The 114,490-nt window shown below is 67.9% G+C and carries 96 protein-coding genes, 1 tRNA gene, 2 pseudogenes and 3 riboswitches (1 of these 102 running past the window's edge); of the genes and pseudogenes, 64 read left to right on the top strand and 35 right to left on the bottom strand.

Going from position 1 to position 114,490, the window contains the following annotated elements; translation table 11 throughout:
* The 4 genes from atpG to BFF94_RS21895 all read left to right on the top strand — a co-directional run.
* On the top strand, nt 1-698 hold the 3' portion of the coding sequence (atpG, locus tag BFF94_RS21910; RefSeq protein WP_128846517.1) for a F0F1 ATP synthase subunit gamma. The gene continues 178 nt to the left of window position 1, outside the view; only the last 698 of its 876 coding nucleotides appear in the window; its start codon lies beyond the left edge, outside the window; the stop codon is at nt 696-698.
* A 66-nt stretch (nt 699-764) separates the two neighbouring features.
* Entirely contained in the window at nt 765-2,159 is a 1,395-nt protein-coding gene (atpD, locus tag BFF94_RS21905; RefSeq protein WP_128846514.1) for a F0F1 ATP synthase subunit beta, read from the top strand.
* A 149-nt stretch (nt 2,160-2,308) separates the two neighbouring features.
* The gene (locus BFF94_RS21900) at nt 2,309-2,734 is read left to right on the top strand and encodes a F0F1 ATP synthase subunit epsilon (protein ID WP_128846511.1); all 426 of its coding nucleotides are present in this window, start codon (nt 2,309-2,311) and stop codon (nt 2,732-2,734) included.
* A gap of 241 nt (nt 2,735-2,975) precedes the next feature.
* The gene (locus BFF94_RS21895; protein WP_128846508.1) at nt 2,976-4,703 is read left to right on the top strand and encodes an AMP-binding protein; all 1,728 of its coding nucleotides are present in this window, start codon (nt 2,976-2,978) and stop codon (nt 4,701-4,703) included.
* Nucleotides 4,704-5,418: 715 nt separating this feature from the next.
* Here BFF94_RS21895 and BFF94_RS21890 read toward each other — a convergent pair.
* Entirely contained in the window at nt 5,419-6,219 is an 801-nt protein-coding gene (locus BFF94_RS21890) for a transporter substrate-binding domain-containing protein (RefSeq protein WP_219139830.1), read from the bottom strand.
* 149 nt (nt 6,220-6,368) lie between these two features.
* Here BFF94_RS21890 and hemE point away from each other — a divergent pair, with 149 nt between their 5' ends.
* The 4 genes from hemE (at nt 6,369) to BFF94_RS21870 (ending at nt 15,698) form a co-directional block, all read left to right on the top strand.
* Nucleotides 6,369-7,463 (top strand): uroporphyrinogen decarboxylase, encoded by a 1,095-nt coding sequence (gene hemE, locus BFF94_RS21885; RefSeq protein ID WP_281426181.1) that lies wholly within the window; start codon nt 6,369-6,371, stop codon nt 7,461-7,463.
* Between the two features lie 451 nt (nt 7,464-7,914).
* Nucleotides 7,915-10,176 (top strand): primosomal protein N', encoded by a 2,262-nt coding sequence (locus BFF94_RS21880; RefSeq protein ID WP_219139829.1) that lies wholly within the window; start codon nt 7,915-7,917, stop codon nt 10,174-10,176.
* Between the two features lie 365 nt (nt 10,177-10,541).
* Nucleotides 10,542-14,474 (top strand): trifunctional transcriptional regulator/proline dehydrogenase/L-glutamate gamma-semialdehyde dehydrogenase, encoded by a 3,933-nt coding sequence (gene putA, locus BFF94_RS21875; protein ID WP_219139828.1) that lies wholly within the window; start codon nt 10,542-10,544, stop codon nt 14,472-14,474.
* A gap of 84 nt (nt 14,475-14,558) precedes the next feature.
* Nucleotides 14,559-15,698, top strand: a complete 1,140-nt coding sequence (locus tag BFF94_RS21870; RefSeq protein WP_128847900.1) for a branched-chain amino acid ABC transporter substrate-binding protein — start codon at nt 14,559-14,561, stop codon at nt 15,696-15,698.
* A 118-nt stretch (nt 15,699-15,816) separates the two neighbouring features.
* On the opposite strand, the gene BFF94_RS21865 is transcribed toward BFF94_RS21870, so the two are convergent.
* Both BFF94_RS21865 and BFF94_RS21860 read right to left on the bottom strand, forming a co-directional pair.
* Nucleotides 15,817-17,325, bottom strand: coding sequence for a class I adenylate-forming enzyme family protein (locus BFF94_RS21865; protein ID WP_219139827.1), 1,509 nt, complete (start codon nt 17,323-17,325; stop codon nt 15,817-15,819).
* Between the two features lie 33 nt (nt 17,326-17,358).
* Complete coding sequence (locus BFF94_RS21860; RefSeq protein WP_219139826.1) at nt 17,359-19,011, bottom strand: acyl-CoA dehydrogenase family protein; 1,653 nt, start codon at nt 19,009-19,011, stop codon at nt 17,359-17,361.
* 120 nt (nt 19,012-19,131) lie between these two features.
* Here BFF94_RS21860 and BFF94_RS21855 point away from each other — a divergent pair, with 120 nt between their 5' ends.
* The 4 genes from BFF94_RS21855 to BFF94_RS21840 all read left to right on the top strand — a co-directional run bounded on the left by BFF94_RS21855 (nt 19,132) and on the right by BFF94_RS21840 (nt 23,455).
* Complete coding sequence (locus BFF94_RS21855; RefSeq protein ID WP_219139825.1) at nt 19,132-19,800, top strand: TetR/AcrR family transcriptional regulator; 669 nt, start codon at nt 19,132-19,134, stop codon at nt 19,798-19,800.
* Between the two features lie 210 nt (nt 19,801-20,010).
* Nucleotides 20,011-21,165, top strand: coding sequence for a pyridoxal phosphate-dependent aminotransferase (locus BFF94_RS21850; RefSeq protein ID WP_128844795.1), 1,155 nt, complete (start codon nt 20,011-20,013; stop codon nt 21,163-21,165).
* A 57-nt stretch (nt 21,166-21,222) separates the two neighbouring features.
* Nucleotides 21,223-22,011 carry an ABC transporter substrate-binding protein gene (locus BFF94_RS21845; protein ID WP_128844792.1) on the top strand — a complete coding sequence of 263 codons (789 nt, stop codon included), beginning with the start codon at nt 21,223-21,225 and terminating at the stop codon, nt 22,009-22,011.
* Nucleotides 22,012-22,024: 13 nt separating this feature from the next.
* Nucleotides 22,025-23,455 carry an FAD-binding oxidoreductase gene (locus tag BFF94_RS21840; RefSeq protein ID WP_219139824.1) on the top strand — a complete coding sequence of 477 codons (1,431 nt, stop codon included), beginning with the start codon at nt 22,025-22,027 and terminating at the stop codon, nt 23,453-23,455.
* 66 nt (nt 23,456-23,521) lie between these two features.
* Here the strand turns inward: BFF94_RS21840 and BFF94_RS21835 are convergent, their stop codons facing one another.
* The gene (locus tag BFF94_RS21835; protein ID WP_128844789.1) at nt 23,522-24,094 is read right to left on the bottom strand and encodes a PadR family transcriptional regulator; all 573 of its coding nucleotides are present in this window, start codon (nt 24,092-24,094) and stop codon (nt 23,522-23,524) included.
* A 68-nt stretch (nt 24,095-24,162) separates the two neighbouring features.
* Nucleotides 24,163-24,594: a Cd(II)/Pb(II)-responsive transcriptional regulator gene (gene cadR, locus BFF94_RS21830; protein WP_128844787.1), complete on the bottom strand. Its 432-nt coding sequence runs from the start codon at nt 24,592-24,594 to the stop codon at nt 24,163-24,165.
* 81 nt (nt 24,595-24,675) lie between these two features.
* On the opposite strand from cadR, the gene BFF94_RS21825 reads away from it, so the two are divergent.
* Both BFF94_RS21825 and BFF94_RS21820 read left to right on the top strand, forming a co-directional pair.
* Nucleotides 24,676-27,321 carry a heavy metal translocating P-type ATPase gene (locus BFF94_RS21825; RefSeq protein ID WP_219139823.1) on the top strand — a complete coding sequence of 882 codons (2,646 nt, stop codon included), beginning with the start codon at nt 24,676-24,678 and terminating at the stop codon, nt 27,319-27,321.
* Between the two features lie 10 nt (nt 27,322-27,331).
* Nucleotides 27,332-27,712, top strand: coding sequence for a zinc ribbon domain-containing protein (locus BFF94_RS21820; protein ID WP_219139822.1), 381 nt, complete (start codon nt 27,332-27,334; stop codon nt 27,710-27,712).
* A gap of 119 nt (nt 27,713-27,831) precedes the next feature.
* Here BFF94_RS21820 and BFF94_RS37980 read toward each other — a convergent pair.
* Nucleotides 27,832-28,641 (bottom strand): annotated as a pseudogene (locus BFF94_RS37980) (AraC family transcriptional regulator).
* A 325-nt stretch (nt 28,642-28,966) separates the two neighbouring features.
* On the opposite strand from BFF94_RS37980, the gene BFF94_RS21810 reads away from it, so the two are divergent.
* From BFF94_RS21810 to eutC, 4 genes are all read left to right on the top strand, one after another.
* Nucleotides 28,967-30,430 (top strand): mechanosensitive ion channel, encoded by a 1,464-nt coding sequence (locus BFF94_RS21810; protein ID WP_128843824.1) that lies wholly within the window; start codon nt 28,967-28,969, stop codon nt 30,428-30,430.
* A 186-nt stretch (nt 30,431-30,616) separates the two neighbouring features.
* Entirely contained in the window at nt 30,617-32,029 is a 1,413-nt protein-coding gene (eat, locus tag BFF94_RS21805) for an ethanolamine permease (protein WP_128843823.1), read from the top strand.
* A gap of 111 nt (nt 32,030-32,140) precedes the next feature.
* Nucleotides 32,141-33,538: an ethanolamine ammonia-lyase subunit EutB gene (locus tag BFF94_RS21800; RefSeq protein WP_128843822.1), complete on the top strand. Its 1,398-nt coding sequence runs from the start codon at nt 32,141-32,143 to the stop codon at nt 33,536-33,538.
* A complete protein-coding gene (gene eutC / locus BFF94_RS21795; RefSeq protein WP_128843821.1) occupies nt 33,535-34,329 on the top strand; it encodes an ethanolamine ammonia-lyase subunit EutC in 795 nt (264 codons plus the stop codon). Before BFF94_RS21800 ends, eutC begins: the two co-directional genes overlap by 4 nt.
* 90 nt (nt 34,330-34,419) lie before the next feature.
* Here eutC and BFF94_RS21790 read toward each other — a convergent pair whose 3' ends face one another.
* Nucleotides 34,420-35,304: a LysR family transcriptional regulator gene (locus BFF94_RS21790; RefSeq protein ID WP_128849521.1), complete on the bottom strand. Its 885-nt coding sequence runs from the start codon at nt 35,302-35,304 to the stop codon at nt 34,420-34,422.
* A 155-nt stretch (nt 35,305-35,459) separates the two neighbouring features.
* Between BFF94_RS21790 and BFF94_RS21785 the strand changes: the two genes are divergently transcribed.
* Nucleotides 35,460-37,073, top strand: coding sequence for an MFS transporter (locus BFF94_RS21785; protein WP_219139821.1), 1,614 nt, complete (start codon nt 35,460-35,462; stop codon nt 37,071-37,073).
* Nucleotides 37,074-37,172: 99 nt separating this feature from the next.
* On the opposite strand, the gene BFF94_RS21780 is transcribed toward BFF94_RS21785, so the two are convergent.
* The gene (locus tag BFF94_RS21780; protein WP_128847442.1) at nt 37,173-37,601 is read right to left on the bottom strand and encodes a pyridoxamine 5'-phosphate oxidase family protein; all 429 of its coding nucleotides are present in this window, start codon (nt 37,599-37,601) and stop codon (nt 37,173-37,175) included.
* 330 nt (nt 37,602-37,931) lie between these two features.
* Between BFF94_RS21780 and exaC the strand changes: the two genes are divergently transcribed.
* The 3 genes from exaC (at nt 37,932) to BFF94_RS21765 (ending at nt 41,504) form a co-directional block, all read left to right on the top strand.
* Nucleotides 37,932-39,458, top strand: coding sequence for an acetaldehyde dehydrogenase ExaC (exaC, locus tag BFF94_RS21775; RefSeq protein ID WP_128847444.1), 1,527 nt, complete (start codon nt 37,932-37,934; stop codon nt 39,456-39,458).
* 269 nt (nt 39,459-39,727) lie between these two features.
* Entirely contained in the window at nt 39,728-40,270 is a 543-nt protein-coding gene (locus BFF94_RS21770) for a hypothetical protein (protein WP_128847447.1), read from the top strand.
* 199 nt (nt 40,271-40,469) lie between these two features.
* Nucleotides 40,470-41,504, top strand: coding sequence for a helix-turn-helix domain-containing protein (locus tag BFF94_RS21765; RefSeq protein ID WP_219139820.1), 1,035 nt, complete (start codon nt 40,470-40,472; stop codon nt 41,502-41,504).
* A 48-nt stretch (nt 41,505-41,552) separates the two neighbouring features.
* On the opposite strand, the gene BFF94_RS21760 is transcribed toward BFF94_RS21765, so the two are convergent.
* The gene (locus BFF94_RS21760; protein ID WP_219139819.1) at nt 41,553-42,650 is read right to left on the bottom strand and encodes a glycosyltransferase family protein; all 1,098 of its coding nucleotides are present in this window, start codon (nt 42,648-42,650) and stop codon (nt 41,553-41,555) included.
* The gene (locus BFF94_RS21755; RefSeq protein WP_219139818.1) at nt 42,647-44,350 is read right to left on the bottom strand and encodes a thiamine pyrophosphate-binding protein; all 1,704 of its coding nucleotides are present in this window, start codon (nt 44,348-44,350) and stop codon (nt 42,647-42,649) included. The genes BFF94_RS21760 and BFF94_RS21755 overlap by 4 nt, the downstream gene beginning before the upstream one ends.
* 306 nt (nt 44,351-44,656) lie before the next feature.
* Here BFF94_RS21755 and BFF94_RS21750 point away from each other — a divergent pair, with 306 nt between their 5' ends.
* The 4 genes from BFF94_RS21750 (at nt 44,657) to BFF94_RS21735 (ending at nt 46,221) form a co-directional block, all read left to right on the top strand.
* Nucleotides 44,657-45,118 carry a ParC-related protein gene (locus BFF94_RS21750; RefSeq protein ID WP_128844483.1) on the top strand — a complete coding sequence of 154 codons (462 nt, stop codon included), beginning with the start codon at nt 44,657-44,659 and terminating at the stop codon, nt 45,116-45,118.
* Nucleotides 45,115-45,399, top strand: coding sequence for a type II toxin-antitoxin system RelE/ParE family toxin (locus BFF94_RS21745; protein WP_128844472.1), 285 nt, complete (start codon nt 45,115-45,117; stop codon nt 45,397-45,399). Before BFF94_RS21750 ends, BFF94_RS21745 begins: the two co-directional genes overlap by 4 nt.
* Before the next feature lie 184 nt (nt 45,400-45,583).
* Nucleotides 45,584-45,820 (top strand): type II toxin-antitoxin system VapB family antitoxin, encoded by a 237-nt coding sequence (gene vapB / locus BFF94_RS21740; RefSeq protein WP_128844475.1) that lies wholly within the window; start codon nt 45,584-45,586, stop codon nt 45,818-45,820.
* On the top strand, nt 45,820-46,221 hold the full coding sequence (locus tag BFF94_RS21735; protein ID WP_128844478.1) for a type II toxin-antitoxin system VapC family toxin: 402 nt from the start codon (nt 45,820-45,822) through the stop codon (nt 46,219-46,221). Before vapB ends, BFF94_RS21735 begins: the two co-directional genes overlap by 1 nt.
* A gap of 67 nt (nt 46,222-46,288) precedes the next feature.
* Here BFF94_RS21735 and BFF94_RS21730 read toward each other — a convergent pair whose 3' ends face one another.
* The 8 genes from BFF94_RS21730 to BFF94_RS21695 form a co-directional block, all read right to left on the bottom strand.
* Nucleotides 46,289-47,677: an L-serine ammonia-lyase gene (locus BFF94_RS21730; RefSeq protein WP_128844480.1), complete on the bottom strand. Its 1,389-nt coding sequence runs from the start codon at nt 47,675-47,677 to the stop codon at nt 46,289-46,291.
* Between the two features lie 30 nt (nt 47,678-47,707).
* Nucleotides 47,708-48,850: an alginate lyase family protein gene (locus BFF94_RS21725; protein WP_219139817.1), complete on the bottom strand. Its 1,143-nt coding sequence runs from the start codon at nt 48,848-48,850 to the stop codon at nt 47,708-47,710.
* A 151-nt stretch (nt 48,851-49,001) separates the two neighbouring features.
* Complete coding sequence (gene gcvP, locus BFF94_RS21720) at nt 49,002-51,929, bottom strand: aminomethyl-transferring glycine dehydrogenase (RefSeq protein ID WP_219139816.1); 2,928 nt, start codon at nt 51,927-51,929, stop codon at nt 49,002-49,004.
* Nucleotides 51,930-51,994: 65 nt separating this feature from the next.
* Entirely contained in the window at nt 51,995-52,375 is a 381-nt protein-coding gene (gene gcvH, locus BFF94_RS21715) for a glycine cleavage system protein GcvH (RefSeq protein WP_128846278.1), read from the bottom strand.
* Between the two features lie 115 nt (nt 52,376-52,490).
* Nucleotides 52,491-53,609, bottom strand: coding sequence for a glycine cleavage system aminomethyltransferase GcvT (gene gcvT / locus BFF94_RS21710; protein WP_128846275.1), 1,119 nt, complete (start codon nt 53,607-53,609; stop codon nt 52,491-52,493).
* An 88-nt stretch (nt 53,610-53,697) separates the two neighbouring features.
* A riboswitch (glycine riboswitch) is annotated at nt 53,698-53,834 on the bottom strand.
* A 34-nt stretch (nt 53,835-53,868) separates the two neighbouring features.
* Nucleotides 53,869-53,971, bottom strand: a riboswitch (glycine riboswitch).
* A 113-nt stretch (nt 53,972-54,084) separates the two neighbouring features.
* A complete protein-coding gene (locus BFF94_RS21705) occupies nt 54,085-54,447 on the bottom strand; it encodes a hypothetical protein (protein WP_128846272.1) in 363 nt (120 codons plus the stop codon).
* A 157-nt stretch (nt 54,448-54,604) separates the two neighbouring features.
* The gene (locus BFF94_RS21700; protein WP_128846270.1) at nt 54,605-55,657 is read right to left on the bottom strand and encodes an oxidoreductase; all 1,053 of its coding nucleotides are present in this window, start codon (nt 55,655-55,657) and stop codon (nt 54,605-54,607) included.
* A gap of 233 nt (nt 55,658-55,890) precedes the next feature.
* A complete protein-coding gene (locus tag BFF94_RS21695; protein ID WP_219139815.1) occupies nt 55,891-56,598 on the bottom strand; it encodes an SGNH/GDSL hydrolase family protein in 708 nt (235 codons plus the stop codon).
* A 277-nt stretch (nt 56,599-56,875) separates the two neighbouring features.
* Between BFF94_RS21695 and BFF94_RS21690 the strand changes: the two genes are divergently transcribed.
* The gene (locus BFF94_RS21690; protein ID WP_128848410.1) at nt 56,876-58,963 is read left to right on the top strand and encodes a UvrD-helicase domain-containing protein; all 2,088 of its coding nucleotides are present in this window, start codon (nt 56,876-56,878) and stop codon (nt 58,961-58,963) included.
* Between the two features lie 107 nt (nt 58,964-59,070).
* Here BFF94_RS21690 and BFF94_RS21685 read toward each other — a convergent pair whose 3' ends face one another.
* Entirely contained in the window at nt 59,071-59,967 is an 897-nt protein-coding gene (locus BFF94_RS21685) for a c-type cytochrome (RefSeq protein ID WP_219139814.1), read from the bottom strand.
* A gap of 252 nt (nt 59,968-60,219) precedes the next feature.
* On the opposite strand from BFF94_RS21685, the gene BFF94_RS21680 reads away from it, so the two are divergent.
* Together BFF94_RS21680 and BFF94_RS21675 are read left to right on the top strand one after the other, a co-directional pair.
* A tRNA-Arg gene (locus BFF94_RS21680) sits at nt 60,220-60,295 on the top strand.
* A gap of 245 nt (nt 60,296-60,540) precedes the next feature.
* Complete coding sequence (locus BFF94_RS21675; RefSeq protein WP_128850576.1) at nt 60,541-60,870, top strand: helix-turn-helix domain-containing protein; 330 nt, start codon at nt 60,541-60,543, stop codon at nt 60,868-60,870.
* A 92-nt stretch (nt 60,871-60,962) separates the two neighbouring features.
* Here BFF94_RS21675 and BFF94_RS21670 read toward each other — a convergent pair whose 3' ends face one another.
* The gene (locus tag BFF94_RS21670; protein ID WP_128850574.1) at nt 60,963-61,247 is read right to left on the bottom strand and encodes a helix-turn-helix domain-containing protein; all 285 of its coding nucleotides are present in this window, start codon (nt 61,245-61,247) and stop codon (nt 60,963-60,965) included.
* Nucleotides 61,240-61,554, bottom strand: coding sequence for a transcriptional regulator (locus tag BFF94_RS21665; protein WP_128850571.1), 315 nt, complete (start codon nt 61,552-61,554; stop codon nt 61,240-61,242). Before BFF94_RS21665 ends, BFF94_RS21670 begins: the two co-directional genes overlap by 8 nt.
* A 432-nt stretch (nt 61,555-61,986) precedes the next feature.
* Here BFF94_RS21665 and BFF94_RS21660 point away from each other — a divergent pair, with 432 nt between their 5' ends.
* The 3 genes from BFF94_RS21660 to BFF94_RS21650 all read left to right on the top strand — a co-directional run bounded on the left by BFF94_RS21660 (nt 61,987) and on the right by BFF94_RS21650 (nt 66,541).
* Complete coding sequence (locus BFF94_RS21660) at nt 61,987-63,546, top strand: TIGR04222 domain-containing membrane protein (protein ID WP_128850568.1); 1,560 nt, start codon at nt 61,987-61,989, stop codon at nt 63,544-63,546.
* 198 nt (nt 63,547-63,744) lie between these two features.
* Nucleotides 63,745-65,661, top strand: a complete 1,917-nt coding sequence (locus BFF94_RS21655) for a tetratricopeptide repeat-containing glycosyltransferase family protein (protein WP_219139813.1) — start codon at nt 63,745-63,747, stop codon at nt 65,659-65,661.
* Nucleotides 65,662-65,845: 184 nt separating this feature from the next.
* Nucleotides 65,846-66,541, top strand: coding sequence for a WbqC family protein (locus tag BFF94_RS21650; RefSeq protein ID WP_128850566.1), 696 nt, complete (start codon nt 65,846-65,848; stop codon nt 66,539-66,541).
* Nucleotides 66,542-66,598: 57 nt separating this feature from the next.
* Here BFF94_RS21650 and BFF94_RS21645 read toward each other — a convergent pair whose 3' ends face one another.
* The 7 genes from BFF94_RS21645 to BFF94_RS21615 all read right to left on the bottom strand — a co-directional run bounded on the left by BFF94_RS21645 (nt 66,599) and on the right by BFF94_RS21615 (nt 74,857).
* Complete coding sequence (locus BFF94_RS21645; protein WP_246637384.1) at nt 66,599-67,450, bottom strand: class I SAM-dependent methyltransferase; 852 nt, start codon at nt 67,448-67,450, stop codon at nt 66,599-66,601.
* 40 nt (nt 67,451-67,490) lie between these two features.
* A complete protein-coding gene (locus BFF94_RS21640) occupies nt 67,491-67,955 on the bottom strand; it encodes a GNAT family N-acetyltransferase (protein ID WP_246637383.1) in 465 nt (154 codons plus the stop codon).
* A complete protein-coding gene (locus BFF94_RS21635) occupies nt 67,952-69,100 on the bottom strand; it encodes a DegT/DnrJ/EryC1/StrS family aminotransferase (protein WP_128850563.1) in 1,149 nt (382 codons plus the stop codon). The genes BFF94_RS21640 and BFF94_RS21635 overlap by 4 nt, the downstream gene beginning before the upstream one ends.
* A 42-nt stretch (nt 69,101-69,142) precedes the next feature.
* Nucleotides 69,143-71,479 carry an O-linked N-acetylglucosamine transferase family protein gene (locus BFF94_RS21630; RefSeq protein WP_128850579.1) on the bottom strand — a complete coding sequence of 779 codons (2,337 nt, stop codon included), beginning with the start codon at nt 71,477-71,479 and terminating at the stop codon, nt 69,143-69,145.
* Nucleotides 71,480-71,736: 257 nt separating this feature from the next.
* Nucleotides 71,737-72,036 (bottom strand): flagellar protein FliT, encoded by a 300-nt coding sequence (locus tag BFF94_RS21625; RefSeq protein WP_128850561.1) that lies wholly within the window; start codon nt 72,034-72,036, stop codon nt 71,737-71,739.
* Nucleotides 72,037-72,061: 25 nt separating this feature from the next.
* On the bottom strand, nt 72,062-73,570 hold the full coding sequence (gene fliD, locus BFF94_RS21620) for a flagellar filament capping protein FliD (RefSeq protein ID WP_128850559.1): 1,509 nt from the start codon (nt 73,568-73,570) through the stop codon (nt 72,062-72,064).
* Nucleotides 73,571-73,702: 132 nt separating this feature from the next.
* Nucleotides 73,703-74,857, bottom strand: a complete 1,155-nt coding sequence (locus BFF94_RS21615) for a flagellin (protein WP_128850557.1) — start codon at nt 74,855-74,857, stop codon at nt 73,703-73,705.
* A gap of 518 nt (nt 74,858-75,375) precedes the next feature.
* Between BFF94_RS21615 and rpsU the strand changes: the two genes are divergently transcribed.
* Nucleotides 75,376-75,588 carry a 30S ribosomal protein S21 gene (gene rpsU, locus BFF94_RS21610; RefSeq protein WP_006401410.1) on the top strand — a complete coding sequence of 71 codons (213 nt, stop codon included), beginning with the start codon at nt 75,376-75,378 and terminating at the stop codon, nt 75,586-75,588.
* Between the two features lie 93 nt (nt 75,589-75,681).
* A pseudogene (locus tag BFF94_RS37975) lies at nt 75,682-75,819 on the top strand (PepSY domain-containing protein); the annotation flags it as partial.
* Nucleotides 75,820-75,906: 87 nt separating this feature from the next.
* Here BFF94_RS37975 and BFF94_RS21605 read toward each other — a convergent pair.
* A complete protein-coding gene (locus tag BFF94_RS21605; protein ID WP_128850554.1) occupies nt 75,907-76,509 on the bottom strand; it encodes a DNA-3-methyladenine glycosylase I in 603 nt (200 codons plus the stop codon).
* A gap of 142 nt (nt 76,510-76,651) precedes the next feature.
* Here BFF94_RS21605 and BFF94_RS21600 point away from each other — a divergent pair, with 142 nt between their 5' ends.
* Nucleotides 76,652-77,533 carry a glucosamine kinase nucleotide-binding domain-containing protein gene (locus BFF94_RS21600; protein WP_219139812.1) on the top strand — a complete coding sequence of 294 codons (882 nt, stop codon included), beginning with the start codon at nt 76,652-76,654 and terminating at the stop codon, nt 77,531-77,533.
* A 137-nt stretch (nt 77,534-77,670) separates the two neighbouring features.
* Nucleotides 77,671-78,495, top strand: a complete 825-nt coding sequence (locus BFF94_RS21595) for a Cof-type HAD-IIB family hydrolase (protein ID WP_128850552.1) — start codon at nt 77,671-77,673, stop codon at nt 78,493-78,495.
* A gap of 158 nt (nt 78,496-78,653) precedes the next feature.
* On the opposite strand, the gene aqpZ is transcribed toward BFF94_RS21595, so the two are convergent.
* A complete protein-coding gene (gene aqpZ / locus BFF94_RS21590; protein ID WP_128850549.1) occupies nt 78,654-79,394 on the bottom strand; it encodes an aquaporin Z in 741 nt (246 codons plus the stop codon).
* A 300-nt stretch (nt 79,395-79,694) separates the two neighbouring features.
* On the opposite strand from aqpZ, the gene BFF94_RS21585 reads away from it, so the two are divergent.
* On the top strand, nt 79,695-79,991 hold the full coding sequence (locus BFF94_RS21585) for an H-NS histone family protein (RefSeq protein ID WP_128850547.1): 297 nt from the start codon (nt 79,695-79,697) through the stop codon (nt 79,989-79,991).
* A gap of 103 nt (nt 79,992-80,094) precedes the next feature.
* Here BFF94_RS21585 and BFF94_RS21580 read toward each other — a convergent pair whose 3' ends face one another.
* Nucleotides 80,095-81,159 (bottom strand): glycosyltransferase family 4 protein, encoded by a 1,065-nt coding sequence (locus tag BFF94_RS21580; RefSeq protein ID WP_128850545.1) that lies wholly within the window; start codon nt 81,157-81,159, stop codon nt 80,095-80,097.
* A 667-nt stretch (nt 81,160-81,826) separates the two neighbouring features.
* Here BFF94_RS21580 and flhD point away from each other — a divergent pair.
* From flhD to BFF94_RS21500, 16 genes are all read left to right on the top strand, one after another.
* Complete coding sequence (gene flhD, locus BFF94_RS21575; RefSeq protein WP_281426172.1) at nt 81,827-82,147, top strand: flagellar transcriptional regulator FlhD; 321 nt, start codon at nt 81,827-81,829, stop codon at nt 82,145-82,147.
* A gap of 92 nt (nt 82,148-82,239) precedes the next feature.
* Nucleotides 82,240-82,794 (top strand): flagellar transcriptional regulator FlhC, encoded by a 555-nt coding sequence (gene flhC / locus BFF94_RS21570; protein ID WP_011350591.1) that lies wholly within the window; start codon nt 82,240-82,242, stop codon nt 82,792-82,794.
* A gap of 180 nt (nt 82,795-82,974) precedes the next feature.
* Nucleotides 82,975-83,835: a flagellar motor stator protein MotA gene (gene motA, locus BFF94_RS21565; protein ID WP_128848324.1), complete on the top strand. Its 861-nt coding sequence runs from the start codon at nt 82,975-82,977 to the stop codon at nt 83,833-83,835.
* Between the two features lie 13 nt (nt 83,836-83,848).
* The gene (gene motB, locus BFF94_RS21560) at nt 83,849-84,868 is read left to right on the top strand and encodes a flagellar motor protein MotB (RefSeq protein WP_219139811.1); all 1,020 of its coding nucleotides are present in this window, start codon (nt 83,849-83,851) and stop codon (nt 84,866-84,868) included.
* A 24-nt stretch (nt 84,869-84,892) separates the two neighbouring features.
* Nucleotides 84,893-85,270 carry a response regulator gene (locus BFF94_RS21555; protein ID WP_128848326.1) on the top strand — a complete coding sequence of 126 codons (378 nt, stop codon included), beginning with the start codon at nt 84,893-84,895 and terminating at the stop codon, nt 85,268-85,270.
* Between the two features lie 33 nt (nt 85,271-85,303).
* Nucleotides 85,304-87,556 (top strand): chemotaxis protein CheA, encoded by a 2,253-nt coding sequence (cheA, locus tag BFF94_RS21550; protein ID WP_219139810.1) that lies wholly within the window; start codon nt 85,304-85,306, stop codon nt 87,554-87,556.
* A gap of 48 nt (nt 87,557-87,604) precedes the next feature.
* A complete protein-coding gene (cheW, locus tag BFF94_RS21545; protein ID WP_128847990.1) occupies nt 87,605-88,120 on the top strand; it encodes a chemotaxis protein CheW in 516 nt (171 codons plus the stop codon).
* A 37-nt stretch (nt 88,121-88,157) separates the two neighbouring features.
* A complete protein-coding gene (locus BFF94_RS21540; protein ID WP_219139809.1) occupies nt 88,158-90,119 on the top strand; it encodes a methyl-accepting chemotaxis protein in 1,962 nt (653 codons plus the stop codon).
* 3 nt (nt 90,120-90,122) lie between these two features.
* Nucleotides 90,123-91,115, top strand: a complete 993-nt coding sequence (locus BFF94_RS21535; protein WP_219139808.1) for a CheR family methyltransferase — start codon at nt 90,123-90,125, stop codon at nt 91,113-91,115.
* Entirely contained in the window at nt 91,112-91,885 is a 774-nt protein-coding gene (gene cheD / locus BFF94_RS21530; RefSeq protein WP_219139807.1) for a chemoreceptor glutamine deamidase CheD, read from the top strand. Before BFF94_RS21535 ends, cheD begins: the two co-directional genes overlap by 4 nt.
* Nucleotides 91,882-92,973 carry a protein-glutamate methylesterase/protein-glutamine glutaminase gene (locus BFF94_RS21525; protein WP_219139806.1) on the top strand — a complete coding sequence of 364 codons (1,092 nt, stop codon included), beginning with the start codon at nt 91,882-91,884 and terminating at the stop codon, nt 92,971-92,973. Before cheD ends, BFF94_RS21525 begins: the two co-directional genes overlap by 4 nt.
* 67 nt (nt 92,974-93,040) lie before the next feature.
* A complete protein-coding gene (cheY, locus tag BFF94_RS21520; protein ID WP_128843665.1) occupies nt 93,041-93,436 on the top strand; it encodes a chemotaxis response regulator CheY in 396 nt (131 codons plus the stop codon).
* A gap of 1 nt (nt 93,437) precedes the next feature.
* Entirely contained in the window at nt 93,438-94,169 is a 732-nt protein-coding gene (gene cheZ, locus BFF94_RS21515) for a protein phosphatase CheZ (protein WP_128843666.1), read from the top strand.
* A gap of 248 nt (nt 94,170-94,417) precedes the next feature.
* Nucleotides 94,418-94,921 (top strand): DUF2844 domain-containing protein, encoded by a 504-nt coding sequence (locus BFF94_RS21510; RefSeq protein ID WP_219139805.1) that lies wholly within the window; start codon nt 94,418-94,420, stop codon nt 94,919-94,921.
* A gap of 16 nt (nt 94,922-94,937) precedes the next feature.
* Nucleotides 94,938-96,170 carry a DUF3443 family protein gene (locus BFF94_RS21505; protein ID WP_219139804.1) on the top strand — a complete coding sequence of 411 codons (1,233 nt, stop codon included), beginning with the start codon at nt 94,938-94,940 and terminating at the stop codon, nt 96,168-96,170.
* A 174-nt stretch (nt 96,171-96,344) separates the two neighbouring features.
* Nucleotides 96,345-96,842, top strand: a complete 498-nt coding sequence (locus BFF94_RS21500; RefSeq protein WP_128843668.1) for a VOC family protein — start codon at nt 96,345-96,347, stop codon at nt 96,840-96,842.
* Here BFF94_RS21500 and BFF94_RS21495 read toward each other — a convergent pair.
* On the bottom strand, nt 96,839-97,246 hold the full coding sequence (locus BFF94_RS21495) for a hypothetical protein (protein WP_219139803.1): 408 nt from the start codon (nt 97,244-97,246) through the stop codon (nt 96,839-96,841). The two genes, BFF94_RS21500 and BFF94_RS21495, sit on opposite strands and share 4 nt — an antisense overlap.
* Nucleotides 97,247-97,625: 379 nt before the next feature.
* On the opposite strand from BFF94_RS21495, the gene BFF94_RS21490 reads away from it, so the two are divergent.
* The 9 genes from BFF94_RS21490 to metF all read left to right on the top strand — a co-directional run bounded on the left by BFF94_RS21490 (nt 97,626) and on the right by metF (nt 107,977).
* The gene (locus tag BFF94_RS21490; protein WP_128843670.1) at nt 97,626-98,006 is read left to right on the top strand and encodes a DUF805 domain-containing protein; all 381 of its coding nucleotides are present in this window, start codon (nt 97,626-97,628) and stop codon (nt 98,004-98,006) included.
* A 349-nt stretch (nt 98,007-98,355) separates the two neighbouring features.
* Nucleotides 98,356-99,552 carry a flagellar biosynthesis protein FlhB gene (flhB, locus tag BFF94_RS21485; protein ID WP_128843671.1) on the top strand — a complete coding sequence of 399 codons (1,197 nt, stop codon included), beginning with the start codon at nt 98,356-98,358 and terminating at the stop codon, nt 99,550-99,552.
* A complete protein-coding gene (flhA, locus tag BFF94_RS21480) occupies nt 99,549-101,648 on the top strand; it encodes a flagellar biosynthesis protein FlhA (RefSeq protein ID WP_128843672.1) in 2,100 nt (699 codons plus the stop codon). Before flhB ends, flhA begins: the two co-directional genes overlap by 4 nt.
* Complete coding sequence (flhF, locus tag BFF94_RS21475) at nt 101,645-103,399, top strand: flagellar biosynthesis GTPase FlhF (RefSeq protein ID WP_219139802.1); 1,755 nt, start codon at nt 101,645-101,647, stop codon at nt 103,397-103,399. The genes flhA and flhF overlap by 4 nt, the downstream gene beginning before the upstream one ends.
* Nucleotides 103,392-104,210, top strand: coding sequence for a MinD/ParA family ATP-binding protein (locus tag BFF94_RS21470; protein ID WP_219139801.1), 819 nt, complete (start codon nt 103,392-103,394; stop codon nt 104,208-104,210). Before flhF ends, BFF94_RS21470 begins: the two co-directional genes overlap by 8 nt.
* Nucleotides 104,211-104,232: 22 nt before the next feature.
* Complete coding sequence (locus BFF94_RS21465) at nt 104,233-104,967, top strand: RNA polymerase sigma factor FliA (RefSeq protein ID WP_006484033.1); 735 nt, start codon at nt 104,233-104,235, stop codon at nt 104,965-104,967.
* Nucleotides 104,968-105,052: 85 nt separating this feature from the next.
* A riboswitch (S-adenosyl-L-homocysteine riboswitch) is annotated at nt 105,053-105,168 on the top strand.
* A gap of 32 nt (nt 105,169-105,200) precedes the next feature.
* Complete coding sequence (gene ahcY / locus BFF94_RS21460; RefSeq protein ID WP_128848247.1) at nt 105,201-106,619, top strand: adenosylhomocysteinase; 1,419 nt, start codon at nt 105,201-105,203, stop codon at nt 106,617-106,619.
* A gap of 139 nt (nt 106,620-106,758) precedes the next feature.
* On the top strand, nt 106,759-107,112 hold the full coding sequence (locus BFF94_RS21455) for a phage holin family protein (RefSeq protein WP_006477367.1): 354 nt from the start codon (nt 106,759-106,761) through the stop codon (nt 107,110-107,112).
* 34 nt (nt 107,113-107,146) lie between these two features.
* Nucleotides 107,147-107,977, top strand: coding sequence for a methylenetetrahydrofolate reductase [NAD(P)H] (gene metF, locus BFF94_RS21450; RefSeq protein WP_128847487.1), 831 nt, complete (start codon nt 107,147-107,149; stop codon nt 107,975-107,977).
* A gap of 83 nt (nt 107,978-108,060) precedes the next feature.
* Here metF and BFF94_RS21445 read toward each other — a convergent pair whose 3' ends face one another.
* On the bottom strand, nt 108,061-109,539 hold the full coding sequence (locus tag BFF94_RS21445; RefSeq protein ID WP_219139800.1) for an amidase: 1,479 nt from the start codon (nt 109,537-109,539) through the stop codon (nt 108,061-108,063).
* A gap of 80 nt (nt 109,540-109,619) precedes the next feature.
* Nucleotides 109,620-110,312, bottom strand: a complete 693-nt coding sequence (locus BFF94_RS21440; protein ID WP_128847483.1) for a dienelactone hydrolase family protein — start codon at nt 110,310-110,312, stop codon at nt 109,620-109,622.
* 223 nt (nt 110,313-110,535) lie between these two features.
* On the opposite strand from BFF94_RS21440, the gene BFF94_RS21435 reads away from it, so the two are divergent.
* Both BFF94_RS21435 and BFF94_RS21430 read left to right on the top strand, forming a co-directional pair.
* Nucleotides 110,536-111,612, top strand: a complete 1,077-nt coding sequence (locus BFF94_RS21435; RefSeq protein ID WP_219139799.1) for an NAD(P)H-dependent flavin oxidoreductase — start codon at nt 110,536-110,538, stop codon at nt 111,610-111,612.
* Nucleotides 111,613-112,030: 418 nt separating this feature from the next.
* A complete protein-coding gene (locus tag BFF94_RS21430) occupies nt 112,031-113,173 on the top strand; it encodes a branched-chain amino acid ABC transporter substrate-binding protein (protein WP_128844840.1) in 1,143 nt (380 codons plus the stop codon).
* A 76-nt stretch (nt 113,174-113,249) separates the two neighbouring features.
* On the opposite strand, the gene BFF94_RS21425 is transcribed toward BFF94_RS21430, so the two are convergent.
* Nucleotides 113,250-114,467 carry an MFS transporter gene (locus BFF94_RS21425; protein WP_219139798.1) on the bottom strand — a complete coding sequence of 406 codons (1,218 nt, stop codon included), beginning with the start codon at nt 114,465-114,467 and terminating at the stop codon, nt 113,250-113,252.
* Nucleotides 114,468-114,490: the final 23 nt, after the last annotated feature.

The following is a 114,490-nucleotide window of genomic DNA, read 5'->3' as shown; positions in this document are numbered from 1 at the left end:
ACCCGGAGTACCGCCACCCGTTCATGGTGGCGAACGAAGGCGTGAACACGGCCGGCATCATCCTCGTCACGACGGACAAGGGTCTGTGCGGCGGTCTGAACACCAACGTGCTGCGTGCGACGGTGCAGAAGTTCAAGGAGCTGGAAGGGCAGGGCCAGAAGGTCGAAGCTACCGCGATCGGTAGCAAGGGCCTCGGGTTTCTGAACCGCTTCGGCGCGAAGGTGATGTCGCAGGTCGTGCACCTCGGCGATACCCCGCACCTGGACAAGCTGATCGGCGCCGTGAAGACGCAGCTCGATCTGTACTCGGAAGGCAAGCTGGCGGCGGTTTATATCGCTTACACGCGCTTCGTCAACACGATGAAGCAGGAAGCCGTGATCGAGCAGCTGCTGCCGCTGTCGTCGGAACACTTCGAAGCGGGTGACGGCACGCCGTCGACGTCGTGGGACTACATCTACGAGCCGGACGCGCAGGCAGTCGTCGACGAACTGCTCGTGCGTTACGTCGAGGCGCTGGTGTACCAGGCCGTCGCGGAGAACATGGCGTCCGAGCAATCGGCGCGAATGGTCGCGATGAAGGCCGCGTCCGATAACGCGAAGACGGTGATCAGCGAACTGCAGCTCGTGTACAACAAGAGCCGTCAGGCCGCGATTACGAAAGAACTGTCGGAGATCGTCGGCGGCGCAGCCGCTGTTTAAGCGCGCGCCCGGGACGACAACTGCGCCTTTGCGCGAGTAAAGAATCAGGTATTTAAAGGAAAAGCGATGAGTACTGCTGCTTTGGTAGAAGGCAAGATCGTACAGTGCATCGGCGCCGTTATCGACGTGGAATTCCCGCGCGACAGCATGCCGAAGATCTACGACGCGCTTATTCTCGATGGCTCGGAACTGACGCTCGAAGTCCAGCAGCAGCTGGGCGACGGCGTGGTCCGGACCATCTGTCTGGGTGCATCCGACGGCCTGCGCCGCGGCCTGACCGTGAAGAACACGCGCAAGCCGATTTCGGTGCCGGTCGGCAAGCCGACCCTCGGCCGGATCATGGACGTGCTCGGCCGTCCGATCGACGAGGCTGGCCCGATCGAGAGCGAACATACGCGCTCGATCCACCAGAAGGCGCCGGCGTTCGACGAACTGTCGCCGTCGACCGAACTGCTCGAAACGGGCATCAAGGTCATCGACCTGATCTGCCCGTTCGCAAAGGGCGGCAAGGTTGGCCTGTTCGGTGGTGCAGGCGTGGGCAAGACCGTCAACATGATGGAGCTCATCAACAACATCGCGAAGGAGCACGGCGGTTACTCCGTGTTCGCGGGCGTGGGCGAGCGTACCCGTGAAGGGAACGACTTCTACCACGAAATGAAGGACTCGAACGTTCTCGACAAGGTCGCGCTGGTGTACGGCCAGATGAACGAGCCGCCGGGCAACCGTCTGCGCGTCGCGCTGACCGGCCTGACGATGGCCGAGCACTTCCGTGACGAAGGCCTCGACGTGCTGTTCTTCGTCGACAACATCTACCGTTTCACGCTGGCCGGTACCGAAGTGTCGGCACTGCTCGGCCGTATGCCGTCGGCAGTGGGCTATCAGCCGACGCTGGCTGAAGAAATGGGCAAGCTGCAAGAGCGCATCACGTCGACCAAGAAGGGCTCGATCACGTCGGTTCAGGCCGTGTACGTCCCTGCGGATGACTTGACCGACCCGTCGCCGGCTACGACCTTCGGCCACCTTGACGCAACCGTCGTTCTGTCGCGTGACATCGCTTCGCTGGGTATCTACCCGGCGGTCGACCCGCTCGACTCGACGTCGCGCCAGATCGACCCGAACGTGATCGGTGAAGAGCACTACTCGATCACGCGCGGCGTTCAGCAGACGCTGCAGCGCTACAAGGAACTGCGCGACATCATCGCGATTCTGGGCATGGACGAACTGTCGCCGGAAGACAAGCTGTCGGTCGCGCGCGCACGTAAGATCCAGCGTTTCCTGTCGCAGCCGTTCCACGTTGCTGAAGTGTTCACGGGCTCGCCGGGCAAGTACGTGCCGCTGAAGGAAACGATCCGCGGCTTCAAGATGATCGTCGACGGCGAGTGCGACCACCTGCCGGAACAGGCGTTCTACATGGTCGGCACGATCGACGAAGCCTTCGAAAAGGCCAAGAAGATCCAGTAAGGGTCATGTGGGACGGGAGTGAGCGCTGAGCGCTCACTCCGGTCGACCGCCGTGGGGCCGGAGTAAGCGCTGAAGCGCTCACTCTTGCCAACCGCGGCATGGGATGGGAGTAAGCGCTAAAGCGCTAACTCCCGTCGACAGGAGTCGATATGGCAACCATCAAAGTAGACGTCGTCAGCGCGGAAGAGCAGATCTTCTCGGGCCAGGCGAAATTCGTCGCGCTGCCGGGCGAGTCGGGTGAGCTGGGTATCCTCCCGGGTCACACGCCGCTGATCACGCGGATTCGTCCGGGTGCGGTGCGCATCGAAGTCGAGGGCGGCAACGACGAATTCGTGTTCGTCGCGGGCGGCATTCTCGAAGTGCAGCCGGGCGCCGTGACGGTGCTCGCCGATACCGCGATCCGCGGCAAGGACCTCGACGGGGCGAAAGCCGAGGAAGCGCGCAAGCGCGCCGAGGAAACGCTGCAGAACGCGAAGTCGGACCTCGACCTCGCGAAGGCGCAATCCGAGCTCGCGACCGCGATGGCGCAGCTCGAGGCGATCCAGCGTCTGGCGAAGATTCGCAGCCGGCACTGAGCCGAGCCGCGTATCCCGCGAAAGAAAGCAGCCTTCGGGCTGCTTTTTTTCGTCTGTCGTTTGCGTGCCGGATCGTTCCGGCCGGTCGTGCTATTTCATCCGGCCGCCGTGATTTGATGTCAGAGTGTCGTCAGCGGAGCGCGTCATCATCCGCGGTGAGGCTGTCCGTCGCGATTGCGGCGGCGGAGGCGGGCACGGCAGGCGCGCGCGGGCCGATCAGACAAAAAGGACGGAGACATTCATGGCAGCAGACCTTGGCGTGGGCGCGCTGATCGCGCCCGAAAACGGCTTGTCGTACGTGCGCGGCGCGACCGACGTGCCGCTATCCGAAGCGACGATCGGCCGGTTCCTGCTCGACACGGCCGGCCGCTTTCCCGACCGTCCGGCCGTCGTGTTCCGCGAGCAGCAGGTGCGCTGGACCTGGCGCGAGTTCGCGAACGAGGTCGACGTGCTGGCGGCCGGCCTCGCCGCGCTCGGCATCGTGAAGGGCGATCGCGTCGGCATCTGGTCGCCGAACCGCAGCGAATGGCTGCTCACGCAGTTCGCGACCGCGCGGATCGGCGCGGTGCTGGTCAACATCAATCCGGCCTACCGGCTGTCGGAGCTCGAATACGCGCTGAACAAGGTCGGCTGCAAGGCCGTGATCGCAGCCGAGCGCTTCAAGACGTCCGCCTACGTCGAGATGCTGCAGACCATCGCGCCGGAGCTTGCGAGCGCGACACCCGGCGACCTGCATGCGGCACGCGTGCCGAGCCTGCGCACGGTCGTGTCGATGGGCGACGTCGCGCCGGCCGGCATGTTCCGCTTCGCGGACGTGATGGCGCGCGGCCGCCGGGCCGTCGATTCCGCGCTGCTCGATGCGATCGGCGCGACGCTCGCGGCCACCGACGCGATCAACATCCAGTTCACGAGCGGCACGACGGGCAGCCCGAAGGGCGCGACGCTCACGCATCGCAACGTCGTCAACAATGGGCGCTCGATCGCGACGGCGATGCGTTTCACCGAGCAGGACACGCTGTGCATCCCGGTGCCGCTGTATCACTGCTTCGGGATGGTGCTGGCCGTGCTCGCGTGCGTGTCGAAGGGCGCGGCGATGGTGTTTCCCGGCGAAGCGTTCGATCCGGTCGCAACGCTCGCGGCCGTGGCCGACGAGCGTTGCACCGCGCTGCACGGCGTGCCGACGATGTTCATCGCGGAGCTCGATCATCCCGAGTTCCGGACATTCGACCTGTCGACGCTGCGCACCGGGATCATGGCCGGCTCGCCGTGCCCGATCGAGACGATGAAGCGCGTCGTGTCGCAGATGCACCTGTCGGAGATCACGATCGCGTACGGGATGACGGAAACGAGCCCCGTGTCGTTCCAGAGCTCGACCGACGATCCGCTCGAGAAGCGCACGACGACGGTCGGGCGCATCCAGCCGCATCTGGAAGTGAAGGTCGTCGATCCGAACGGCGACATCGTGCCGCTCGGCGTGACGGGCGAGCTGTGCACGAAGGGCTATTCGGTGATGCTCGGCTACTGGGGCGACGACGCGAAGACGCGCGAGGTGCTGGCCGACGGCTGGATGCATACGGGCGACCTCGCGACGCTCGACGCGGACGGCTACTGCAACATCGTCGGCCGGCTGAAGGACATGGTGATTCGCGGCGGCGAGAACGTCTATCCGCGCGAGATCGAGGAATTCCTGTTTCGGCATCCGAAGATCCAGAGCGCGCAGGTATTCGGCGTGCCCGATGCGAAATACGGTGAAGAGCTGTGCGCGTGGATCGTGCTGCGCGCGGACGAGCAGATGACCGAGGATGACGTGCGTGCGTTCTGCAACGGGCAGATCGCGCACTACAAGATTCCGCGCTATATCCGCTTCGTCGACGAGTTGCCGATGACGGTGACGGGCAAGGTGCAGAAGTTCGTGATGCGCGACCGGATGATCGAGGAGCTGAAGCTCGACGTGCAGAAGACCGCATGAAGCGAAGCGGCCCGGCGACGGGAAAAACGCGGCGGCCTGCGGGCCGTTGCGTTTTCGATGGACGAAAAAAAGCGGGCTTATTAGCCCGCTAAAAACCACACGCTACGGGGTTAGCGCGAGGAGACCAAAGATGAAACCGTGTCCGGCGGGGAGCCGGAAACGACTCCAACAGGGATGCCCCTTGGAAGGGCTTCGGTACGTGACCGACTGGCTCGCAGCGCTTCGCGTCCGCTCACACTTGGCACACGAGACCGCATCCGTGTTGAAACCGTTGAGGCCATTGTGGGCGAATTAATGACCCCTCGCGGTAACAAAGTGTTTCAGGTTGTAACGCCCGCCAGATAAGGCTTTCCGGGATTTTTTGCTGTTTTCGGGATCCTGAGGAAGGTCATTTTTACCCATATTTTCCGCAGCGTTTTCATCGTATGCGTACGATGCGTTTTTCATGCGCATCAGGCACGACGAACTGCCGATTTGCACGCGAGAAAGTGCGCCGCGCGGCAGTTGCCGCGTATGACGATTCATTCGTCAGAAAGATTTTGAAACGTGATCGGAATGCGCGGAAGTCGGCCGTTCGGCCAATTCGAAGGTTTCGGGCCGCCGGCGTGCGGCGTCGATGTGTAACGGCGGCCTGCCTGCCGCCGCCGCGAAGCCGCTTGCGCGCGCGGCAGCCACGGGGTCGGTGCCCGTTATCGGCCGCCGCGTGCGGGCCCGCTTACTTCAGCCACTGGTCCGAAATCGCCTGGTATTCGCCGGTCGACAGCGCGAGATGCAGCCACTGGTCGACGTACTGCTGGAACGCGGCGTCGCCGCGCGGCACCATGTACGCCTTTTCGCCGAACTGGAACGGCTTGTCCGGATGCACCGAGCACAGGCCCGGATTCAGCTTTTGCTGCAGCAGCGTCTCGGACGCATCGGTCACCATCACGTCTGCCTTGCCCGCCAGGATCTGCTTGAAGATCGTCACGTTGTCCGGATAGACGGTCAGGTTTGAGTGTGTGAAGAACTGCTTCGCGAAACGCTCGTTGGTGCCGCCTGGGTTCACGATCACGCGCGTTTCGGGCCGGTCGATCTGCGCGACGGTCTGGTACTTGTCGGCGTCCGCGCAGCGCGCGATCGGCGTCTTGCCGTCGACGACGTACGGCTGCGTGAAGAACACGCGCTTCTGGCGCTCGAGCGTCGTCGAGATGCCGCCCACCGCGATGTCGCATTTCGCGACGAAATCGGTGGTCAAGGTCGGCCAGCTCGTCTTCACGTAGTCGGTCTTCACGCCGAGCGATTTCGCGAGCGATTCGGCCATGTCGATGTCGATGCCCTCGAAGCGGCCGTCCGCGCGGTAGTACGAATACGGTTTGTAGTCGCCCGTCGTGCACACGCGCAGCGAGCCGCGCGCGAGCACGTCGTCGAGTCGCGAACCGGCGCCCGGTGCGGCTGCGGCCGTGCCCGCGCCGGTTTGCGCGTGCGCGGCGGCGCAGCAGAGCAGCGCGGCCGCGGCGAGCGTGGCGAATGTCTTCATCGGTCTCCTCCTTCGTTTTGTTCGATATGAGCGTCCGATCATAACGGAGCCATCGCGCGCGTCATATGGCCGCCATCGCATCGGCATGTGCGGCCCGGCGGCGGCTGTCCGGTAAAATGCCGCTTTGCCTTCGCATCGTCGCTCCTACCGTGGCCCATACCCTGCTCAACGACACCTTCCTGCGCGCGCTTCTGCGCGAGCCGACCGACTACACGCCGATCTGGCTGATGCGCCAGGCCGGCCGCTACCTGCCCGAATACAACGCGACGCGCGCGCGCGCCGGCAGCTTCCTCGGTCTCGCGAAGAATCCCGACTACGCGACCGAAGTGACGCTGCAGCCGCTCGAGCGCTTTCCGCTCGACGCCGCGATCCTGTTCTCGGACATCCTGACGATTCCGGACGCGATGGGGCTCGGCCTCGACTTCCAGGTCGGCGAAGGGCCGAAGTTCGCGCATCCGGTGCGCACCGAGGCCGACGTCGCGAAGCTCGCGGTGCCGGACATCGAAGCGACGCTCGGCTACGTGACGGGCGCCGTGCGCGAGATCCGCCGCGCGCTCACCGACGGCCAGGGCCGCCAGAGCGTGCCGCTGATCGGCTTCTCGGGCAGCCCGTGGACGCTCGCGTGCTATATGGTCGAAGGCGGCGGGTCGGACGATTTCCGCACGGTGAAGTCGATGGCGTATTCGCGCCCCGACCTGATGCACCGGATCCTCGACGTGAACGCGCAAGCGGTGGCCGCGTACCTGAACGCGCAGATCGAAGCGGGCGCGCAGGCCGTGATGATCTTCGATACGTGGGGCGGCGCGCTGGCGGACGGCGCGTACCAGCGCTTCTCGCTCGACTACATCCGCCGCGTGGTCGCGCAGCTCAAGCGCGAGCACGACGGCGAGCGCGTGCCGGTGATCACGTTCACGAAGGGCGGCGGGCTGTGGCTCGAGGAGATCGCGGCGACCGGCGTCGACGCGGTCGGGCTCGACTGGACGGTCAACCTCGGCGCCGCGCGCGAGCGCGTCGCGGGGCGTGTCGCGCTGCAGGGCAACCTCGACCCGACGATCCTGTTTGCGCCGCCGGCCGCGGTGCGCGAACAGGCGCGTGCGGTGCTCGACAGCTACGGCAACCACCCGGGCCATGTGTTCAACCTCGGGCACGGCATCTCGCAATTCACGTCGCCCGATCACGTCGCCGAGCTGGTCGACGAGGTGCATAACCACAGCCGCGCGATCCGTAGCGGAGCCGCCGGCTGAACGCAAGCGCTGTCATGCTGCACTGCGGGATGACAGCGTTTCGCTGTCGATACTAAACAGGACGCAACCCCGCACCGGTTGCCGATTCAGTGCTTGTCAAGACTTGACTTATGCACATTTTCCACGTTGCAGCGCGGTAGAGCCCCGTATCGGTCAAATTATCTCGCTATGGTTCGGTGATTTGAATAGCAGCCTTATGGAATAAGGCTCCGCGGGGCACCGTCGCAAGCGGCGAAAAATAGCCGAAAGCACGGCCCCGCGCGCGTTGCGGCCATTGCACGACGAGTTCTCAACAAAGTTATCCACAGGCTGGGCAGGGTATACGGCGATTCCTAATGCGAATCCAAAACTTAGCGCCGAATCTGAAGTTTTACTTTAAGTGCGTTGCCGCGATGCGGGCGCGGATGCCGGCCGTCCATGCGGCGCGTGCCGCCGCCGTCGGAGCGCCGTGATGGACGGCACTTACCTGCGCGTCGCGCTCGACCATCCGCTCGCGACCCTGTTCGACTACCGCTGCGACGCGCAGCCGGCGCCCGTGCCCGGCACGCTCGTGCAGGTGCCGTTCGGCAAGCGGCAGGCCGTCGGGCTCGTCTGCGAAGTGACGACTCACACCGATGTGCCGCCGTCCCGGCTGCGCGCGATCGACGCGATCTGCGCCGACCTGCCGCCGCTGTCGGCGGACTGGCTTGCGCTCGTGTCGTTCGCCGCCGACTACTATCAGCGCGGGCGTGGCGAGGTCGCGTTGCCGGCACTGCCGCAGGCGCTGCGCGACGCCGGGCGCTGGGGGCGGCTGCTCGCGCCCGAGGTGCGCTACCAACCGACGGAAGCCGGCCGCGCGGCGCTGCCCGATGCGTTGCCCGCGCGCGGCGCGGCGCTGCGGCGGCTCGCGCAGGCGCTCGTCGATACCGGCTCGCTGACGCTGCCCGATGCGCGCGCGCTGCATCCGAAGGCGGCCGCGACGCTCGACGACTGGGCGGCACGTGGCTGGGTCGATGTCGAGGAGATCGGCTGGGCCGATGCACCTGTGCCCAAAGCTGTGGATAACCTGTCGACAACCGGTGGACGAACTGTGCCGCCGGCGCTCACCGACCAGCAGGCCGAGGCGCTCGACGCGATCCGCGCCGCGCAGGGCTTCGCGCCGTTCCTGCTGCACGGCGTGACGGGCAGCGGCAAGACCGAGGTCTACCTGCATGCGCTCGCGTCGCTGCTCGACGCGCGGCCGGACGCGCAGGCGCTCGTCCTCGTCCCCGAAATCAACCTGACGCCGCAGTTCGAGGCCGCGTTTCGCGCGCGCTTCGCGGGCGCGCTCGCCGACGACGCGATCGTCACGCTGCACAGCGGGCTCGCCGAGGGCGAGCGGGCGCGCAACTGGCTGGCCGCGCACACGGGCCGCGCGCGGATCGTGCTCGGCACGCGCCTCGCGGTGCTCGCGTCGATGCCGACGCTCGCGCTGATCGTCGTCGACGAGGAGCACGAGCCCGCGTACAAGCAGCAGGAAGGGCTGCGCTATTCGGCGCGCGATCTCGCCGTGTGGCGCGCGAAGCAACTCGGCGTCACGGTCGTGCTCGGCTCGGCGACGCCGTCGCTCGAAAGCTGGTGGCAGGCAGAGCAGGGGCGCTACACGCGGCTCACGCTGTCGCGCCGCGCGGTGGCCGACGCGACGCTGCCGACCGTGCGGCTGATCGATCTCGAAGAGGAGCGGCGGCGCGGGCGCGCGTCGATGGGCGGGCTGTCGGGGCCGCTCGTCGCGGGGCTGAGGGCGCGCCTCGAACGCGGCGAGCAGAGCCTCGTGTTCCTGAACCGGCGCGGCTACGCACCGCAGCTCGCGTGTGACGCATGCGGCTGGGTCGCGGGCTGCCCGCGCTGCAGCGCGTATGTCGTGCTGCACAAGCCCGAGCACGCGCTGCGCTGCCATCACTGCGGCTGGGAAGCGCGCATTCCGCGCTCGTGCCCCGAGTGCGGGAACGTCGACATCGCGCCGCTCGGGCGCGGCACGCAGCGCATCGAGGAGGCGCTCGCCGAGGCCGTGCCGGGCGCGCGCGTGCTGCGGATCGACGCGGACAGCACGCGCCGCAAGGGCAGCGCGCAGGCGCTTTTCTCCGACGTGCATGCGGGCGAGGTCGACATCCTCGTCGGCACGCAGATGATCGCGAAGGGGCACGACTTCCAGCGCGTGTCGCTCGTCGGCGTGCTCAATGCCGATACCGCGCTGTTCTCGCACGACTTCCGGGCGAGCGAGCGGCTGTTCGCGCAACTGATGCAGGTGAGCGGCCGCGCGGGGCGCGCCGGGCTGCCGGGCGAGGTGCTCGTGCAGACGCGTTACCCGCGCCACGCGCTGTACCACGCGCTCGGGCGGCAGGATTACATCGGCTTCGCGAATTCGACGCTCGGCGAGCGCCGCGACGCGCACTTGCCACCGTTCGTCTACCAGGCGCTGCTGCGCGCCGAAGGACGCACGCTCGACGCGGCGCTCGCGTTCCTGCTGCAGGCCGCGGCCGCGCTGCCGGGGCTGCCGGGCGCCGATCGCGTGACCGTGTACGACGCGGTGCCGATGACGATCGTCAAGGTCGCGAACGTCCACCGCGCGCAGCTGCTGCTCGAAAGCGCATCGCGGGCGGCGCTGCAGCATACGCTGCGTGCATGGCAGCCCGAGCTGCGCGCGCTGAAGGGCGTACTGCGGTGGAGCGTCGAGGTCGATCCGCTGGATATCTGAACGGCGCCCGCGCGAGCGTCGCGCGGCGTGCCGCGGTATAGAAGCCCGGGCCGCCGGGCGCCCCCGAACTGTTTCTCGTCGCACGCCCGCACCCGGGCGCCGCACCCAGTGCAACCCGTTTTCGCCCGCTTCGGCGCGCGCCGAAGGTTGCGCACGCACGTCAAACCGGCCCGCTCAGGGAAAACACCGATCCTCCGACCACGGGCAACCCCTAGGTTGCAACCGTGTAAGTGGCTGATTATATTGGCTAACTTGAGGGTGCAACCTACCTCTCAATTTGGTTGCACCTTTTTATTGCGTGCCGTAGGATTTCGCGCATCCTCTTACACCACATTGCCGGGCTCGCTCCGGCGCACGAACCCACCATGGCAAGCACGACTCTCGGCGTCAAGGTCGACGACCTACTTCGCTCGCGCCTCAAGGACGCTGCCGCGCGTCTCGAGCGCACTCCCCACTGGCTGATCAAGCAGGCGATCTTCGCGTATCTCGAGCGGATCGAGCACGGCCAGCTGCCGCCCGAACTGTCGGGCCACAGCGGCGTCACGGAGCTCGCGGACGGCCAGGCCGCGGACCAGGACGACGACAACTCGCCGCATCCGTTCCTCGAGTTCGCGCAGAACGTGCAGCCGCAATCGGTGCTGCGCGCGGCGATCACGGCCGCGTACCGCCGCCCCGAGCCGGAATGCGTGCCGTTCCTGCTCGGCCAGGCGCGCCTGCCCGCGAACCTGCAGGCGGACGCGCAGGCGCTCGCGACGAAGCTCGTCGAGGCGCTGCGCGAGAAGAGCTCGGGCGGCGGCGTCGAGGGGCTGATCCACGAATTCTCGCTGTCGAGCCAGGAAGGCGTCGCGCTGATGTGCCTCGCCGAAGCGCTGCTGCGCATTCCCGACCGCGCGACGCGCGATGCGCTGATTCGCGACAAGATCAGCAAGGGCGACTGGCGCTCGCACGTCGGCCACGCACCGTCGCTGTTCGTGAACGCGGCGACCTGGGGGCTGATGATCACGGGCAAGCTCGTGACGACCAACAGCGAAGCGGGGCTGTCGTCGGCGCTGACGCGCCTGATCGGCCGCGGCGGCGAGCCGCTGATCCGCAAGGGCGTCGACATGGCGATGCGCCTGATGGGCGAGCAGTTCGTCACCGGCGAGACGATCTCCGAAGCGCTCGCGAACAGCCGCAAGTACGAAGCGCGCGGCTTCCGCTACTCGTACGACATGCTCGGCGAAGCGGCGACGACCGAAGAGGATGCGCAGCGCTACTACGCATCGTACGAGCAGGCGATCCACGCGATCGGCAAGGCGGCCGGCGGCCGCGGCATCTACGAAGGCCCCGGCATCTCGATCAAGCTGTCGGCGCTGCACGCGCGCTACTCACGCTCGCAGCAGGACCGCGCGATGAGCGAACTGCTGCCGCGCGTGCGCTCGCTCGCGCTGCTTGCGCGCCGCTACGACATCGGCCTGAACATCGACGCGGAGGAAGCCGACCGCCTCGAGGTGTCGCTCGACCTGCTCGAGGCGCTGTGCTTCGATCCGGATCTCGCGGGCTGGAACGGCATCGGCTTCGTGGTGCAGGGTTACCAGAAGCGCTGCCCGTTCGTGATCGACTACCTGATCGACCTCGCGCGCCGCAGCCGTCACCGCCTGATGATCCGCCTCGTGAAGGGCGCGTACTGGGATTCCGAGATCAAGCGGGCGCAGGTCGACGGCCTCGAAGGCTATCCGGTCTATACGCGCAAGATCTACACGGACGTGTCGTACCTCGCGTGCGCGAAGAAGCTGCTCGCGGCGCCCGATGCCGTCTACCCGCAGTTCGCGACGCACAACGCGTACACGCTGGCCGCGATCTACCAGCTCGCGGGCCAGAACTACTACCCGGGCCAGTACGAATTCCAGTGCCTGCACGGGATGGGCGAGCCGCTGTACGAGGAAGTCACGGGCCGCGACAAGCTGAACCGCCCGTGCCGCGTGTACGCGCCGGTCGGCACGCACGAGACGCTGCTCGCGTACCTGGTGCGCCGCCTGCTGGAGAACGGCGCGAACACGTCGTTCGTGAACCGCATCGCGGATAAAACCGTGTCGGTGAAGGAACTGGTCGCCGACCCGGTCGACGAAGCGATGAAGGTCACGCCGCTCGGCGCGCCGCACGCGAAGATCCCGCTGCCGCGCAACCTGTACGGCGACGAGCGTCCCAACTCGATGGGCCTCGACCTGTCGAACGAACACCGTCTCGCGTCGCTGTCGTCCGCGCTGCTCGCGAGCGCGCATTTCCCGTGGCGCGCGGCGCCGCTGCTCGCCGACGACGCGCTCGCCGACGCGCCGGCCCGCGACGTGCGCAACCCGGCCGACCAGCGCGACGTGGTCGGCACGGTCAGCGAAGCGACGGCCGAACACGTGAGCGCGGCGCTTGCACACGCGGTGGCCGCCGCGCCGATCTGGCAGGCGACGCCGGTCGATGCGCGCGCCGATTGCCTGGTGCGCGCGGCGGACCTGCTCGAAGCACAGATGCATACGCTGATGGGCCTGATCGTGCGCGAAGCCGGCAAGTCGCTGCCGAACGCGATCGCCGAGATCCGCGAAGCGGTCGACTTCCTGCGCTACTACGCCGCGCAGATCCGCGACGAATTCTCGAACGACACGCACCGCCCGCTCGGCCCCGTGGTCTGCATCAGCCCGTGGAACTTCCCGCTCGCGATCTTCATGGGCCAGGTCGCCGCGGCGCTGGCAGCCGGCAATACGGTGCTCGCGAAGCCGGCCGAACAGACGCCGCTGATCGCCGCCCAGGCCGTGCGCCTGCTGCGCGAGGCCGGCGTGCCGGCCGGCGCGGTGCAGCTGCTACCGGGCGACGGCGAGACCGTCGGCGCGGCGCTGGTCGCCGATCCGCGCACGCGCGCGGTGATGTTCACGGGTTCGACCGAAGTCGCGCGCCTGATCAACAAGACGCTGTCCGCGCGCCTCGACCCGGACGGCAAGCCGATCCCGCTGATCGCCGAAACGGGCGGGCAGAACGCGATGATCGTCGACTCGTCGGCGCTCGCGGAGCAGGTCGTCGCGGACGTCATGCAGTCGTCGTTCGACTCGGCCGGTCAACGGTGTTCGGCGCTGCGCGTTCTGTGTCTGCAGGACGATGTCGCGGAACGCACGCTGACGATGCTCAAGGGCGCGATGCACGAGCTGGCGCTCGGCAACCCCGACCGGCTGTCGACGGACGTCGGCCCGGTGATCGACGGCGACGCGAAGCAGACGATCGACACGCACGTTGCTGCGATGCAGGACAAGGGCCACGCGGTCACGCAGTTGCCGGCGCCCGATGCATGCGCGCACGGCACGTTCGTGCCGCCGACGCTGATCGAGATCGGCAGCATCGACGAGCTGAAGCGTGAAGTGTTCGGCCCCGTGCTGCACGTGGTGCGCTACCGCCGCAGCCAGCTCGACAAGCTGCTCGAGCAGATCCGCGCGACCGGTTACGGGCTGACGCTCGGCATCCACACGCGGATCGACGAGACGATCGCGCACGTGATCTCGAACGCGCACGTCGGCAACATCTACGTGAACCGCAACGTGATCGGCGCGGTGGTCGGCGTGCAGCCGTTCGGCGGCGAAGGGCTGTCGGGCACGGGCCCGAAGGCCGGCGGCGCGCTGTACCTGCAGCGCCTGCTCGCGACGCGCCCGTCGGGCCTGCCGCGCTCGCTCGCGCAGACGCTGGTGGCGGACGGCGCGGTCGAAGGCGACGCGCGCGGCAACCCGGCGGCGGCGCTGACCACGCTGCGCGACTGGCTGATCGAGCAGCGCGAGCCGGCGCTGGCCGCGCGTTGCGACGGTTATCTCGCCCAGGTGCCGGCGGGCGCGACCGCCGTGCTGACCGGTCCGACGGGCGAGCGAAACACGTATACACTCGGCCCGCGCGGCACGGTGCTGTGTGTCGCGGCGACGCCGGGCGGCGCGCGCGCGCAGTTCGCGGCGGTGCTGGCGACCGGTAACCGCGCATTGTTCGCCGGCGCGGCCGGCGAGGCGCTCGTCGCCGCGCTGCCGGCGTCGCTGAAGGCGCACGCGGCCGTGCGCAAGCAGGCCGACGCGGCATTCGACGCGGTGCTGTTCGAAGGCGATAGCGACGAACTGCAGACGCTCGTGAAGGACGTCGCGCAGCGGCCGGGCCCGATCGTGTCGGTGCAGGGCGTATCGGTGGGCGCGTTCGAGAACGGCGACGCGGAGGATTACGCGCTGGAACGGCTGCTGACGGAGCGCTCGGTGAGCGTGAACACGGCCGCGGCGGGCGGCAATGCGAATTTGATGACGATCGGCTGACCATCCTTGCCGTTCGGATCAAACAAAGGAAGCGGCAAGGCGATCCCGAAGCCGCTCCATTTACCCTGGTACCAAGGAGATGCTATGCAACACACGATGAAAAAGGTGGCAGGCGCGACGTTCGTCGCGGTCATGTCGCTGGCGGGGACGGCCCATGCGGATGACGTGAAGGTTGGTTACGCAGGGCCGATGACGGGCGCGCAGGCGCATTACGGCAAGGATATGCAGAACGGGATCGTGCTCGCGATCGAGGATTTCAACGCGACGAACCCGAAGATCGGCGGCAAGGCCGTGAAGTTCGTGCTCGACACGCAGGACGACCAGGCTGACCCGCGCACCGGCACGACGGTGGCGCAGAAGCTCGTCGACGACGGCATCAAGGGCATGCTCGGCCACTTCAACTCGGGCACGACGATTCCGGCCTCGCGCATCTATGCGAACGCGGGCATTCCGCAGATCGCGATGGCGACGGCGCCGGAATACACGCAGCAGGGCTACAAGACGACCTTCCGCATGATGACGTCCGACACGCAGCAGGGCTCGGTGGCCGGCACGTTCGCGTCGAAGGATCTCGGCATGAAGAAGATCGCGATCGTCGACGACCGCACGGCGTACGGCCAGGGTCTCGCCGACCAGTTCGAGAAGGCCGCGAAGGCCGGCGGCGCGACGATCGTCGACCGCGAGTTCACGAACGACAAGGCCGTGGACTTCAAGGCGATCCTGACGAAGCTGAAGGCCGCGAAGCCGGACCTCGTCTACTACGGCGGCGCGGATTCGCAGGCAGCGCCGATGGTCAAGCAGATGAAGACGCTCGGCATCGCCGCACCGCTGATGAGCGGCGAAATGGTGAAGACGCCGACGTTCCTGAAGATCGCGGGCAACGCGTCCGAAGGCACGATCGCATCGCTGGCCGGTCTCCCGCTCGAAGAGATGCCGGGCGGCAAGACGTACGCGGACAAGTACAAGAAGCGCTTCGGCGAAGAAGTGCAGACGTACTCGCCGTATTCGTACGACGGCGCGATGGCGATGTTCAACGCGATGAAGAAGGCCGATTCGACCGATCCGGCGAAGTACCTGCCGGTGCTCGCGAAGAGCGACATGGCGGGCGTCACGTCGACGCACGTCGCGTATGACGCGAAGGGCGACCTGAAGAACGGCGGCATCACGATGTACAAGGTCGAGAAGGGCGAGTGGAAGCCGCTGAAGAGCATCGGCGGCAAGTAAGCCGGCATTGATGTGACGCGCGGGCGGCGGCGAGCGTCGCCGCCCGGCCGATCATGCGAAAAAGCCACCGGGCCGTCGGGCCGGGTGGCTTTTTCTTTTTCCTTGGGCGGACGCGCGGCTATTCGCGACGCACGCGCAGCAGGAATTTCTGCAGCTTGCCGGTCGGCGTGCGCGGCAGCGCCTGCGCGAACGTGAACTCGCGCGGGACCTTGTACGCGGCGAGCTGCTCGCCGCAGAACGCGCGCAGCGCATCCGCGTCGGGCACCGTGCCCGCGCGCATCACGACGTGCGCGACGACCGTTTCGCCCCAGTCGGGATGCGGAACGCCGACGACGGCCGCCTCGGCGATGTCCGGGTGCGCGCCGAGCACGTCCTCCACTTCCTTCGAATAGACGTTCTCGCCGCCCGTGACGATCAGGTCCTTCAGCCGGTCGACGATGAACAGGTAGCCATCCTCATCGATCCGCGCGATGTCGCCGGTGCGGTACCAGCCATCCGGCGCGAACGCGGCGCGCGTCGCGGCCGCGTCGTCGAGATAGCCGAGCATCATGCTGTCGGCCTTCAGCCAGATCTCGCCGGCCTCACCCGGCTGCGCATCGATGCCGTCCATCCGCACGACGCGCAGGTCGACGCCCGGGCCGCCGTGGCGGCCGATCGAACCGGCCTTCGCGATCTGCTCGTCCGGATACAGCGTCGTGCCGGCCGGCCCCGTTTCGGTCATTCCGTACACCTGGAAGAACGCGTCGCTGCGATACGCGTGCGCGAGCCGCTCGGCCTGCGCGGCGCCGATCGGGCCGCCGCCGTACAGCCACGCGCGCACGCTCGACAGGTCGAACGCCGCGAAGCCGTCGATCGTGTCGAGCGGCAGCGTGTACGACACCGGCGCACCGAAATACAGCGTCACGCGCTCGCGCTCGATGGCCTGCAGGAAGCGCAGCGGATGGTATTCGCGCAGCAGCACGACGGTGCCGCCCGCGTACAGCGTGCCGCCGAACCAGTTGTTCAGCGGCGACGAATGCCAGATCGGCATCGCCATCAGCGTGCGTTCGTTGCGGCCGATGCCGGTCGCGAGCGCCGCCTGCATCGCCGCGAGCGTCACGGTGCGGTGGCTGTGCACGCAGCCTTTCGGGCGGCCGGTCGTGCCGGACGTGTAGAGGATCTGCGCGATGTCGCCGTCGGCCGGCTCGATGCCCGCGAGGCCGTCCATCGTTGCGCACATCGTGTCGAAGCACGGCACGCCGTCGAGCTCGCCTTCGGTCACGAGCTGCCGCGCGGGATGCACGATGCGTTCGACCACCGGCGCGAGCGCCACGTCGAACAGGAGCGCCTTGCTGCGGCTGTGTTCGAGCACATAGTCGACTTCCGGCGCCTGCAGCTTGTGGTTGACCGGCACGAACGTTGCGCCGAGCCGCCACGCGCCGAACATCAGGTCGACGAAGGCCGGCGTGTTGAAGCACATCGCGGCGACGCGGTCGCCGGCCGCGATGCCGAGCGCGCTCAGCACGGCCGCTGCGCGGTGCGAGCGCTCGCGCGCGGCGGCATAGGTGATCGTCGCGGATTCGCTGACAAGGAACGGCTTGTCGGGCGTCGTGCGGGCGGCGCGGTCAAGGGCGGCGACGAGGTTCATCGGGGCTCCGGGCGGGGCGAGGGGCGGCGCAAATCAGGCCGGGTATGCGCGTTGCAGCAGCGCGGCGACGTCGATCGCGTGCGGGTCGAAGCCGCCCGCGATGCGGCCCCAGTCGGGCGCGGCGAGCCGCGTTGCGACGAACGCGTCGGCGACGGCCGCCGGCGCATCGCGGCGCAGCAGGCACGCCTGCGCGACGAGCGCGAGCCGCTGCGCGAACACGCGGCCCGACGCCTCGAGCGTGTCGGCCGGCGCCGCGAGCATCGCGCGCAGCGCGTCGAGCGCCGCGCGGATGCGCGGTTCGCCCGCACCGAGGTCGGCGAGTTCGGCGAACAGCGCGGCAGCCGCATCGGGCTCGCGCGACACCGCGCGCAGCACGTCGATGCACATCACGTTGCCCGAGCCTTCCCAGATCGAGTTGACGGGCGCCTCGCGGAACAGCCGCGCGATCGGGCCGTCGTCGACATAGCCGTTGCCGCCGAACACTTCCATCACCTCGCCGGTCAGCTCGACCGCACGCTTGCAGACCCAGAATTTCGCGGCGGGCGTGACGATCCGCTTCCACGCGCGTTCGCGCGGCGAGTCGTCGCGCTCGAACGCGTCGGCGAGGCGCATCGCGAGCGCGAGTGCCGCTTCGCTTTCGAGCGCGAGATCGGCCAGCACGGTGCGCATCAGCGGCTGCTCGGCGAGCGCACGGCCGAACGCGTGGCGCTGGCGCGTGTACGCGATCGCCTGCACGACGCCCTGGCGCAGCATCGCCGCGCTGCCGAGCACGCAGTTCAGCCGCGTGTAGGTGGCCATCTCGATGATGGTCGGAATGCCGCGGCCTTCGTCGCCGAGCATGATCCCCCACGCGTCGTTCAGCTCGATCTCGCTGCTCGAGTTGCTGCGATTGCCGACCTTGTCCTTCAGCCGCTGGATCTCGACCGCGTTCTTCGTGCCGTCCGGCCGCCAGCGCGGCACGTAGAAGCACGACGGGCTGCCGGCTTCGGTGCGCGCGACGACGAGGTGCGCGTCGCACATCGGCGCGGAGAAGAACCACTTGTGGCCGCGCAGCCGGTATTCGCCGCCGCGTCCGCCCGCGCCGACCGGGGTGGCCAGCGTCGTGTTCGCGCGCACGTCGGAGCCGCCCTGTTTCTCGGTCATCCCCATGCCGAACCAGATCGAGCGCTTGTCGGCGACGGGCACGTCGCGCGGATCGTAGTCGTCGCTGTAGAGCTTGTCGCGCAGCAGGCCCCACAGCGCGGGCTCCTTCTGCAGCACGGGGATCGCGGCCTGCGTCATCGTCGCCGGGCACAGCGTGCCGGCCTCGATCTGGCCATGCAGGTAGAAGCCGGCGGCGGTCGCGGCCCAGCGGCCGCGGCGCGTATCGCGGAACGCGAGCGACACGAAGCCTGCGTGGCGGTACCGGCCGAGCAGTTCGTGCCACGCCGGGTGGAAGTCGACGCGGTCGATGCGCCGGCCGCGCCGGTCGAACGTGTTCAGTTCAGGCGGGTAGCGGTTTGCTGCGTCGGCGAGCCGCGCGGTGTCGGCGCTGCCGAGCCGCGCGCCGTACGCGTCGAACTGCGGCACGGCCCAGTCGGCGCCCGCGCGGGCGAGCGCGTCGCGCAGCGCGAGGTCCGTCGCGAAGAGGTTATAGTCGACCAGTTCGTCGAACTGGTTCGTGACGGCGTGAGTCGCTTCGGTCATCGGGGCTGTCTCCGGTCTCATGCTTCGCGGGCGGCCGGCGTCGTGCCGCACGGATGGCGCTTCGCGCCGCTTCCGGCTCCCGGTAAAACGCGTTCCCTGCTCAATTCCAGAGTAGCAAATATGCCGCCGCGACATGTTCAGGTTCCGGCGCCGCCCGGCCAGCCGGCGGTGCAACCCGCGCCCGCATTGCGCCGCCGGCCGCGCCAGTCGCGCGCGCAGGCGAGCTCCGACGCGCTGCAGCAGGCGTTCGTTCAGCTTTGGCTCGAACGCGGCTACGCGAAGGCGACGATCCGCGAGATCGCGGCCGTCGCGGGCGTCAGCATCGGCACCTTCTACGAGTATTTCGGCGACAAGCAGAGCCTCGCGGCGCTCTGCATCCACCGCCGCGTGCTGGCGCTGGCCGACCGGCTGCGCGATGCGGCGCAGCAGCTGCGCGGCGTGCCGCGGGCCGAACTCGCCGCGGCGCTGGTGGACCTGCAGGTCGACGCGATCGCCGCCGACGCGGCGCTGTGGGGCGCGCTCTTCGCGCTGGAGCGGCAGGTGTCGCCGCTCGCCGCCTACCGCCGGCATTACGACGCCTATGTCGCGCTGTGGCGCGACGCGCTCGCGCACGCGGCCGATCCGCCGCCGGTCGCGCGGCTCGACGGGCTCGCGCGGATGGCACACACGATCTGCTATGGCGGCCTGTCGCAGGCATTGCTGACGCTCGGGCCCGCGCTCGACCTCGCCGCGTTGCGCGGCGAACTGCGGGCGGTGCTGCTCGCGTATCTGGCGGCGGCGGGTCGGTAGCCTTCCCTAGGGGAAATGCCTGATTCGCATGCCGGGCGGCAGGCCGGCGTTGCCGCTGCATGCTTCTCTCCATGAGCCATGAGAAAAACGCATGGTCGCCATGACGAACTTTCGATTGTCCGCCGATATTGGCTGGGGCTAAATCATGCGGCAGATGCAGGGCCGCGCGTGCCGCGCGGGCCCGCCCGAAGGACATCAGAAGGAGGAGTCATGCGAAGCGCCACCGCGCCCCGTTCGAAACTGCCCGACGTCGGGACGACGATCTTCACGGTGATCGGCCAACTGGCTGCGCGACACGATGCGTTGAACCTGTCGCAGGGCGCGCCGAATTTCGCGCCCGATCCGGCGCTCGTCGAAGGCGTCGCGCGCGCGATGCGCGACGGGCACAACCAGTACGCGCCGATGGCCGGCGTCATGGCGCTGCGCGAGCGGCTCGCCGAGAAGACCGAGACGCTGTACGGCGCGCGCTACGATCCGGCGACCGAGATCACGGTGATCGCGAGCGCGAGCGAAGGGCTCTACGCGGCGATCAGCGCGCTCGTGCATCCGGGCGACGAGGTGATCTATTTCGAGCCGGCGTTCGACAGCTATGCGCCGATCGTGCGGCTGCAGGGCGCGACGCCGGTCGCGATCAAGCTGTCGCCCGAGCATTTCCGCGTGAACTGGGACGAGGTGGCCGCGGCGATCACGCCGCGCACGCGGATGATCATCGTCAACACGCCGCACAACCCGACCGCGACCGTGTTTTCCGCCGACGATCTCGAGCGGCTCGCGCAGCTCACGCGCGACACCGGCATCGTGATCCTGTCCGACGAGGTCTACGAGCACGTCGTGTTCGACGGCGCACCGCACCAGAGCGTGGCGCGCCATCGTGAGCTGGCCGAGCGCAGCGTGATCGTGTCGTCGTTCGGCAAGTCGTTCCACGTGACCGGCTGGCGGGTCGGTCATTGCCTGGCGCCGGCCGAGCTGATGGACGAGATCCGCAAGGTGCACCAGTTCATGGTGTTCGCGGCCGACACGCCGATGCAGGTCGCGTTCGCGGAGATCCTCGCGCGGCCGGACAGCTATCTCGGCCTGTCGGCGTTCTACCAGGCCAAGCGCGACCTGCTCGCGCGCGAGCTGGCCGGTTCGCGTTTCGAGCTGCTGCCGAGTGAAGGCTCGTTCTTCATGCTCGCGCGCTTCCGGCACTTCTCGGATGAAAGCGACAGCGATTTCGTGCTGCGCCTGATCCGCGACGCGCGCGTCGCGACGATTCCGCTGTCGGCGTTCTATACCGACGGCACCGACGCCGGCGTGATCCGGCTCAGTTTTTCGAAGGACGACGCGACGCTGGTCGAAGGCGCGCGGCGGCTGCGTTCGCTGTAAGGCCCGTACGGAAACCGGCGGCGGCGACGTCGCACCGACCAGACACTGGAGATCACGATGAAGCACACGGCAACCCTGAAACTCGCGTTCGCACTGGCGTGCGCAATCGGCTCCGGCGCGGCGCTCGCCGATGCGCAGACGCTGCGCTTCGGCCTCGAGGCGCAATACCCGCCGTTCGAATCGAAAGCGCCGAACGGCGACCTGCAGGGCTTCGACATCGACGTCGGCAATGCCGTCTGCCAGACGGCGAAGCTGTCGTGCAAATGGGTCGAGACGTCGTTCGACGGGCTGATTCCCGCGCTGAAGGGCCGCAAGTTCGATGCGATCAACTCGGCGATGAACGCGACCGAGCAGCGGCGCCAGGCGATCGACTTCACGACGATCATCTATCGCGTGCCGACCCAGCTGATCGCGCGCACCGGCAGCGGCCTGCTGCCGACGCCCGAATCGCTGAAGGGCAAGCGCGTCGGCGTGCTGCAGGCGTCGATCCAGGAGACCTTCGCGAAGGCGCACTGGGAACCGGCCGGCGTCGCGATCGTCGCGTACCAGGACCAGAACCAGGCGTATGCGGACCTCGTGGCGGGCCGCGTCGATGCGACGCTCGTGCTCGCACCGTCCGGCCAGCGCGGCTTCCTGTCGCGCCCGGACGGCAAGGGTTTCTCGTTCGTCGGCCAGCCCGTGCGCGACGACCGGATCCTCGGCAACGGCATCGCCTTCGGCCTGCGCAAGGGCGACGACGCGCTGAAGGCGAAGCTCGACGCGGCGATCGACAAATTGAAGGCGGACGGCACGGTGAAGTCGCTCGGCCTGAAGTATTTCGGCGATATCGACATCTCGACGAAGTAAGCGGAGCCGCGCGATGCAGAACATGGATACGGTCGCCGCGGGCGGCGAACCGCGCGGCGTGCCGCTGTCGGGCGATGCGCTCGAAGCGGTACTCGTCGCCGAACTGGGCGACGCGCTCGTCACGCGTTCGGCCGACATCGATCCGCGTTACTTCACCGCGTACAACGAGCCGGCCGGCGTGCGGCCGCGCGCGCTGGTGCGCCCGCGCAGCGTCGACGACGTGTCGCGCACGCTCGCGCTGTGCGCGCAGCTCGGCCAGCCGGTCGTGCCGCAGGGCGGCCTGACGGGGCTCGCGCGCGGCGCGGTCGCGCTCGGCGGCGAGGTCGTGCTGTCGATGGAGCGCTTCGCGGGTATCGAAGCGCTCGACGCGGCGGCCGGCACGCTGACCGTGCGCGCCGGGACGCCGCTGCAGACGGTGCAGGAAGCCGCGGAAGCGGCGGGCTTCACGTTCGGCGTCGATCTCGGCGCGCGCGGCTCGTGCCAGATCGGCGGGATGCTCGCGACCAATGCGGGCGGCACGCGCGCGATCCGTTACGGGATGATGCGCGAGCAGGTGCTCGGGCTCGAGGCCGTGCTCGCGGACGGCACGGTCGTGTCGTCGATGAACCGGATGCTGAAGAACAACGCGGGCTACGACCTGAAGCAGCTGTTCATCGGCAGCGAGGGGACGCTCGGCGTCGTCACGCGTGCGGTGCTGCGGCTGCATCCGTTGCTCGCCGCGCCGGCCACCGCGCTCTGCCGCGTGCGCGACTACGACGCGGTGGTCGGGCTTTGGAACCGCATGCGCATGCTGCCGGAGGTCGTCAGCTTCGAGGCGATGTGGCCGGCGTTCTACGACTACGTCGCGCACCATACGCCGGGCGTCGCCGCGCCGTTCGCCGGCGACGGCGGCTTCGCGGTGCTGATCGAGTGTGCGACGAGCGCGCCGGGCGGCGATGCGCGCCACGCGCTGGAAACCGGCCTCGCGGCGGGGATCGACGCGGGGCTCGTGGACGACGCGGTGCTCGCGACGTCGGATCGGCAGGCGCGCGACCTGTGGACGCTGCGCGAAGGCCTCGCGATCGATGCGCTGCCGCATCTCGTCAACTTCGACGTGAGCCTGCCGACGGGCGAGCTCGGCGCGTTCGCCGAGCGCTGCGACGCTGCGCTGCGGGCGCGCTGGCCGGCGCTTACGTGCCTGTTCTTCGGCCATGTCGGCGACGGCAACGTCCATATCGGCGTGTCGCTCGAGGGGATGACCGACGCGGACGCCGACGCGCTCGATCACTGCGTGTACGCGGTGGTGCGGGACATGGGTGGCTCGGTATCGGCCGAGCACGGGATCGGCGCGCTGAAGCGCCCCTATCTCGCGCATACGCGCAGCGACGCGGAAATCGCGCTGATGCGACGCCTGAAGGCGGCGCTGGACCCGCACGGCATCCTGAATCCCGGCAAGGTGCTTTGACAGGGGGTGATTCCCGCTGCTGGCGGGAATCCGCCTGCGTGGGCCTGCGCGGGCCTGCGTGATGCGTCAGCCGTCCACCCAGCGCAGCGCGCCGATCTTCAGGTGTTCGACGACGCTGCGCGCCCAGTCGAGCTCCGCATTGAGCAGCACGAGCGCGTGTTCGTTCTGCAGCAGGAACAGGCGCGGCACCTGGTCGGCCTGCGCGGCGTTGCGCAGCGTTTCCAGGCGCGCGCGCTCGGCGTCGAGCCGGGCAATCCGAAGCTCGAGCTGGTGCCGAGCATCGTCGGCGTCGAGCAGCGGCAGGAACGCGAGGCCGGCGCCGAACACCGGGAATTCACGCACGGGCTCCGCGAGCAGCGCATGCAGCCACGCCTGGCCCGCCGTGTGCCCGGCCTCGGTCAGCGCGTACAGCGTGCGCTCGGGAAACGCGCCGTCGCGCTCGGTATCGTGCACGGCGATCAGCCCGTCGCGCAGCAGCCGGTCGATCGTCTGGTAGAGGCTCGTGCGCTGCCGCACGTTGACGACTTCGTCGTACCCGCGGGCCTTCAATTGCTGCAGCATCCCGTACGGATGCATCGGCGTTTCGGTGAGCGTCGCGAGGACGGCCAGCGCAAGCGGGGACGGGCGGCTCGTTGGCATGAATAGTTATGATATATCTAGTAAGAATATAACTATTCTCTATCAGACTATCTTATTTCACAAGGGTTTCAGCCGAGGTGCGAGCGCTTCGCGGCCGGCGCGACGGTTTCCATCGTCGCGAGACCATGCACGATGCCGCAATCCTCGACCGAATGTTCGCCGACGCACTGGCGGCGCAATTCGCTGAGCTGGTCGCGCAAATGGGTGAGTTCCGCGAGGCGCGCGTCGACGTGTCCGATGTGGTCGTCGAGCAGCGAATTGATCGAATCGCAGCGGTCGGCCGGCGTGTCGGTGAGCTGCAGCAGCGCGCGGATCTCGTCGTGCGCCATGTCGAGCGCGCGGCAGTTGCGGATGAAGCGCAGCCGTTCGACATGCACGTCGGTGTAGTTGCGATAGTTCGAATCGGTGCGCTCCGCATCCGGCATCAGACCCTCTTTCTCGTAGAAACGGATCGTCTCGGGGGTGCAGCGGGCCGCTTTGGCCAGTTCGCCAATCTTCATGCCTTTCTCCCGTGTAAGGGTTGACCTTGTAGTGGCTTCAGGGTGTTAACTCTACACCGTCAAGCCATAAAGGAGGTTGTCATGACCGACGCCCAGCGTCCCCACGACCCACGACACCGCCATGCAGGCGGCGCCGACCCGCGCGTCACGCAGACGGCGACCGTTGCCGACGCGGCGCCGGCGGCCGGCGAGCGCGCGAACGGCGAGGCCGCATCGCGCGGTCACGGCCATGATCACGGCCACGGCCACGGCGGCGGTGAGGGGCGCGATCACGGCCATGCACCCGGCGACGCGCATCAGCACGACGCCGCGCGCTCGCCCGATCATGCCGCGCATGACGATGCGGGTCACGACCACGACCACGGTCATGCGCACGGCGACGCGCATGTGCACGGTGCCACGTGCTCGCACGACCACGCGGCGCATGACCATGCCGGTCACGACCACGACCACGACCACGACCACGACCACGACCACGACCACGACCACGACCACGACCACGACCACGTCCACGCGGCCGGCGACTGCTGCGCGCCTGCCGCGCTGACGCTCGCGCCGCTGCCGGTCGCGCAGGCGACCGCGTCGGGCCACGTGCGCTCAGCGTTCCGGATCATGCAGATGGACTGCCCGACCGAGGAAACGCTGATCCGCAAGAAGCTCGGCGGGATGGGCGAAGTGTCGGCGCTCGAATTCAACCTGATGCAGCGGATGCTGACCGTCGAGCACGTGGCGGGCGCCCAGCCGGCGATCGAAAGCGCGATCCGCACGCTCGGGATGACGCCCGAGGCCGCGACGGCCGGTGCACCGGCGTCGCGCGTCGCCGACGCGCCCGCGAAGCCGTGGTGGCCGCTGGCGCTGGCCGGCGTCGCCGCGATCGCGTCCGAGGGCGCGACCTGGGCCGGCCTGCCCGTATGGCTGTCGGCGGCGCTCGCGCTCGTCGCGGTGCTCGCGTGCGGGCTCACCACGTACAAGAAAGGCTGGATCGCGATCCGCAACGGCAACCTGAACATCAACGCGCTGATGAGCATCGCGGTGACGGGCGCGATGGCGATCGGCCAGTGGCCCGAAGCCGCGATGGTGATGGTGCTGTTCACGATCGCCGAACTGATCGAGGCGAAGTCGCTCGACCGCGCGCGCAATGCGATCCAGGGCCTGATGCAGCTCGCGCCGGACACCGCGACCGTGCAGGGCGCCGACGGGTCGTGGCGCACGATCGAGGCCGCGCAGGTCGCGCTCGGCGCGGTCGTGCGCGTGAAGCCGGGCGAGCGGATCGGGCTGGACGGCGAAGTCGTCACGGGCCGCTCGACGGTCAACCAGGCGCCGATCACCGGCGAGAGCCTGCCCGTCGAGAAGACGGCCGGCGACGCCGTGTACGCGGGCACGATCAACGAATCGGGTTCGTTCGAATACCGCGTGACGGCCGTCGCGGCCAATTCGACGCTCGCGCGGATCATCCACGCGGTCGAGGAGGCACAGGGCGCGAAGGCGCCGACGCAGCGCTTCGTCGACCAGTTCGCGCGCGTCTACACGCCGATCGTGTTCGCGGTCGCGCTGCTGGTCGCGGTGGTGCCGCCGATCGTCATGGGCGGCGCGTGGCACGACTGGATCTACCGCGCGCTGGTGCTGCTCGTAATCGCATGCCCGTGCGCGCTGGTGATCTCGACGCCGGTGACGATCGTGTCGGGGCTCGCGGCCGCGGCGCGGCGCGGGATTCTCGTGAAGGGCGGCGTCTACCTGGAAGAAGGGCGCAAGCTCGCGTGGCTCGCGCTCGACAAGACCGGCACGATCACGCACGGCAAGCCGGTGCAGACCGACTTCGACGTGCATGCGGCCGACGCCGATGCAGCGCGCGTGCGGCACCTCGGCGCGAGCCTTGCGGCGCGCTCCGATCACCCGGTGTCGCAGGCGATTGCTGCCGCGGCCCGCGACGCCGGCACGACGGCATTCGCCGATGTGCAGGACTTCGAAGCGATCGTCGGGCGCGGCGTGCGCGGCACGATCGACGGCGCACGCTACTGGCTCGGCAACCACCGGCTCGTCGAGGAGCTCGCGCGCTGCTCGACGGCGCTCGAGGCGAAGCTCGATGTGCTGGAGCGGCAGGGCAAGAGCGTCGTGGTGCTGGTCGACGAGGCGCGCGTGCTCGGCATCTTCGCGGTGGCCGACACGATCAAGGACACGAGCCGCGCGGCGATCGCCGATCTGCACGCGCTGGGCATCCGCACCGCGATGCTGACGGGCGACAACCCGCATACCGCGCAGGCGATCGCCCGGCAGGCCGGCATCGACGACGCGCGCGGCAACCAGTTGCCGGAAGACAAGCTCGCGGCGGTCGACGAACTGTCGGCCGGCGGCGTGGGTGCGGTCGGGATGGTCGGCGACGGGATCAACGATGCACCGGCGCTCGCGCGCGCCGACATCGGCTTCGCGATGGGCGCGATGGGTACCGACACGGCGATCGAGACGGCCGACGTCGCGCTGATGGACGACGACCTGCGCAAGATTCCCGCGTTCGTGCGGCTGTCGCGCGCGACGCACCGCGTGCTGGTGCAGAACATCGGCTTCGCGCTCGGCGTGAAGATCGTGTTCCTCGGCCTCACGGTCGCGGGGCTCGGCACGATGTGGATGGCTGTCTTCGCCGACGCGGGCGCAAGCCTGATCGTCGTGGCCAACGGCTTGCGGCTGCTGTCGTCCTCCGGCGCGTTCGGCGGCGCGCAGGCCACGCGTTGAGGAGCGGGCGATGAGCTTTTTGAAGCGAATCCTGGGCGGCCATGGCGGCGGGCACGGCAGCGGGCACGGCAACAGCGGCCACGGTGGCGGGCATCACGGCGGGCAGGGCCGGGAAGAGCATGGCGGCCACGATGCGCGCGGCCGCGATCGCCACGGCTGGGGCTGGCAGGCGCCGGCCGACGGTAATGACGGCAAGGGCGGCCTCGGCGGCAACGTACCGCTGAGCCAGCTCGCCTGCGCGGGCTGCGGCGCGCTCAACGCGGCGGATGCGCGCTTCTGCGCGCAGTGCGGCGCGGCACAGCGCGGCAGGGCCTGCAGCCGCTGCCACGCGGCGCTGGCGGCCGACGCACGCTTCTGTCCGGGGTGCGGGACGCAGGCCGGCCAGGCATGATCGCCGGCCCGTTGCCGGCGTGAAACAGGCCGGAGACGTGATGGCGGCCGCCAACGGGCGCCGGCCCGGCCGGAGCCGATTCGCCCCGGCCCTGCGACGCCGGCGCCCCGGCCCTTCGATCAGCGCAGCGGCAGGTGGATCTCGGTGCGCAAGTCGGCCGGCGCCGCGTCCATCGGCGTATTGAGGTACAGCTCGAACGGCGGCGCGTTGGCGGCTTCGCGGCCCGAGTGGCGCAGCCAGTCGCCGTAGAGCCACTGGTAGACCATCTTCAGGTCCGCATACGGCCCCGTATGCAGCAGCACCGCGTATTCGCCGCCCGCCACCGTCGCGCGTTCCACCGGCGGCACGGGCTCGACGTCCGGCGCACCGTCGGCCGGCATGAAGCAGGCCTTCGCGCGCAACTGCGCTTCGGGTGTCGTGTCCGGATCGTCGTAGAAAATGCCGATCATCTTCGCGCCCGGGCCGATCAGCCCGTGTTGCCCGACCCACGCGCCGATCCGCATGAACGCTTCGCTGACCTTCATGTACGACCCGGTGTGGGCAACCGCATAGCCGTGCAACGCCGGCAACCGCCGGATCTCGACTTCGTGCTTGAACATGTCTTCGTCTCCTCTCTGTAGTGGATAAGCCGGCCGATGGGTGCCGGTGCTGCGCGGGCGGCACGCCATAGGCGTCGTGAAACGCCCGCGCGAACGCATGCGTCGAACCGTAGCCCGCGCGATCTCGTCGATCGGTCGCACCGTGCACGCGAGATCCTCGGACGCACGAACGGTCCGCATCCGCCGCACCGTCAGCACGATCGATTCGCCGTACGGCGCGCGATACACGCGCCGCCAGTGATACGGCGGCAGGCACGCGATTTCGGCGAGCCGGTTCAGGTCGAGCGGGCCGTCGAGATGCGCGCGGATGTACTCGTGGACGCGCGCCATGCTTGCCGCATATCGGACCCACGCAGGCTGGCCGGTTTTCGTTTCGGCTGTCGCCGGCGTGTCCGGGCAGGAACCGACGTCACGGTAGCACGGCGCGAATCGATCAATCTTGCGGAAAAGCGTAGGAGGCCTGTGAATCAGGCCCTTTTTATTTTGCCGAAATGGGGTCTCGCCCCTTGCGATCTATGACTAAAGTTAAAGACGGTGAAATCGGGTGATCGCGTCATTTTTCTCAGGTAAGTTGCTCGGGCAGCACGTTTTTCGAAGTACGCAGGTAGTTCGTCGATGTTCAATCGCAACGCCACGTTTTTCGGGAGAAGAAGAAATGGATGCTTCCAGCTTCATCACGTCGCTGCAGACCACGCTAGGCGGATATCTGCCCAAGATCGCCGGCGCGATCGGCATCCTGGTGATCGGCTGGCTGATCGCCGTGGTGGTGCGGGCCGGTGCGCTGCGCCTGCTCAAGGCGCTGAAGGTCGATCAGCGGATCAGCGAGAGCACCGGCCAGGGCGCGTGCGTCGAGCCCATCGTCGCCGGCGGCCTGTTCTGGCTCGTGCTGCTCGTCACCGCGGTGGGCATCTTCAACGTGCTCAACCTGTATGCGGTCTCCAATCCGTTCTCGCTGCTCGTCACGCACATCGTCAACTACCTGCCGAACCTGATCGGCGGCGCGGCGCTGACGCTGATCGCGTGGCTCATCGCATCGCTGCTGCGCAGCCTAGCGAACCGCGCGCTGAAGGCCAGCAAGATCGACGACAAGCTGTCCGACGGCGCGGGCATACAGCCGATGAGCGGCTATCTCGGCGACGTGCTGTTCTGGCTCGTGATCCTGATGTTCCTGCCGGCGATCCTCGGATCGTTCGCGCTGTCGGGCCTGCTGTCGCCCGTGCAGGGGATGGTCGACAAGCTGCTCGCGATCGTGCCGAACCTGTTCGCGGCCGCGGTGATCGGCTTCGTCGGCTGGATCGTCGCGCGCGTGCTGCGCGGCCTCGTGACGAACCTGCTCGTCGCCGCCGGCGCCGACCGCCTCACGCAGCGTCTCGACAGCCCGACGCCCGTGCGCGTGTCGAGCCTGATCGGCACGATCGTCTACGTGTTCGTGTTCGTGCCGACGCTGATCTCCGCGCTCGACGCGCTGAAGATCGACGCGATCTCGGGCCCCGCGACCAACATGCTGAACCAGTTCCTCGGCGCGGTGCCGGACATCGTCGCGGCGATCGTGATCGTGCTCGTCACGTTCTACTTCGCGCGCTTCGTCGCGTCGCTCGCGCAGAAGCTGCTGGAAGCCGCCGGCGCCGACGGGCTGCCGGCCGTGCTCGGCGTCGAGCGCGTGTTTTCGGGGATCCTGCAGCCGTCGGTGCTGGTCGCGCGGCTGATCGTGTTCTTCGCGATGCTGTTCGCGGCGGTCGAAGCCGCGAACCGGCTCGGCTTCTCGCAAGTGCGCGACGTCGTTACGCTGTTCATCGAATTCGGCGGCCACGTGCTGATGGGCGGCGTGATCCTCGTGATCGGCGTGTGGCTCGCGGGCCTCGCGCGCCGCGTGATCGAGCAGGCCGACCGCGAGCACAGCGTGCTGTTCGCGCGCATCGCGCAATTCGCGATCCTCGGCCTCGTGTTCGCGATGGGGCTGCGCGCGATGGGCATCGCGAACGAGATTGTCCAGCTCGCGTTCGGTCTCGTGCTCGGCGCGATCGCGGTGGCCGTCGCGCTGTCGTTCGGCCTCGGCGGCCGCGAGGCGGCCGGCAAGCTGCTCGACCGCTGGTTCAACCAGCGCGGCGGCGGTCAGTAAGCGCCGGTGTTCCGGCCGCCTCGTGCGGCCGGAACGCGCGCCTGATGATCGCGGCCGGCGTTTCCGCAAGCGAAATGTCAGCCGCGATCTTTGCCGAATTTCGATAACACGTCGTTTTATGACTCTCTAGCATCGATTCTCAGTCGCGCAGGCCGGCAGGCCCGGCGCATTTGAGGAGAGAGTCCGATGAAAGCAGAGTCGAATGGCCGGCCCGCCGCCGGCACCAAGTCGTCCGGCCAGCCCGCGCTGCAGCAGACGCTCGGGACCTGGCAACTGTGGGGCATTGCGGTCGGCCTCGTGATTTCCGGCGAATACTTCGGCTGGAGCTACGGCTGGGCGAGCGCCGGCACACTGGGCTTCGTCGTCACCGCACTGTTCGTCGCGGCGATGTACACGACCTTCATCTTCAGCTTCACCGAGCTGACGACGTCGATCCCGCATGCGGGCGGCCCGTTCGCGTATGCGCGCCGCGCATTCGGCCCGACCGGCGGCTATCTCGCCGGCGCCGCGACGCTCGTCGAGTTCGTGTTCGCGCCGCCCGCGATCGCGCTGGCGATCGGCGCGTACCTGCACGTGCAGTTCCCGGGCCTCGAGCCCAAGCATGCGGCGATGGGCGCGTATCTGGTATTCATGGCGCTGAACATCGTCGGCGTGCAGATCGCCGCGACCTTCGAGCTGATCGTCACGCTGTTCGCGATCTTCGAGCTGCTGGTGTTCATGGGCGTCGTGTCGCCGGGCTTCGCGTGGAGCAATTTCATGAAGGGCGGCTGGTCGGGCGCCGATCATTTCAGCGTCGGCGCATTCCACGGGATGTTCGCGGCGATCCCGTTCGCGATCTGGTTCTTCCTCGCGATCGAAGGCGTCGCGATGGCCGCCGAGGAAGCGAAGAACCCGAAGCGCTCGATTCCGATCGCGTACGTGGCCGGGATCCTGACCCTCGTCGCGCTTGCGATCGGCGTGATGGTGTTCGCCGGCGGCGCGGGCGACTGGACCAAGCTCGCGAACATCAACGACCCGTTGCCGCAGGCGATGAAGTACATCGTCGGCGCGAACAGCGGCTGGATGCACATGCTCGTGTGGCTCGGGCTGTTCGGGCTCGTCGCGTCGTTCCACGGGATCATCCTCGGCTATTCGCGCCAGATCTTCGCGCTGGCCCGCGAAGGCTACCTGCCCGAATGGCTCGCGAAGGTGCATCCGCGCTTCAAGACGCCTTACCGCGCGATCCTCGCGGGCGGCGTGGTCGGCATCGCGGCGATCTACAGCGACGAGCTGATCCAGTTCGGCGGGCAGACGCTGACCGCGAATATCGTGACGATGTCGGTATTCGGTGCGATCGTGATGTATATCGTCAGCATGGCCTCGCTGTTCAAGCTGCGCCGCTCGCAGCCGAACATGGCGCGGCCGTTCCGCGCGCCGCTGTACCCGATCTTCCCGGCCTTCGCGATCCTGGCGGCGCTCGTCTGTCTCGTGACGATGGTGATTTTCAACGGGCTGGTCGCGCTGGTGTTCGTCGGTTTCCTCGCGTTCGGCTACGCGTACTTCCTCGCGACCCGTTCGCAGCGCGCGAGCGCGCCCGGCGACGCGCTGCTGGAGGAGTGAGCAGGATGAAGGTGAAGGGCCGTTCCTGACGGCATCCGGCGCGCCCCGTCGAACGGGCGTGCCGTCGGCATTTGGCAAGGATGGGCAAGGACTGGCAAGGAGATTCGCACGATGTCCTACACGGAGACGATCGGTCCGCGCACGTACCGCTTCGCGGACCTGAAGACGCTGCTTGCGAAGGCGAGCCCGCTGCGTTCCGGCGACCAGCTCGCCGGCGTCGCGGCGGCGAGCGAGGAGGAGCGCGTCGCCGCCAAGATCGCGCTCGCGGGCGTGCCGCTGAAGGCGTTCCTGAACGAAGCGCTGATCCCATACGAAGACGACGAGGTCACGCGCCTGATCGTCGACGATCACGACGCGCAGGCATTCGCGGAAATCTCGCACCTGACGGTCGGCGATTTCCGCAACTGGCTGCTGTCGCCCGCGGCCGACGGCGCGGCGCTCGAACGGATCGCGCCGGGCCTCACGCCCGAGATGGTCGCGGCCGTGTCGAAGCTGATGCGCAACCAGGATCTGATCGCGGCCGCCAGGAAGCGCCGCGTCGTCACGCGGTTTCGCAACACGGTCGGGCTGGCCGGCCGGATGTCGGTGCGGCTGCAGCCGAACCACCCGACCGACGACGTGAAGGGGATCGCCGCATCGATGCTCGACGGGCTGATGTACGGCTGCGGCGACGCGATGATCGGCATCAACCCGGCGACCGACAGCCTCGCGGCGATCGTGAAGCTGCTCGCGATGATCGACGCTTTCCGAGAACGCTACGGCGTGCCGACGCAGTCGTGCGTGCTCACCCACGTGACCAACACGATCGCCGCGATCGAAAAGGGCGCGCCGGTCGACCTCGTGTTCCAGTCGATCGCGGGCACCGAGAAGGCGAACGCGAGCTTCGGGATCTCGCTCGCGCTGCTCGGCGAGGCGCGCGAAGCCGCGTTGTCGCTGAAGCGCGGCACCGTCGGCAACAACCTCATGTACTTCGAGACGGGCCAGGGCAGCGCATTGTCGGCGAACGCGCATTTCGGCGTCGACCAGCAGACCTGCGAAGTGCGCGCGTATGCGGTTGCGCGCAAGTTCGAGCCGTTCCTCGTGAACACGGTGGTCGGCTTCATCGGGCCCGAATACCTGTACGACGGCAAGCAGATCATCCGCGCGGGGCTCGAGGATCACTTCTGCGGGAAGCTGCTCGGCGTGCCGATGGGTTGCGACATCTGCTACACGAACCACGCGGAAGCCGACCAGGACGACATGGACACGCTGCTGACGCTGCTGGGCGCGGCCGGCATCAACTTCATCATGGGGATTCCGGGCGCGGACGACGTGATGCTGAACTACCAGAGCACGTCGTTCCACGACCAGCTCTACGTGCGCGAGGTGCTCGGCCTGCGCCGCGCGCCGGAATTCGAGGAATGGCTGGAGACGATGGAGATCGCCGACGCGCACGGCGCGCTGCGTGCCGCGACGTCGCGCGTGCCGCTGCTCGCGGGCGCGAACGACTGGATGGGGATTTCCGCATGAGCGACGCCGTCGAAAAGAACCCGTGGGCGCAGCTGAAGTCGTTCACGAATGCGCGGATCGCGCTCGGCCGCGCGGGCAACAGCTTGCCGACCGCGCCGCTGCTGGCCTTCAACCTGTCGCATGCGCAGGCGCGCGATGCGGTGCACCAGCCGCTCGACGCGGGGGCGCTGCGGCGCGAGATCGAGGCGGCCGGCTTGCTGCCGACGCTCGGCGTGCAGAGCGCCGCGCCGGACCGCGACCACTATCTGCGCCGGCCCGATCTCGGCCGCAAGCTGTCGGACGACAGCCGCGGGCTGCTGGCCGGCTACGGCGCGGCGCTCGACGATGCGCCCGATGTCGTGTTCGTGGTCGGCGACGGGCTGTCGGCGTTCGCGGCCGCGAAGCAGGCGTTGCCGCTGCTGCAGGCCGTGCGGCCGCGGCTCGACGCGGACGGTTGGCGGATCGGCCCGGTGGTGGTCGCGACGCAGGCGCGCGTCGCGCTCGGCGACGAGATCGGCGAGCTGCTGCGCGCGAAGGTCGTCGCGATGCTGATCGGCGAACGGCCGGGGCTCAGCTCGCCGGACAGCCTCGGCGTGTACCTGACGTGGGCGCCGAAGGTCGGCTGCCACGACGCATTGCGTAATTGCATCTCGAACGTGCGGCCCGAAGGGCTGCCGCACGCGGCGGCCGCGCACAAGCTGCATTACCTGATGACGCACGCGCGCCGGCTCGGGCTGACGGGCGTCGGGCTGAAGGACGACAGCGACGCGCTGTTGCCGCCGGCGGAAGCGGAGCGGATCGGGGCGGACTGAAAAGGGGCCGCGCGCGGGCCGCCGCCGCGTGGCGGCATCCGCGCCGTTCGAGCGGCCCGCGGGACGGCCGTCGAGGCCTTCGCCATCCGGCTAGCGGAACAGCCGCTCGCACAGGAAATCGACGAACACGCGCAGCTTCGGCGACAGCTGCCGGCTCGATGGCCACACGATCGAGAACTGCCCCGGCGCGATCCGGTAGTCGTCGAGCACGGTGACGAGCGTGCCGTGTTCGAGCGCGTCGCGCGCGAGGAAGTCGGGCATGTAGCCGATGCCGAGCCCCGCGAGCACGGTGCCGCGCAGCGCTTCCATGTTGTTGCAGGTCATCGCGGTGCGCAGCTTCAGCGGCGTGCCGTCGTCGGCCGAGAGCGCCCAGTCCTGCAGCTTGCCGGTGGTCGGGAAACAGTAGCGCACGCAGTCGTGCGCTTCGAGATCCCGGGGTGTGCGCGGCGTGCCGGCCTGCGCGAGATACGCGGGCGTCGCGCACAGCACGAACGCGAACGGGCCGAGCCGCCGCGACATCAGGCTCGAATCGGACAGCGGGCCGCTGCGGATCACCGCGTCGAAACCGCCTTCGACGACGTCGACCATCCGGTCGTTGAAATCCAGATCGAGCTCGACGTCCGGATAGCGCTGCCGGAATTCGGGCAGCACGGGCAGCAGGAAGCGGTAGCCGATCACCGGCAGGCTCACGCGCAGCTTGCCGCGCGGGCGCTGCGCCGAGGCCGTCACGGTCGCTTCCGCATCGCGGAAATCCTCGAGGATCCGCTGGCAGCGCTCGTAGAAATGCCGCCCCTCTTCGGTGAGCGTGACGCGCCGCGTCGTGCGGTTGAACAGGCGCACGCCGAGCGACTGCTCGAGTTTCGCGATCGTCTTGCCGACCGCCGACGCCGAGATGCCGAGTGCGCGGCCGGCCGCGACGAAGCTCAGCGCTTCGGCGGTGCGGACGAAGGCGACGATGCCGGTCAGGTTTTCCATCGAATCGAAGGGCGTGCGCCGATGCACGCGGCCGGGTGAATTGCGGAATTTTAGTCCGTTATATATGGAACTTCGCGTGGTTTTTCGCAGATTGAATCGGATTTATCTTCTGTCGCTCTGACGGCGCATCCGCGCCGGCTTTTCGAGGAGCGATGATGGACCACCCTTTTTCGGCCGCTTCAGCCCTGTCGGCGCGCCGGCGCGCGTGGGTGCTGGCCGCCGTCTGCATGGCCGCCGTCGCGCTGCCGCTGTCGTTTTCGGGCGGCGCGGTCGCGACGCCGGCGATCGGCCGCGACCTGCATGGCGGCCCGGTCGCGATGAACTGGATCACCAACGCGTTCATGCTCGCGTTCGGCAGCTTCCTGATGGCGGCGGGTGCGCTGGCCGACCAGTTCGGTCGCAAGCGCCTGTTTGCGATCGGGGTCGGCGGCTTCACGCTGATGTCGGTTGCGCTCGCGTTCGCGCCGTCGATGCTCGCGGTCGACCTGCTGCGCGCCGCGCAAGGGCTCGCGGCGGCCGCGGCGCTCGCGGGCGGCACGGCGGCGCTCGCACAGGAGTTCGACGGCGCGGCGCGCACGCGCGCATTCAGCCTGCTCGGCACGACCTTCGGCATCGGGCTCGCGTTCGGGCCCGTGCTTGCCGGCGGCCTGATCGGGCATTACGGCTGGCGCGCGATCTTCGTGACGAGCGCGGTGGCCGGCGTGCTGTCGCTGGTGTTCGGGCTGCCGCGCATGCACGAGTCGCGCGACCCGCACGCGACGGGGCTCGACTGGCCCGGCACGGCCGCGTTTACCTCCGCGCTGACGCTGTTCACGTTCGGCGTGATCGAGGCGCCCGTGCGCGGCTGGTCGAGCGCGCTCGTGATCGCGCTGCTGGCCGGCGCGGCGCTCGGCGCCTGCGCGTTCGTGACGATCGAGACGCGCGTCGCGCGGCCGATGCTCGACCTGTCGCTGTTCCGTATCGCGCGCTTCGTCGGCGTGCAGGTGCTGCCGGTGTCGACCTGCTGCTGCTACATCGTGCTGCTCGTCGTGCTGCCGCTGCGCTTCATCGGCATCGACGGCTTCAGCGAGATCGACGCCGGCTGGCTGATGCTCGCGATTTCCGCGCCGATGCTGGTCGTGCCGCTCGTCGCGGCGACGCTCGCGCGCCGGCTGTCGGCCGGCGTGATCTCGGGGCTCGGGCTCCTCGTCGCGGCGGCCGGCCTCGTGTGGCTCGGCATCGCGCTGCGCGGCGGCGCGGGGCCCGCGGCAATCGCGCCGATGCTCGCGATCGGCGTCGGCGCCGGGATGCCGTGGGGGTTGATGGACGGGCTGTCGGTGAGCGTCGTGCCGAAGGAGCGCGCCGGGATGGCGACGGGGATCTTCAGCACGACGCGCGTGGCCGGCGAGGGGATCGCGCTCGCGATCGTCGGCGCGGTGCTGGCCGCGCTCGCGCGGACGGGGCTATCGCGGGCGGCAGGCGCTGCCGGCACGCCCGACGCGGCGCTGCGTGCGGCCGCGCGGCTCGCGACCGGCGATCTCGCGGGCGCGGCCGCCGCGTTGCCGGGCGTCGGCCATGCGGCGCTGCTCGCGAGCTACACGCACGCGTTCGACCGGCTGCTGACCGGGCTGGCCGTCGTCACGGTGCTGTGCGCGGTGGTGGTGTTCGTGTTTCTCGGCGGGCGGCCGGCGGCCGCTGAAACGGGCGACGACGCGGACGGGCAGGCGCAGCCCGACGCGCCGGCGCGCAGCCGGGTCGAGCCGGCTTGTGCGGAGACGCACGGGCGTTGAGCGTCGCATCGTCGGGCGCGGACGCTCCGTTAACGGCAGCCGGCGCGCCGTTGTATTTCGTCATTGCCGCATGCGCACGCTGACCATCCGCCACGCGCATCACGCCAGCACGAGCGGCGGCAGTGCCGCATCGATCCGCGCCTGGGCCCGCTCCACTTCAATCACCACAAAGCGCCGCGCATTGGGCCACAGGTGCGCGCGGCTTTCCGCCGCCTCGTCGATCGTCGCGCGGCCCTGCACGAGCCAGGTCGTCCCGCGCACGAAATCGACGAACAGCAGCGCGATGGCCGGATTCACGAGCAGGTTGCCGATCGTGTTGAACAGGTTGTTGCCCGCGAAGTCGGGCAGCACGAGCGTGCGGCGGTCAGGCATGTCGACGAGCGGCTCGAACGAGCCGTCGGCACGCGGCTGACGGCCGCGGTACGAGCAGTCGCTGTCGCCGGCCGCGTCGGCGGTCGCGACGATCAGGAACGCCTGCTCGCGGATGAACGCGATCGCATCGTCGGTCAGCGGGCCGGGGTCGCTCATGGTGTCGGTCGGCGCGAACGCCGTGGCGTGTGGATGCGCGAGGCGCACGCAAGCGACATGCCACGCGTCGCGGCCCGCCTGCGCATGCGAGCGCGCCGGCGCACTGTGGAAATTTCGAACACCGGCCCGGCTGCTGCGCAATCGCGGTGTTCAGAATCGGCGCACCCGTCGTGCCGCATACGTGAACACGGCATGGCGCGCACGCGGCCGGCCGCGCTCGTAGGGCTTCCGTCCTCTCCCGTCCTGTTTGGCACGCATGTTGCGTAAACGGGTACCAGCGCGGTCCAACCGGCGCTGTACTCACACAAGCACGATGAACAGGAGACATGTATGAACCCGTTTGACCTGAAGCAACTGGGCCTCGACGTCGAATACCCGTACCGTCAGCAGTACGACAACTACATCGGCGGCAAGTGGGTGGCGCCGGTGAAGGGCGAGTATTTCGAGAACGTGTCGCCGATCAACGGCCAGCCGTTCTGCCGCGTGCCGCGCTCGGGCGCCGACGATATCGAGCTGGCGCTCGACGCCGCGCATGCCGCACGCCGCAAGTGGGGCAAGACGTCCGTGGCCGAGCGCGGGAACCTGCTGCTCGCCGCCGCCGAGCGGATGGAAAAGAACCTGAAGCTGCTGGCCGTGGCCGAGACGATCGACAACGGCAAGCCGCTGCGCGAGACGATGGCGGCCGACCTGCCGCTCGCGATCGACCACTTCCGCTACTTCGCGGGCTGCATCCGCGCGCAGGAAGGCGGCATCTCCGAAATCGACGACAACACCGTCGCGTACCACTTCCACGAGCCGCTCGGCGTCGTCGGCCAGATCATCCCGTGGAATTTCCCGCTGCTGATGGCCGCGTGGAAGCTCGCGCCGGCGCTCGCGGCCGGCTGCTGCGTCGTGATGAAGCCGGCCGAGCAGACGCCCGCGTCGGTGCTGGTGCTGATGGAGCTGATCGGCGACCTGTTCCCGGCCGGCACGATCAACATCGTCAACGGCTTCGGCAAGGAAGCGGGCGAAGCGCTCGCGACCAGCAAGCGGATCGCGAAGATCGCGTTCACGGGCTCGACGCCGGTCGGCAAGCACGTCCTGCGCGCGGCGGCCGACAACCTGATTCCGTCGACGGTCGAACTGGGCGGCAAGAGCCCGAACATCTTCTTCGCCGACGTGCTCGACGAGGACGACGCGTTCCTCGACAAGGCGCTCGAAGGGCTCGCGATGTTCGCGCTGAACCAGGGCGAGGTGTGCACGTGCCCGTCGCGGATCCTGATCCAGGAATCGATCTACGAGAAGTTCATCGAGAAGGCCGTCGCGCGCGTCGAGCGCATCAAGGCCGGCCACCCGCTCGACCTGCAGACGATGATCGGCGCGCAGGCGTCGCAGCAGCAGCTCGACAAGATCCTGTCGTACATCGACATCGGCCGCGGCGAAGGCGCGCAATGCCTGACGGGCGGCGAGCGCACGGCGCCGGCCGCCGACCTCGGCACGGGCTACTACGTGAAGCCGACGATGCTGCTCGGCAACAACAAGATGCGCGTGTTCCAGGAAGAGATCTTCGGGCCGGTTGCGTCGGTGATGACGTTCAAGGACGAGCAGGACGCGATCGAACTCGCGAACGACACGTTCTACGGGCTCGGCGCGGGCGTGTGGACGCGCAACGGCACGCGTGCGTACCGGATGGGCCGCGAGGTCGAGGCCGGCCGCGTGTGGACCAACTGCTACCACCTGTACCCCGCGCACGCGGCGTTCGGCGGCTACAAGCAGTCGGGGATCGGCCGCGAGACGCACAAGATGGCGCTGTCGAACTATCAGCAGACGAAGTGCCTGCTGGTCAGCTACCAGGCCGAGGCGCTCGGGTTCTTCTGAGCGCCGCAGCGGTGGCAGTCGCGAAGCGCCGGGGCCGGCCGGTCGGCGGAGCAGTGCCGGCCGGTACGGTCGCCGGTTTTCGGCGGTGACGGGAGCGGCGCACGCGCGGTTGCGGTGCGCCGACGCCGGTCATCCGGCACTTCGCCATTGTCGATCTCGACGTTTCACCCGGCGCGGGCCGTGCATCGTCGCGGCCCGCGCCGGAAACGATACCGGCAGCCGCGGGTTCGCGGCGGCACGGTGCGCCGATGCGTGGCACAACAACCGTCATGGCTGAATTGCCCCGATCCTTTCCGCGCCACCCCGTATTCCATGGGGGCGAACTCGACGCGCAGCACCGCTTCGGCGTCGCCGACGAAGCCGAGCGGATGAGCGACGTGGTGACGACGCGCGTGAGCATCGGCGTGCGGCAGTTCATCGAGTCGCAGCCGTTCATGTTCGTCGGCACCGCATGCGGCTCGCGCACATCCGTGACCTGCGACATCGTGCAGAGCCAGCGCGACGCGAACGGCGATCTGCTGCCGGTCGTCCGCGTGATCGACACGAAGACGCTGCGGTTCGCGTGGCCCGCCCATGACGACGGCAACCGGATCGACGCGGCAGCGTGCGACGGCAGCGGTGTCGGGCTGCTGTTCGTCGATTTCGTGCGCGGCATCCGCTACCGGATCAACGGTCGCGCAACGTTGCGGGTCGATCTGCCGGAAGCGGACGCGGCGCCCTGGTCGGCCGGCGGCACGATCGTCGAGCTGGCGGTCGCTCAGGCGTACGGCAACTGCGGTACGCGGGTCGTGCGGTTGAAGCCGGCCGGGTAGCCGTTGGCCGCGGGGCGGCGAGCATGCGCGGTGGCCGAGCGGATCGCACCGGCGGCGTGCGCGGCACGCCGCGTTCGGGTGCGCCCGCATGGCGCATGCCGGCCGGGTAGCGTGGAATGACGGGCTGGTCGCCGGGCCGTGCGGTTCGGCACGGGACTTGCGTGACCGGCGCGGTTCCGGGCAGGAGAGGGAGGACACGATGGATCGACACGTGACGTGTAGCGAAGAAGCGACGGCCGAAGACACGCGGCGCAACGCGCAGGGCGACGACGCGCTGGCCGGGCAGGCCGTCGTCAGCGTCGCGCACGATGCGGACGAGCAGGCGCGCAACCTGATCGGCTGGCGGCAGACCTACGACCAGCTCGCGGCCGGCCGCTTCGTCGGCACGCTGACCGAGCTGCCGCTCGACACGATGAAGCTGTTTCGCGAATCGACGAGCCACCTGCTGCGCCAGGCGTGCGAGGTGCGCGGCGATGCGTACTGGTTCGGCATCCCGCTCGTGTGCGACGGCACGGCGCGCGTCGATGCGTGCCGCATCGGGCCCGGCGCGCTCGCGTTCCGGCCCGGCAACGTCGAATTCGAACTGGTGACGCCCGCGCAGTTTTCGATCTACGGCGTGGTCGTGCGCGGTGACGTGCTGCGCCGCTATGCGGAGGAGGTCGAACGCCGCGCGCTCGACGAGCGGCTGTTCACGCAGCGCGTGATGCAGGTCGGCGATGCGCGGCTCGCGCGCCTGTGCGCGCTGCTCGGCCGCCGGCTCGACGGCGCGGTGGTCATGGCCGGCCCGCTGCCCGATGCGCAGCGCGACGACCTGCAGGCCGAGGTGCTGGCCGCGCTGTTCGACGCGTGCGCGCAACCGGCCGACGACGGCAGCGGCGGCGCGCCGTCGACGCGCCGCTGGATCGTCGGACAGGCGCGCGACTACGTGCTCGCGCACCGCACGCGCCCGGTCGGCGTGCCCGAGCTGTGCGAGCAGTTGCATGTGAGCCGGCGCACGCTGCAGTACTGCTTCCAGGATGTGCTCGGGATGGCGCCGGCGACCTATCTGCGCACGCTGCGGCTGAACGGCGCGCGGCGCGACCTGTGCGGCCGCGCGGCCGGCTCGGTGCAGGATGTCGCGGAGGCGTGGGGCTTCTGGCATCTGAGCCAGTTCGCGACCGATTACCGGCGGCTGTTCGGCAAGCGGCCGTCGGAGACGCTGCGCGAACGCGCGGTGATGATCACGGCGGGGTGACGGCGGCGGCGCTTTCGGCTTCCCGGCTGGCGGGCGTGTCCGGTATTCCTATTCGGCTGTCGCTGCCGCTTCGCGCGGCGCCGGCCACGCGAGCGCGTCCCAGTCGATCTTCCTGTAAGCGGCTTCGACCGCCGCGAGATCGTCCGGCCGCTCGCTGCGATGCAGCCCGTGCAATTCGGGCGGCACGTCGAGTTCGACCGGTACGCAATGCGGATAGTCGCGCACGCGCAGCGCCGGCCCGATCGTCGTGAAGCACGCGAGCGTCGGCACGTCGAAGCCGTCGGCGAGATGCAGCGCGGCCGTATCGGGCGCGAACAGCACGCTCGCGCCCTTCACCCATGCGATGAACCGGGCCGTATCGTTGGCCGCATCGGCGCTCACGTCGACATACGCGGGATGCGCGACCGGCCCGAACCCGGCCACCGGCAGGCCATAGCGCTGCGCGAGCTGCTCGACGAACGTTGCATGCAGCGCGGGCGGCACGCTGCGCACCGCGGTGCTCGCGTTCGGGCAGAACAGCACATACGGGCGCCGCCATTCCGAAGGCAACGCAGGCAGCGGCAGCCGCGCGAGCCAGCGGTTGCGCTTGGCCGACGCCGGCACCGACGCGGGTTCCACGCCGAGCGCGTCGAGGAAGAAATCGATCATCGGCAGCCGCGCGAACGCGGGCCAGTACAGGTGATTGCCGACGTCGATGCACGGTGCATCGGCGGGCAGCACTTCGGCGGGGCACGGCAGCGTGCGCGACGGCGCGACGACCTCGGCCGCGAGCGCATACAGCGCATCGACGTAGCGCGGCGCGCGGGCCGGCCGGTACAGCGTGAAACGCAGGTGCGGGTGTGCGTCGCGCAGCGCGGCGAGGGCCGTCAGCCCGATCACCGAATCGCCGAGCGTGACGCCCATCCCGTTGATCACGTGCGCCTGCCGCGCGCCGTCGTAGTCGAGCCGGAACGGCCGGTGCGCGGCGTGCAGCAGGCCGAGCGCGGGCGCGGCCGGCACGTGGCCGACGGCGCGCACGCCGCCGCGCTCGAGGTCGTACGGCGCGACGAGCGTGCCGTCGGGCGCGACGAGCGTGCCGGGGCAGGCCAGCGCGTCGTCGTGCGACAGCGCGGCGGCGGGCGGCGCGGTGTGCATGTCCATCGTCATCCGCCGCGCGCGCGGCGGCCCTGCTCGCGGATCTGTTCGAGCGTCGCGGCCGGCGTGCTGGCGTCCTGCGGGATGCGGATCTCGATCAGCGCGGGCAGCCCGCAGGTCAGCGCGCGCTCGAGCGCGGGCGCGAAATCGGCGGTGCGCTCGACCGTCTCGCCATGGGCGCCGAACGCGCGCGCATACGCGGCGAAATCGGGATTCGTGAGCCCCGTGGCGTGCACGCGCCCCGGATAGTTGCGCTCCTGATGCATGCGGATCGTGCCGAAATGCCCGTTGTTGACGACGATCGCGACGATGTTCAGCCCGTACTGCATCGCGGTCGCGAGCTCGTTGCCGGCCATCATGAAGCAGCCGTCGCCCGCGAGCGCGACGACGGCGCGCGACGGGTACAGCGACTTCGCGGCGAGCGCGGCGGGAAGCCCGTAGCCCATCGCGCCGCTCGTCGGCGCGAGTTGCGAACGGAAGTGCCGGTACGCGAAATGGCGATGCAGCCAGATCGCATAATTGCCGGCGCCGTTGGTGAGGATCGCGTCGTGCGGCAGGCGCTCGCGCAACTGCACCATCACGTCGCCGAGCTGGACGTCGCCGGGCATCGGCAGCGGCGCATGCCATTCGCGGTACGCGCGATGCGCGTCGTCGGCCGCACCGGCCCATACCGCGCGTTCGGGCGGTTCGAGCGCGGCGAGCGGCGCGGCGATCTCGGGCATCCCCGACACGATCGGCAGGTCGGCCGCATACACGCGGCCGAGTTCGTCCGCGCCCTGGTGCACGTGGATCAGCGTCTGGCGCGTCTTCGGGATGTCGAGCAGCGTATAGCCGCCGGTCGTCGCTTCGCCGAGGCGCGGCCCGATGACGAGCAGCAGGTCGGCGTCGCGGATGCGCTTCGCGAGCGCGGGGTTGATCCCGAGCCCGACGTCGCCCGCGTAGTTCGGGTGCACGTTGTCGATCGTGTCCTGGTAACGGAACGCGCACGCGACCGGCAGTTGCCAGCGCTCGACGAAGGTGCGCAGGTTCGCGCACGCGTCGTGCGTCCAGCCGCTGCCGCCGACGATCGCGAACGGCCGCTCGGCGCGTGCGAGCCGCTCGCGCAGCTCGTCGATCTGCGCGGCCGACGGCGCGGCCGCGATGCGCTTCGCGGCCGGTACGACGGGTTGCGCCGCGCACGCGTCGGACAGCACGTCCTCCGGCAGCGCGAGCACGACCGGGCCGGGACGGCCGGACGTCGCGACGTGGAACGCATGACTCAGGTATTCGGGAATGCGGCGCGGGTCGTCGATCTGCGCGACCCATTTCGCCATCTGGCCGAACATCCGGCGGTAGTCGATTTCCTGGAAGGCTTCGCGGTCGAGGTGCTCGCGCGCGCACTGGCCGACGAACAGAATCATCGGCGTCGAATCCTGGAGCGCGGTGTGCACGCCGATCGACGCGTGGGTCGCGCCGGGCCCGCGCGTGACGAACGCGATGCCCGGGCGGCCGGTCAGCTTGCCGACGGCCTCGGCCATGTTCGCGGCGGCCGCCTCGTGGCGGCAGACGACCGTCTGGATGCGCGCGGTGTCGTCCGCCAGCGCATCGAGTACGGCGAGGAAGCTCTCGCCCGGCACGCAGAACACGCGTTCGACGTGATTGGCGAGCAACGCATCGACGAGGAGCCGCGCTCCGGTGGTGGCGCGCGGCTCGAGATCCTTGGAATGCGACATGGGCTGCCGTCTCCCTGGGTAGCGGGACGTACAGCTTACGCCCGTTGGCGGGGCGCCGGTACGCCGGCCGGTGAAAAGTGCCGGAACGCGGGGTGATTCGGGCAGCGCGTGTTCCGCGCGCCGGTTTCGGCTGGCCGAACGGCCAGCTTGTGCGCGCTTGCGCGACGGTGAAAAGTGAGCGCTACGGATGTCGAGCCGGGCGCCTGTCTCGATTCGGAAGTCGGGTCGCCCAATCAACAATAAAATGGGATGCCATTCAATAGTAAAATTTCAGAGAACGGATGGATAAAGAGATCGAGGATCACCATGGCAACCGAAACGATTGACCAAAAGACGCTGACGGAACTGATCGAAGCCGGCGCCGTACGCGCGGCCCGCGTGGTCGGTTGCGGCAATGGGTGGGCGATCTCGGCCCGTTGCGGTACGCACGAACGGTTCCTGTCGGCCAAGCGCGGCGATGTGCGGGTGTTTCGCCGTTTTGAAACGCTGGTCGGCTTTCTGCGCGACCTCGGCATCAGCCGGTTCGATGTGGACGCGTCGGCATTCGACCCGGATGCGGCCGGCCGGACGACCCGGCCCGATCGCGCAGCCGCGTTGAAGGCGGCACACGAGGCAGCGGCCCATGATCGCTGGTTTCGCGAGCAGGTACAGCAGGCGCTGGACGATCCGCGTGCGTCGATTCCCGACGCCGAGGTCGGCGCCGACTTTGCGTCGCGCCGTGCGGCGCTGCGTCAGCGACTCGCGGGCAGGCGCGGGGAAGCTTCTTGACCCTCGCGCTGCACTGGAATCCGAAGGCCTACGAGGATCGCGCCGCGATCATGGACTACATCGGCGAGGACGACCCGCTGGCCGCGCTCGAACTCGACGAACTGCTGGAAGAAAGGGCGGCGGCGTTGCCGGCCCATGCCGAGCTGTATCGGCAAGGGCGGGTGGCGGGCACGCGCGAGTTGGTGGTTGCGCCGAACTATGTGCTCGTATATCGCATCCGGCCCGCCGACGGCATCGTGGAGATCCTCCGCGTATTGCATGCGCGACGGCAGTGGCCGTAATGCAATATTCACCGCCGGCCCGCTCAACGGGGCACGGATGGGGTCAAGTCCGGCACGGAGAGACCGGCGTGTCGGCGTTCGCGTGCGAATCGATGCGGGGATGAAGGACGATGTACATGGATTTACATCGCCAGCTGCTTGATATGATGTACATCCACTGTACATCCGAATGGGGGAGATCAACATGCATACCACGAGGGTATTTCGGAACGGCAACTCACAGGCCGTGCGAATTCCTGCGGACCTTGCTTACGAGCGCAGCGATATCGAACTGGAAATCGAGCGCGTCGGTGACGAAATCCGTATTCGGCCGACGCGGCGGCCGTTGACCCACGTACTCGAGAAATTTGCGAAATTCGGGCCGGATTTCATGGCCGAAGGGCGGGGTGACCAAGAGCAGGCCGATCGCGAGGGTTTGTGATGCCGCGCTATATGCTCGACACCAACATGTGCATCTATTTGATGAAGAATCAGCCGGAGCAGGTCGCGAGGCGGTTCGCGCAGTGTTACACCGGAGACGTCGTGATGTCGGCGATCACCTATGCCGAACTCGAGTCCGGCGTTACCGTGTGTGCGAGTCCTGCCCGCGAGCGTCGCAATCTTGCCGCGCTGATCGACGATATTCCGGTTGCGCCGTTCGACGTCGGGGCTGCGCAAGCGTATGGTCCGGTCCGCGAGGCAACCCGCGAGCGGAAGAAGGACCACCTCGACAAATTGATCGCCGCTCATGCGGTGTCGCTCGATGTCGTCCTCGTGACCAACAACGAGCGGGATTTCGTCAGCTATCCGGGGTTGCGGTTGGAGAACTGGCTGAACGATTAGTGTCCGAGGCTACGTTCGACGGTAAGTCGGGACGTCGATCCGCCCCGCGTTACCGTCAGACCTCGCATCAGCACTCGACGATATTCACCGCCAGCCCGCCGCGCGAGGTTTCCTTGTACTTCGTCTTCATGTCGGCGCCCGTCTCGCGCATCGTCTTGATCACGGAGTCGAGCGACACGTAGTGCGAGCCGTCGCCGCGCAGCGCCATGCGCGCCGCGTTGACGGCCTTCACCGACGCCATCGCGTTGCGCTCGATGCACGGGATCTGCACCATCCCGCCGACCGGGTCGCAGGTGAGGCCCAGGTTGTGCTCCATGCCGATCTCGGCCGCGTTCTCGACCTGGTGCGGCGTGCCGCCGAGCACGGCCGCGAGCGCGCCGGCCGCCATCGAGCAGGCGACACCCACTTCGCCCTGGCAGCCGACTTCCGCGCCCGAGATCGACGCGTTGAGCTTGTAAAGAATGCCGATCGCGGCGGCGGTCAGCAGGAAGTCGATCACGCCCTGTTCGTTCGCGCCGGGCGTGAAGCGCGTGTAGTAGTGCAGCACGGCCGGGATGATGCCGGCCGCGCCGTTGGTCGGCGCGGTGACGACACGGCCGCCGGCCGCGTTTTCCTCGTTGACCGCGATCGCGTACAGGTTGATCCAGTCGATCATCGACAGCGGGTCCTGCAGCGCGCGCTCCGGGCTGCCTGTGAGCGTGCGGTACAACTGCGGCGCGCGGCGCTTGACCTGGAACGGGCCGGGCAGGTTGCCGTCGGCATCGGGGTTGCCGATCCCGCAGCCGCGCGACACGCACGACTGCATCACGGCCCAGATCTTCAGCAGCCCGTCGCGCGTTTGTTCCTCGGTGTGCCACGTGCGCTCGTTTTCCCACATCAGCTGCGCGATCGACTTGCCGGTCGATTCGGTCAGCGCGAGCAGCTCGGCGCCGGTGCGGAACGGGTGCGTCATCTGCTCGGCCGCGCTCAGCACCTTCGTGTTCGGCGCGCCGGCCGTCACGACGAAGCCGCCGCCGACCGACAGGTACGTGCGCTCGACCAGCACCGCGCCGTTCGCGTCGCTCGCGCGCAGCTTCATCCCGTTCGGATGCTCGGGCAGCGCCTGGCGGTAGAACGCGATGTTCTCCTTCAGCACGAACGGCACCGGATGGGTGCCGAGCAGCGCGAGCTGCTTCGACTTGCGGACGTCTTCCAGCCGCGCGTCGATCGTCTCGGGATCGACGGTGTCGGGCGCGTCGCCGAGCAGGCCGAGCATCACGCCGCGGTCGGTGCCGTGGCCCTTGCCGGTGGCGCCGAGCGAGCCGTACAACTCGACCTTCACGTGGGCCGTCGCGTCGAGCATCCCGTCGCGCTCGAGGCCCTGCACGAACATCAGCGCCGCGCGCATCGGTCCGACCGTATGCGAACTGGACGGCCCGATGCCGATCTTGAAGAGGTCAAACACGCTGACTGCCATTTTTATACCTGCCTTGCTATAAGAATAGTGCTAGCGCGCCTGCAAAGGCAGGCACGCGGCGAGCCATGCGGGCGGCGTTGGGGAAAGCTGCTGCGCGACACGGGCATAGCGCCCGTCGAGCCGCGCGGCCAGATGAAAGAGTTCGGTGGCGTTTTTCGGGTCCCACTGCCCCGTGTAGCCCGGCAGGCCGGCCTCGCGGCGCTTCGCATCGAACGGCACCGGCGAATTCACGAATTCCTCGTGGGTCTTCTCGCCGAGCGCGTACGGCACGAGCCAGTCGAGCGCGGCCGCGAGCGTCGCGCCGTTGGCGCCGCGCTCGCGCAGCCAGTTGCGGTTGAAGCGGCGCGCGGCGAGCGCGGCCGTCACCAGCGGCTGCAGGTCGTACACCGCGTAATGCAGCGCATCGCGTTCCTCGAAATCCCAGGTCTTGCCGTCCGGGCCGATGTTGTCGGCCAGATGCTCGACGAACAGCCGCTGCGCGGCGTTCATCATCCTGCGGTCGCCGAGCGTGAACGCGGACAGCGCGATCAGCTTGATCCGGTGGCTCTGCCAGTTGTTGCGCCACGTGCCGGTGAGCGGGCGCTTCTGCGCGTCGATCTGCGCGACATAGCCGGCGCCGAGCTTCGCGATGAACGCGGCCGTCGCGTTGCGCGTCTTCACCGGCAGCGCGCTGGCGGTCATGTCGTACGCGACGATCAGGCTGTCGAAGCGCGTCTCGTCGATCGGGTTGAAGCTCGGCTGGTAGGTCGAGACCCACGCGGACAGGAAGCGGTCGACGAGCTGCAGGTAGCGCGGCGCGTTCGTCACGCGCCACGCGAGCGCCGCGTCGCGCATCAGGTCGAGGTCCTTCAGCGCGGCGGCACTCTGGTCGTAGATGCCTTCGTGCGGCAGCGTGCCCTCGGTGTGCACGCGCGCCATCGCCTTCGGCTGCTCGCCGATTCGTGCGTCGACGCTGCGGATCAGCGCCTGCACGCCCGGCTCGGCCTGCGTCGTCTCGCTCGCCTGCAGTGCCGGCGCCGCGCAGAAATTCATCGCCGCGCGCGCGCTGCCGGCCGCGCCGAGGCCGGCGGCGGCAAACGACAGCGATGCGACGAGCATCGGCACGAACCGGCGCGCGCGCGTGCGCGGCCGCCCCGGCATTGCACCATGGCCCGGAAACATCGGACGCACCATGCGGAACTCCTTCATTGGCTGGATCGCGTGTGATGTTAGCCGGATTGGCGGACGAACGTGAACCGGTTCGCCCGTCGAACGCAAAAACCGCACGCAACACGGGGTTGCGTGCGGTGCGATCACCATCGGACGGCTCCGGGCCTGGCGCGTGTTATGCGTATTCCGACATCGGCACGCACGAACAGAACAGGTTGCGGTCGCCGTAGACGTTGTCCGCGCGGCCGACCGGCGGCCAGTACTTGTTCGTGCCGAGCGATGCGACCGGGTACGCGGCCTGCTCGCGCGAGTACGCGTGCGGCCATTCGTTCGCGGTGACGACGGCCGCCGTGTGCGGCGCGTGACGCAGCGGGTTGTCCTCGCGGTCGGCGCGGCCTTCCTCGACCGCGCGGATTTCCTCGCGGATCGCGATCATCGCGGCGATGAAGCGGTCGAGTTCTTCCTGCGATTCCGATTCGGTCGGCTCGACCATCAGCGTGCCCGGCACCGGGAAGCTCATCGTCGGCGCGTGGAAGCCGTAGTCCATCAGGCGCTTCGCGACGTCGTCGACGCTGATGCCGCTCGATTCCTTGATCGGACGCAGGTCGAGAATGCACTCGTGCGCGACCAGCCCGCCCGGGCCCGAATACAGCACCGGGTAGTGCGGCGCAAGGCGCTTCGCGATGTAGTTCGCGTTGAGGATCGCGATTTCGGTGGCGGCGGTCAGGTTCTTCGCGCCCATCATCGCGATGTACATCCACGAGATCGGCAGGATCGACGCCGAGCCGTACGGCGCGGCCGACACCGCGCCGATGCCGTCTTCCGCGCGCGCGTAGCCGGTCGAACGCTGGTTCGGCAGGAACTTCGCGAGGTGCGCGCCGACCGCGACCGGGCCGACGCCCGGGCCGCCGCCGCCGTGCGGGATGCAGAAGGTCTTGTGCAGGTTCAGGTGCGACACGTCGCCGCCGAACTGGCCCGGCGCGGTCAGGCCGACCATCGCGTTCATGTTCGCGCCGTCGACGTACACCTGGCCGCCGTGCGCATGGACGATCTCGCAGATCTCGCGGACGTTCTGCTCGAACACGCCGTGCGTCGACGGATACGTGATCATGATTGCCGCGAGGTCGTTCGCGTGCTGGTCGGCCTTCGCCTTCAGGTCGGCGATGTCGACGTTGCCCTGCGCGTCGCACGCGACGACCACGACCTTCATGCCGGCCATGTGTGCGGAGGCCGGGTTCGTGCCGTGCGCGGAAGCGGGGATCAGGCACACGTCGCGATGGGCTTCGCCGCGCGATGCGTGGTAAGCGTGGATGATCAAGAGGCCCGCGTACTCGCCCTGCGAGCCCGCGTTCGGCTGCAGCGACACGGCTGCGTAGCCGGTGGCCGCGACGAGCATCTGCTCGAGCTGGTCGATCATCTCGCGGTAGCCGACGGTCTGCTCGGCCGGTGCGAACGGGTGGATGCCGCCGAACTCGGGCCACGTGACCGGCAGCATTTCCGACGTCGCGTTCAGCTTCATCGTGCACGAGCCGAGCGGGATCATCGAGCGGTCGAGCGCGAGATCCTTGTCCGACAGGCTGCGCAGGTAGCGCAGCATTTCGGTTTCGGAATGGTGGCGGTTGAACACGTGGTGCGTCAGGTACGCGCTCGTGCGCTCGAGGCCGGCCGGCAGCGCGGCGACGCCGGCGAGGCCGGCGTCCAGCGCATCGACCGCCGGTGCGGTGCCGCCCGCGGCCTGCGCGAACACGGCGAGGAGATCGGCGAGGTCGCCGCGCGTCGTCGTTTCGTCGACCGACACGCCGACTTGCGTGTCGCTCACGCGGCGCAGGTTGATGCGCCTGGCCTTCGCGAATTCGTGAACCTGCGCGGTGCGCGCGCCGGTGTCGATCGTCAGCGTGTCGAAGAACGTGTCGTTGACGGTCGCGAAGCCGAGGTGCTTCACGCCGGCGGCGAGGAGCGCCGCGATGCGGTTCACGCGCAGCGCGATCGTCTTCAGCCCGTGCGGGCCGTGGTAGACCGCGTACATGCTGGCCATGATCGCGAGCAGCGCCTGCGCGGTACACACGTTCGACGTCGCCTTCTCGCGGCGGATGTGCTGTTCGCGGGTCTGCAGCGCGAGGCGCAGCGCGGGCTTGCCCTGCGCGTCGACCGTCACGCCGACGAGGCGGCCCGGCATCTGGCGCTTGAATTCGTCGCGCACCGCGAGATACGCGGCGTGCGGGCCGCCGAAGCCCATCGGCACGCCGAAGCGCTGCGTGTTGCCGATCGCGACGTCCGCGCCCCATTCGCCGGGCGGCGTCAGCACGGTGAGCGCGAGCAGGTCGGCCGCGACGACCACGTGGCCGCCGGCCGCGTGGATCGCTTCGGTGAGCGCGCGGTAGTCGCGCACGTCGCCGTTCACGCCCGGGTATTGCAGCAGCACGCCGAACGCGTTCGCCTGCACGGCGTCGGCGGCCGGGCCCGTCTTGACCTCGATGCCGATCGGCAGCGCGCGCGTGCGGATCACTTCGAGCGTCTGCGGCAGCACGTCGTCGGCGACGTAGAACACGTTCGACTTCGGCTTGCCGGCGCGCTGCAGCAGCGTCATCGCTTCGGCTGCGGCGGTTGCCTCGTCGAGCAGCGACGCGTTCGAGATCGCGAGGCCCGTGAGGTCGGCCACCATCTGCTGGAAGTTCAGGAGCGCCTCGAGGCGGCCCTGGGAAATTTCGGGTTGGTACGGCGTGTAGGCCGTGTACCACGCCGGGTTTTCGAGCACGTTGCGCAGGATCACGGCCGGCGTGTGCGTGTCGTGATAACCCTGGCCGATATACGAGCGGAACACCTGGTTCTTGTCCGCGAGAACACGCAGCGCGGCGAGGGCTTCGGCCTCGCTCTTCGGCTGCGCGAACGGGCCGAGCGGCAGCGTTTCGGCACGGCGGATCGACGCGGGGATCACGGCGTCGATCAAGGCGGCGCGCGACGCAAAGCCGAGCGTGTCGAGCATGGCCTGCTGGCTGGCGGCGTCGGGGCCGATGTGGCGTTCGGCGAACGCGTCGTGCGTTTCGAGCGCGGCGAGCGAGAGGGGCGTGCGGTTCATCAGGCGGTCCGGGTGTTCGAGCTTCATGGCGTGACTCTGGTCCCGCGCGGGACGGGGCGGCTGGCCGGCCCCGCGCGGTTCGGGTAAGGAAGTTAGTCGATCAGCTTGGTGTAGGCGGCAGCGTCGATCAGCTTGTCGGTCGATGCGCCGGCCGCGAGCTTGATCTTGAAGAGCCAGCTTGCGTACGCATCGCTGTTGATCGAATCCGGCGTGTCGACGGCGTCCTGGTTGATCGCGACAATCTCGCCCGACACCGGCGAGTAGATGTCGGATGCCGCCTTCACCGATTCGACGACGCCAACGGCATCGCCTGCCGATACCGTCTTGCCGACTTCCGGCAGCTCGAGGAACACGATGTCGCCAAGCGTGTTCTGTGCGTGATCGGTGATGCCGACCGTCAGCGTGCCGTCTGCGTCGGTGCGGATCCACTCGTGTTCTTCGGTGTATTTCAGCTCGGCCGGGACGTTGCTCATCGGATGCTCCTGGATAAAAGAGGTGGTTCGTTCTGCTGGCGCGCCGCCGGGGCGCGCCGGGTGTGGTTTCGCCGGGCGCCATTTCCCGGCTTCCCGGGAGGCGGCCCCCCGGCCGTTACGCAGCGAGGACCTTGCCGTTGCGCACGAACGGCAGTTTTACCACGCGCGCGGGAAGATTCTTGTCTCGAATTTGCACCTGGATCGTGTCGCCGACCTGGACGGCCGCCGGCACGCGCGCGAACGCGATCGATTCCTGCATCGACGGCGAGAACGTGCCGCTCGTGATCTCGCCTTCGCCGTGCGGCGTGACGACTTTCTGGTGCGCGCGCAGCACGCCGCCCGCCTTGCCGTTTTCCTTCTGCAGGATCAGGCCGACGAACGCGGCGCGGGTGCCGTTTGCTTCAAGTGCGGCGCGGCCGACGAAGTCGCGCGGCGCGGTGAGGTCGACCGTCCACGCGAGGCCCGCGTCGAGCGGCGACACGGTGTCGTCCATGTCCTGGCCGTACAGGTTCATGCCGGCCTCGAGGCGCAGCGTGTCGCGCGCGCCGAGCCCGCACGGGCGCACGCCGTTTTGCTGCAGTGCGTTCCACAGCGCCTCGACGTGCACGGCCGGGACGATTACCTCGAAGCCGTCTTCACCGGTATAGCCGGTGCGCGCGATGGTGAGATCGCCGAACGGCGTGCCGGCGACCTGCGCGGCGTTGAACGGCTTCAGCTCGCTGGTGGCGGCGCGCGCGGCGGGCACCGTCGCCCAGGCCTTTTCGCGGGCGTTCGGGCCCTGTACGGCGACGATCGCGAAATCGCGGCGCGGCGCGATCGTGACGCCGTAGCCGCCTTGCTCGTTCAGCTGGTTGAACCACGCGATGTCTTTCTCGGCCGTGCCGGCGTTGACGACGACGCGGAAGAATTCTTCGGTGAAGTAATAGACGATCAGGTCGTCGATGACGCCGCCCTGCGGATTGAGCAGGCACGAGTAGAGCGCCTTGCCGGGCGTCTTGAGCTTGCCGACGTTGTTCGCGATCGCGTGCTCGAAGAACGCGCGCACGCGGCTGCCGGTGAAATCGACGACGCACATGTGCGACACGTCGAACATGCCGGCGTCGGTGCGCACGGCTTCGTGTTCTTCGATCTGCGAGCCGTAGTTGACGGGCATGTCCCAGCCGCCGAAGTCGACCATGCGGGCATTGAGCGCGCGGTGCGCGGCGTTGAGCGGGGTGTGATTCAGTGCAGTCATCGAGGCCTCAGGCAAGGCGCTTGCGCGCGGATCAGAACGGCCATGTGCCGACCGCCGCGGCCAATGAATGGCCTGCAAGCGATCCGGTACATGCCCCTCTGTCCTCGATACCTGAGAGATTGCGTTGCTGCGGGCAAAGCCCGGCGAACGCGCGCCCCTTCGGTGGGCAGCTTGCCCGCGCAGCATGTGCGCAGCGAGCTACTGCCGCTCTCCAGAGTGCGGGGAGAGTGTGGCCCGCGCTATGCGCGGACGGGATTCCCCGACGCGGTCGGTCCTTTTGCCTGAGAGTTTGCGGGTGTGCCCCTTCGGCGGCGCAACCGGTGCTGAAACAACACGGTCACACGCTCTCCCGACGCGTGCGGGCGACTGTACGCGAGCGGGTAGGCATTGTCAATTTGAGCAAAAGAATGTCGCTTCGCGACAAGCGGCGGCAACCGGTGCCGCCGCTTTTTCCGCTCCGGCGGGCGCCGGTGCGTTACTCGCCGATCGCGCGCGCGGCCGTGTCGAGTTCCTGGTTCAGCACGCGCTGCTCGTCGCCGGACAGGCCGCCGCTGTGCTGCGCGGCCATGTCGTTCGCTTCCTGGCGGATCACGTCGAGGCGGTGGTGAAGCTGTGCGCCGTACGGCGGCGGGTAATAGCCGCCATTCACGCGCGCATCGATGCGGCTGTGCAGGTTGCCGATCCGGCCCTGGATCTGCTGCATCCGCTCGTTCGCGACGACCTGCGGATTCGGCCGCGGCGGGGGGGCCGGGCGGACCGGCTGCTGCGGCTGCACGATACAGGCCGCAAGCGAGGAAACCAGGACGCAGCACACTGCTGCGCGAATCAACCGTTGCATCAACATTCTCCTGACGGATTGGTGTCGGATCGACTTTTTTGAGAAACGCATCAGACCGGTCTGACGCTGACTTTCGTTCCCCCGGCATTTGTAACCGAATGTTCCGGCTGCTCCACGCGCACGCGCGTGGCCGGCCGCAACCGGCTGGCGCGCGGTGTCACACCGTACGGCGCACGAACGGCAGCCGGCGGCCGTCGTGCTCGCTCTGCGCGGCGAGCTCGATGATCGTCATCACGTCGACGGCGTCCTGCGCGGTGACGGGGAACGGCGCGCCGTCGCGGATCGATGCGGCGAGCGTGCGGTAGAACTCCGCGTACTGGCCGTCGAGCGTCGGCACCGGGCGCTCGACTTCGAGGTCGCCGTCGAGCACGCGCAACAGGCCGGGCGGGTTGCCGCCGCCGAATTCGACATCGTCGGCGGTGAGGCCGGCCTTGAGCTGGTCCTCCTGCGTGTCCAGCCCGAACTTCTGGTAGCTGCCGCGCGTGCCGTGCAGCGTGAAGCGCGCGGGTTCGATCGCCGCCAGCGCGCTCGCATGCAGCGCGACATCCTTGTCCGGATAGCCGAGCAGCAGGTGCACGAAATCGGGCGCCGTGCCGTTGTCACGGCGCGTCTTGACGGTCGCGGCGACCGTTTCCGGCAAGCCGAACAGCGCGAGCGCCTGGTCGATCAGGTGCGGGCCGAGGTCGAGCAGCAGGCCGCCGCCGCGGGCGGGCTCCTCGCGCCAGCGCGTACGCGGCGTCGGCCGGAAGCGGTCGAAGTGCGACGCGAAATACGTGAGCCGGCCAAGCTCGCCCGATTCCACGATGCGGCGCACGGTGAGGAAATCGCCGTCCCAGCGGCGGTTGTGGAACGGCGCGAACAGCCGGCTGCGCGCGTTCGCGAGCCGCGCGAGCGCGAGCGCCTCGTCGGCGGTGAGCGTGACGGGCTTGTCGACGACCACGTGACGGCCGGCTTCGAGCACCTGGCGCGCGAGCGTGAAGTGCGTGTCGTTCGGCGTGGCGATCACCACGCACTCGATGTCGTCGAGGCCGAGCAGCGTGTCGAGGTCGGGAACGACGCGCGCGTGCGGATACGCCGCTTGCGCGCGATCGGGCTGACCCGTCGCGATCGCGGCGACTTCGGTGCGGCCGCTCGTGGCGATCACGGGCGCGTGGAACGTCGCGCCGGCGAAACCGAAACCCATCAAACCAATCCTGAGCAATGACGACATGGCAATCCCTGGTTGCGAAGGAAACTAAAGGATGGCGCGCCGAGACGGCGCGAAGACGACCGGCTATTTTGGCATGGCGCCGCGGCTTGCACCGGCGCGTCGGGCGAAACGCACGGGATGACGCGGCGTGTGCGCAAAGGCAGCCGGCATTTTGCGCAGGCCCGCGGGCCGTGCGCGCGTGATTGCGTGCCGGGCCTCATGGTGAACGGCCGGCGCGCGGGCGTCGTGCCGCGTCATGCGGCCGCCCGCTGCAGCACGGCGGCGGCGACCTGCGCGGCCCACACGCCGCATGCGGCCTCGCCGGGGTGGAAGCCGTCGGCGGCCATCAGGTGGCGCTCGAGCGGCAGGTCGACCCGCAGGAACGTGCAGTGCGGCTGCGTGGCGGCCCAGCCGGCGAGCGTCGTATTGAGCCGCTTCGCGCGCAGCCCGAGATACCACGCGAGCGGCTGCGGCAGCGCCGGGAAGCGCTCCATCGGCGGTACCGCCGACAGGATCGTGTGCCCGACCCGGAAGCGCGCGGCGAGCAGCCTGACGAGCTCGGCCTGCTGCGCCTGCCAGCGGGCCGGCGGCACGCCGCCCGTCACGTCGTTGACGCCGAGCGACGTCACGGCCACGTCGAACGGCTCGGCCGGCTCGGCGGCGAGCCAGTCGACGAGCTCCTGCGTGGTCAGGCCCGTGCGCGCGAGCAGTTTCCAGCTCACACGGTGCGTGGCCGCCAGCGCACGCGCCAGTTGCCCGGACAGCGCGTCGCGCTGCGTCGCGACGCCGACGCCCGCGGCGGCCGAATCGCCGACCACCAGCACGCGCAGCGGCGGCCCGTCGCCGGCAACGCCGTCGCGCGGGCCGGCCGCCTCGGGCAGCCGCGGCGTGACGCGGCGCACGTAGCGCCCCTGCGCGAACAGCAGCGGGCCGAGGGCGGCGGTGGCGAGCGGGTATCCCATGAGGTCGATCCGGTGGCGGTTCAGGCGGGCCGGCGCGCAGTGGCGCCGGGGAGGGCATATTGTGGCCGATCGGAGCGCGAACGGGGCCGGATTGGCCGCACGGACAGGGCGCGGCCGGCCAATCCGCCCGCGCGGCCCCGTCCGGCGGCGCTCCCGAAATGCGCGCCGCCGACGTGTTAACATGCGCGTCCTGCCCACGCGTCCGCCTGCTTCGCCAGCCTGCCGCGCACGGCATCCTCCCGGCGTTTCGCCGTCAACCGCAACACCATCCGCCATCATGTCCGCAGGCCTTAATCCCGCCCAGAACGAAGCGGTGCGCTACCTCGACGGTCCCTGTCTCGTGCTCGCCGGCGCGGGCAGCGGCAAGACCCGCGTGATCACGCAGAAGATCGCGCACCTGATCGAAGCGAAAGGCTTCGAGCCGCGCCACATCGCCGCCGTCACGTTCACGAACAAGGCGGCCGCCGAAATGCGCGAGCGCGTGTCGAAGCTGCTCGAGGGCAAGACGCTCACCACGCCCGGCAAGGAAGGCCGCAAGGTGCCCGTCAACCAGCTCACCGTCTGCACGTTCCACTCGCTGGGCGTGCAGATCCTGCGCCAGGAGGCCGAGCACGTCGGCCTGAAGCCGCAGTTCTCGATCATGGATTCGGACGATTGCTTCGGGATGATCCAGGAGCAGCTCGGCACGACCGACAAGGGGCTGATCCGCAAGATCCAGAGCATCATCTCGCTGTGGAAGAACGGCCTGATCATGCCCGATGAGGCGATGGCGATCGCGGCCAACGAGGACGAGCACCAGGCCGCGCTGGTCTACCGCAACTACGTCGCGACGCTGCATGCGTACCAGGCGGTCGACTTCGACGACCTGATCCGCCTGCCCGCCGAGCTGTTCGCGAAGAACGAGCAGGTGCGCGACCGCTGGCAGAACAAGCTGCGCTACCTGCTGATCGACGAGTACCAGGACACCAACGCGTGCCAGTACGAGCTGCTGAAGCAGCTCGCGGGCCCGCGCGCCGCGTTCACGGCGGTCGGCGACGACGACCAGGCGATCTACGGCTGGCGCGGCGCGACGCTCGAGAACCTCGCGCAGCTCGGCAAGGATTTCCCGAAGCTGCACCTGGTCAAGCTCGAACAGAACTACCGGTCGACGGTACGCATTCTCACCGCCGCGAACAACGTGATCGCGAACAATCCGAAACTGTTCGAGAAGAAGCTGTGGTCCGAGCACGGGATGGGCGATTCGATCACCGTCACGCCGTGCAACGACGAGGAGCACGAAGCCGAATCGGTCGTGTTCCGCCTGTCCGCGCACAAGTTCGAGCGGCGCGCGCAGTTCCGCGACTACGCGATCCTGTACCGCGGCAACTTCCAGGCGCGGATTTTCGAGCAGGTGCTGCGGCGCGAGCGGATCCCGTACGTGCTGTCGGGCGGCCAGTCGTTCTTCGACAAGGCCGAGATCAAGGACTTGTGCGCGTACCTGCGGCTGATCGCGAACGCCGACGACGATCCCGCGTTCATCCGCGCGGTCACGACGCCGCGTCGCGGGATCGGCAACACGACGCTCGAAGCGCTCGGCTCGTTCGCGGGCCAGGCGAAGGTGTCGCTGTTCGAGGCCGTGTACATGGGCGGGATCGAGGCGCGGCTGTCGGCGCGCCAGGTCGAGCCGCTGCGGATGTTCTGCGACTTCATCCAGCGCCTGACCGACCGTGCGGACAAGGAGCCCGCGACCGTCGTGCTCGACGACATGATGGAGGCGATCCACTACGAGGCGTACCTGTACGACGCGTTCGACGAGCGGCAGGCGCAGTCGAAGTGGCAGAACGTGCTGGAGTTCCTCGAATGGCTGAAGCGCAAGGGCACCAAGCCCGAGACGGCCGCCGTCGATGGCGAGGCGGAAGGCTTCCACAACGCGGACGGGCTTGCCGATACGGGCAAGAACCTGCTCGGCCTGATCCAGACGGTCGCGCTGATGTCGATGCTCGAGGGCAAGGACGAGGATCCGGATGCCGTGCGGCTGTCGACCGTCCATGCGTCGAAGGGGCTCGAGTATCCGCACGTGTTCCTGGTCGGCGTCGAGGAAGGCATCATGCCGCACCGCGGCGGCAGCGAGGACGACGGCCCGATCGACAGCGAGCGGATCGAGGAGGAGCGCCGGCTGATGTACGTCGCGATCACGCGCGCGCAGCGCAGCCTGCATCTGAACTGGTGCAAGAAGCGCAAGCGGGCGCGCGAGACGGTCGTGTGCGAGCCGTCGCGCTTCATCCCCGAGATGGGGCTCGACGAAGCGCCGCCGCCCACGCCGGAAGAGGCACCGATGTCGCCGAAGGACCGGCTCGCGAGCCTGAAGGCGTTGCTGCAGAAGTGACGCGGCGCCGTCGGGCGCGCGGCGTTCCGGCGGTTCGGTAATCCGGCAAAACAAAACCCCCGCGATGCGCCTGCGCCGCGGGGGTTTTTTCTGATGGCCGGGTGTGATTACTTCGACGCGTTGACCATGTAGTCGACGGCTGCCTTCACGTCGGCATCCGACGCGCTCGACCCGCCCTTCGGCGGCATCGCGCCCTTGCCGTGCAGCGCGTAGTTGTAGACCGTATCCATCGAGTCCTTCAGGCGCGGCGCCCAGTCTTCCTTGCTGCCGAATTTCGGCGCGCCGAGCACGCCCGCCGCGTGGCAGGCCTGGCAGGTCGACGTGTACAGCGCCTTGCCGGCCGTTGCCGCATCGGCGCTGGCCGGTGCGGCCGCGGGCGTTTCGCCGGCCTTCGGGATCGCGGCGATCGCGGCCTGCGCTGCGGCGACTTGCGCGCTGGCGGCGTCGGCCGTGCCCGATGCGCCTGCCGCGCCGCTGGCGGGCTGCGCTGCGTTGGCGGCCGGTGCGGCCGGTTCGGGGAAGTTCGCGCCGTCGTTGTTCGCCATATAGACGATCGCGCGGGCGATTTCATAGTCGCTGACGTCGTCGGGGCTCGTGCCGCCGCGCGGTGGCATCGCGCCCTTGCCGGCGAGGGCCGTCTTCAGCAGCGTGTCGTAGCCTTGCGAGATGCGCGGCGCCCAGTCGTCCTTGTTGCCGAACTTCGGCGCGCCGGCGGCGCCCGTGCCGTGGCAGGTCACGCAGACGGCCTTGTAGACTTCCTCGCCGGTCTTGTACGTGCGTGGCGCGTTGGCGTCCTTCACGTCGACCTTGGCGAGCGGTGCGATACGCGTGGCGACCTGCTCGTCGGATAGCGCATCCGTGCCGGCGCCGGCACGGAATGCATGGTTCGCATAGTTGGCGAGCAGGATGATCAGGACGATCGGAATCGCGAACGACGCGATGATGACGGCAATCAGCTGCCCGGGAGTTTTGACGGGGGATTCGTGGTGGGGTGCTTCGCTCATGCTTGCCTCGTCTCCATGAATAGGAATTGTGAGCGCGGTGCAACGGCAAAATGGCAGTCCAATGAAGCCCGGACGATTATAGACGGAACGTTTACATCACGGCGAGCGGTGCGATGGCGCGTGTTTACCCGCACGCGGCGCGGCCCGGCGGGGATTCGGCGGGCAAGGTGGACGCGTCATTGGAAACCGGGTATCCTTGCCGTCTTGCCCATCGTGGGCGGCCTGTATATTGGGGTCGCTTCACTGTCTCACGCGCCCGTAGCTCAATGGATAGAGTACTGCCCTCCGAAGGCAGGGGTTGCTGGTTCGATCCCAGCCGGGCGCGCCAAAACATGCCTGTTCAGGCTCTCTGTAATTTCGCCGCATCATCGGCACCATCGTTCTCCCGTTTGCAGTAAGATCCCGGCCGATTGGCGGTTATCGGTGTGACGTTTTTCGATCGCGTGTGCATCCGATCCGGCGAAACCTTTCGCTGATCCGGTTCGACGCGCTCGAAGCTCGCTTGAAAACGCCGATTGAACATATCGACCGAAACAACGCATAGCCGCGTCCATCGCGGGCGGCGAGCATCAGATGAGCAAATCACTCCCTGTTCAGATCATCAACGGCCCGGATGGCGCGCCGGCCTTCGTCGTGATTCCGTACGCCGACTACGTCGCGCAGCAGCGCGTCACGCGCGACCCGGTTCCGCACGAGGTCGTGACGCGCGCCGTGTTCGACGGAAGCTCGCCCGCGCGCGCGTGGCGCGAGTATCTCGGGCTCACGCGGGCCGAGGTCGCGCGGCGGATCGGCATCGGCCGATCTGACTACGCGAAACGGGAAAAGCGCGAGAAGCTGCGCAAGCCGATGCGCAGGAAGGTCGCGGCCGCGCTCGGCATCACGCTGGCGCAGCTCGATTTCTGACGCCAGCGGCTGGCGGGCCACCTGGGCGCATCGACAAAAGCGGGCGTCGGGCGACCTCGGACGGTCGTGATCGACCTTGTGCGGGAACTGCGTCACGCGACCTGCAACGCCCGCAATGCTTCCGGGTGCAGCATGGCCACGCGTAGCAGTGTCCGGGCGGCGCCGGTCGGTTCGCGGCGGCCTTGTTCCCAGTCCTGCAACGTGCGTACCGACACGCCGAGCAACGATGCGAATGCGCTTTGCGACAGGCCGACTTTCTCGCGTGCGAGCACGGCAGCGGTGGGCCGCACCCGCGTGACGCGAGCTGCTCGCCGGGCCTTCATGTCGCCGACCGACTTCAGCAGATCTGCCTGAAACCGTTCGAGTTCCTTATCCATTTTCAATCTCCTCGCGCAGTCGGTTGAGAAACTGCGCCGGCAGCGCGTCGAATTTCGCTTTCGTGTACACGATCAGCAGCCAGAGGCATTCGTCGTCGAGCACGTTGTAATAGATCACGCGTGTACCGCCGCGCTTGCCCATCCCGGCGCGCGACCAGCGGATCTTGCGAAGCCCGCCGGTGCCGGGAATAACGTTGCCGGCAAGCGGGTGGTTAGCGAGCAAGTCGATGAACGCTTCGCGCTCGCCGTCGTGCCAGATGTCTGCGGCATATCGCTGAAAGACTTCCGTTTCGATAACCGTATACATGGGCGATCATACGGCATTGCCGTATTGATGGGGAGTCGGGAGTGTTTGTTTGCCGTGGGGCTGGACGGTGACGGATGAGCCGGGCCAGCGGAGGTGACCGGGGCGTTCGCGGGCGCAGCGTCGAGCGGATAGGGCGGGTTGACCGCCGCCCCGACCGCGCATCAGCGGCTTCGCGCCGAATGTTTTTTCCCGTGCGTGGCGACTCGGTTTGATGCACGAGTCGCCAGCGTAACGGCGATTGCCGGGACATCGTGCGTTGGACAATGTATGGCACGCGCCCGTTGAGGAAACGTGTCGACGCGATGTTTCCCGGTGCGGTGCGGCTTTGCTCTGCATCGCTCTTCTCTCGTCTCGCCGTTATGCGAGAATCCTCCGCAACGACAACTCCAAGCGTCGATCGCGGCGGCCGTCCGCGCATCGCGCCGACTCCCGATGGCTGCCATCCCGTCTACCTCGACCGCAGTCGATGCCTGCGCGCAGACCGATGCGCAGCGGGCGCTGCTCGCGCGTCTGCACGCGTATTCCCCCGATGATCCGGACGCGTCGCTGCCGTACAGCCGGCGCCTCGCCGAAGCCGAAGGCTGGTCGCACGCGCACGCGCTGGCCGTGATCGACGAATACAAGCGTTTCGCGTTTCTCGCGCAGGCGGCCGGGCATCCGGTCACGCCGTCGGTCGCGGTCGATGCCGCGTGGCATTTCCACCTGCAATACACGCTCGAGTACTGGGACGTGTTCTGTGCCGACGTGCTGCGCGCGCGGCTGCACCACATGCCTGGCACCGGCGCGCCGGACGAGGCTGCCGTGTACGCGCAGCACTATCGCGACACGCTCGACAGCTATCGCCGGCTGTTCGGCTGCGAGCCGCCCGAATCGATCTGGCCACGCCCCGTCGACCGGCCGGCCGACGCGGGAGCGCCTCAGGCGGACACCGCGGCCGGCCCGGCCGTAGCGACGGTGCGCCGCGCGTGGCGCAACCGGCTACCGAAACTCGTGTGGCCCGCGGCCGCCGCGAGCGTCGCCGCGACTTGCGCGTCCGCGCAGGACTTCAACGTGCTGGATTACACGGGGCCGCAGTTTCTCGCGTTCTACATCCCGGCCTGCGTCGCCGCGCTGCTGCTGATCGCGGGCCTGCAACGGATCGAATATCGCTGCCGACGCCGGGGCGCGCATGCTCGCGAAACGCCGTCGAACCTGACCGCCGAGGAGGTCGCGTATCTCGCCGGGGACGAATCGAGGGTCGTGCAGGTCGCGACGCTGTCGCTCATCCATGCGGGCGCGATCGACCTTCGGCTGGCGGGGCGACTGGGGGCGCGCGTGCACAGTGTCGACGCGACGCGCGCCGGCGCATACGCGGACGAATGCGAGTGGCTGGCTGCACAACCGGGTGGGGAGGTCAGCTTTGGCGCGTTCCGGCAGCTTCTGGCGCGTCGTGCCGCCGGATATGCGGACGCGTTGCGCGGGTGCGGCTGGTTCTGGGCGCCGGGCGAGATGCGCGCGGCGTGCATGGCCGCGCGCGGGATTGCGCTGCTGGTGCTCGGCATCGGCGCGGCGAAACTCGCGGTCGGACTGAGCCGGGGGCGGCCGGTCCTGTTGCTCGTCATCTGTATGGCGGCATTTGCGCTCGCCTATCGCATCGTCACGCGGCGCCTGACCGGCTTCGGGCGCGGCGGCCTGACGATGGGCGGGCAGGCGTCGCTTACTGCGTACCGGAACGCGCGCCGCGACGAGCCAGAAACGCCGGACGAATTGCTATGGGCTGCCGCGCTGTTTGGCGCGGGAGCGCTGGCCGGCACCGCGTGGGCCGTGCATTCGAGTGCGTTGATGGAGCCGCCACCGTTGATGCGGGCCGCGGCGGCGCGCGCCGGCGGTTCGAGCGGATCGGGAAGCAGCAGTTGCTCGAGCAACTCGGGGACAAGCTGCTCGTCATCGAGTTCGTGCAGTTCCAGCTCGTGCAGTTCGAGCAGTTGCGGCGGGTGCTCGTCGAGCAACTGAACGCGCGGCCGGTAGCACGCGCCGCGGGCCGGGTGGTGCGGCCCATCGCCCGAACAGCCGCGCGGAATGGGCTCAGATCGCCGCATCGCGGGCGTGCACGCTTCGGTAACCTGTCAATCGACGCTATTCCGTGCCGACCCGGCCGCCCGGGCGCAGTGCGCCTCGCGCAGGCCGGGCCGCGGCCTTGCCCAGCCTGCCATGACGACGCTTGCTTCCGACGTTTCCGTGCCCGTTCAACACGCCGCGACCCTGTGCCAGAACGGACAGTTCGCCGACGCGCTGTCGCTCGTCGCGCCGCTGCTCGACCAGCCGGCGCCGGTCGTTGCGGCGCTGCACGTCGCGGCCGTCAGTGCGCTCGGCATGAACCGGCTGGCCGACGCGGAAGCCTGGTGGCGCCGCGCGATCGGTGCGATGCCGGCGTTCGATCCGCCGTACGACGGCCTCGGCGCGCTGCTCGTGTCGCAGGGGCGCCTGTCCGACGCCGAGGCGCTGCTGCGCCAGCAGCTTGCGTCCGTCACGCCGTCGCGGGCGTCGCACCATCACCGGTTCGGAAAGGTGCTCGAAGCGCTCGGCCGGCTCGATGAAGCCGAACAGGTATTCGGGCAGGCGCTGCTGATCGAGCCGCAGTCCGCCGACGTGCTGACCGATCTCGGCAACGTGCTGCGCGCCCTCGGCCGGCAGGCCGACGCGGAACTCGCGTACCGCCTCGCGATTGCGGTTCGCGCCGACCACGCGCTCGCGCACGCGAATCTCGGTGCGATCCTCGTCGACATGCAGCGGCTGCCGGAAGCGGAAGCGGCCAGCCGACGCGCGATCGCGCTGTGCCCTGATCACCCGGAGGCGCATTACAACCTCGGCGTCGCGCTGCAGAATCTCGATCGTCTGCCCGATGCGGAAGCGGCCTATCGCGATGCGATCCGCTGCCGTCCCGGCCTGCCTCAGCCGCACAACAATCTCGGCTGCGTCCTGCGCGCTCAGGGCCGCCACGACGAAGCGGCGGCCGCGTTCGCCGGCGCACTCGCGCTTGCGCCGCAGATGGCCGAAGTGCACTACAACCTCGGCACGACGTTCGCGCATGCCGGCCGCCACGGCGACGCCGAACGCGCGTACCGCCGCGCGCTCGAGCTGCGCGCCGACTATGACGACGCACGTTTCGGGCTGGCGACGCTGCTGCTCGGCCTCGGCCGGTTCGAGGAAGGCTGGCGGCGCTACGAATCCCGCTACCAGCAATCGACGTTCGTGCATCGCCGCACGCGCGAGGTGCTGCGGTGCGCGCAGTGGCAAGGTGAGTCGCTCGCCGGCAAGACGCTGCTCGTGTGGCAGGAAGACGGCCTTGGCGACATGCTGCAGTTCAGCCGCTATTTCGTGGAGTTTCGGGCGCGACACGCGGCGCGCGTTGTCTTTGCGTGCCAGCCCGCGCTGCATCGGCTGATGGAGACGGTCGACGGCATCGACGAAGTGCTCGATCACGACGCGGCCACGGCGCGTGCGCAGGAATTCGACTGCTGGACGAGCCTGTTGAGCGCGCCGATGCACGCCGGCACGACGCTCGACTCGATTCCGCCGCCGGTGCGGCTCGCACCCGACCCGACCCGCGTCGCGCACTGGCGCGCGCGCCTCGATGCGTTGCCGGCGGGCCCGCGCGTCGGCCTCGTGTGGAAAGGCAATCCGAAGCATCACAACGACGCTCATCGTTCGCTGCCGTCGCTCGCGTTGCTGACGCCGCTGTGGAGCGTTTCGGGCGTGAATTTCGTGAGCCTGCAGAAGGGGCAAGGCGAAGACGAGGCGCGTCAGCCGCCGGGCGGCCTGCCGTTGCTGCATCTCGGCTCCGAGATCGACGATTTCGCGGATACGGCCGCGATCGTCGCGCAACTCGATCTCGTGGTGTGCGTCGACACGTCGACCGCGCACCTGGCTGCTTCGCTCGGCAAGCCTTGCTGGGTGCTGCTGCCGAATCAGGACGTGGACTGGCGCTGGATGCACGACCGCGACGATTCGCCGTGGTATCCCGGCACGGTCCGGCTGTTCCGGAGGGGGCGCGACGACAGCTGGATTCAGTTGGCCGAGCGCATGCGCGGGGCGTTTGCCGCGCATTTCGCGAAGCAGGGAGCGTAGGTCCTCGGCACGGCCCGGCGGCGTTCCGGTCGGCTCGAATAGAGGACGATAGACCGTGTTGTTTCGGCAATGGCGCAGCAGTGCGATGCCGTATTCTCGAAGGTCGCGGGACGGTGTTCCCGGAGACTGGCTCATGTCGAGCATGACCAGTCGGACGCTTAGCTTGCGCGTCAGAGGAGAGACGATGAAAGTCGCAATCATGCAGCCGTATTTCCTGCCGTACATCGGCTACTTTCAATTGATTGAAGCGGTGGACCGGTTCGTAGTCTATGACAACATCAAGTACACCAAAAAGGGCTGGTTCAACCGGAACCGCTTTCTGCAAAACGGCAGCGATGCGCTGTTCAGCATCCCCTTGAAGCGCGACTCTGATTCGCTGGACGTACGCGAACGTGAGGTGTCGCCCGACTACGATCCGGAGAAGCTCTCGGCCCAATTGATGAGCGCCTATGCCCGTGCCCCGTATTTCGAGCAAGGTTTCGAACTGGTGCGATCCGTGATTCCGGCGGATGAGTCGAACCTGTTTCGGTTCATCAGGCGCTCGATCGACGCGGTGGTCGAACGTCTCGACATCGACACACGTGTCGTGGTGTCTTCGTCGATCGACGCCGATCACACTCTGAAGGGACAGGATCGCGTGCTCGCGATCTGTGAATCGTTAGGTGCGACGACCTACGTGAATGCGATCGGCGGCGTCGATCTGTATTCGCGCGACGAGTTCGCCGCGCGCGGAATCGATCTTCGCTTCATCAGGTCGCGGTCTGTCGAATACCGTCAGTTCGGCGCGCCGTTCGTCCCCTGGCTGTCTATCGTGGACTTGCTGATGTTCAATTCAGCAGGCGACGTGAAGTGCATGCTGGCTGAATACGATCTGATCTAGGTATGGTGGTCTGCGCGCCAGGCTGCACAAAAGGAAACGGCCTGCCGTGCGGATGTATCAGAACCCCTTCCAATAGTCGACGAATCCTTCCTTGTAGTGGAACCACGTGGTCTGGAGTTCGCGATTGATTGACGCGACTGTTTCACCGACATGGGAGCCCTTGTCGCGCAGCAGAACCCAGCATTTGGCCTGAGGGCAATAGAGAGACGACGCGTAACCCCATTGCTCCATCAGGATGTTCATGCTCCGGTTGGTGTGAAACGCGGTGTGCACGGGCGGCCGGAGGTAGAACCACTCGGGATCGTTCGGCACGCGCTCGCACACCACGGTGTGGATGATCAGCGCGCCGTCGTGATCGACCATGTCGTTGACGGCATCCAGATCGCTGCGATGCAGCACGTGCTCGAACATGGCCGAATTGATCACGGTCTTGTAACGACCCAGGCTGGACGGATCGATATATCGTCCCGAATGGTCGTCCTGAACGTAAAGATCGAAGATCGGCAGCTCGATACCGTAGTATTTGGCCATGATCCTGCTCAACGTGCCGTATCCTGCGGCGTAATCGACCATGCTGTCCAGACTAATCAGGCCGTTTTTTCCGAGCAGCGCCAGCATCATGGCCTGTTCGGCGTACGGCGGTTGATTGCCTTTCGCTTCGTTGTCCGGATTCTCGATGTAGTGGTGAAACTGCCGGTTCAATTCACCCCATTGGTCTTCCGGCAGCGCCCGGTGCGTTTCGGATTGCACGAAGCCGCAATGCCTGCACTTGCGATAGTCGACCGTGCCGATTGATTTCATGAAGTCGGAAAACGGCGGTTCGGTATACGTCTTCGAGAAGTAGTAGTCGCTTTCGGCGTCGCAAATCATGCATTTCATCTTGGTCACGATCTCTTTCTGCTGATTCATACGATATGCGGCAGTCCGCCGGGTGTCGCTGGCGCACGCACTACAGCGGGCGTTCGAGCAAGATTGCATTCGGCCGCACGTCGGCCGGCACGAAGCCCAATCGCGCGTAGAAATCGCGGGCGCCGGGGTTGTCCGGATGTACTTCGAGGCGGCATCGCGTGAAGCCTCGCGCACGGGCGAGTTCGAAGGTCCTGGCGAGCAGGCGCTCTCCAAGACCGGTGCGACGATGCGTCGGCGAGACCAGGATCAGGGTCACGTACAACGTCAGCGTTGCGTAGTCGTTACAGTAGAACGCGACGAAACCGTGGCAACTGCCGTGCTCGCCGTCCGCGACGAACTCGGCACGCGCCGCCAGCTTGTCGAGGTAGGCGGGTAGCGCGCTGCGGATGAAGTTTGCGTTCCGCTCCTGTTCCTGCTCGATCAGGTCGCGTATCTCATTGAAGGCGACGGCACCAGACATGCGGGGTGGCGACGGAGCCAGATCGCCGGCCGCTGGCGACGTCACGCGTCCTCCGTGACGATCCTCGCGATCCGTTCGACGTCTTCATCGCGCAGCGCCGGGTAGATCGGCAGGCACAGCACACGCTCGGATGCGTGCGCGGCGACCGGCAGCAGTGACTTGTGCGCGGACGGCAACCCGCGATACATCGGAAATTCCGAGATGAGCGGATAGAAATAGCGGCGCACGTAGATGTCATGTGCGCGCAGCTTGTGATAAAGCGCGTCGCGGCTAACCGGATATTCGCTGTCGACGAGGATGGGAAAGTACGAGTAGTTGTGCCGTACGCCGTTGCCGTGTTCGACGCATCGAATGCCGCGCACCCCGCCGAGCCGGTCGCGATACATGGCATCGATATGCGCACGGCGCGCGATCGCTGCATCGACGTGCTGAAGCTGCAGCAAGCCGAATGCCGCGTTGATCTCGCTCATCTTGCCGTTGATGCCGGGCGCAACGACCGTGACTTCGTCGACGAAGCCGAAATTCTTCAGGTGATCGATACGCTGCTTCGTTTTCGCATCGGGGCAGATGATCGCACCGCCTTCGAAGGTATTGAATACCTTGGTCGCGTGAAAACTCAGTACCGAGAGATCGCCATGCCGCAGCAGGCTGCCCGTCGGTGTGTGAACACCGAATGCATGTGCGGCGTCGTAGATCACGCGCAGGTTGTAGTTGTCCGCGATTTTCTGGATCGCGTCGACGTCGCACGGTCGACCATAGCAGTGCACCGGCATGATCGCACTGGTTTGCGGCGTGATGGCGGCTTCGATCTTCGCCGGGTCCAGATTCAGCGAATCGGGATCCACGTCGACGAACACGGGCTTGATGCCGTTCCACAGCAGCGAGTGTGCCGTTGCGACAAACGAATAAGGCGTCGTGATCACTTCGCCGGTGATCCGCATCGCCTGCAGCGCGGTGACGAGCGCGAGCGTACCGTTTGCGAAAAGCGACAGGTGAGGCACGTCGAGGTAATCGCACAGTGCCCGCTCGAACTGCTGGTGAAACGGGCCGCCGTTGGTGAGAACCCGGCTGTCCCAGATCTGCTGGAGGTACGGCATGAATTCGTCGAGCGGCGGCAGGTGCGGCTGCGTGACGTAGAGGCGCTCCGGCAGCAAGGAAGCGACCGATTCGGCCGGAAGGCTGGCTGTCATGATGTCCGGATCCCCTCTTGCGTAAGCGTACGGCGTGGTCGGTCAGGCAGACCGGATGACGGTGTCCGGCATGACGGGCTCGGCGTCGAACGATACAGGCGGTTCGCCGGCACACCAGCGCGCCCACATGGTGCGCCATGCAGCGGATAGACCGACTGCGACCGTCGCGGGCCGGAACGCAGCCGACGCCATGCAGCGTTCGCGCATGGATGCGCGTAAGGCACTCATTCGATCGAGGTCCTTCGTCAGCGCAAGCGCGCGGTCGACGAAATCGTTGGCATCGTTTGCGACGAACTGTTCTAGTCCAAGATGGCTTAGCCACGCTGCGCTGCCGCGGCTCGGCAGTCGGCGTCCGGAGATCGTCACGGTTGGCACGCCCATCCACAGCGCATTGAGCGTCGTGGTCGAGCCGGCGTACGGAAACGTGTCGAGGCACAGGTCGATTTGGTGATGCTGCTGAAGATAGACGGAGGTGCGAGCGCGCGGTCGGAACGCGAGTCGTTGCGGGTCGATTCCCTCACCGGAGAACCAGTCGACGAAGGTGCGTTGATCCTGCTCCTGTCCGATTGCTCCGATCACCATTCGCGAGTGCGGGTCGGCACGCAGCACCCTGGCCCAAAGCGCAATGACTTCCGGACGCAGCTTGTTCAGGCGGTTGAAACTGCCGTAGGTGACATGTCCGGCGTGCAGCGCCGGCAATATGTTGACCGGCGGGCAATTCGGCGGCGGTGAGAACGGTGCGATTGCAGGCAGATGCACGAGTTTTTCGACGAACTGCGAGTCGAGCATGCCGGGCGGCGCGAAAAAACGATCGGTCAGGAAATAATCGATCGCGTTCAGGCCTGTCGTGCCCGGATAGCCGATCCAGGATGCCTGGACCGGCGCCGGTTTGCGGGCGAACGCGGGCAGGCGATTGCGGCCGGTATGGCCCGACAGATCGACCAGGATATCGATTCGATCGAGTCGGATCTTGTCGGCGAATGCGTTGTCGTCGAGCACGGTGACATCGGTCCACGTTTCGGCGCTTTCGCGCAACGTCGCCGTGACGTCGTCCTCCATCAGGTGATTCGAATAGAAGTGCAGCGACAAGCCCGGATCATCCGCCAGATGGCGGACGACAGGGGAGAGATACGAGGCGACTGCATGATTGAACAGGTCGCCGGAGACGAGGCCCACGCGCAGTTTGCGGTCGGGATTCTTCGTATTCGCGTGTGGTGCCGTCTTGATGCGTGCCTCATGCAGTCTTGCGAACGCGCGATGCTCGCGCAGAACTGTCTCGTCGTCGATGGAATCGTCGTGAATCAGGCAGAACAGCAGGCTGCTGTGCGTGATGCTGTCCATCGGGGTGATTTCGACGGCGCGCCGGAACCATTTAATCGCTTCGAGCGATGCACCTTGGTCGAGCAGCAGAAAACCAAGGGCGGAGTGCATCGATGCGACCTGCGGCGCCAATTCGGTCGCGCGGCGACACGCCGCGATCGCTTCGTCGTGGCGACGCAGGCTATGCAGGGTGAGGCCGAGAATCCGGTGGCCTTCCGCGTTGTCAGGCTGGATGCTGATGATGTGGCGGCACTGTGCTTCTGCCTCCGTTGCACGGTCGGCCACACGCAGCGCCTCGGCCAGCAGCGTGCGCGTCATCGCGTCGTCCGGCTGGCGTTCGATCAATTGATACGCGGCATCGATCGTTTCGCGATATCGGCGATCGCGATACAGCGAGACGGTGAGCGCCCGCCAGCTTGCGGCGTCGGTCGGATACGCGGCGACGAGTTCGCGGGCGAGCGCGATCGCGTCGGCGTTGCGTCCCTTGTTGAACAGCGCCGTGTGCGCTTGCAGTTTGCGCGGCGGCACCCGATGAAGAATCGGGCGACCGGCCGCCGGAGTGGCGGGCGCTGCGTCGTTGGCAGGCGGTGTCGCCAGCGCTATGTCGATCGTCGCCGGTGCGGGCGCGGCCGGCGCGGTCGGGAGCATAACCGACGGTGCGGCCATCTGCGCAATCAGGCCGTCGAGTGCGGGGCCGTGCACGCCGCGTTGCTGCGCTATCTCGACTGCAATCCACGCGGCCGGAGTCTGGTCGCTGTGGAACAACGCATTGATGTAGCCGACCCAGTAGTGTCCGTTGTGCGGACTCGTTCCGAGCGCAATCTCGAAGTGCGGAACGGCCGAACCTGGATCGCCGGTGTCGACTTTCAGAACCGCGAGGTTGTAATTCGCATCACCGTGTTCGGGCCGTGCGCCAAGTATCGCTTCATACAACGCCTTCGCATCGTCGATTGCACCGGCGTGGTGGCGCTCGATTGCGTTTTGCAGCACCAGCGCAATATCGTGCTCAAGTTGCTGCTCGGGCGTCTGCGCTGCAATGGATGAATCGGACGAAGGCATGGCGATGGTCACGGGGAATCGATCGCTATCATTATCTGCAGGGTTGCCGTGAACCGATGCACCGAGATGATGCCAAAAGCCGCGTCAGTTTGATTGATGAGCGCGTCCACGGCAGGTCGCCGCGAGCCGACGACGTACCGACCGCAAAAAAAACGCCCGCACAAGGCGGGCGGAGGCGAACGAGCACGCCCTCACATCAGCGCGTAGTTCTTGTTGTCGGGTTGGCGCGCGCGGCCTGGCGCGGCGCCGGATGCGGCTTATCGGCTCGCGACGCTCTGGTACTGGCCGACGGCCTGTACGCGGCCCATCGCGGCCTGGTATTCGTCGGTCAGCGCCTGCTGCGCGCGTTGCGCGTCGGCGAAGATGCGGTCGTTGCTGGTCTGCATGCGGCGGATCGCGGCGATGCCGGCGGGCGGCTGGTCGGCCGCGAGCAACGTGACGAGCGTCCCGCGCGCGTCGACGAGGCGCGCCGCTTCGATCCAGTCGGCCATCGCGGCCGCGTGTTCGATTGCATCGGTGAGCGCGTCGAGTTGCGCGATCAGTTCGGTTTGCTCCATCGTGGCTCTCCTGTCCGGCTGGCGGTCAGCCCTTGTTGTTCGACATCGCGCCGGCGCTGTTCGCGCCGCCGAAGAGCTGCGTCAGGTACTGCGAGTTGCTGTTCATCGTCGCCATCAGCGTATTGAGCGCGGTGAATTGCGCCTGGTACTGGCTGGTCAGCTGCGCCGAGTAGTTCGACAGGGTCGTCTGCTGCTGCGCGACGCTCTTCAGGTCGTTGCTGAGCGCCGTCGTGCGTGCGGCGATCAGCCCGTTCGTTTTCGTGTAGTTCGTGATGTTCGTCGTCAACTGCTCGCCGAGCCCGGTCGTCGAGTTGAACAGCGATGCGACGCCCGTCGGATTGTTCTGCAGTGCGCCGTTAAGCGCCGTGTTGTCGACCTGCAGTGTGCCGTCGGCCTGCAGCGTGACACCGATCGACGCGAGGTTGACCGTAGAGCCGTTGCCGTTCACGCCGCTCGCGACGATCGACGCGAGCGCGTTCTTGACCGTGTTCAGCGTCGAGTCGCCGAGCAGCGGGCCTTGCGACGACGCGCCGGACGTGAAGCTCGACAGCGAGCCCATCGTCGTGACGAGCGTGTTGTAGAGCGTCGCGAAGTTGTTGATCGCGGCGGCCTGGGATTTCGTGTCGGTGGTGACCGTCAGCGTTTGCGGTTGCGTCGCGTTGACGGCGGCGGTGGTCAGGTTCAGCGTGACGCCGGTGATTGCGCTCGTCACGGTGTTGCTCGCGCTCGTGCCGGCGATGCCGTTGATCGTGTACGCGGCGTCCTGGGCGACCGTGCTTTGCTTCCAGGCGGCGGCGCCGTTCGCGGACGTAAAGGTCGACTGGCCGCCCGTCGTGCTGGCCGTTGACGTGACGCCAAGGCTGGACAGGCCGTTGTCGCCGGCCACATTGCTGAGCGCGACGCTGATCGTGTTCGCCGCGCCGGTCGGTGTCGAGCTGAGTACGAGGTGCGCGCCGTCGGTGCCGTTGACGACCGATGCGACGATGCCAGGGTTGCCGGTCGTGTTGTTGATCGCCGCGGCGATGCCGGACAGCGTGTTGTTTGCGCCGTTCACGTCGACCGTGAACGACTTGCTGCCGAGCGACAGCGTCATCGTGCCGGTGCCGAGCGCCGTCGACGAACCGAACGCGGCCGACGACAGCGACTGCGACGTCGCGATCTGCGTGACGCCGACCGAATAGCTGCCGGCCACGGCCCCGGCACCCGCGGTTGCGGTCAGGCCCGTGCCGCTCGCGGTCGCGGTGAAGGTGCTTTGCAGCGAGCCGTTCGACAGCGTCGTGAGGCCGGCCTGGAGGGCGCTCAGCGCGGCCGACAGTGCGCCGTACGCGGAAATCTGGGTGTTGTCGCTGGTCTGCTGCGCGTTGAGCGCGGCGGTCTGACCGGCGGTTTTCGCATTGACGAGCGCCTTCACGAGCGAGTTGACGTCCATCGACGAGTTGCCGGTCGAACCGCTGATGATCGATTGGGCAGCCTGCTGCAGCTGGCTGTTGGCCGAGGCGTTGGCGGAATTGACGGCGGAATTGATCGTCGACATCGTGTTGCTCCGTGCGGCGGATGATCCGTGGAATTCGGGAAGAAGACCTGGCCGCGGGGCAAGGCCCCGCGTGCCAAGTGCTTGCGGCCGGGCCGCGCGTTACGCGGGGCCCGGCCGTGGGTTGCTACGCGATTACTGCAGGAGCTTCAGGACCTGCTGCGGCAGCGAGTTCGCCTGTGCGAGCACCGAGATGCCTGCTTGCTGCAGCACCTGGTTCTTCGACATGTTCGCGGTTTCCTGTGCGAAGTTCGCGTCGGTGATCTGCGACTGTGCCGACGACAGGTCGGTCGATTCAGCTTGCTGCGACGTGGCGATTGCCGTGAAGCGGTTTTGCGCCGCGCCCAGTTGTGCCTGAACGTTGTTCACCGTTTGCAGCGCGTTGTCGATCGACACCATCGCGACGTTCGCACCGCTGACGGTGCTGATGTCGAGGCCCGACACGGTCTTCGGCGTGTTGACAGCGTTGATCTGGGCGATCGCGTTGTTGATTGCCGTGAGTTGAGCGGAGGTCGTGCTGGCGCCGGTTGCGGCGCTCTGCAGCGCCAGTGCGCCGACTTGCGTGCCCGTGCCGGCCGTTGCGTTGGCGCCGAACACTGCTTGCGCGACCGTCGCCGTGATGCTTTGGCCGTTCTGGTCAGAGAACGAATAGCCGCCCTTGCCGTCGGAAATCACGTTGATCGCGGAGATCGTCGCGGTGGCCGACGTATACGCGCCAGCTGCGTCGAGATTCAGGCCCGTCACCGTGCCAACCGTCTGACCCTTCTGCACCAGACCACCGCCGATCTTGGCAGCCGACATGCTTTGGCTCAGGTCCAGCGAAATCGTCTGGCCGACGTTCGCGCCGACCTGGAACGACACGATGCCTGCCGAGCCGTCGAGAATGTTCGTGCCGTTGTACGTCGTTTGCGACGCGACACGGTTCACTTCCTGGATCTGCTGCGCGACTTCCTGTTGCAGTGCTGCCTGGTCGGTCGAGGACATCGTGCCCGTCGACGCCTGGACGGCCAGCTGGCGGATACGCTGCAGGCTGTTCGTCAGCGACGACAGTGCGCTCGATGCCGTTTGAATCATCGACACGCCGTCGTTCGAGTTCGACACGCCTTGGTTCAGACCATTGATCTGCGTCTGCATCCGGGTCGAGATCGCGAGGCCTGCTGCGTCGTCCGCTGCGCTGTTGATGCGCTTGCCCGACGACAGGCGCGTGATTGCCTGCGACAGGGCGTTTTGCGAGCCGCTGAGGTTCTGCTGTGCAACCAGCGAGTTGATGTTGCTGTTAATTCCGAGCATTGAAAATCTCCTGTTTAAGCCGAAAGCCCTGGAAAGCCGTTTTGGCGTCGGCGGAAGCACTCGTTCATTGCTGGCCGCCTCAGAGCAGGATTTCGGCGTACCAAAACAAAACTTGAGGGGCGCGTTGAGATTCGGCCCGATTTTTTATCCTTCTTTGTCATTTCGGACGGACCCCGGCGTGACGCCGGGTTATCGGGGACAGATATCGGTCCGACCACGCAGTCGTGCGCCTGTGCACACGCAATCGACAAAAGGATGGTTTTGTCTGTGATTCCCTGCTATGATGGCGGGCTGAATTGAGATTTCTGCACGCCTTCGCCGTTTTCGGCATGTTTGCTGGCAGTCAAACGCGGCGCTGCACGCGGCTGTGAAGCGTACTCGCGGTGCTTTCCGCCTCTCTTTTCCGGCCTCCGAGGCCGTATTTCCGCTCGTTTCGCCTGTTTGTGGGGACGCTCGGATGGCCGGTGCGTGGCGCTTGGCCGCTACGTTTTTGACCGTTTAAGCAATTTAGGAACGACATGACGACGATTCTTCTGAAAGAAAACGAGCCGTTCGAAGTGGCGATTCGCCGCTTTCGCCGTGCTATCGAAAAAAATGGCCTGATCGCTGAACTGCGCGAACGCCAGTCCTACGAAAAGCCGACCGCAGTCCGCAAGCGCAAGAAGGCAGCAGCCGTCAAGCGCCTGCACAAGCGCCTGCGCAGCCAGATGCTGCCGAAGAAGCTCCACTAAGAGCGTCTTACGGTTCGCCGCGAAACGGCGGAGCGTGCTTCGAAAGAAGCCGCTCCGCCGTTTTGCTTTTGGGGGCCGGGAAAGGCGAGCCGCCGCGTCGCGGTGAGCACGCTCGGCATCGTCATCGCGATGCTAAGCGTGACGGGGATCTACATCGGGTTGAAGAAGCGCCGCGCGTGCGTGCGGGCTGCGCGGTCGGTCGTGCCGGCGCCGGCGCGCGCCGTGCGGTAGCGGACGGCCGGTGGCGGACGGCGGTGGAGGACCGCGGTGGCGCCGCGGGGCAAAGGATGGGCGGCCAGCAGGTGCCGTGCCGCGCCGTCAGCCCGCCTTGAGCCGGCGCGCCGGCTGCTTGCCGCCGAGCGCCGCGCATGGCGCGTGGCACGGGCAGGTGACCTCGTGATCGTTGACCATGCCGGTCGCCTGCATCAGCGCGTAGCAGATCGTCGAGCCGACGAACTTGCAGCCGTACGCCTTCAACGCCTTGCTGAGCGCGTCGGACTGCTCGGTCGACGCGGGCGCGTCGCGGTACGACGGCCACGCGTTCTGGATCGGCGTGTTGCCGACGAACGACCACAGGAACGCGGCGAGCGACCCGTGTTCTTCGCGGATGCGCTGCACGGCGCGCGCGTTGGTGACCGCCGATTCGACCTTTGCGCGATTGCGCACGATGCCGGGGTTCTCCAGCAGCTTCTCAATGCGCTTCGGCGTGAAGCGCGCAACGGCGTCGACATCGAAATCCGCGAATGCGTCGCGATAGCCCGCGCGCTTGTTCAGGATCGTCGACCACGACAGCCCCGCCTGCGCGCCTTCCAGGATCAGCATTTCGAACAGGTGGCGATCGTCATGCGACGGCACGCCCCACTCGGTATCGTGATAGTGAGCGTCCGCTTCAGTCTTCACCCAGTTGCACCGCTGCGACATCGTCTGCCTCGTTTTCAGTGTCGATTCGATCGCGCCAGCATAGCGGAAGCGCTTTTCGCGGGATAGCAGGCCGAACGGCAGATGGGCGCGCGGGGCCGATCCGGTTAAGCTTGGCGCCTGTTCGAATCAGCGGGATGAAGGCATGGCGGCACTACTTTTTGCGATCGGCATCGACGGCGGCGGCACGGGCACGCGCGCGGTGCTGGCCGACCGGCACGGGCGCGAGCTCGCGCAGGGGCGCGGCGGCCCGTCGGGGCTCGGTCTCGGCATCGAGCGCGCATGGGCGTCGATCGGCGCGGCCTGCGCGGACGCGTTCACGCAGGCCGGCTTCGCGTTCGACTGGTCGCAGTGCGCGCTCGGCTGCGGGCTCGCGGGCGTCAACAATGCGGCGTGGCTCGCCGCGTTCCGTGCGCAGGCGCCGCTCGGCGCGCTCGCGATCGAGAGCGATGCGTATACCACCGTCGTCGGCGCGCACGGCGGCGCGCCGGGGCTCATCGTCGCGCTCGGCACCGGCAGCATCGCAGCGGCGCTCGATGCGGCCGGCGCGTGCCGGATCGCGGGCGGCTTCGGTTTTCCATCCGGCGACGAGGCGAGCGGCGCGTGGCTCGGCGTGCGTGCGCTCGCCTATGCGCAACAGGCGCTCGACGGCCGCGTGCCGCGCGATGCATTCGCCGATGCGCTGCTTGCGGAAACGGGGGCGCAGGATCGCGACGCGCTCGTCCAGTGGTCGTGCGATGCGAACCAGACGATCTACGCACGTCTCGCGCCGATCGTGTTCGCACATCGCATGCATCCGGTCGCGGGCGCGCTGATCGCGCAGGCCGGCGACGAGATCGGCAAGATGATCGATGCGCTCGATCCGCAGCAGGCACTGCCGGTCGCGCTGTGCGGCGGGTTGGCGGACGCACTCGCGCCGGCCGTGCCGGCGCGTCACGCCGCGCGGCTGCGCGCGCCGCTCGACGATTCGGCGCACGGCGCGCTGCGGCTCGCGCTGCAGGCGTTGCGGGCGGCGGAAGGCGGCTGAAGTTGGAGTAAGGCGGGGTTGATGGCGCGTTGAAGCAGCACCGAAGGCGGCGGTCGACCGGGAACCATCCGGCGCGCAACCGGGCACGACGTTAAAATGGCCGTTCCGCAGAGCCCTGAGCGCCATCCTTCCGTCCCATGTACAAAGTCATCGCCACCGATCTCGACGGTACCCTGCTGAACAGCGACCACCAGCTCGATCCGTATACGATCGACACCGTCCGCCGGCTCGACCGCGACGGCCTGCAGTTCGTGATCGCCACGGGGCGCCATTACGCGGACGTCGCCGGCATTCGCGACGTGCTCGGCATCCGGCCGTACCTGATCACGTCGAACGGCGCGCGCGTGCATGCGCCGGACGACACGACGATCCACGCGCAGGACATCGATCCCGCGATCGTCCGCGGCCTCGTGCAGCCGGACGTCGTCGGCACGCACGGCCGCGTGATCGTCAACCTGTTCACCGACCAGGGCTGGCTGATCGACCGCGATGCGCCGCACCTGCTGGAATTCCACCAGGATTCGGGCTTCCGGTACGACGTGATCGACATGGCCGCGCACGACGGCGCGGCTATCGCGAAGGTGCTGTACATCGGCGAGCCGGCCGATCTGGCGGTGCTCGCCGAACAGATGCGCGTGCGCTTCGGCGATGCGTTATACGTCACGTACTCGCTGCCCGACTGTCTCGAAGTGATGACCGCGAACGTGTCGAAGGGCCGCGCGCTGCGCACGGTGCTCGCGCGGCTCGGCGTCGACACCGGCCACTGCATCGCGTTTGGCGACAACATGAACGATATCGACCTGCTCGAAACCGCCGGTCACGCGTTCATGATGAACAACGCGAACCCCGACCTGATGGCGCAGCTGCCGCACATCCCGCGGATCGGCAACAACTTCGACGCGGGTGTCGCCCGCCACCTGCGCACGCTGTTCTCGCTCGAGGACAACGTCGCCGCTTCCTGAGCGCCCAGCCCGAGCGCCCAGCCCGAGCGCACTTCCCGAGCGCACTTCCCGAGCGGAAATGAAAAACGGGCGCCCTGGGGCGCCCGTCGAAATTGCCTGCCTCGATATTCTTGGACAGCGTGAGGCTCGCTGCTCTGCTCGCATAACCCCGTAGTGTTTTATTCGCTTGTGCGAGCTGATGACGGCAGCAGGTCGACGGCGTTGTCACGCCCCGCGACCAGCGGGTAGATGATCCCGGCGAGCGCCGCGCCGATGACCGGTGCAATCCAGAACAGCCAGAGCTGGCCGATCGCGTCGCCGCCCACGAACAGCGCGGGGCCGGTCGAGCGGGCCGGGTTCACCGACGTGTTGGTGACCGGAATCGAGATCAGGTGGATCAGCGTCAGGCACAGGCCGATCGCGATCGGCGCGAAGCCTGCCGGCGCGCGCTTGTCGGTGGCGCCGAGGATCACGAACAGGAAGAAGCCCGTCATCACGACTTCGCAGATGAACGCCGCGCCGAGCGAGTAGTGGCCGGGCGAGCGGTCGCCGAAGCCGTTCGTCGCAAAGCCGCTGCCGACGACGTCGAAGCCCGGCTTGCCGGTCGCGATCAGGTACAGCACGAATGCGCCGAGCGTCGCGCCGACCACCTGCGCGACGATGTACGGCACGAGGTCGCGTGCCGGGAAGCGGCCGGCGACCGTCAGGCCGACGCTCACCGCCGGATTCAGGTGGCAACCCGAAATGTGGCCGATTGCGAATGCCATCGTCAGCACGGTCAGGCCGAAGGCAAGTGCGACGCCGGCAAAGCCGATGCCGAGGCCCGGAAAGGCGGCGGCCAGCACGGCGCTTCCGCACCCGCCGAGCACCAGCCAGAACGTGCCGAATGCCTCTGCAGCGAGACGCTGAGAAAGATTCATGTAAGGACCTTGTTCAAGTAGGTTGAAGACAACCGGACGACACGACGGATTTATTCCGCCGCCCGGAATTGGTCTGGATTATAGGAAATGAATCGGGTCCGGGAGGGTCAACGATTGTTAAATTTGAATGGCTGACGAATGCCTTTTATTAGAATAAGTCCGCATTCTCGATATAGTCGAATTGGTTAAAGATGACAGCATTTATTTCGAAGGGTAGGGCGGCAGTGCGGATGGCGTAACGGATGTTGGTGTCCCGGCCGGATTCGCCGGGGCCGCATCATCGAAAAGGGGAGTCAAAAAATGTCTCAATACGCGAAACTCAAGGCGCAGATCGCCGATCTGCAGGCCCAGGCGGACGATGTGCGCCGCCAGGAAGTGGCGACGGTGATTGCGGAAGTCCAGCAAAAGATTGCCGAATATGGGCTGACTGCCCAGGATCTGGGCTTCGCGGAGCGAGCGAAGCGCGGGCGCCCGCCGAAAAAGGCGCCGCTGCCGCCGAAATACCGCGATCCGAAGTCGGGCGCAACCTGGAGTGGCCGTGGCAAGCCGCCGAACTGGATCGTCGGGAAAAACCGCGATCGTTTCCTGATCGAATGATCGACAGCCAAAAAGAAAGAGCCGCATCGACGATGCGGCTCTTTTGTTTTGCGCGCCGATTTCGGCGCGAATTTTACGGAATATTTCCGCGTGGATTTCCGCGTCAGGCGCCTGCGACCCGGCGCAATGCCGGTTGCCTGGTCGCCGTGCAAAGCGATTCGTAAGTTTCGACATAACGCTGCGCCATCGCCTTCGAGCTGAAACGCGTGTCGAAACGTTCGCGGATTGCGGTGCGCGACAGGCTGTCGATCCGGTGCAGCGCGCCGACCGCGCCCTGCACGTCCTCGACGATGAAGCCGGTCACGCCGTCCTCGATCACTTCCGGCACCGAGCCGCGGTTGAACGCGACGACCGGCGTGCCGCAGGCCATCGCCTCGATCATCACGAGGCCGAACGGCTCCGGCCAGTCGATCGGGAACAGCAGCGCCTTCGCGCCGGACAGGAACGCGGGTTTCTGCGCCTCGTTGATCTCGCCGATGAATTCGACATGGGCCTCGCCGAGCAGCGGCTCGATCACTTCCTTGAAATAGTCGGCGTCGGCCTTGTCGACCTTCGCGGCGATCTTCAGCGGCAGCCCGCTTTGCGCGGCGATCCGGATCGCGGTGTCGACGCGCTTTTCAGGGCAGATCCGGCCGAGGAACGCGAGGTATTCGGGTTTCACGCCCGGCTGCGGCGTGAGCAGCGTGTCGGGCAGCCCGTGATACACGGTGCCGGCCCACGCGGCCTGCGGCAGCGGCTTGCGCTGGTTGTTCGAGATCGACACGACCGGCGCGTCCGGGAACGCGTCGAACACCGGCTGCAGCTCCGGCAGGTCGAGGCGGCCGTGCAGCGTCGTCACGTACGGCGTGTCGAGGCGCGACATCAGCGGGAACGGCAGGTAGTCGAGGTGGAAGTGCAGCACGTCGAATTCGTGCGCGACACGGGCAACCTGCTCGAGGAGCCGCATATGGGGCGCCATCGAATCGCGGATCGACGGGTCGAGCCGCAGCGCGCGCGGCCAGGCCGCCTCGAGACGGGCCGACGTGACGGAGTCGCCGCTGGCGAACAGCGTCACGTCGTGGCCGAGTTCGACGAGCGCCTCGGTGAGGTAGGACACGACACGCTCGGTGCCGCCGTAGAGTTTCGGCGGGACGGCTTCGTAAAGCGGCGCGATCTGGGCAATTCGCATGGGTGTTCTCCGGTGTCGATCCGCGTGGGCGCCTTGGTGCCGATACGGATCCCATACTGGGTTGCGGAACTCGCCGACGCACGCGGTTGGCGGTACGTGGCCGGGCCCTGGGCGGGGTGCGCGGGGCGCCGGACGGCAAGCTGCGGGGCGGGCCGGCACGGCTCGCGCCGCCGCCCATTGGAGTCCATTATCGATATCGCACTGAGGGGTTCGAGTGTTTTTTCAAACACTTAAGGCTTGTTACACGATGAAATACGCGAAAACCCCGAGAAAAAGGGTGCGGAAACAAAAATGGAGGTAGACGCAACTATTGTTGCGCTATCGTGAAAAACCACTATAATTTTTACCGATCCGATTGCCGGCAGCCCTGCCGGCAAGCCTTTCGCCACCGCGCGGCGGCCATCGGTCCCATCGCAGCCGAATTCGCGTTGCAACCCGCTTTTCCAATTGGCCCCTTTCAATTCGCCTTGTCGGAAAAATTCCTACACGGTTTACAGACAAATCCTGCGCGGCATACGCCACTTCGCTGATACCGACATAAATGCCGTTTGGCCAAAATTCGCCCTGTAAGACTATAAACGAGCCGACCGAGCGCCAAGAGCGCCCCGATCGAGCAAACGTTGTCATAACACGAATGGCCAAAGCAAAGCTCTTTAACGGGGGAATCATGGGCGCTACCAGCGAAATGCTCAGTGAGATCAAAGAGGTCAACCTGTCGTACCTCCTCCTCGCGCAACGACTGCTGCGGGAAGACAAGGCGATGGGCATGTTCCGCATGGGCGTTTCCCAGGAACTGGCCGACGTGCTCGCGAACCTCACGCTCGCACAGACCGTGAAGCTCGCCGCGTCGAACCAGATGCTGTGCCGCTTCCGCTTCGATGATCACGCGCTGCTGTCGTCGCTTGCCGACAAAGGCCGCAGCGATGTCGTCGCGCACGCCCACTCGGCCATCCTGATGGCCGGGCAGCAGGTCGAAGGCGTCCGCTGATCCATCCCGCCTTGCGTTTGTCCCGGCGTGCCGCGCCGGCCGGCAGCGTATTGGCCACCCATCCGAACCACGTCAAGCGGACAGTTTTCACCATGGCAAGCAAAAGCGTCGTGATCGAGGTGAAGGAAATCACCCTCGCCATCGAACTGATCGAACTGGGCGCCCGGCTGCAATTGCTGGAAGCGGAGACGAGCCTGTCGCGGGACCGTCTGATCAAGCTGTACAAGGAACTGAAGGGCGTGTCGCCGCCGAAGGGGATGCTGCCGTTCTCGACCGACTGGTTCATGACGTGGCAGCCGAACATCCACTCGTCGCTGTTCTACAACATCTACCGGTTCATGCAGGATCATGGCCGTTGCGAGCCGATCCAGTCGATCGTGAAGGCGTACCGGCTCTATCAGGAGCACGTGAACCTGTCCGGCGACGAGGCCGCGCTGAGCCTCACGCGCGCCTGGACGCTCGTGCGCTTCTTCGATTCGGGGATGCTGCAGATGACCCCGTGCACGCGCTGCGGCGGTCACTTCGTCGCGCATGCGCATGATCCGCATCAAGGTTTCGTCTGCGGCCTGTGCCAGCCGCCGTCGCGCGCGGGCAAGACGCGCAAGGCCGCCGCCGCGCGCGCCGAACTGGCCGCCGCAGCCGCCTGAGCGCCGGGCCGGGCAGGGCCGGGCGGGGCGCGAGCGGCCGCTTCGGGCCGCGCGAATCGTCTGCGAATTGCTGGTAAACACCGTCGGGCCGCCGCCGGGCGGCCGCGAAAGTTTTCCTGCCGACTGCCGTAAACCTGTTTAACGGCGGTCTCCCCGCCGGTCTTTCGTGAGGGACAGGCAGTGCTGATTATCGTGGGAACACTCGTGACGATGTTGTCCGTCTTCGGCGGTTATGCGCTGGCAGGCGGGCATCTGGCCGCATTGATCCAGCCCGTCGAGATCCTGATGATCGTCGGCGCCGGTGTCGGCGCATTCATCCTCGGCAACGGCGGCAAGACCATCAAGGCGACGGTGCGCGTGCTGCCGACGCTCTTCAAGGGCTCGAAATACACGAAGGATCTCTATATGGAGCTGATGGCGCTCCTGTACGTGCTGCTCGCGAAGGCACGCAAGGAAGGCACGCTGACGCTCGAGGCCGACATCGACGATCCGGAAAAGAGCCCGATCTTCACGCAATACCCGAAGATCCTCGCCGATCGCCACATCGTCGAATTCCTGACCGACTACCTGCGCCTGATGGTGGGCGGCAACATGAACGCGTTCGAGATCGAGAGCCTGATGGACGAGGAGATCGAGACGCACCACGCGGAAGGCGAAGGCCCCGCGCACGCGCTGATGCGCGTCGGCGACGCGATGCCGGCGTTCGGCATCGTCGCGGCCGTGATGGGCGTCGTGCACACGATGGCGTCCGCCGACAAGCCGCCCGCGGTGCTCGGCGCGATGATCGCGCAGGCGCTGGTCGGCACGTTCCTCGGGATCCTGCTGTCGTACGGGCTGATCGGGCCGCTCGCGAGCCTCGCGGAGCAGCGCGTCGCCGAGTCGACGAAGATGTTCCAGTGCATCAAGGTGACGATCCTCGCGACGCTGAACGGCTATGCGCCGGCGATTGCCGTCGAGTTCGGCCGCAAGGTGCTGTTCTCGACCGAGCGGCCGTCGTTTTCCGAGCTCGAAGAGCATGTGCGCCGCGTGAAGGCGAAGTGACGCGGAGCATCCCATGAGCAAAAGCAAGGATCGCGCAATCGTCGTCAAGCGGGTGGCCCCGGCGAAGAAGGGCCACCACGGCGGCGCATGGAAGCTCGCGTATGCGGACTTCATGACCGCGATGATGGCGTTCTTCCTGCTGATGTGGCTGCTGAGCTCGGTCACGCCGGTCCAGTTGAAGGGGATCGCCGAATACTTCAACACGCCGCTGAAGGCCGCGCTGTTCGGCAGCGGCGACCGCAATTCGCAGGACTCCAGCATCATCAACGGCGGCGGCCGCGACCTGTCGAGCGTCGACGCCGGCACGCTGCGCCGCACCGACGGCACGACGTCGCTCGCCGATCGCGTCGCGAAGCCGGTCGACGAGCATGCGCAAGCGCAGGCGCAGGGTGCGCTGGAGCGGCTCGAGCAGGCGCGCCTGCACGACCTGCAGATCAAGCTGATGGCCGCGATCGAGGCCAACCCGACGCTGCGCCAGTTCAAGCAGCAGATCCGCATCGATTCGACGCTGATGGGGCTGCGCATCGAGATCGTCGATACGCAGAAGCGGCCGATGTTCGCGATGTCGAGCGACCACGTCGAGCCGTACATGCGCGACATCCTGCGCGAGATCGGCAAGACGCTGAACGACGTGCCGAACCGGATCATCGTCCAGGGCCACACCGACGCCGTGCCGTACGCGGGCGGCGAGGGCGGCTACAGCAACTGGGAGCTGTCGGCCGACCGCGCGAACGCATCGCGCCGCGAGCTGATCTCCGGCGGCATGGACGAGGCGAAAGTGCTGCGCGTGCTCGGCCTCGCGTCGACGCAGAACCTGAACAAGGCCGACCCGCTCGATCCGGAAAACCGCCGGATCAGCGTGATCGTGCTGAACCGCAAATCCGAAGAAGCGCTGATGCGCGACGACGCGACGGCCACGACGCTGTCGGCCGACGCGGCGGGCTCGAAGCTGCTTGCGCAGCAGCTCGGCGGCCCGTCGCCGGCCGCGCGTCCGATAGTCGCGAGCGCCGTCGCCGTGGCGCCGAAACCCTGACGTTTCCCAGATTCCGAGACAGACATGATCCGAACCATTCTCGCCATCGACGACTCCGCGACCATGCGTGCGCTGCTGCAGGCAACGCTTGCGCAGGCCGGCTACGACGTGACGGTGGCGCCGGACGGCGAAGCCGGCTTCGACATGGCCGCGACCGCGCCGTACGACCTGGTGCTGACCGACCAGAACATGCCGCGCAAGAGCGGGCTCGAGGTGATCGCCGCGCTGCGCAAGCTGACCGCCTATACAGACACGCCGATCCTCGTGCTGACGACCGAGGGCAGCGATGCTTTCAAGAACGCCGCACGCGACGCGGGCGCGACGGGCTGGATCGAGAAGCCGATCGACCCGGCCGTGCTGGTCGACCTGGTCGCGACGCTGTCCGAGCCGGCCGCCTCCTGACATGAACGCGACGAATCCAACCGGTGACCGGGCATGACTCTCGATATCACTCAGTTCTACCAGACATTTTTCGACGAAGCGGACGAGCTGCTCGCGCAGATGGAGCAGTTGCTGCTGAACCTCGACGTCGGTTCGCCCGACCCCGAGGATCTGGCCGCGATCTTCCGCGCCGCGCATTCGATCAAGGGCGGCGCGGCGACGTTCGGCTTTTCCGCGCTGACGGATACGACGCACATCCTCGAATCGCTTCTCGACCGCGCGCGCAACCATGAGCTGACGCTGACCAAGGAAATGGTCGACGCGTTCCTCGAGACCAAGGACGTGCTGTCCGACCAGCTCGTCGACTACCGGGCGAGCGCCGAACCGGACGCGGCGGCTGCCGCGACGATCTGCGCGAAGCTCGAACGGCTGAAGGCCGAGAGCGCCGCGGGCGCGCCGGCAGCGGCGGCTGCGCCTGCGCCCGCGGCGCCGGTCGCTGCCGCGGTCGTCGCCGTCGCACCGGCCGTGGAGCCCGCCGCCGGCGGCGATCGCGCGCCCGATCACGTGGTCGAGCAGGCCGTCGCGGCCGCGCATCCGGCGGCCGACGCAGGCGTTGGCGGCCCGCACCTGAAGATCACGCTCGTGGGCGTGGACGCGAAGGACCAGGCGCTGCTCACCGAGGAACTCGGCAACCTCGGCCGGATCGCCGGCCGCGAGGAAGCGGGCGCCGACCTGACGCTGTGGCTCGAATCGGACGTGCCGTCCGACGATATCGTCGCCGTGTGCTGCTTCGTGATCGACGAAAGCCAGATCCGCATCGCGCACGGCACGGCGCCGGCCGCGCAAGCTGCGCCGGCCGTCGCGGAACCGGCTGCCGAACCGGCCGCCGCCGCACAACCCGCGCGCGTCGAGGTGTTCGCCCCGCCGGCCGTCGCGCCGCAACCGGCCGCACCGGCGCCCGCTCCCGCCGAGCCGGTCGCCGCCGCGCAGCCGCAGCAGCAACCGCAGCAACCGCAGCAGCCGCAGGCCGAACCCGCGACACAGGCCGCCGCGCATCACGACGACAAGCGCGCGCGCCCGGCCGCCGCGGCCGCATCGGGCGCCGAAGGCAGCTCGATCCGCGTCGGCGTCGAGAAGGTCGACCAGCTGATCAACCTGGTCGGCGAGCTCGTGATCACGCAGGCGATGCTCGCGGAGACGGCGACCGCGTTCGATCCGGCGCTGCACGATCGCCTGTTCAACGGGATGGCGCAGCTCGAGCGCAACGCGCGCGACCTGCAGGAAGCCGTGATGTCGATCCGCATGATGCCGATGGACTACGTTTTCAGCCGCTTCCCGCGCCTCGTGCGCGACCTCGCCGGCAAGCTCGGCAAGCAGGTCGAGCTCGTCACGTTCGGCCAGGCGACCGAGCTCGACAAGAGCCTGATCGAGCGGATCATCGATCCGCTCACGCACCTCGTGCGCAACAGCCTCGACCACGGGATCGAAACCGTCGACAAGCGCGTCGCCGCCGGCAAGGACGCGGTCGGCCAGCTGGTGCTGTCGGCCGCGCATCACGGCGGCAACATCGTGATCGAGGTGAGCGACGACGGCGCGGGCCTGAACCGCGAGCGAATCCTCGCGAAGGCCGCGAAACAGGGCATGCCGGTGTCCGACAACATCAGCGACGAAGATGTGTGGAACCTGATCTTCGCGCCGGGCTTCTCGACCGCCGAGACGGTGACCGACGTGTCGGGCCGCGGCGTCGGGATGGACGTCGTGAAGCGCAACATCCAGTCGATGGGCGGCCACGTCGAGATCACGTCGCTGGCCGGCCGCGGCACGACCACGCGGATCGTGCTGCCGCTGACGCTCGCGATCCTCGACGGGATGTCGGTGAAGGTCGGCAACGAGATCTTCATCCTGCCGCTGAACTTCGTGATGGAGTCGCTGCAGCCGTCGAACGACGATATCTACACGGTCGGCAACGGCGAGCGCGTGGTGCGGGTGCGCGGCGAATACCTGCCGCTGGTCGCGCTGCACGAGGTGTTCTCGGTCGAGGACGCGCGCACCGACCCGACCCAGGGGATCGTCACGATCATGGAAACCGAGGGGCGCCGCTTCGCGATGCTGATCGACGAGCTGGTCGGCCAGCAGCAGGTGGTCGTGAAGAACCTCGAAACCAACTACCGCAAGGTGCACGGCATCTCGGCGGCGACCATTCTCGGCGACGGCAGCGTCGCGCTGATCGTCGACGTCGCGGCGCTGAACCGCGAAACCCGTGCGATGCACGGCGCCCGTGCCGGCGCCGAGCTCGCGATGTTCTGACTCTCGCCATTCAACTGATTGGGGGCAAACGTGTCTGCTGAAGTCCAAATGATCAATCCGGCCGCGGCGAACGCGGCAACGAGCCGCCGCGACGCGGCGCAGGGCGATGCGGCGGGGCAGGAATTCCTCGTGTTCACGCTCGGTGACGAGGAATACGGGATCGACATCCTGAAGGTGCAGGAAATCCGCGGTTACGACAGCGTCACGCGCATCGCGAACGCGCCGGAATTCATCAAGGGCGTGATCAACCTGCGCGGGATCATCGTGCCGATCGTCGACATGCGGATCAAGTTCCATCTCGGCCGCGTCGAGTACGACCACCAGACCGTCGTGATCATCCTGAACATCGCGCATCGCGTGGTCGGGATGGTGGTCGACGGCGTGTCGGACGTGCTGACGCTGCAGACCGACCAGATCATGCCGGCGCCGGAATTCGGCGCGACGCTGACGACCGAGTACCTGACGGGCCTCGGCACGGTCGACGGCCGGATGCTGATCCTGATGGACATCGAGAAGCTGATGTCGAGCCGTGAAATGGCGCTGATCGAGACGCTCGGCGGATAAGCGCGCCGCGCGCGCAGGAATTTCGGGAGAATCTGCAATGTTGCATAACTGGTCGATCCGCACGACGCTCACGGCGGTCGGACTCATCCTCGTGGCCCTCGCCGCGGCCGTCGGCGGGCTCGGCCTCTACGCGCTCAATCACGCGAGCCGCGCGCTCGACGAGATCGCGCACGTCGACCTGCCGGCGATCCATACGCTCGACGACACGTCGTCGTACCTGCTGCGCGCGCGCCTGTCGCTCGACCGCTTCCGTTCGCTGACGGAAGCCGGCAACACGGCCGACGCCGGCAAGGTGCTCGACCGTGGGCTGGAGCTGTACGCGAAGTCGAACCAGAACTGGCAGGCGTTCCAGTCGATGCCGAAGCTCGGCGTCGAGCAGGCGCTCGTCGACGAGCTCACCGCACGCTACACGACGATCGTGAAGGAAGGCGTCGAGCCCGAATTCGCGGCCGCGCGTGCGGGCGACATGGCCGCGTACCGCGCGATCGCCGAGACCAAGATCAGCCCGTTGTTCGTCGCGTACGACCAGGCGGCAGCGGCCGTGGTCGCGTCGCTGCAGAAGCGCGCGGAAGAACGCCAGGCCGCCACGCAGTCGCGGATCTCGATGATGGTCGCGCTGATCGCGGCCGGCATCGCGATCGCGTTCGTCGTCGTGATCGCGATCCGCTTCGTGCTGCGCGGGCTGATCGTGAAGCCGATCGAGGATGCGATCGAGCACTTCGAGCGCATCGCCGGCGGCGATCTCACGCAACCGGTGAACGTGTTCAGCACGAACGAGATCGGCCGCCTGTTCGGCGGCATCAAGCGGATGCAGGACGCCGTCACGACGATGGTGCAGGCCGTGCATCGCGGCACCGAGTCGATCGACGTCGGCGCGCGCGAGATCGCGACCGGCAACATCGACCTGTCGCAGCGCACCGAGGAGCAGGCCGCGTCGCTGCAGGAAACCGCGTCGAGCATGGAGCAGCTGACCGGCACCGTGCGGCAGAACGCGGAGAACGCGCGGCAGGCGAGCCAGCTCGCGGTGAACGCGTCGGACATCGCGACGCAGGGCGGCGAGGTGGTCGGCCAGGTCGTGTCGACGATGCAGGACATCGCGGCGAGCTCGGGCAAGGTCGTCGACATCATCGGCACGATCGAGGGCATCGCGTTCCAGACCAACATCCTCGCGCTGAATGCGGCCGTCGAAGCCGCGCGGGCCGGCGAGCAGGGCCGCGGCTTCGCGGTGGTCGCGGGCGAGGTGCGCTCGCTCGCGCAGCGCAGCGCGAGCGCCGCGAAGGAAATCAAGCAGTTGATCGGCGATTCGGCCGGAAAGGTCGACAGCGGGTCGGCGCTCGTCGCGCGCGCGGGCTCGACGATGGACGAGATCGTGCAGGCCGTGCGCCGCGTGACCGACATCATGGGCGAGATCAGCGCCGCGTCGGAAGAGCAGTCGACCGGCATCGAGCAGGTCAATCGCGCGGTCGGCCAGATGGATTCGGTCACGCAGCAGAACGCGGCGCTCGTCGAGCAGGCCGCGGCCGCGGCCGCGTCGCTCGAGGAGCAGACGCGCCAGATGAAGGCGATCGTGTCGGGCTGGCGCGTGGCGGGCGGCATCGTGCTCGCGCCGGCGCGCGGCGTCGTGCGGCCGGTCGCGCATGAACCGGCGCTGCCGTCGGCGCCGCGTCACGACGCGGCGCCGGTCGCCGCGCTGCCGGCACCGCCGGCCGCCGCGCAACCGGCACGGCGCGCCGCGCCGGCGTCGCGTGCTGTCGCGTCGGCTGCCTCGGGCGCGGGCCACGAACCGAAGCGCGCGGCCGATGCCGGCGCGCGTGCGCGGAAGGACGCGCCGGCTTCCCGCGGCGACGCCGCGGGCGGCTACGGACCGCGTCTCGCGAAGACGGCCGCACCGGCGGACAAGCCGGCCGCGAAGCCCGCGCTCGTGCGCCCGGCGCTGAACGGCGAGAAGCCGGCGCTGGCCGCGGCCGGCACGTCCGACGACGACTGGGAGACCTTCTAAACCATGCCGCACGCGCGCGCACCGTTTCGACCCGATGCACCGGATGCCTCGCCTCGCGCGGGCGAGCCGGGGCGCGACTTCGCGTTCACAGGCGCGGATTTCGCACGCATCCGTGCGCTGATCCACCAACGCGCGGGGATCTCGCTGTCCGAGCACAAGCGCGACATGGCGTACAGCCGTCTCGCGCGGCGGCTGCGTGCGCGCGGCCTCGACACGTTCCGCGAGTACCTCGACCTGCTCGAGCAGGAAGACGATCCGCTCGAGTGGGAAGCGTTCATCAATGCGCTGACGACGAACCTGACCGCGTTCTTCCGCGAGTCGCACCACTTCCCGATCCTGTCGGATTTCGTGAAGGGGCGGCCGGCGCCCGTGTCGGTATGGTGCTCGGCGGCGTCGACCGGCGAGGAGCCTTATTCGATCGCGATCACGCTGATCGAGGCGCTCGGCGAATCGGCGGCGCGCGGCGCGTCGATCCTCGCGACCGATCTCGACACGCAGGTGCTCGCGAAGGCGGAAGCCGGCATCTATACGTACGACCAGGTCAAGCACCTGGCGCCGGAGCGGCTGAAGCGCTTCTTCCTGAAGGGCACCGGCGCGCAGGCCGGCCGCGTGAAGGTGCGCCCCGAGCTGCGCGCGATGATCCGCTTCGAGCAACTGAACCTGACCGATGCGGACTACGGAATCGCGAAGCCGTTCGACGCGATCTTCTGCCGCAACGTGATGATTTATTTCGACAAGCCGACGCAGGGGCAGGTGCTGTCGCGCTTCGAGCCGCTCGTGAAACCGGGCGGGCTGCTGTTCGCCGGCCATTCGGAAAATTTCACGTATGTCACGCAGGCGTTCCGGCTGCGCGGGCAGACGGTGTACGAACTGACACGCGACGCCGCGCAGGGTGCGCGGCCGCGTGGCGCGCAGGCGCCCGCGGCGGCGGCGATGCCGTCGCCCGTGCGTGCGCGGGCCGCGGGCACGGCGCCCGTCTATGGAGATCGCGGATGAGCGCACTGCCGATCGCGACCAATCGCTACTTCGACAGCCACTTCGGCCGTCCGGGCGTGAAGCTGCTGCCGAACGAGTTCTACACGACGTCCGAGGACATGGTGCTGATGACCGTGCTCGGCTCGTGCGTCGCCGCGTGCCTGCACGATCCGTTCGCGGGCATCGGCGGGATGAACCACTTCATGCTGCCGGACGACGGCGCCGATCCGGGCGCGGCCGCGTCGGAGTCGATGCGCTACGGCGCGTATGCGATGGAAGTGCTGATCAACGAGCTGATCAAGGCCGGCGGGCGCCGTGAGCGCTTCGAGGCGAAGGTGTTCGGCGGCGCGGCCGTGCTGGCCGGGATGACGACGATCAACATCGGCGATCGCAACGCGGATTTCGTGCGCCGCTACCTCGCGCTCGAACGCATCCGCATCACCGCGGAAGACCTGCAGGGTGTCCACCCGCGCAAGGTCGCGTTCATGCCGAACACGGGGCGCGCGATGGTGAAGAAGCTGCGGCTGCAGGTGCCGGGCGTTACCGAACGCGAAGCCGCGCTCGCGCGCGAGGCCGATCGCGCCCGCGCCGCACGGCCGCGCGCGCATGTCGAGCTGTTCGCGGCGAAGCGGCCGGCCGCTCCGCCGCCGGCGCGACCGCGCATCGAGCTGTTCGGCGCGCGCGGCGCGACGCCGGGCGGCAGCGCGGGCAGTGCAGGCGGCGGGCGGGCGGCGAACCCGCACGTCGGGGGCCCGCATGCGGCGAACCTATCGAGAAAGCAGGAGGCATGACCGCAGTGCAGAAGATCAAAGTATTGTGCGTCGACGATTCGGCGCTGATTCGCAGCTTGATGACGGAGATCATCAACAGCCAGCCCGACATGACGGTGTGCGCGACCGCGCCCGATCCGCTCGTCGCGCGCGAGCTCATCAAGCAGCACAACCCCGACGTGCTCACGCTCGACGTCGAAATGCCGCGCATGGATGGGCTCGATTTCCTCGAGAAGCTGATGCGCCTGCGGCCGATGCCGGTCGTGATGGTGTCGTCGCTGACCGAGCGCGGCTCGGAAATCACGCTGCGCGCGCTCGAACTCGGCGCGGTGGATTTCGTCACGAAGCCGCGCGTCGGGATTCGCGACGGGATGCTCGACTACGCGGAAAAGCTCGCCGACAAGATCCGCGCGGCGTCGCGCGCGCGCGTGCGCCAGGCGCCGCAGCCGCAGGCCGCCGCGCGCACGGGGGACAGCCAGCCGGCCGCGCCGATGATCAACAATCCGCTCGTCAGTACCGAGAAGCTGATCATCATCGGCGCATCGACGGGCGGGACCGAGGCGATCCGAGAGGTGCTGACGCCGCTGCCGCCGGATGCGCCGGCCGTGCTGATCGCGCAGCATATGCCGCCCGGCTTCACGAAATCGTTCGCGCAACGGCTGAACGGCCTGTGCCGGATCGCGGTGAAGGAAGCCGAGCACGGCGAGCGCGTGCTGCCGGGGCATGCGTACATCGCGCCGGGCCATGCGCACCTGTTGCTCGCGAGAAGCGGCGCGAACTATATTGCGCAACTGTCGGACGAGCCGCCGGTGAACCGGCACCGCCCGTCGGTCGACGTGCTGTTCCGCTCGGCGGCCACGCACGCGGGCAAGAACGCGATCGGCGTGATCCTCACCGGGATGGGCCGCGACGGCGCGGCCGGCCTGCTGGAAATGAAGCGCGCGGGCGCCCACACGTTCGCGCAGGATGAAGCAAGCTGCATCGTGTTCGGGATGCCGCGCGAGGCGATCGCGCTCGGCGGCGCGGACGAGATCGTGCCGCTCGCCGAGATGAGCCGCCGCGTGATGGCGCGACTGTCGACGATGGGCGACCGCGTGCAGCGCGTTTGAATGGAATGCCACGGGGCGCGTGCCACGATACGCATCCCGACGGAAACGAATCTGGAAAGGAACGACGATGGACAAGAGCATGAAAATCCTGGTGGTGGACGATTTCCCGACGATGCGCCGGATTGTCCGCAACCTGCTCAAGGAACTGGGCTATTCGAACGTCGACGAGGCCGAGGACGGCCTGGCGGGCCTCGCGCGGCTGCGCGGCGGCGGCTACGAGTTCGTGATTTCGGACTGGAACATGCCGAACCTCGACGGCCTCGCGATGCTGAAGGAAATCCGCGCGGACGCGACGCTCACGCACCTGCCGGTGCTGATGGTCACGGCCGAGTCGAAGAAGGAGAACATCATCGCGGCCGCGCAGGCCGGCGCGAGCGGCTATGTCGTGAAACCGTTCACGGCGGCGACGCTCGACGAGAAGCTGAACAAGATCATCGACAAGATGGCGAAGACCGGGAGCTGACGTGAACGAGCCGATCCATGCCGCGCTGACCAGCGCCGGGTTCAGCGCCGACGGCCAGGCCGAAGGCGCCGATTTCGCGAGCGACCGCATCCTCGCGCGCATCGGCCACGTCACGCGCGCGCTGCGCGATTCGATGCGTGAGCTCGGGCTCGACAAGCATGTCGAGCGCGCGGCGGAAGCCGTGCCCGATGCGCGCGACCGGCTGCGCTACGTCGCGACGATGACCGAGCAGGCCGCCGTGCGCGTGCTGAACGCGATCGAGATCGCGAAGCCGATGCAGGAGCGCGTCCAGAACGAGGCCGAGGCGCTTGACGCGCGCTGGGCGCAGTGGTACGCGGCGCCGATCGAGCACGCGGAAGTGCGCGAGCTGATGGACGATACCCGCACGTTCCTGCGCACGCTGCCCGAGTCGACGTCGGCGACCAGCGCGCAACTGCTCGAGATCATGCTCGCGCAGGATTTCCAGGACCTGACCGGGCAGGTGATCAAGAAGATCATGGACATGGTCTACCTGATCGAGCAGCAGCTCCTCACCGTGCTCGTCGAGAACATCGCGCCCGAGCGGCGCGAGCAGTTCGCCGCCACCGCGGCCGCGTTCGCGGCCGAGCAGATGAGCGCGACCGGCAGCCCCGAGTCGCTGCTGAACGGCCCGCAGATCGCGCCGGAAGGCAAATCCGACGTGGTCCAGGACCAGGGGCAGGTCGACGACCTGCTCGCGAGCCTGGGCTTCTGACGCTGCCGCATCGCATCGGCGCGCCCCGTCTCGCGGGGCCGCCCGATGTGCGCGTTACGCCGTTCCCGCAACGTTTCCCCGCACTCGCCGCACCCGCGCGGTGCGTCGAATTGACACTTCGACACCCTCAGCAGGCATACTACGTGTCAGCAGCAACGTAGCGTCATTCGTACAATTCATATGTTGGCAGGCGGCGCGGGCCCGATGGCGGCGCCGCCGGCAACGAAGCCAGTCCCTTGGGGGGGAACGTGAAGCTGAAACGCTTGGGCTGGGCCGTCGCGCACGCGGCGGCTGCAATGGGTGTGCTGTGGACCGTCCACGCACACGCGGAACTGGGCGGCGCGCCGATGTCGCCGCCTGCGGACGATCAGGCCGCAATCGCGCGCACGATGCAGCGCGCGATGCGTTCGGCCGACGGCGTGCAGGCAAGCACGGCCGCCTATACCGTCCGCGAGATCACGCTCGGATCGGGCACCGTCATCCACGAATACACGTCGGCCGCCGGCAGCGTGTTCGGCCTCGCGTGGCAAGGCCCGACGATGCCGGACCTCGCGTCGCTGCTCGGCAGCTATTTCCCGCAGTACACCGCCGGCGTCCAGGCGGCGCACAAGGCGCGCGGCTGGCGCGCGCCGGTGGCCGTCGAGACGAGCGGCCTCGTGATCCGGACGGGCGGCCACATGGGCGCCTTCTCGGGCCAGGCGTGGCTGCCGGCGGCGCTGCCTGCCGGCCTAGCCGGCACCGACATCCAGTGACAGCGGGAGAGCGATCTTGAGAATTCCTCGTACATTCAAGCGCTGGCTCGGCGTGCTGGGCCTCGCGGCCGCGACGGCCGTGCTCGTGACGGCATGCGGCGGCGGCGATGGCGGCGGCGGCAGCAGCTCGGGCAGCAACGGTAACAACGGTTCGGGCGGATCGGACGGCAATAGCGGGAATACCGCCGTCATCACGGTCGGCACCGGCGTCGCCAACGTGATCAACATCCCGACCGTCAGCGTGAAGGTCTGCGCGCCGGGCACGTCGAACTGCCAGGTGGTCGGCAACGTGCTGGTCGATACCGCGTCCTACGGGCTGCGGCTCGTCGGCAGCGCGGTGTCGGGCGTGCTCGGCAACCTGCCGCAGGTGACGAGCGGCGGCGCGCCGGTCGCCGAGTGCGGCAAGTTCGTGTCGAGCTACACGTGGGGTTCGGTGCGTACGGTCGACCTGTCGATCGGCACCGAGCGGGCGAGCTCGCTGCCCGTGCAGATCATCGGCGACCTCGGCACGACGAACGTGCCGAGCTCGTGCACGAACGGCGGCGCGTCGGCCAACTCGGCGAGCGCGCTCGGCGCGAACGGGATCCTCGGCATCGGGCCGGCGCCGGTCGACTGCGGCACGACCTGCGCGACGTCGACGTCGTCGAGCAACAACTACTACGCGTGCCCGAACGGCGACAACGCGAGCTGCACGGTCGCACTCGTGCCGGTCGCGCAGCAGGTGGCCAACCCGGTTCATCGTTTCGCCGACAGCAGCGGGGTGAGCGTGCAGATGCCGGCCATCTCGAGTAACGGGCAGGCTAGCGCGACCGGGACGCTGACGTTCGGTCTGCCCGACCTGACCGGGAAGACCGTGTTGACGTCGACCACGACGGGCGACGTCAGCGCGACGTTCGTCGGGCGCAACGTGACCGCGTTCTTCGATACGGGTTCGAACGCGTATTTCTTCAACGATTCGGCGCAGACGGTCTGCTCGAAGAACACGGAGTTCTACTGCCCGGCGTCCACGACCACCTATACGGCGACGCTGAGCGGCCAGAACGGCACGACCGGCACCGTGTCGATGCCGGTCGCGAACGCGGATTCGCTGTTCTCGAACTCGTCGACGTTCGCGTTCAACGACATCGCAGGCCCGTTCGGTTCGTCCAGCTGGCTCGACATCGGCATGCCGCACTTCTACGGCAAGACGATCTACTTCGGGATGGACAAGACCGCGAGCGGCGGCGCGCAGCCTTTCGTCGCGTTCTGACGCGGCACGGCCGCACGCAGGAAAGAGGGGGGCGAGTGATCGCCCCCTTTTTTATCCGGCGGCCGCGCGCGTCCTACGGACCGGATTGCCGCCGTGCGCGGGCGCAGCGCCTACGATGTAAGACCGGCACCGGCACCGGCACCGGTGCCGGCACGACATCGAGGAGACAGCGCCATGAATCCGCGCATACAACGCATCACGCCGTTCCTGTGGTTCGACCGCGACGCCGAGGCGGCCGCCGGTTTCTACGTGTCGGTGTTCGACGACGCGCGCATCGTGCACGTCGCGCGCTACGGCAAGGCCGGCGCGCACGCATCCGGAAGCGCGGAGGGCGCGGTGATGACCGTCGCGTTCGAGCTCGACGGGCAGGCGTTCGTCGCGCTGAACGGCGGCCCCGTGTTCCAGATGACGCCGGCCGTGTCGTTCGTCGTCAACTGCCGCGACCAGGACGAGATCGACCGCTACTGGGCGCGCCTGTCCGAAGGCGGCGACGAGCGCGCGCAGCAGTGCGGCTGGCTGCGCGACCGCTTCGGCGTGTCGTGGCAGGTCGTGCCCGTGCAGATGGCGGAACTGATGACCGGCGACCCGGCACGCGCCGAGCGCGTGATGGCGCAGGTGATGACGATGAAGAAGCTCGATCTCGGCGCGCTGCAGCGGGCGGCGGCCGGCTAGCCCGGTGGGCGTCCGGCGCCGCGTCCCGACGTCGTATGGTCGAGGAAGCGGTGGCCGGGCCCGTACGCGGTGCTGTCGAACCGCGCGGCGTCGGCCGGGGCGACCAGGCGCCCGCCGGCATCGGCCGACAGCGATTCGATCTCGACGACCGGCACGCACCAGGCCGCGCGAGCGCGTTCCGACGGTTCGCCGTGTGCGCCGAAACAGCGGAATGCGAAGCTCGCGGGGACATCCTGCGCGCGCCAGGTTTGCGTCGACCCGTTCCACGCGATCCGCACGGCGATCGTGCCGGGGTGCGGCGCGTCCGGCGCCTGCGTACCGGGCGGCAGGTCCGGCGCGCCCGCGCAGCCGGCGGCCAGTGCGCACGCGAGCGACAGCAGCGCAACGAGCGGGTGACGGAGCATGGTGCAATTCATGTGGGATCGGCAATGGCGAGGGGTAACGCGACTGATGCGCCGGCGTATTTCCGGCCGGACGGTTAATCGAATGCCGTGCGCTCGTACCGATTATGGATCATGTGCGCTTTCATTCGGTTGTAATCAAATGCTGGATTATCGAAGGCTGTAGTTTCTGTCAGGTCTTCAAGAATATTAAAATGACGCGGCATGCAAATAAGGGGCGTGGAAATACGCTATCGCAGCTGTTCCTGCGCCGCGTCGGAACGCGATGCAGCCGCGTTTGCGTGCCGACCGGCTTGCGAAAAGAGATGGAATCCACCGACATTCAAACATATAATTCCGGCGTTGTTTCCGGGGTGCCAATATAAAACAGGAGGGTAATAAGATGAATTTTTCCGAAGCCGTTCGTACCGTACTCAATAAATATGCGACATTCGAAGGCCGTGCGCGTCGTGCCGAATACTGGTATTTCGCGCTGCTGAGCTGCGTCCTGTCGGTCGCCGCCCAGATCATCGGCGCGGCGGGCCGCGATGCGGGCCTGATCACGCTGCTGCTGCTCGGCGTGATCTTCCTGGTTTCGCTCGCGCTGATCATTCCGGGCATCGCGGTCAGCGTCCGCCGCCTGCACGATACGGGCCGCTCGGGCTGGTTCCTGCTGATCGGGCTGATTCCGATCGTCGGCGGCATCCTGCTGCTCGTGTGGATGTGCACGCGCGGCACCGAAGGCCCGAACCGCTTCGGCGCGGATCCGGTCCTGGCGGTCTGACCGACGCCTGCCCCGACGCGCGACGCCGTCGCGTCGGGGCCTGATTTCCCCGTTGTTTCCGTTTTTCCCGCTTCGCCCGCTTTCCCCGCTTCCCCATCTCACCGTCTCCGCGCTTCACGCCGTCGCCGCCCCGTCCGGGATCGACGCTGCGCCGTTCCGCCGACCGGCACGTTTTTCCGCCGCGCCGCGCACCGTTCCGCCCCCGTTCCAGCCCCGTTCGCACCGGCTCGCCCGATTCCCCGAAATACCCCCCTTTCCCGGCTTTGCTCGACCGATCGGCGTTTGACGCCTCCGTGAATAATCGGTGTCACTGGAAAGCGGCATTCCGCCGTACCCGACTGGAGGCCCCGTGGCAGACGAGAGCGATCTCGACAAGACCGAAGCCGCCACTCCGAGACGCCGCGAGAAGGCGCGCGAGGAGGGGCAGGTCGCGCGTTCGCGCGAACTGGCTTCGTTCGCGCTGCTCGCAGCCGGGTTCTACGGCGCATGGCTGGTCGCGGGCCCGTCGGGCGCACATCTGCAGGCGATGCTGCGCGGCGCGTTCACGTTCGATCGCGCGACGGCATTCGACACGAACCGGATGCTGTCGGCGGCCGGCAGCGCGAGCCTCGAAGGCTTCACCGCGCTGCTGCCGATCCTCGCGCTCACCGGCCTCGCCGCGCTGCTCGCGCCGATGGCGCTCGGCGGCTGGCTGATCTCGCAGAAGACGTTCGAACTGAAGTTCGACCGCCTGAACCCGATCTCGGGCCTCGGCCGGATCTTCTCGATCCAGGGGCCGATCCAGCTCGGGATGTCGCTCGCGAAGACGCTGGTCGTCGGCGGGATCGGCGGCATCGCGATCTGGCGCAGCAAGGACGAACTGCTCGGCCTCGCGATGCAGCCGCTCGGCGTGGCGCTCCCCGATGCGCTGCACCTGGTCGCCGTGTGCTGCGGCACGACGGTCGCCGGTATGCTGGTGGTTGCCGCGCTCGATGTGCCTTACCAAATCTGGCAGTACAACAAGAAGTTGCGCATGACGAAGGACGAAGTGAAGCGCGAGCACCGCGAGAACGAAGGCGATCCGCACGTGAAGGGGCGGATCCGCCAGCAGCAGCGCGCGATCGCGCGCCGCCGGATGATGGCGGCCGTGCCGAAGGCCGACGTGGTCGTCACGAACCCGACGCACTTCGCCGTCGCGCTGCAATACACGGACGGCGAGATGCGCGCGCCGAAGGTCGTCGCGAAGGGCGTGAACCTCGTCGCCGTGCGCATCCGCGAACTCGCGGCCGAACACAACGTGCCGCTGCTCGAAGCGCCGCCGCTCGCGCGTGCGCTGTATCACAACGTCGAACTCGAGCGCGAGATTCCCGGCCCGCTGTACGGGGCCGTCGCCGAAGTGCTCGCGTGGGTCTACCAGCTCAAGCGCTTCCGCTCGGAAGGCGGCGCGTTCCCCGCGGTGCCGGTCGATCTGGACGTGCCGGCCGAACTCGACAAGGGTACGTCGGTATCGGCCGACGACGAACGCGACGAAGCCGAAGACACGCTCGGCAACGGAGGAGTGGCATGAGCACCCCGACCGGCCTGCTCGCGAAGCGCTCGAACCCGTTCGCGGGCACCAACCTGCGCGCGCTCGCGGGCCCGATCCTCATCTGCATGATCCTGGGGATGATGATCCTGCCGCTGCCGCCGCTGCTGCTGGATCTGCTGTTCACGTTCAACATCGCGCTGTCGGTGATGGTGCTGCTCGTGAGCATGTACACGATGAAGCCGCTCGACTTCGCGGCGTTCCCGAGCGTGCTGCTGTTCTCGACGCTGCTGCGCCTGTCGCTGAACGTCGCGTCGACGCGCGTCGTGCTGCTCGAGGGCCACACGGGCCCCGACGCGGCCGGCCAGGTGATCGAGGCGTTCGGCCACTTCCTCGTCGGCGGCAACTTCGCGGTCGGCATCATCGTGTTCGTGATCCTGATGATCATCAACTTCATGGTGATCACGAAGGGCGCGGGGCGGATCGCCGAAGTGTCCGCGCGCTTCACGCTCGATGCGATGCCCGGCAAGCAGATGGCGATCGACGCCGACCTGAACGCGGGCCTCGTCAACGAGGAACAGGCGCGCAAGCGCCGCCTGGCCGTGTCGCAGGAAGCCGAGTTCTACGGGTCGATGGACGGCGCGTCGAAGTTCGTGCGCGGCGACGCGATCGCCGGCCTGATCATCATGGCGATCAACGTGATCGGCGGGCTGATCGTCGGGATGGTCCAGCACGACATGAGCTTCGCGGCGGCCGGCACGAACTACACGCTGCTGACGATCGGCGATGGCCTCGTCGCGCAGATCCCGTCGCTCGTGATCTCGACCGCGGCCGGCGTGATCGTATCGCGCGTCGCGACCGACGAGGACATCGGCACGCAGATCACCGGCCAGCTGTTCACGAACCCGCGCGTGCTGATGATCACCGGCGTGATCATCGTGCTGATGGGGCTGATCCCCGGGATGCCGCACTTCGCGTTTCTCGGGCTCGGCGGCGGCGCGATCTGGCTGGCCCGCACGCAGACGAAGCGCGCGGCGGCCCGCAAGGCGGCCGGCGACGTGACCGACATCGCGCCGCCCGCCGTGCTGCCGTCCGACAGCCACGAGGCGACCTGGGACGACGTGCAGCTGATCGACCCGCTCGGGCTGGAAGTCGGCTACCGGCTGATCCCGCTCGTCGACAAGAACAGCGACGGCGAACTGCTCAAGCGCATCAAGAGCATCCGCAAGAAATTCGCGCAGGAAATCGGCTTCCTGCCGCCGGTGATCCATATCCGCGACAACCTCGAGCTGCGGCCGAACGCGTACCGGATCGCGCTGAAGGGCGTCGAGATCGGCGTCGGCGAAGTATTCCCGGGCCAGTGGCTCGCGATCAACCCCGGCCAGGTGACGGCCGCGCTGCCGGGCGCCGTCACGCAGGATCCCGCGTTCGGGCTGCCGGCCGTGTGGATCGACGTCGCGCTGCGCGAGCAGGCGCAGGTGTACGGCTACACGGTGGTCGACGCGAGCACGGTCGTCGCGACGCACCTGAACCATCTCGTCGTCCAGCACGCGGCCGAGCTGCTCGGCCGCCAGGAAGTGCAGGCGCTCGTCGAGCGCACCGGCAAGGACGCGCCGTCGCTCGTCGAGGACCTCGTGCCGAAGACGATCTCGCTGACGACGCTGCAGAAGGTGCTGCAGAACCTGCTTGAGGAAGGCGTGCCGATCCGCGACATGCGCACGATCCTCGAGGCCGTGTCCGAACATGCGGGCCGCGGCGACGCGTTCGAGATCACGGCCGCGGTGCGGCTCTCGCTCGGCCGCGCGATCACGCAGCAGTGGTATCCGGGCGCGGGCGAGATGCAGGTGATGGGCCTCGACTCGAATCTCGAGCGCGTGCTGTCGCAGGCGCTCGCCACCGGCGCGAATCCGGGCCTCGAACCCGGCCTCGCACACAACCTTCTGACCGGCACGCAGCAAGCGATGCTGCGTCAACAGAATCTCGGGCTGCCGCCCGTGCTGCTCGTGCAGCACGCGCTGCGCGCGATGCTCGCGCGTTTCCTGCGCCGCAGCCTGCCGCAATTGAAAGTGCTGTCGTATGCCGAAGTGCCGGACACACGCACGATCAAAGTCGTTAACGTCATCGGGGGTTCCGCTTGAACATTCGCAAATTTACCGGCGCAACGAGCCGCGACGCACTTCGTCTCGTGCGCGAGGCGCTCGGCGCGGACGCGGTCGTGCTGTCGAACCGCGCGCTCGATGACGGCAGCGTCGAAATCGTGGCCCTTGCCGATTCGGACCTGGCCGCGGTGACGCCGCCGGCCGCGCGGCCGCGGAGTGCCGCGCCGCGCCTGCCGGAATCCGTGCCGGCCGCCGCGGTGCCGGGCATCGTGGCCCGCCCGGGCGCCGCGCCGGCGCGTCCGGTCGCCAATCCGTATGCGGCGGGCGATGGCGGGCTGCCGGACGTGTTCTCGTCCGTGTTCGGCGCAAGCGCCGATGCGGAGGCGGCGCATCCTGCGGCGATCGACGCGGACGCGCCGGTAGCGGTATCGCCGTCGATTGCGACACCCGCCGCCGGTACGCCGGCCGCCGCCTCCGAACCCGCGCCGTGGCTGGTCGAGCACGCAAAGCGCCTGACGCAGCAGCGCGACGCGCTGGTCGCACGCGCGCAGGCGGCGCCCGCCGCGCCGCAGGCGAGCGCGCCTGCCCCGCAGGCCGCCGTGAGCGCGACGCCGCCCGACTGGGCGCGCGACATCGTGCGCGACGCCGAACGCCGGATCCCGGCGGCCGCCGCCCGCGCGCCCGACGCAAGCGCCGCGCCTGCTGCGAAGGCGGCCGAGCGCACGCGCCTGTCCGCCGACACGGCCGCTGCGGTGGCCGATGCGGTGAAGTCGCGCATCGAGCGGATCGTCAACGATACGGTGATGCACGAGCTCGGCGAGCTGCGCGGGATGATGGAAGAGCAGTTCGACAACCTGATGTGGCATGACCGCCAGCGTCGCAGCGCCGTGCATGGCGCGCTGACGAAGCACCTGTTCGCGGCCGGCTTTTCCGCGCAGCTCGTGCGGATGCTGGTCGACAACCTGCCGTCCGGCGACGGCGCGCAGACCTTCGAACAGGCCGCCGAATGGGCGCAGTCGGTGCTCGCGGCGAACCTGCCGGTGCTCGACAGCGAGGACGCGCTGATGGAGCGCGGCGGCGTGTTCGCGCTGATGGGGCCGACGGGCGTCGGCAAGACGACCACCACCGCAAAGCTGGCCGCGCGTTGCGTGATGCGCTTCGGCGCGAGCAAGGTCGCGCTGCTGACCACCGACAGCTACCGGATCGGCGGCCACGAGCAGCTGCGCATCTTCGGCAAGATCCTCGGCGTGCCCGTGCACGCGGTGAAGGATGGGGGCGATCTCGCGCTCGCGCTGTCCGAGCTGCGCAACAAGCACATCGTGCTGATCGACACGATCGGCATGAGCCAGCGCGACCGCGCGGTGTCCGACCAGATCGCGATGCTGCACGGCGCGAATGCGCAGGTGCAGCGCCTGCTGCTGCTCAACGCGACGAGCCATGGCGACACGCTCAACGAAGTCGTGCAGGCGTACCGCAGCGCGGGCGAGCATCCGCAGGCGGGATCCGCGGATCTCGCCGGCTGCATCCTGACGAAGCTCGACGAGGCGACTCACCTCGGCGGCGTGCTCGACACGGTGATCCGCTACAAGCTGCCGGTCCACTACGTGTCGACCGGCCAGAAGGTGCCGGAGAACCTGTACGTCGCATCGACCAAATTCCTGCTGAAGAGCGCGTTCTGTGTACCGCGCGACGGCTCGCCCTTCGTGCCGCAAGACGAGGACATGCCGACGCTGCTTTCCGCACTGACCGCACGTTCCACCGCCGAGCTGCACGAGGTGCGATTTGGATAAGCGAATCATCGATCAGGCCGAAGGACTTCGGCGCCTGCTGGCCGGGCGCGCGTCGCGCATCGTCGCGGTGACGGGCGGGCCGGCGGGTGTCGGCTGCACGTCCACCATCGTGAACCTGGCGGCGGCGCTCGCGTCGCTCGGCAAGGATGTGCTCGTCGTCGACGAGCGCGCCGACGTGCAATCGGCCAGCGCGACCCTCGCGGGCGCGTGGCTGCGCGACGGCGAGCGCACGCGGGTGGCCGCCGGGTTCGGCCTGTGCGCGGCCGCGCGGCTCGCGCGCGCCGGCTACAGCGACGCGCAACTGAGCGACTTCATCGACGGCCCGGCCGACATCGTGCTCGTCGACGCGCAGCTCGGCGCCGACGGATCGTTCTCGGCGCTCGCGCGCGAAGCGCACGACGTGCTGGTCGTCACGCGGGTCGCCGCGCAGGCGATCACCGAGGCGTATGCGTGCATGAAGCGGCTGCATTTCGCGCACGCGTTCGCGCAGTTCCGCGTGCTGACCAATCACGTCGGCAGCCACGCGGACGCGAAGACGGCCTTCGACAACCTCGCGGGCGTCGCGAGCCGCTACCTGACCGTGTCGATCGCCGACGCGGGCTGCGTGAGCGCCGATCCGCTGGTCGAGCACGCACGCGAACTGGGGCGCGCCGGGGTCGACGCGTTCCCGTCGTCGGGTGCCGCGCGCGACTACCGGCAGATTGCCGCCGACCTGCTGTACTGGCCGATGCGCCCGAGTTCGGGTGCGGGCCGCGCCGTCCATGCGGGCGGCAAGCCGTCGTATGAGGCGGGCGCGGCACACGCCGCGTGAACGCCACCGGAAGGAGAGAGCCATGATGTACAACGCTCAAGGAAAGATGTCCCAGGCCGACGTGCTCGCGCAATATGCGCCGCTCGTGCGTCGCCTCGGGCTGCAGCTCGTCGCGAAGATGCCGGCGAGCGTCGACCTCGACGACCTGATCCAGGCCGGCATGATCGGGCTGATGGACGCGGCCGGCCGCTACAAGGAAGACCAGGGCGCGCAGTTCGAGACCTACGCGACGCAGCGCATCCGCGGCGCGATGCTCGACGAGCTGCGCAGCAACGACTGGCTGCCGCGCAGCCTGCGCAAGACGTCGCGCGAGGTCGAGCACGCGGTGCACCAGGTCGAGCAGCATCTCGGCCGCTCGGCGAGCGAGACCGAGATCGCGCAGCACCTGAACATGCCGCTCGACGAATACCAGGGGATGCTGCAGGACCTGCACGGCAGCCAGCTCATCTACTACGAGGATTTCGACCGCGCGGCCGACGACGAGCCGTTCCTCGACCGCTATCGCGTCGATCACGCCGATCCGCTGTCGGCGCTGCTCGACGAACACCTGCGCGAGGCGCTCGTCGAGGCGATCGAGCGGCTGCCGGAGCGCGAGAAGCTGCTGATGTCGCTGTACTACGAACGGGGTCTGAATCTGCGCGAGATCGGCGCGGTGCTCGAAGTGAGCGAATCGCGCGTGTGCCAGTTGCACAGCCAGGCCGTCGCACGGCTGCGCGCGCGGCTGCGCGAGCAGGCGTGGGTCGGCGCGGAGTCCTGACCCTTTCCCGACGGCAACGCGCGCCGACGCCGCGCGTGTGCGCCGCTTGCGCATTTCGCGCGCCGATTTGCTACAATCCCCTCCGTTTTCCGAGGAGCGTTGCGACGGGCCATTCTGGGCCTGCCAGGCTCGGAAGGCTTCACCAAGCAGCCGTGCGGCGAATTCGCGCCGGCCCCGCTTCCTGAACGGCGCTCACGTCACCAATCTAGAAACTTTTTAGAAAGGAGGGCGTGATGAACGCCATTATCGATTCCCAGGCTTCCAAGGATTACGTCGTCGCCGACATGGCGCTGGCCGGCTGGGGCCGCAAGGAACTGAACATCGCCGAGACCGAAATGCCGGGCCTCGTGCAGATCCGCGACGAATACAAGGCGCAGCAGCCGCTGAAGGGTGCGCGCATTGCCGGTTCGCTGCACATGACGATCCAGACGGGCGTGCTGATCGAGACGCTGAAGGCGCTCGGCGCGGACGTCCGCTGGGCCTCGTGCAACATCTTCTCGACGCAGGACCACGCGGCTGCCGCGATCGTCGAAGCCGGCACGCCGGTGTTCGCGTTCAAGGGCGAGTCGCTCGACGAATACTGGGAGTTCTCGCACCGCATCTTCGAATGGCCGAACGGCGAATTCGCGAACATGATCCTGGACGACGGCGGCGATGCAACGCTGCTGCTGATCCTCGGCGCGAAGGCCGAGAAGGACCGTTCGGTGATCGCGAAGCCGACCAACGAGGAAGAAGTCGCGCTGTACAAGTCGATCGCGAAGCACCTCGACATCGACGCGACCTGGTACTCGACGCGCCTCGCGCACATCAAGGGCGTGACCGAGGAAACCACGACCGGCGTGCACCGCCTGTACCAGATGGAAAAGGACGGCCGCCTGCCGTTCCCGGCGTTCAACGTGAACGATTCGGTCACGAAGTCGAAGTTCGACAACCTGTACGGCTGCCGTGAGTCGCTCGTCGACGGCATCAAGCGCGCGACCGACGTGATGATCGCGGGCAAGGTCGCGGTCGTCGCGGGCTACGGCGATGTGGGCAAGGGCTGCGCGCAGTCGCTGCGCGGCCTCGGCGCGACCGTGTGGGTCACCGAAATCGATCCGATCTGCGCGCTGCAGGCGGCGATGGAAGGCTACCGCGTCGTGACGATGGAATACGCGGCCGACAAGGCCGACATCTTCGTGACGGCCACCGGCAACTTCCACGTGATCGGCCACGACCACATGAAGGCGATGCGCCACAACGCGATCGTCTGCAACATCGGTCACTTCGACTCGGAAATCGACGTCGCGTCGACCCGCCAGTACGAGTGGGAAAACATCAAGCCGCAGGTCGACCACATCGTCTTCCCGGACGGCAAGCGCGTGATCCTGCTGGCGGAAGGCCGCCTCGTGAACCTCGGCTGCGCGACCGGCCACCCGTCGTTCGTGATGTCGAACTCGTTCGCGAACCAGACGCTCGCGCAGATCGAGCTGTTCGTGCGCGGCGGCGAGTACGAGAACAAGGTGTACGTGCTGCCGAAGCATCTCGATGAAAAGGTGGCGCGCCTGCATCTGGCCCGCATCGGCGCGAACCTGTCCGTGCTGTCGGACGAGCAGGCTTCGTACATCGGCGTGCAGAAGGACGGCCCGTTCAAGCCGAACCACTACCGCTACTGATGCGCCGCCGCCGCGCCGTGCGCGCCCCGCTGCGGGGCACACGGCGCGGCGCCGGCCCGCTGCGCCGCGCCTTCGGGCTCGCGCGGCGGCCGGCGTCGGCCATTGATCATACCGATCGACCACCGAACCGGAGCACTCCATGAGCGTCATCCTCACCTGGGTCATCAATGCGCTCGCGCTGCTGATCATCACGTACCTCGTGCCGTCGATCCACATCAAGAGCTTCGGCACCGCGCTGATCATCGCGGTCGTGCTCGGCCTGATCAACACGGTGATCCGCCCGGTGCTGATCCTGCTGACGCTGCCCGTCACGATCGTCACGCTCGGGGTGTTCATCCTCGTCGTGAACGCGCTGTGCTTCTGGTTCGCGTCGTCGCTGCTGAAGGGCTTCGAGGTGTCGGGATTCTGGTCCGCGTTCTTCGGTTCGATCCTGTACAGCATCGTGTCGTGGCTGCTGTCCGCCCTGATCTTCGGTCAGCGCGACATCGGCTGAGGGCTGGCGGGCGCAAGCCCAAACCCACCGAATCATGAAACCGATCGAACTCTCGTTTGAATTCTTCCCGCCGAAGACGGCGGACGGCGTCGAAAAGCTGCGCGCGACCCGTGCGCAACTGCTGCCGCTGAAGCCGAAATTCGTCTCCGTGACGTTCGGCGCCGGCGGCTCGACGCAGCAGGGCACGCTCGATACCGTGCTCGACATGCAGAAGGACGGCCTCGAGGCCGCGCCGCACCTGTCGTGCATCGGCTCGTCGCGCGACAGCCTGCGCGCGATCCTCGACCAGTACCGCTCGCACGGTATCCGGCACATCGTCGCGCTGCGCGGCGACCTGCCGTCGGGGATGGGCGAGGTCGGCGAGCTGCGCTATGCGTCCGAGCTCGTCAGCTTCATCCGCGCCGAGCATGGCGACTGGTTCCACATCGAGGTCGCAGGCTACCCGGAGTACCACCCGCAATCGCGCTCGCCGAAGGCCGATCTCGAGAATTTCGCGCGCAAGGTGAAAGCCGGCGCGAATTCCGCGATCACGCAGTATTTCTTCAACGCCGACGCGTATTTCCGCTTCGTCGACGATGCGCGCAAGCTGGGCGTGGACGTGCCGATCGTGCCGGGCATCATGCCGATCACGAACTTCTCGCAGCTGATGCGCTTCTCCGAGATGTGCGGCGCCGAAGTGCCGCGCTGGGTCGCGCGCCGGCTCGAGAGCTTCGGCGACGATCGCGAGTCGATCCGCGCGTTCGGCGCGGACGTCGTCACGAGCCTGTGCCAGCGCCTGATCGATGCGGGCGTGCCGGGGCTGCACTTCTATACGCTGAACGCAGCCGTCGCGACGCGCACGATCTGCGAACGGCTCGTCATGTAAGCGCCGTCACGCGGCTGCATGCGCAAAAGCCCCGCCGGCAAAACCGGCGGGGCTTTTTTTCGTGCCGGCCGATGCCGTGCGCGTCAGCGCTGCGCCTGCATCAGCGGCGGGCGGCGGTCGAACCACGGCCGCGCCTCCTCGAGCTGGCGCGCGAGCCTGAGCAGCAGCGCGTCGTCGGCGTGGCGCGCGACGAACTGCACGCCGATCGGCAGCCCGCGCGCATTCCAGTAGAGCGGCACCGACATCGCCGGCTGGCCGGTCAGGTTGAACAGCTCGGTGCAGCCGGCCCACGCGAACGCCTTTTCCGACGACTTCGCGAGCATTTCCTTCAGCAGCGGCTTCACCGGCAGCGCGGCGAGCAGTTTCATCTGCGCCGATTCGAACGGCGTCGGCTGCAATTCGCCGATCTTCACCGGCGGCCCCGCGAGCGACGCGCACAGGATCGCGTCGTAGCGCGACACGAGGCCGGCGACTTGCACGGTGAGCTGGCGCTGCCATTCGAGGACATCCGGCAGGCGCGTGCGCGCGAGGCGCCGGCCGACCACGGCCATCGCCCACGTCGCGGCCTCGAATTCGCCGCGCCGCGGCGTGCGGCCGGTCAGTTCGCGCGCGCCGAGCACCATCTCCTCGGCGATCGTCGCCCACAGCGTGAGGAAGGTTTCGGCCGCGCGCGGGTAGTCGATGCGCAGCGTCGCCGGCTCGACATGGTGGCCGAGCGATTCGAGCAGCGCGGCCGCGTCGTCGAGCGCCGCGCGCGTGTCTTCCGCCAGTGCCGGCGCGAGCATCGGATCGACGACGAAACCGATCCGCAGCGGGCCGGGCGGCGTGTCGAGCGCGCCGAGGAACGTGCCGGGCGCGCCGGGCGGCAGCGTCTGGCCGGTCGTCACGTCGAGCAGCAGCGCACTGTCGCGCACGCTGCGCGAGATCGCATGCTGGACGACGAGCTCGCCGTTCGACGGCAGGTCGACGAGCACCGGGTTGCGGCTCGGCTTCAGGCCGAACAGCCCGCAGCACGACGCCGGAATGCGGATCGAGCCGCCGCCGTCGGACGCATGCGCGAGCGGCACGATCCCGGCCGCGACGGCCGCCGCCGCGCCGCCGCTCGAGCCGCCGGGCGTGTGGTCGAGATTCCACGGGTTGCGGCACGCGCCGAACAGTTCGGGTTCGGTGTACGGCATCTGGCCGATCTCCGACGTGTTGGTCTTGCCGAACACGTTGAGACCCGCCGCGCGGCTTCGCGCGATCAGCGGCGAATCGTCGGCGGGCACGAAATACCGGTAGTGCCGGCTGCCCATCGACAGCGGCAGCCCGGCGACCGCCGCGCCGAGATCCTTGACGAGATAAGGCACGCCGGCGAACGGCGCGTCGGCGCCGCCATCGGTTGCGGCGGCCGCACGCTGGCGCGCGGCTTCGTAGTCCTGCAGCACGATCGCGTTGATCGCGCCGTCGACCGCTTCGGCCTGGCCGATCGCGGCGTCGAGCAGTTCGCGCGGGCTCGCCTTGCGTTCGCGTACGAGCGCGGCGAGTCCGATCGCGTCATGCGCGAGATAGTCCGAGTGCATCGCAGTCCCCCCGTGGTGACGCGTGGCGATGGTGGGAGCATAACGCGGGCCCGGCGCGACGGGCCCGCGGCCGGGCGTCGTTACAGGTGCTCGGCGAGGAACGTCAGCGTGCGGCCGTGCGCGAGCGCCGACGCGCGCTGGTTGTACGACGCGCGGTCGGTGCAGTTGAAGCCGTGCTCGGCGCCCGGATACACGTGGAAGGCAGCGTGGCCGTGGCCGGCGAACGCGGCCTTCACCTCGTCGACGGCCGTGAGCGGGATCCCGTGATCGTTTTCCGCGTAGTGGAACAGGATCGGCTGCGTGACCTTGCCGGCGAGGTCGAGTGCGTTCTGGATGCCGCCGCCGTAATAGGCGACCGCCGCGTCGAGCTTGCCGGTCGCGGCCGCGCGGTACGCGAGCTGGCCGCCGAAGCAGTAGCCGATCGCGGCGATCTTGCCGGCCACTTCGGGGCGCGCGCGCAACGCGTCGGCCGCCGCGCCGATGTCCGCGACCGCGAGACCCACGTCGGTCTTCTTCATCAGCTCGATGCCCTTGTCGCGATCCGCGCCTTCGTAGGTCAGCTCGACGCGCGGCTGCGTGCGCCAGAACACGTCCGGCGCGAGCGCGACGAAGCCGTCGGACGCGTACTGGTCGGCGACCGCGCGGATGTGCGAGTTCACGCCGAAGATCTCCTGGATGATGATGACGGCAGGGCCCTTGCCGCGCTTGGGCAGCGCGAGATAGCCGCCGAAGCTGTCGTTACCGGTCGGGATGTCGATCCATTGGGCAGTCACGTTCTGAACTCCTGGCGAACGGGGTGCGCGATGCGCGCCCCGGGGTGGAAGAGGGCGGCCTAGTGTGCCACCAATCGTATGACGGTGCAGGGCACGCGCGCGCTTCTCGCGCAGCGATCGTTTCGATCTCGATTATTCATTTTTCGGCGGTGCGCCGCTTCGATAGAGTCGATGTGCCGGCCGTTACAAAGCGCTTTCGCGCATCGTCATCGAAGGATTCGCCATGTCTGCCCGTCTGTTTTCCACGCCTTTTTCCGAACGCTTCGGCCTGCGCTTGCCGCTCGTGCAGGCGCCGATGGTCGGTGCGACCACGACCGCGATGGTCGCCGCCGCATCGAATGCCGGCGCGCTCGGCAGCCTCGGCGCCGGCGCGTTCGCGCCCGAGCGCCTCGCGACCGAAGTCGCCGCCATCCGCGCGGCGACCGATCGCCCGTTCGCGGTCAACCTGTTCGTGCTGCCGGACGCCGCGCCCGACGCGGCGACCGTCGCGCGCGCACTGGCGGCGATCGACCCGCTGAACGCGACGCTCGGCTTGCCGCCGGGCACGGCGCCCGCGCGCTACGCGCCCGACTTCCGCGCCCAGCTCGATGCGCTCGTGGCGCTGCGCGTGCCGGTCGCGAGCTTCACGTTCGGCGTGCTCGACGCGGCTGACGTCGCGCGCCTGCAGGCCGCCGGCACCTACGTGATCGGCACCGCGACGCACGTAGCCGAAGGGCTCGCGTGGCAGGCGGCCGGCGCCGACGCGCTGTCCGCGCAGGGCGCCGAGGCGGGCGGCCATCGCGGCACGTTCATCGGTTCCGCCGACGACGCCCTGATCGGCACGCTCGCGCTCGTGCCGCAGCTCGTCGACGCGACGGGCCTGCCCGTGCTTGCCGCGGGCGGCATCATGGACGGCCGCGGGATCGCGGCCGCGCTCGCGCTCGGCGCACAGGGCGCGCAGCTCGGCACCGCGTTCCTCGCCTGCACGGAAAGCGCGATCGCGGCGGACTGGAAGGCGCGCCTCCTCGCGAGCGCCGATACGTCGACGCAGGTCACGCGCGCGATCACCGGTCGCCACGCGCGCGGGCTGCGCAATACGCTGATGGCGCGGCTCGGCGAACGCGTGGCCGACGCCGCGCCGTACCCGGTGCAGAACGCGCTGACGCAGCCGCTGCGCCAGGCCGCCGCGCGTGCGAACGACGGCGACTACCTGTCGCTGTGGGCCGGGCAGGGCGCACCGCTCGCGCGGCGGCGCGGCGATGCGCTGACGACCTCGCAGCTCGTCGCCGCGCTCGACGCCGAATGGCGCGCGACCGCCTGAACAGTTCGTATCGAACGACGAAACGCGCGTGTTGTCACGCGCGTTTCATTCAATGATCCCGGGCACAAAATACCGAATCGAAATGTCACGGGAATGTTTTAAAACGACCTTACGAGAAGCCGCTGAAAATTAGCGGAAACCCCTATCCGGCGGGGCTCGTAGCGATATTCGAGTAGTCTTTCCAATGTATGCATATCGGTAGTGTTACCACTACCCCAAAAAAGTCCCACAAATTAATTTGATCACCTACACTTGCGCGCAAGTACGGACGGGCGGCTGCTAAAAGCGGCGGTTTTAACGTACTTGAGGCCAAGTGCATGAACGATGCAACCGGCGAATCGTCCAGTGATTGCAAACACAGGGATGGCAGCGGGGCACCGGGCGATGGCGTTTATTGGGACCGAAACTGGAGACTCACATGAATATCAAGATGCAAAAGCTGTTGCCGATCACCGCCGCGGCGATGCTGTGCGTTGCAGCTGCAAGCAACGCGGCCGCCGATCAAGTCATCAAGATCGGCCACGTCGCGCCCTTGACGGGCGGCATTGCACACCTGGGCAAGGACAACGAAAACGGTGCGCGTCTCGCAGTCGAGGAGATCAATGCCAAGGGTCTCACGATCGGCGGCCAGAAGATCACGCTGCAACTCGATGCGCAGGATGACGCGGCCGACCCGCGCCAGGCCACGCAGGTTGCGCAGAAGCTCGTCGACGACAAGGTCGTCGCCGTTATCGGCCACCTGAACTCGGGCACGTCGATCCCGGCGTCGAAGATCTACAGCGATGCGGGCATCGTGCAGATCTCGCCGTCGGCCACGAACCCGGCCTACACGCAGCAGGGCTTCAAGACCACCTACCGCGTGGTGGCGACCGATGCGCAGCAGGGTCCGGCACTCGCGAACTACGCGCACTCGAAGGGCATCAAGAGCGTGGCGGTGGTCGACGATTCGACCGCATACGGCCAGGGTCTCGCGAACGAGTTCGAGAAGAAGGCGAAGGCGCTCGGCCTGAACGTGATGTCGCACGACGCGACGAACGACAAGGCGGTCGACTTCCGCGCGATTCTGACCAAGATCAAGGGTGAGAATCCGGACGCGATCATGTACGGCGGCATGGACGCCACCGGCGGCCCGTTCGCGAAACAGGCGAAACAGCTCGGCCTGCGCGCGAAGATCTTCGCGGGCGACGGCGTGTGCACGGAAAAGCTGGCCGACCTGGCCGGCGACGCGACCGACAATATCGTGTGCTCGGAAGCCGGTGCTTCGCTCGAGAAGATGCCGGGCGGCGGCGCGTTCAAGGCGAAGTACGAGAAGCGTTTCGGCCAGCCGATCCAGATCTACGCACCGTTCACGTATGACGCCGTGTACATCGTCGCCGACGCGATGAAGCGCGCGAACTCGACGGACCCGGCGAAGATCCTCGCTGCGATGCCGGCGACGAACTACACGGGCGTGATCGGCAAGACGACCTTCGATTCGAAGGGCGACCTGCAGCACGGCGTGATCTCGCTGTACAACTACAAGGGCGGCAAGAAGTCGCTGCTCGACGAAGTGAAGATGTAACGCAAAAAGCGGTCAACAGAAGGGGCGAAAGCGCGCATGCGGCAACGCATGCGCGCTTTTTTTTCGGGCCGCGCCGTCAGATCTTCAGGTGCGCGAGCACCTTCGGCGCGATGGCCGCGACGAGCGCCGCGCACAGCGCGACGACCGACAGGCCGATCGTCAGGTTCGCGGCCTGCGCGACCGCGCCGATCACGACCGGACCGAACAGCAGTCCGAAGTACGCGAGCCCGGCCACATGCGCGAGCCCTTCGGCCGCGTGGATGCCTTTCACGCGCGCGGCGGCCGCGAACAGCACGGGCATCATGTTCGCGAGGCCGAGGCCCATCAGCGTGAAGCCGGTCAGCACCGCGGCCGGATACGGCAACAGCAGCGCGCCGATCATCCCCGCGCACGCGAGCGACGCGCTCGCGAACACGAGCTGCGGCGCGCCGAAGCGGGCGCGCACGGCGTCGCCCGCGAAGCGCGCGATGGCCATCCCGCCCGAGAACGCCGCGTACGCGGCGCTTGCGAGCGCGGGGCTCGCCGCGACGACGTCGCGCATGTAGACCGTCGCCCAGTCGTACATCGCGCCTTCGGCGATCAGCGCGATCAGTGCGATGCCGCCGAGCATCCACAATGCGGGCGAGCGCCAGCGGTTGCCGCCGCCGTGCGCGTGTTCGTGGTGCGGCACATGCGGCAGCACGGCCGGGCTCGCGACGACGAGCACCGCGGCGCTCGCCGCCGCCGCGAGCGCGAGATGCACGGCCGGCGCCATGCCGGCCGACAGCAGCGCGCCGCCGGCGGCCGCGCCCGACATCCCGCCGATGCTGAACATCCCGTGCAGCGACGACATGATCGGCTTGCCCAGCGCGATCTCGACCGCGCTGGCCTCGGCGTTCATCGCGACGTCGAGCGTCGCCATCGAGAAGCCGAACAGCGCGAGCACGGCGAGCAGCATCCAGTAGTCGGGCACGACGAGGATCAGCGCCGCGCACGCGGACATCACGAGCCCGCCCGCGACGCACGCGGTGCGCGAGCCGACGCGCGCGATCCAGCGCGCGATGGTCAGCATCGCGGCGATCGAGCCGCCGGCGACCGCGAACAGCGCGATCGACAGCAGCCCGGGGCTCAGCGCGAACTTGTCGCGCACGGTCGGCACGTGCACGCCCCACGACGCGTACATCATGCCGGCGACGAAGAACAGCGCCATCGATGCCGTGCGCGCACGCTGGCGGGCCGGGAGCGGCAGCACGCGATGCGCGTCGGGCGGCACGGCGAACGGGGACGACGATTCGGGGCAGGAGGATTCGGACACGGGAAGGCTCGTCAGGAAATGCG

The organism is Burkholderia catarinensis, from assembly GCF_001883705.2.
GTDB classification, from domain to species: Bacteria; Pseudomonadota; Gammaproteobacteria; order Burkholderiales; family Burkholderiaceae; genus Burkholderia; species Burkholderia catarinensis.
This window is presented reverse-complemented; position numbering and strand designations above follow the sequence as displayed.

Bases quoted from the DNA above. Each gene is read 5' to 3' on its own strand.
- atpD (WP_128846514.1), top strand. From the start codon at position 765: ATGAGTACTGCTGCTTTGGTAGAAGGCAAGATCGTACAGTGCATCGGC.
- BFF94_RS21900 (WP_128846511.1), top strand. From the start codon at position 2,309: ATGGCAACCATCAAAGTAGACGTCGTCAGCGCGGAAGAGCAGATCTTC.
- BFF94_RS21895 (WP_128846508.1), top strand. From the start codon at position 2,976: ATGGCAGCAGACCTTGGCGTGGGCGCGCTGATCGCGCCCGAAAACGGC.
- BFF94_RS21890 (WP_219139830.1), bottom strand. From the start codon at position 6,219: ATGAAGACATTCGCCACGCTCGCCGCGGCCGCGCTGCTCTGCTGCGCC.
- BFF94_RS21880 (WP_219139829.1), top strand. From the start codon at position 7,915: ATGGACGGCACTTACCTGCGCGTCGCGCTCGACCATCCGCTCGCGACC.
- putA (WP_219139828.1), top strand. From the start codon at position 10,542: ATGGCAAGCACGACTCTCGGCGTCAAGGTCGACGACCTACTTCGCTCG.
- BFF94_RS21870 (WP_128847900.1), top strand. From the start codon at position 14,559: ATGCAACACACGATGAAAAAGGTGGCAGGCGCGACGTTCGTCGCGGTC.
- BFF94_RS21865 (WP_219139827.1), bottom strand. From the start codon at position 17,325: ATGAACCTCGTCGCCGCCCTTGACCGCGCCGCCCGCACGACGCCCGAC.
- BFF94_RS21860 (WP_219139826.1), bottom strand. From the start codon at position 19,011: ATGACCGAAGCGACTCACGCCGTCACGAACCAGTTCGACGAACTGGTC.
- BFF94_RS21855 (WP_219139825.1), top strand. From the start codon at position 19,132: ATGCCGCCGCGACATGTTCAGGTTCCGGCGCCGCCCGGCCAGCCGGCG.
- BFF94_RS21850 (WP_128844795.1), top strand. From the start codon at position 20,011: ATGCGAAGCGCCACCGCGCCCCGTTCGAAACTGCCCGACGTCGGGACG.
- BFF94_RS21845 (WP_128844792.1), top strand. From the start codon at position 21,223: ATGAAGCACACGGCAACCCTGAAACTCGCGTTCGCACTGGCGTGCGCA.
- BFF94_RS21840 (WP_219139824.1), top strand. From the start codon at position 22,025: ATGCAGAACATGGATACGGTCGCCGCGGGCGGCGAACCGCGCGGCGTG.
- BFF94_RS21835 (WP_128844789.1), bottom strand. From the start codon at position 24,094: ATGCCAACGAGCCGCCCGTCCCCGCTTGCGCTGGCCGTCCTCGCGACG.
- cadR (WP_128844787.1), bottom strand. From the start codon at position 24,594: ATGAAGATTGGCGAACTGGCCAAAGCGGCCCGCTGCACCCCCGAGACG.
- BFF94_RS21825 (WP_219139823.1), top strand. From the start codon at position 24,676: ATGACCGACGCCCAGCGTCCCCACGACCCACGACACCGCCATGCAGGC.
- BFF94_RS21820 (WP_219139822.1), top strand. From the start codon at position 27,332: ATGAGCTTTTTGAAGCGAATCCTGGGCGGCCATGGCGGCGGGCACGGC.
- BFF94_RS21810 (WP_128843824.1), top strand. From the start codon at position 28,967: ATGGATGCTTCCAGCTTCATCACGTCGCTGCAGACCACGCTAGGCGGA.
- eat (WP_128843823.1), top strand. From the start codon at position 30,617: ATGAAAGCAGAGTCGAATGGCCGGCCCGCCGCCGGCACCAAGTCGTCC.
- BFF94_RS21800 (WP_128843822.1), top strand. From the start codon at position 32,141: ATGTCCTACACGGAGACGATCGGTCCGCGCACGTACCGCTTCGCGGAC.
- eutC (WP_128843821.1), top strand. From the start codon at position 33,535: ATGAGCGACGCCGTCGAAAAGAACCCGTGGGCGCAGCTGAAGTCGTTC.
- BFF94_RS21790 (WP_128849521.1), bottom strand. From the start codon at position 35,304: ATGGAAAACCTGACCGGCATCGTCGCCTTCGTCCGCACCGCCGAAGCG.
- BFF94_RS21785 (WP_219139821.1), top strand. From the start codon at position 35,460: ATGGACCACCCTTTTTCGGCCGCTTCAGCCCTGTCGGCGCGCCGGCGC.
- BFF94_RS21780 (WP_128847442.1), bottom strand. From the start codon at position 37,601: ATGAGCGACCCCGGCCCGCTGACCGACGATGCGATCGCGTTCATCCGC.
- exaC (WP_128847444.1), top strand. From the start codon at position 37,932: ATGAACCCGTTTGACCTGAAGCAACTGGGCCTCGACGTCGAATACCCG.
- BFF94_RS21770 (WP_128847447.1), top strand. From the start codon at position 39,728: ATGGCTGAATTGCCCCGATCCTTTCCGCGCCACCCCGTATTCCATGGG.
- BFF94_RS21765 (WP_219139820.1), top strand. From the start codon at position 40,470: ATGGATCGACACGTGACGTGTAGCGAAGAAGCGACGGCCGAAGACACG.
- BFF94_RS21760 (WP_219139819.1), bottom strand. From the start codon at position 42,650: ATGACGATGGACATGCACACCGCGCCGCCCGCCGCCGCGCTGTCGCAC.
- BFF94_RS21755 (WP_219139818.1), bottom strand. From the start codon at position 44,350: ATGTCGCATTCCAAGGATCTCGAGCCGCGCGCCACCACCGGAGCGCGG.
- BFF94_RS21750 (WP_128844483.1), top strand. From the start codon at position 44,657: ATGGCAACCGAAACGATTGACCAAAAGACGCTGACGGAACTGATCGAA.
- vapB (WP_128844475.1), top strand. From the start codon at position 45,584: ATGCATACCACGAGGGTATTTCGGAACGGCAACTCACAGGCCGTGCGA.
- BFF94_RS21735 (WP_128844478.1), top strand. From the start codon at position 45,820: ATGCCGCGCTATATGCTCGACACCAACATGTGCATCTATTTGATGAAG.
- BFF94_RS21730 (WP_128844480.1), bottom strand. From the start codon at position 47,677: ATGGCAGTCAGCGTGTTTGACCTCTTCAAGATCGGCATCGGGCCGTCC.
- BFF94_RS21725 (WP_219139817.1), bottom strand. From the start codon at position 48,850: ATGGTGCGTCCGATGTTTCCGGGCCATGGTGCAATGCCGGGGCGGCCG.
- gcvP (WP_219139816.1), bottom strand. From the start codon at position 51,929: ATGAAGCTCGAACACCCGGACCGCCTGATGAACCGCACGCCCCTCTCG.
- gcvH (WP_128846278.1), bottom strand. From the start codon at position 52,375: ATGAGCAACGTCCCGGCCGAGCTGAAATACACCGAAGAACACGAGTGG.
- gcvT (WP_128846275.1), bottom strand. From the start codon at position 53,609: ATGACTGCACTGAATCACACCCCGCTCAACGCCGCGCACCGCGCGCTC.
- BFF94_RS21705 (WP_128846272.1), bottom strand. From the start codon at position 54,447: ATGCAACGGTTGATTCGCGCAGCAGTGTGCTGCGTCCTGGTTTCCTCG.
- BFF94_RS21700 (WP_128846270.1), bottom strand. From the start codon at position 55,657: ATGTCGTCATTGCTCAGGATTGGTTTGATGGGTTTCGGTTTCGCCGGC.
- BFF94_RS21695 (WP_219139815.1), bottom strand. From the start codon at position 56,598: ATGGGATACCCGCTCGCCACCGCCGCCCTCGGCCCGCTGCTGTTCGCG.
- BFF94_RS21690 (WP_128848410.1), top strand. From the start codon at position 56,876: ATGTCCGCAGGCCTTAATCCCGCCCAGAACGAAGCGGTGCGCTACCTC.
- BFF94_RS21685 (WP_219139814.1), bottom strand. From the start codon at position 59,967: ATGAGCGAAGCACCCCACCACGAATCCCCCGTCAAAACTCCCGGGCAG.
- BFF94_RS21675 (WP_128850576.1), top strand. From the start codon at position 60,541: ATGAGCAAATCACTCCCTGTTCAGATCATCAACGGCCCGGATGGCGCG.
- BFF94_RS21670 (WP_128850574.1), bottom strand. From the start codon at position 61,247: ATGGATAAGGAACTCGAACGGTTTCAGGCAGATCTGCTGAAGTCGGTC.
- BFF94_RS21665 (WP_128850571.1), bottom strand. From the start codon at position 61,554: ATGTATACGGTTATCGAAACGGAAGTCTTTCAGCGATATGCCGCAGAC.
- BFF94_RS21660 (WP_128850568.1), top strand. From the start codon at position 61,987: ATGGCTGCCATCCCGTCTACCTCGACCGCAGTCGATGCCTGCGCGCAG.
- BFF94_RS21655 (WP_219139813.1), top strand. From the start codon at position 63,745: ATGACGACGCTTGCTTCCGACGTTTCCGTGCCCGTTCAACACGCCGCG.
- BFF94_RS21650 (WP_128850566.1), top strand. From the start codon at position 65,846: ATGAAAGTCGCAATCATGCAGCCGTATTTCCTGCCGTACATCGGCTAC.
- BFF94_RS21645 (WP_246637384.1), bottom strand. From the start codon at position 67,450: ATGAATCAGCAGAAAGAGATCGTGACCAAGATGAAATGCATGATTTGC.
- BFF94_RS21635 (WP_128850563.1), bottom strand. From the start codon at position 69,100: ATGACAGCCAGCCTTCCGGCCGAATCGGTCGCTTCCTTGCTGCCGGAG.
- BFF94_RS21630 (WP_128850579.1), bottom strand. From the start codon at position 71,479: ATGCCTTCGTCCGATTCATCCATTGCAGCGCAGACGCCCGAGCAGCAA.
- BFF94_RS21625 (WP_128850561.1), bottom strand. From the start codon at position 72,036: ATGGAGCAAACCGAACTGATCGCGCAACTCGACGCGCTCACCGATGCA.
- fliD (WP_128850559.1), bottom strand. From the start codon at position 73,570: ATGTCGACGATCAATTCCGCCGTCAATTCCGCCAACGCCTCGGCCAAC.
- BFF94_RS21615 (WP_128850557.1), bottom strand. From the start codon at position 74,857: ATGCTCGGAATTAACAGCAACATCAACTCGCTGGTTGCACAGCAGAAC.
- rpsU (WP_006401410.1), top strand. From the start codon at position 75,376: ATGACGACGATTCTTCTGAAAGAAAACGAGCCGTTCGAAGTGGCGATT.
- BFF94_RS21605 (WP_128850554.1), bottom strand. From the start codon at position 76,509: ATGTCGCAGCGGTGCAACTGGGTGAAGACTGAAGCGGACGCTCACTAT.
- BFF94_RS21600 (WP_219139812.1), top strand. From the start codon at position 76,652: ATGGCGGCACTACTTTTTGCGATCGGCATCGACGGCGGCGGCACGGGC.
- BFF94_RS21595 (WP_128850552.1), top strand. From the start codon at position 77,671: ATGTACAAAGTCATCGCCACCGATCTCGACGGTACCCTGCTGAACAGC.
- aqpZ (WP_128850549.1), bottom strand. From the start codon at position 79,394: ATGAATCTTTCTCAGCGTCTCGCTGCAGAGGCATTCGGCACGTTCTGG.
- BFF94_RS21585 (WP_128850547.1), top strand. From the start codon at position 79,695: ATGTCTCAATACGCGAAACTCAAGGCGCAGATCGCCGATCTGCAGGCC.
- BFF94_RS21580 (WP_128850545.1), bottom strand. From the start codon at position 81,159: ATGCGAATTGCCCAGATCGCGCCGCTTTACGAAGCCGTCCCGCCGAAA.
- flhD (WP_281426172.1), top strand. From the start codon at position 81,827: ATGGGCGCTACCAGCGAAATGCTCAGTGAGATCAAAGAGGTCAACCTG.
- flhC (WP_011350591.1), top strand. From the start codon at position 82,240: ATGGCAAGCAAAAGCGTCGTGATCGAGGTGAAGGAAATCACCCTCGCC.
- motB (WP_219139811.1), top strand. From the start codon at position 83,849: ATGAGCAAAAGCAAGGATCGCGCAATCGTCGTCAAGCGGGTGGCCCCG.
- BFF94_RS21555 (WP_128848326.1), top strand. From the start codon at position 84,893: ATGATCCGAACCATTCTCGCCATCGACGACTCCGCGACCATGCGTGCG.
- cheA (WP_219139810.1), top strand. From the start codon at position 85,304: ATGACTCTCGATATCACTCAGTTCTACCAGACATTTTTCGACGAAGCG.
- cheW (WP_128847990.1), top strand. From the start codon at position 87,605: ATGATCAATCCGGCCGCGGCGAACGCGGCAACGAGCCGCCGCGACGCG.
- BFF94_RS21540 (WP_219139809.1), top strand. From the start codon at position 88,158: ATGTTGCATAACTGGTCGATCCGCACGACGCTCACGGCGGTCGGACTC.
- BFF94_RS21535 (WP_219139808.1), top strand. From the start codon at position 90,123: ATGCCGCACGCGCGCGCACCGTTTCGACCCGATGCACCGGATGCCTCG.
- cheD (WP_219139807.1), top strand. From the start codon at position 91,112: ATGAGCGCACTGCCGATCGCGACCAATCGCTACTTCGACAGCCACTTC.
- BFF94_RS21525 (WP_219139806.1), top strand. From the start codon at position 91,882: ATGACCGCAGTGCAGAAGATCAAAGTATTGTGCGTCGACGATTCGGCG.
- cheY (WP_128843665.1), top strand. From the start codon at position 93,041: ATGGACAAGAGCATGAAAATCCTGGTGGTGGACGATTTCCCGACGATG.
- BFF94_RS21500 (WP_128843668.1), top strand. From the start codon at position 96,345: ATGAATCCGCGCATACAACGCATCACGCCGTTCCTGTGGTTCGACCGC.
- BFF94_RS21495 (WP_219139803.1), bottom strand. From the start codon at position 97,246: ATGCTCCGTCACCCGCTCGTTGCGCTGCTGTCGCTCGCGTGCGCACTG.
- BFF94_RS21490 (WP_128843670.1), top strand. From the start codon at position 97,626: ATGAATTTTTCCGAAGCCGTTCGTACCGTACTCAATAAATATGCGACA.
- flhA (WP_128843672.1), top strand. From the start codon at position 99,549: ATGAGCACCCCGACCGGCCTGCTCGCGAAGCGCTCGAACCCGTTCGCG.
- BFF94_RS21465 (WP_006484033.1), top strand. From the start codon at position 104,233: ATGATGTACAACGCTCAAGGAAAGATGTCCCAGGCCGACGTGCTCGCG.
- ahcY (WP_128848247.1), top strand. From the start codon at position 105,201: ATGAACGCCATTATCGATTCCCAGGCTTCCAAGGATTACGTCGTCGCC.
- BFF94_RS21455 (WP_006477367.1), top strand. From the start codon at position 106,759: ATGAGCGTCATCCTCACCTGGGTCATCAATGCGCTCGCGCTGCTGATC.
- metF (WP_128847487.1), top strand. From the start codon at position 107,147: ATGAAACCGATCGAACTCTCGTTTGAATTCTTCCCGCCGAAGACGGCG.
- BFF94_RS21445 (WP_219139800.1), bottom strand. From the start codon at position 109,539: ATGCACTCGGACTATCTCGCGCATGACGCGATCGGACTCGCCGCGCTC.
- BFF94_RS21435 (WP_219139799.1), top strand. From the start codon at position 110,536: ATGTCTGCCCGTCTGTTTTCCACGCCTTTTTCCGAACGCTTCGGCCTG.
- BFF94_RS21430 (WP_128844840.1), top strand. From the start codon at position 112,031: ATGAATATCAAGATGCAAAAGCTGTTGCCGATCACCGCCGCGGCGATG.